Raw genomic sequence first — 113,739 nt, 5'->3', positions numbered from 1 at the left:
GCCATACAGCTTGTCGTTGCCGAGGCCGCCGGCGAGCGAGTCGTTGCCACCCAACCCACTCAAGACGTCGTTGCCGTTGGTGCCTTTGAGAATGTCGGCGCCGCTGGTGCCCTGCGACGGTGGCGTGCTGGACACGTCGCCATCGCGCACGCTGGCGTCGACGATGCGCGCCTTGATGGGTGAAGACAGAGGCGAGTAGACGCCGGACCAGGTGTTGTAGCGCGAGTCGCCCGCCCACAGGTTGACGACGCTGCGCAGGTTGCCGCTGTACCAGACGCCGCCGGGCATGTCGGAGGCGTCGAAGGTGGCCACCGCTCCGCCGTCCACCCGGAAGACCGCGCTCTTGCCGGTGAGTGTGATGTCGTACTTGTGCGCCTTGGCGGCGGCGTTGAAGCCGAGATCCACCATCGTGCGGTCCAGGTTGCGGATGTGCTTGCCGGCGCTGTTCTCCATGTGCACCGTGACTTGCACGTGCCGGGTGTCGGCGCCCACGAACTCCCAGTCGAACTCGAGCGTGCGCTGGTCGTTGCCTCCCGCCGCGATGGCGAACATGCCGAAGACGGTGCCCGACTTCATCTGCGGCGCCTGCGCGGCCCACTCGAAGGTGCCGACGTCGGCGGTCTCGCCCGAGCGCATCTCGCCGCCGGTGGCGTTGTAGGAGCCGGGCGCGGCCGAGCCCAGGCTCACCTCGGCGGCGCCGTCCGCGGCGATGCGCACCCGGTCGCGCGACCAGTTGGTGATGTAGCTGAGCGCTCCGGCGTCCCAGTCCGAGACCTGCCAGTCGCCGCTCGTGTAGCTCTGGCCCCCGAAGACCAGGTCGTTGTTGGTGTCGAACATGGGTTCCCCTTTGGCAGCGGTCGTCCACCGGGCCGGAGGGCCCGGGCGAGCCCAGCCGATGCGCTGGGCTCAAGGCGCAAAAAGTTGTCCCCGAGGAGCGTCAGCCTCGGATCGTCGTGTTTCTGTTGAAGCCGATGCAGCTGTCCCTCCGCACCGGTGTGATCGGGACTATTGGGTAGCAGCACCCAAGTCCATGTCACCGACCGGCCACAGCGGAGCCTTGCCCAATGCCAGCAAGTACTTGCGCGAGACTTCGCCAACTCAGGCCTAGACGCTGACTGAACTCATTGTCCGGAGAATGCTGATCTGCTCGGACTTTGTCGGCTTCGGCCCGGAACCGGCCGGAGCACACGAGAGTTCCTGAAAGAGGGTTTGTCGTGACCCGCGTCGAGCGACGAAACGCCGTCCAGGGACTGTCCCAACGTTTCCCTGCCGGCAGCGACCTCAACCCCCCTGTGCCGCTCCTCCCCTGAGCGAGCACAGGGGGTGGTGTCCCTTCAGAGCAGCGAGCCGCATACAGAACCGGCGAGGCATTCGCGTCTTTCGACACCTGCTGCCAAGGGGAGTTCGCATGCCATTCCCGCGCAAGGCTCCCCTTCACCATCCGCAAGGCCTGCAAGCGCCGCGCACTCGAGATGCTGCGCACTGTGGCGTGGTGCGGCGAGCCCGGTCCGCACCTCCGGCGCACCGACGCACTCCCTCAGCGAAAGCTGCCGAAAGAAGGCGCCGGGGGTACGGCGGCACGGGATGGGATGGCTGTGACCAGAGTGGAACTGCGGGTTCTTAAGAGGTGGCTATGCTCTCCCTGGTGAATCTGGCGCTGGCGCATGGGCTTTGTCGGCAGCCATTCACCTGACCAGAGCATAGCAGGGACACAGCGGGGTCTTCATTGTGCCGCAAATGCGGCACAATCAGCTATCAATAGCATCATTGTTTCCCCTAGAGCGACAGGAGGGAGCCGCAAGTCCCCGACACCGCGCGGCTCCTTCCAACCCCCGTTCGCACCACAGGCCCGATCTATGACCCCGGCTGCTCTGCTGACACCCTCGACTGGTTACTGCTGCGACCTCCGGTCGCCACATTGAACCAAGAGACGGGGCCCAAGCGGCACTCTGTCGGGCTTGCCGAGCCGCGGCCCCTGGTAAGCGGAGTCTCGCCGACGTGAGACGCAATTCAGGGGAATTGGGGCGCAGTTAAGGCGGGCTCCACGCCCGGGTCACATCTGCGCCTCTCTCCCGACATGCCAAGACGCCTCCCTTTGCCCACCGGCCGAACGGGACTCGGCCGCGAGAGGGGGACCCATGTTTAGCACCAACTATGACCTGGTCTACGCGGGCCAGCACTTCACGACGGGCGACTGGCAAGTCTCGGAGTGGAACGCTGGGTGGCTCACGCCCATCACCACCTGGACGCGTGACCGCGTACGCATTGCTGCGGACGGCGCGGCCGAGGTTAGTCTGGGCGCGGCCTCGGACGGCTCGACCAAGGCCACGGGGGGCGAGATCCGCTCGGGCGCGATCGCCGATGTGGGCACCTTCGAGTGGACCGCGCAGGCGCCCCGCATGGCGAGCGGCACGGTGTTCGGTATGTTCGCCATGGCGGCGGGTGGCAAGGATCAGAAGACGCTCGAGTTCGACTGGGAGTTCGTGGGCCGGGACACCACGAGGGTGCAAGTGACCGTGCACATGGCGAACGCCGCCGGCCAGCACATTACCAACCTTGAGAACACTGTAGTCGACCTCGGCTTCGATGCCGCGGCGGCCGTGCATGACTACGAGATCACGCTGACCGGCAAGGGCGCGGTGTTCCGGGTGGACGACACCCCAGTGGCCTACTTCAGCGGCGACGACATGCCGGGCGGCATCTGGTACACGGGCCAGTTGCGCAGCATCGTCAACCTCTGGGCCGGGGACTCGCGCATCAACGACTGGGCCGGCACCTACACGCCCCTGTCCTCGCCGATCGTCGGACGCATTCTGGACGCCAGCGTCCGCGACGGCGACGTCTCCGGGCCCACGCCGCTCCTGGGCGACGACGGCGCGAACGTGCTGACGGGCACCAGCGGACGCAACGTGATCGACGCCTTCGGCGGCGACGACACCCTCGTGGGCGGTCGGGGCATCGACCGCATGAAGGGCGGCGCCGGCAACGACACGCTGAGCCTGGATCTCGGCAACGACTACGTCAACGGCGGCGCGGGCAACGACTGGCTCGACGCGTCGGGGGCCGATGTTGCCGTCACCGTCAACCTTGGCATCCAAAGCGCTCAGGCCACAGGTTTCGGCACTGACGTGATCCGCGGCATCGAGAACGTGCAGGGCGGCTCAGGTGCGGACACCGTCTATGGCAATGCCGACGCCAACATCCTCAATGGCAGGGCCGGCAACGACACACTACGTGCGCAGGGCGGGGCCGACACGCTCCTCGGGGGGCTCGGGCGCGATGTGATGTCGGGCGGTACGGACACTGTTCGAGACCTTTTCGTCTTCAACTCGGTTGCGGAGAGCGCGGTGGGCGCCACCCAACGGGACGTCATCAACGGCTTCGTCCGGGGCATCGACGACATCGACCTGCGCTCTATCGACGCCAACGCCACACTGGCGGGTGACCAAGCATTCCTCTGGGGCGGCACCACGGCCAAGGCCTTTGGGCTCTGGCAGGCGGTGGGCTCCTCCATCGTCGTTTTGAAGGGCGACGTCACCGGCGACGGCGTTGCGGATTTCGAGATCCAGGTCAACGGCGCTGGGGGCCTTGGCGCGGGAGACGTCCTCACCGACGGCGATGCAAGCGGCACGCCGATCGTCCCGCCCGACAGCCCGCTGCCCGACACCCCTCCGCCCGAGGAACCCTTGCCGGACAGCCCCCCGATCGACGATGGGAGCCCGGACCCGATCATCGGGGGAGGCCAAGATAGCGAGATCCTGGGGGACGACGGCGCGAATTCTCTTCAGGGCACCGACGGCGACGATGTAATCAACGCGCTCGGCGGCGACGATATTCTTCTTGGCGCCCGGGGTCTCGACCATCTGAATGGCGGCGCAGGCAACGACCGCATCAGCCTGGATGCCGGCGATGACGTCATTGACGGCGGTACGGGTCGCGACTGTCTGGTTGCCACGGGCAGCGCCGGCGTGACCGTCAACCTGGGTATCTCCATCGCCCGACAAGTCACGGGTCTCGGCACCGATGTCATCCGCAACATCGAGGATGTCGAGGGCTCCTCCGGAGCGGACATCATCTACGGCAACGAGCTCGCGAACACCCTCAAGGGTGGCGCTGGCAATGATGCGCTGCGCGGGCAGGCCGGCGCCGACACGCTGATCGGCGGGCTCGGGCGCGACCTCCTGGCGGGCGGAGCCGACAACGTACGCGACCTCTTCATCTTCAACTCGGTCGCGGAGAGCGCCATGGGCGCCGCCCAGCGGGACATCGTCAACGGATTCGTGCACGGGGTGGACGATATCGACCTGCGCGGCATCGACGCCAACGCCAGCCTTGCGGGCGATCAGGCCTTCGCGTGGGGCGGCACGACGGCGAGGGCCTTCGGGCTCTGGGAGGTCATCAACACCTCCAACGTCATCCTCAAGGGCGACGTCACCGGCGATGGCAAGGCTGATTTCGAGATCCAGGTGAACAGCATTCACGCCTTGGACACGAGCGACCTGCTGCTGTGACTTGGCTGCCGGCCAGCAGGTCAGCGGGCTGGCCGCCATGACCCCGCTCCCGGCCAGAATGCCGGGAGCGAGGCGAGCGTTGACAGCCCTGACAATCAGAAGAAATGCCAACCGCAGAGGGCAAAGCGGCCCGAGGGTTTCCCGAGCCGGAGTAGGCACGAGATCCCCCCTTCTCCCGAAGTGCGACCCTCCGCACCAAGCCAGCTCCCTCCTCGCACCCCTCGCTGCTTCCACCGTTTCCTCTCGTGGCCTGTCGAAGCCCTAGGGGCACAAGCCGCCGAGTCATTAGACCTTCGCTCGACGGCAGTGACCCCGCCCCCGCGCTGGGTCCTTCCCACAGCTCAGGGGCGGGGTCGCCGCTGAGATGAACCCTGGCCCGGGATGCCCGTGGCGTAGTATTTTCCGGCTGGGAGTCCGTCGCGTCCCTCCCAAGCGGAAGATGCCAGAGCACAACCCTCCAGCAGGCGGCAATACCTCTGCACCGGCCGCCAAGCGGCGCTGGGGAATCGCCCTTGAGGTGGCCATCTCTCGGGGTACGAGGGCAGTCACTCGACTTCGTAAACACCCCGAGCGGGTAATGTTAGCCCCACTCCGAGGGTCGGCCGCGACTTTCCTGCGGCCGATCGGGCGGACCAGCCCCCGCACTACAGGACGCGAGCCGCGCGGGGGCGAGCCTTGCACCGTATGGTTGAAAATCATGCACGCAGCCGCGCTCGGGTGCCTTTCCCTAGGTCGGCATGTCCGGCGGGTGTAGGCTGTTCGCACGGGAGCACTCCGCGCTCAGCCGTCATCCGGCAGCCACTGGCAGGACGTTCGTCAGCCTGCCTCGCCTGAAGCGAACAGGCTGATGGTTGCTTAGGACGGCTAAGGCGAGGCGGCCTCCGGGTGAGTGACATTGTCGGGTGGGAGGGCCTGTCATGGTCCGGTTGGGGAAACGAGCGGCAACCGAGGGAAATCCGCAGGGGCACAGGGACGGGGTCGCGCCGCTCCTGCTCATCTTTGTCCTGATGGTCGGGCTGGCGTTCGCAGGGTCGGTGGGCGACCGCATGGCCGGCACCCCACAGCTGACAGCGCCGGCGGACGACTAGGCCCCCGCCGTTCCACTCCAGGCCTGCCTCTGCTGGCGTCCGGAAGGTCGCTACCTTTGAAGGGCAGCCCGCCATGACCCCTTGCGACAAGGCTTCCTGTGGAGCGGTTCCTCAGGGATCAGCGGCGAAGGTCCTACGAACGGCTGACAAGTGACAGCGCACATGCCGGCACGAGCCGTTCGCGTCCTGACCCTCACCCCGGGCCCGCGTCGAGCTGTGCGGCGATCTGCTCGTCGGTGTCGCGGAAGAAGTCCACGAGCGTCTCAGCCGCATTCACGAGAGCGTCGTCCGCGTCACGCTCCAGCATCCTGACCAGAAGCGCGTCGGCACCGAACGAGAGCTCGCCCACCGATTGGCCGAGCCGCGCTAGCCGGCTCCTATCCGGCGCCCGCGCCATGCCCGCCAGCTCCTGCTCCACGGCGTGCCGCGCCTCGCTGAGGGTGGCGGTCATGTCCCTGAAGACCTCATCCATCCTTGACGCTGACCTTTCTCAGCCGAACGTCCACCCCGTTTCGTAGGAAACGAGTGGTTGTGAGAACCCCGAGAGCCGGGAGGCGAACCGGCCCCGGGGCCACTCACGTTCACGCCCAAGTGCCGCCCCGCAGAACTGGGGCGCAGTGTCCTTGTCCTTCGCAAGTGCGGTGAGGTGATGGCCGGCAGGCGCCTGAGAGGTGGCGTGATGCGGGCCAAGGAGGGCTCTCCCGGACCGAGGAGCTCTCTTCGGCCTCATTCTCGGTCGGCCTCTGAATGCAGCGGGCGCCCCCTCGGCCTGCTCGTGCCCCGCCCCTCACCTCTCTGCTCGTCCTCGTCTCCTGGTCGCACCCCGCCACGACACGCTGTCGCGGCTGGCCGGGGCGCCGAGCGCAACGACGAACTAGTGCCCCTTGGGGCTCGCCTGGGAGGGAGACGGAGCGGGTTCGGCCCTGCGCCGCTCCAGAGCCTCCAGGATCTGCCGCGCCATGTGTTCCGCGGCATCGACCGGCATGACGAGGCGTCCGACCACGACGTTGCTGATCGGCCCCGGCGGAGCGGTGTGCTTCGCCCTTGACGAGTGGAAGGTTATGCGGACGCTCCCGTTCCGAAAGAAGAACCCCGAGACGCCATCCACGAACAGGTCGGGGGCCATCGGGTTGTCGACAAAGACAACGCCGAGCTCGTCGGACGCATCGGCCATGAGGGATCTCCAGGGTTGGGGGTCAGGATGGAATGGAGCAGCATCAGCGAAGGGACGCGCCGGTCATGTCGGCGAGCAGGCCCTTCGGCTCTCCAGGTCAGGCGGCCGGGAGGCGGCCGGGTCGTCCAGCGCGCGAGGCAGGCCGCGGTGCCTCGCCGTCCGGCTCAGCCGCCAACCCTTGTCCCATGCTCGGGCGAGATCGGGGCGATCCGTGCAGGGGTTCGCCTCGGCGGGCGAGCCGTCCCATCCAGCGGCGCAACCAAAGCACCACGCATCCAAGGTCGTCGCTCGGGACATGGCGAACTCCTGACGGTCACGACACCGGGCGGCCCTCAGCCCCCCGAGCGTCAACCGCGAACGGAGAAGACCCGTTCCGGCCGGCCAACAAGACAAGAGCCCTCGCCCTACAGCCGGCCCGCGATGACGGCTTCCATGGCGTTGGATTGTCCGCTCCCCGCTTTGCCGGCTCAGCGCGATCTTCTCGGAGTGGCAAGAGATGCCCGACGAGCGTCTCTCTCTCGGCGTCCGACGGTCACTTCTGTGCCCTGTTCGGGCATCAGACCTGCCAGCGTGTCGCCGCCGCGGCGGATCGCTGCCCTACGTCCCTTCTCTTGAGTCCGGAGTCCTCCTGATGTCGCTTGTCCACGCCCATGACCCTCACGACGAGCTGGACGCCCTTATGCGCGAGGCCATGGGCCTGGCCCCAGAGCAAGCGCTGAGCCAGGTCAGCCCTGAGCCGCTCCGGGCGACCTGCCCGGACCCCTTTGCAGACTATGGCGGTAAGGTCGTGAGCTTCACCAAGCGGCTGCCGGAGGCGGTCCTGCAAGGCTTCAGCCGCCAGCGGCACTAGGAACCCGATCCGACCAAGACCCTCCAGCCTTGCTCTGCGCTGTTGCCCGGAGATCCCACCTGCTGATGCCCGACCCTGATGCGTTCTCACTGGCAAAGGCCATCGCCCACGCGATCTATGCCGCCCACGAAGACGAAGCGACGCCGGTCGCCATTGTCATGGACCCAGCGACGCGTGACATCCTTGAGCGCGCCTCGCTGGGCTGCTGGCGGAGCGGCCGGACCTCGCTCTTCAGCCTGCCAGTGGAGGTCGACGCGGACACAGATGGGTGGAGCATAAGAGTGACGCCCGGAGCAGGACCACAGAACGATGTGAAGGCGTGAACAGGACGGGTCGGCGGGTCGGAGATCTTGGCTGGACTTGGATCGAGACGGATCTGGGCCGCCGGGAGATTTTTGGTGCCTCCCAGCCTGGTCCAGTCATGGCCTGGGTGCTCGGGCTCTCCGCCGCCACCGCCCGGACGGTCGAGGAGTTCCGCCTTATCGAGGCGTTGCGCAACGGCAGTTGCATCGAGCTGGCGCGAGCCAGCGTGCCGCTCTGCAAGGCTTGGGCGGCCAACGGACGCCAACTCGCGTGGCGCCTCTCGACGGAATCGCGGCCACGCCCAGAGAGTACGGGCTACTGACCTCGGGCCCTGCGACAGGAACTCCCGGTGATCCTGCGCGGCTGAACTGAGGTGGGGAGAGGTCGACGGCACAGGGGGGAGCGAGGCGCACCGTTAGCGCGCAAGCGCCGCGACCGTCAGCCACTGAACTCCTGAAACTCGCCGTCCTGCATCCCCGGAAAGCGGGCGCGCGCCAGAATGCCCGGGCCGCGATCGACCACGCTTGGACTGTGCCCCGGCAGCACTGCGATCATATCCCTGGCTGATCGCATGATCCCGATCCAGCGGATGGCTCGCTGCCCGCCACGGGCCTTTGCATCCTCGCACCGCGTCTCGATGATGAAGCCGTTCATGCGGTCAGCATGAGGCAACCGCTGTCGGCAGACAACGGCTGCCAGCCACGCTCCTGCAACAGCGCTCCCCGTCAGGGCGAAGAAGCCGAGCGCGGGATCCCGTCCCGGCGAGGCCAGGCGCTCTCTGCATGCCAGCGGACAGAGTTTCGGCTCAGGCCAGGTCGAAGACCGTCCCGTTGAACACCAGGGTCTCGACGTCAAGAATGGAGTAGACGGCGCCCGGCGAGCCATCGCCCAGGTCCGTGACCTCGTAGTCCCCCTTGCCCGTCTCGGTGACGTGGTAGTCGCCCCGGTCGCCCTCGAAGGCGAGGGTGTCGTGGCCCCTGCCCCCGTCCAGGATGAGGCAGTTGCCAGCCATGGCATTGCCCGACACGTGGAGACGGTCATCGCCCTTGCCGCCCAGAAGGGTGATCTGGTTGCCGGTCATGATCGTCATGCCCATCTCCTCCACAGAGGTGAACAGATCGACCGAGAGGTCATCATCGCCCTTGGCCCTGTTCAGCAGGAGGGTGTTGTCGGTTACGGTTGTGGTGGCGCCAAAGTGGCTGCTGGCGGAGAGGTGGGCGGCGAGGCTGTCTTTGCCCTTGTCGCCCGTCATGGTCAGGGTGTTGTCACGGGTCGTCGCGTTCGCTGGGGCACTCTCGGACACGCCTTGGGCAAAGGCCGAGAGGGTGGAGCTGAGGTCGTCATCGTCCCTGCCTCCTGACATGAACACAGTGTTCTCGCTCACCAGGGTGCTGCCGAAGTAGACCTGCTCGGAGAGGTCTGCCGTCAGTGTGTCGTTCCCCGCCTCGCCCAGGAGAACGTCGCTGTCGTGCGAGCGCGTGATGCTCTCCTCGAAGTTGTAGAGAATGCCCCTGGCGGCCAGCACGTCGTCGCCGGCCCCACCCCGTGCGTAGTCGCTGCCCAGCCCTCCATAGAAGCTGTCGTCCCCGCTCCCGCCCCGGAACAGGTCGTCGCCGTCGCCTGCGCTGACGCTGACCCTCTCGAAGCCTCGGAGGACAGTGCCGTCAGCCAGGACCTGGTCGTAGCCATGAGAGAAGTCGAAGGCGAGGTCGTCGGTGACACTGGAGTAGAGCAGCGAGGCCAGGTCATGGCCGGAGCCGCCGATCAGACGGACGCTGTTGTCCCCCAGATCGGTCAAGTAGTTCACCTGGGCAAAGTCGTCGCCCGAGCCGCCGTCGAGCGTGAAGCGGTTGCCCGCCAGGGTAGTGGTCCCGCGGCCCTCGTGGATCTCCTCGCTGAGCGCGAGTTCTAACGCGTCCGCCCCGGCGCCGTCCTCAAGCCCAAACCATGTTTGTCGGTCAGGGTGGCAATGCCGCCCAGGGTGGAGTTGACCGTCACCTCCAACCCAATCGCATCGGCGCCTTCACCGCCTCGGGCCACTAGGGTGTTGTTGCTCGTCGTGGCCGTACTTGCGATGGCATCACGGACGTAGAGAGCCATGGCGTCCAAGCGCAGCTCGAACTCGTCGTTGTCCTCCCCTCCTGCGGCGAGCAGGGTGTTGCCGCTGGCCAGGGCGTTGTTGCCGGAGAGGGCTGTGGCGAAGAGGTCGCTTGTGAGGAAGTCCTCCCCTTCGTCCAGCAGGAGACGGTGCGAGTTGCCAGTGACGGTGGCGTCTCCACTATAGGCGAAGGCGCCGAGCGCCGAGGTGACGCCGTCGTCCTCCTCGCCGCCAGAGGCGGAGTTGGTGTTGCCGCTGGCCAACGCACTAAAGCCGCCGAAGCCGTAGGCGAGGGTGATAAGCCGGAGGACGTCCTGCCCGGCGTCGCCCGTGACCGTGTGAGTGTTGCCGTGCGCGACCGCATCCTGGGTCGCGACCTCTGCGTCGGCCAGGATCCAGGAGCGGATCTCGTCGTCTCCCTCGCCCCCCGCCGCCGACCTGGCCTTGTTGCTCTCGTTCTCAGTGATCAGCTCGATGACATTGTCCTCGTCCATCGTCACACTCCGTGGTCACATCGCTGACAGGAGGTGGCCCACGACAGAAGCTCAGGGCCGCCGACGCTCGCCTCGAACGGACACAGGTCAGGGTGATCGGCCCTGTCCGGGTCGTGGGTTGAACGAAAGGTGCAGCTTGGCCCATGCCGCATGGTCCCAGTGCCGCCACTTGGTTGTGACCGGGCGGCCAGAAGGCTCTGCAGGAGGCAGGGACGGCCTGCAGACACAACAGGCCACCAGGCCTCGCGCCCGAAGAAGTTACTACGGAAAGTGTTCTGCCCTCAACGAGACATCTGTCCGAGTGGGGATGCTTAATCGCTCTCTGGGGGTCGTACTGTCTGGAAGGTTGGCTCAAGGATGGCTTTGATCATGGCCTCGGCCGCTGTATCGGAACCGAGGCCCTCCGCTTGGCTGAGCCTCCGCCAAGTGTGGAAGTCCAGCGCGAGGCCCAGCAGCGCGCTCCGATCCGGGCTGACACCATCGCCCAGCACCTCGCGGATGCGGACCAGGGCCGGGATGAAGCGCATCTCGGCCATCTCGCGTGTCAGCGCGTGGTGCTCGGCATCGCGGATGACGCAGCCGAGGAGGCCGGCATTGCGCTCGTACCAGGCGTAGAGGGCTCGGAGCCCCGTGCGGAGCCGGTCCCGAGGGTCGACGATGGCGGTCCAGGGCTCGGGGTCGGGCAGCGGCTGACGTTCCGCAAACAGGCCCGAGCAGGCCAGCGCCATGCTCCGCTCGTCCGGGAAATGCGCGTAGAGCGTGTGTCGCTGCACGCCCGCCCGCTCAGCGATCTGGCTCATAGACGTACTGGCCGGGCCGACGGTGCTGTGCAGCTCCATCGCTGCCTCGACGATGCGCTGCCGCGTCTCGGCCTGCTTCTCCGCCCGCTTCTTCAGGGTATAGGTCCGGGTCATGGATTCATTAACTGCACAGCCATGTGCAACGAATTGACAGCCGCGGGCGTTTCCGCTACACATATTTGTACTTTGAAAGCGTCAAAGTCCAGCGCCCGAGGGCGGGAGGGGCCGAGGCGGACCTCATTCGACAGGAGATTTCTCATGGACACCCGTATCAGCGAGATCGCAGATGGCATTTACCGACTCTCTACCTTTGTCGCCGGCATCGCCCCTCCCGTCGGGTTCACCTTCAACTCCTTCCTGGTCCTCGGAGACGAGCCCCTCCTCTTTCATACCGGCCTGCGGAAGATGTTCGGCTCCAATCGGGACACCCTGTCCCGCCTGGTTGCGCCTGAACGCCTTCGTTGGATCGGATTCGGCCACTACGAGGCCGACGAGTGCGGGGCGATGAACGAGTGGCTGGCCGTGGCACCGGACGCGCAGGTCGCCCATGGCCAGACCGGGGTCATGGTGTCGCTCAACGACATGGCCGACCGGGCCCCACGGGTGCTGAAAGACGGCGAGGTGATCGATCTCGGCGGCAAGCGCGTCCGCTACATCGACACCCCGCACACGCCGCACGGCTGGGACGCGGGCGTGATGATGGAGGAGACGACGGGCACGCTGCTCTGCGGGGACCTGTTCACGCTGCTCTGCGGGGACCTGTTCACGCAGCTCGGCGATGGCCCGGCGCTCATCACGGGCGACATCGTCTCGCCGGCCGCGGCGGCCGAGGACCTGTTCGGCTACTCGGCGCTGAACCCGACGATGGGAACGACGCTGCGACGGCTATCGGAGCTTTCGCCGGGGCGGCTCGCGCTGATGCACGGGCCCTCGTTCGAGGGCGATGGCGGGGCGGCGCTGCAAGCTCTGGCCGACGAGTACGACCGCCGAGCCGGCCTGCACCGCGCGGGGGTCATCGAGCGGCCGGAGTTCGCCTAGCTCACGATAGCGGCGGTCGGCGACGGCGCGACCCACTCGAACACCGGTGTCGCGCTCGGCCGCCGCCAGTCGTCTTTGTGCGCCCATATTCGCCATCCCGCGCAGCGCGCGGCCTCCTCCGGCAGGGCGACCAGCGCCAAGGTGTCGACGTTGAAGCCGAATGGCGCGGCGGGCTTTGCGTGGGAGTCGTCCAGCACAACCATGGTTCCTTCCTTCCCGATCAGAAGATCACCGGGCTGGGTCGTCTCCTGGTAGTGCCGGGTCGGCGGGGACAGCGAAGCAGGCAGGATCTCAAGCGCCCAGGAGGTGCCGAACGAGAGGCTGGATCCGCTCTGGACAAGGTAGGAGATGGGTCTGGTGAGCTCCGGATGACGCAGGACGCCGAAGGTGACGCCCTGAGACGATCGGTCGATGACAAGGGCCGGGCCAGGGCTGCGTCCGATGGTCCTCAGGACGAGCTCGCCGACCTCCAAGTCCGCGATCTCGCGATGCCTGAGCAGGTTCAGTAGCCTCATAGGCGCCTCACAGGGTGCGAGGCGCACGGGAGCCTCGGCTGTACACACGGTTGCGATCCACCTGCTTTAGATAGCACACAATCTCAGGTCGTGTGCGGTCGGAGCGGTGCAGGAAAGCCAGCGTGTCGCGCCCGGCCCTTCGTTCCATGAATGTCGTCGGGAGACGCTCGGTTGGCGACCGAGCTTTCCGGAGCCTGCCCTATCATCGCATCGTCGAGCAAGCAGCGCTTTCTCCCGTCCAAAGCGGACAGTCCTGTGCTACCTTGACCCAGCGTTACACGTGTCCAGGGAGGAACGAATGCGTGTGCTTGCTGTGTCGGCCCTGTCTCTCTTTGCAGTGTGCGGGCCGCTTTCTGCGGAAGAGCTCGGACCGGCCTTTGCCGGCTTCTCGGTCCAGATGAGTGCCGGCTTCGAAACCCCTGGCGGGCAACTCTTCGAGATCGGCACGATCACTGGAGCCTTGGACTTCGAGAACGATGCGGCCGTCCTCGAGCATGCCGCTGTCCACTGCGTGCAGGAGTTCCAGGAGAACGGCACGGGCCATTGCGCGTTCGTCACCCTGGCCGACAGCGGCTCGGAGAGCGCAGCCGCGGCGGCCGACGAGCAAGGCGCTGAGACGGCCAGCGACGAGCAGAGCGTTGTGGGCGAGGGGCTGAACCACCTCTGGACCTCCTACGCCTGCAAGGCGGCCGCGCCTGCGGATGTGCCGGATGGAGCGCCCGACACCACGGAGTGCACCTTCACGGTGATCGAGGGCAATGGCATCTTCGAGGGGGCCACCGGGACGGCCACTGCAATCGCCGTGCCCTTCTTTGTCGGCCATCCAGACGGATCGCAGTCGGGCTACGCCAACTTCACCAGCTTCGACCTGACCCTGAAGCCGTAGCCTGCAGAGCCCCCGAAGAGGGCCGGCCATCCCGGTCCTCTCCAGTCGGTTCGTGACGATGATGCAAGCATACGGGCAGGCTCGGGCGCCGACCGCTAACCTATTCCAGCGCCGCTCCGCCGGCTAGCGGGCGACAGCCGTGGTGCCCAGAGGCGGACCAATGTGGAGTGCTCTTTGATGGACGGACTGGACGATGCCAAAGCAAGGATCGACGCTTTGGCAAACGATCATCTCTACTGGCGCTGCGTCAGCGTCTACGCCGGATCGGCGGGGACGATTGGAGCGCTAGCCGGCTTCGGCACTCCAGTCACTGCGGCCGGCGGGTTCCTCATCGGGTTCGTGGCGGGCGGCATGGTCGGGTTCCAGCGCTGCGAGCGCATCGATCCCTGGCTTCGATCGAGCGCCCTGGACCCAAGCCGGCCAATGACGGAGCCAGACGTGCGACGGCTCGCCACGCAAACCGCACGAGCCTACCCCAAGCTGTCGGGGCAGCAGGTGATCGAACTGCTGATTGCCACGCGAGTTGAAGCAGCGAGAGATCCCGCCCTCTACCGCTGCTAGGGCACTATGAACCTGATCCGGCGGGAGCAGCGAAGGCGAATGACGTCCCGACAGATCCAGTGGGCCATCGCCGTGGCAATGGTGCTTGTGGTGCTCGTCATGAAGGGGCGTGACACGTCCTATCGGATCCACGCCGCGCCCTACCTTGCCGCATGGAGAACCTGCCAAACCGACCCTGTCGCCGCTGGCAAGAGCATCCAAGGTTTGGATCGGCTCGGAGACAGTTGGGTTCGGCACCGTCTCCCTGTCGCGGTCCAGGCCGATCTGGCGGCCTGCGAGGAAGCTGCAGGCCAGAAGGACCTCTCGGATTGAGTCCCGACGAGCGAGCGAAGGCCGTCGTCCGGGGGTGAGGCGCAGGACGGTGGAGAGCTACGCCATGGAGCGTGTTGGTGAGGTCTGTAGCTGACCCTGCAAGGCTGCTGTCGAACAGCAGCCGAAGTCAGCTTGGACCACACCCGGGGAGTACCTGGGCGAGCACCATACCAAGAAGGATCGGCGCGCAAACGATGCGCAGCAGCTTTGGGCAGCGTGGGCAAAGTCCAAGAACGAATGATGGAATCCGCATTCGAACTTGAAGCGGCTGAGTGGCGCGGGGGCTGAAAGGCGCCGAGCGGAAGGCCCCATACAGAAAGGACCCAAGGTCCCGCCCCAGCCGGTCAGCTCAGAGCCTCGAGTTGGAACTCGACTCGGCGATTGGCCGCTGCTTCAGGATCGGCAGGGTCGAGGAGTTGATGCTCGCCCAGGCCCATCGCCTCGAACAGCGCGGTGTCGAGGCCGCAGGTGTTCACAAAGTAGCGGACGACCTCCTGGGCGCGCAACAACGAGAGCCGGTCGTTGTAGGCATCCTCGCCCTTCGCGTCGGTATGCCCGATGATGCGGGAGCGGGAGCCATTGAACTCCTCCCTGCCCATCACCCGGCAGAGCTGTTGCAACTTGGGGATCTGGTCCTCAGTCAGGGCAGCCGAGTCGAACGGGAACTCGACATGGACATTGATCTGGAGCGCGCTCTCAGGCGGAATGACGTAGACCACGTCGCCAATCGCTGGTTGCGCAGCCTCGGCCTCCTCGGCCGGCCTCTCGGCATCTGGTCCCTGGGCAACAGCTTCACCCTCGTCGAGAGGCGCGGTCGGGCGACCGTCGAGGCTCTCTATCGCGACGACCTCGATCCCTCTATCCAAGCCGTTGTCAGGCCCGCCTCTGGGGCTGCCATACAGATACTCGTCCTGGGCCGCCCGGATCGCCTCATGCTGCGCTTGGAAGGTCTGGGCCAACTGGTCGTCCGATGTGGCCTGGGCATGGACGCCAGACGCACCAGACAGCATCAAGGCCATGGAGGCAGGAAGCCAATTGCTCATGGTGACCTCGTTCGGTTGCAACCGACCGGTGACGTCAACTCACCTAGAGAGTGGCCCAGCTTGACAAAACTCAATGCAGATGTCCCGATAGCCTCCCGCCAACCAGGCTCCCCTTATCAGCTTTGCAGCCTCGCAGCTGGCGCGAGCGCCCTCGTCAAACCCAAAGGATGAGCGAGTGTCATCGGAACACATCGACCCGGTCCGCCTCGCCCGACCGACTCTGCCGAAGCAGAGCCGAGCTAACCTCTGCGGCCCTTTCGACCGCGTCCGATCAGGTGCGCCGACGTTCGCTATCGTAGCTGAAGTGGGCGCTTTCGGCCTCGTCCCGCCACGCCCTGGCCCAGCGCTGGGGTTCCGTCACAGCCTCATCAAGCCCGTTCGTCGCAGATTAGCGATGACCGGCGTCCGCTCCGACGACGTCCGCCGTGCGCCATCGATGGACAGCCACTTGGTAGAGTGAAATCCAACGACCACGTCGGCTATGCCTGATCCATGGGTTGGCTCGTGCAGAGGGCACGGGCGTCAGAGCCAATATGTGAGGGACGACACCGTCCGAACCGTCTGCAGCGTCCGCGGCCGAGAGAAAGCTAAGCCCTTTCAATAGTTTGTCCTCTGATCACCGTTGGACCGTCGGAGCCTGTTCGGACGCAAACGCGGACGGTTGCTGCGTCCGGCTGGCCTGGACCGTCCGACGTAACCAGTTGGAATGCCAAGCTGCGGACGATGCGGACGCAGATTGCCCCGCCTTTCGAGCCCAGGCATGACCGAAGTTCGGGGCACCCAAGCTGGCCGTCGCTGAAGCGCTACAAACGGTTCCGAGAGGTCGGGGACAAGGATGAGGGGTGGACGTGGCCGCCCACGTGACTGCCGGAGGCGGCTCTTTGTTCCCTTCCGGTTCTCTCCCTACCCTGGGCTCATGCTCGAGGATGCCGACACCGATTTCCCCCACTTCTGGCATGTGACTACGCTTGGAACGGCGTCGAGGCGTGGGAGAACATGGACGTGATCCTGAAGGAGGAGATCGGCGGCCGGCCCGCCTACTCGACGGGCCAGGTGCCGTCGCTGCCGGGCCAGTCGGAAGATCGAGGAGCGACGCTTGGGTCATCCGGACGCTGCACCGCCCTGACCGCCGGCCTTTCGGGTCCTAGGACCCCGACGCCATGCTCCTGATTGCGGCGAGGCGCCTCCGCTGTTGCGCAAGCCGGCCAGGGGGCTTGCCGTCCACTCGGGCACTGGCCTCGATGCGTCGCCGTTCGTACTCGCGCAACAGGCGCCGCATCAGGGCCGCACACTCATCATCCGGGGAGTGGGGCGCGCCCGACAGGAAGTCCGCCAGCTGCTGGACAAGCGACCATTTGGTTGTTGTGACGCGGATCATTGCAGCTTCCCAGTGTTTCCTGATCGACAACATTCAGCGCTTGTTTGTGGCGAGATTATGGCCACCAAGCCCAGTTTGAGCGGGTCTCATGCGACCGGCAGAAGTCCGCAGGGATGGCCGTTGGCGGGCGATCGACGACCTTCGTCAGACTTTTGGTCCTGGCCCGCTTGAGCCCCAGTCGGGGCCCCCGACACGCTCGCCGCGAGCATGGGAGAACGCCAGACGTGGCCCAGACCAGGCCCACTCCGGCGTTCTCCGATCAACAGACTTCGGCCCAATGCACACGACCAATGTGCCCAGCAAACTAGCATCAGATGCCGGCAGACCTGCCCTCGATACGCGGACAGACCGTTTCCTGAACGGCCCCGCCGCTCCGACCGCGCGCTTGCTCGTCCAACGCCCCGGATCGAAGGGCTCTCCCTGGCGTCATTCCCAGCCGGCCTCTGGATGCAGTAGGCGCCCCCTCGGCCTGCTCGCACGGGCCCGTCACCTCTCCCCGTCTTCGTCTCCTGGTCGCACCCAGCCGGAGTGAGTTGTCGCGAGTAGCCGGGGCGCCGAGCCCGGCGGCGGACTGAATGTTTAGTCGCCTCCTGGCTGCCAAAGGCAGCCCGACGATGTAGCTGCAACCAGCGAACCTTTGCTCGCTCTAACGCTGCGGCGTGGCTATTCTGACCCAAGGACAAGCGGTGCTTAGGTTATGGAAAGGCCAAGTTTCGAAGATGGGCAGGTGATGCGCGTGCTTCCACTGTCGCGCAGCTGCCTCCCCCTGCCTTGGCTCCGCCTGCTCTTTCGGAGGTGGTGTCAGACCAATGCGAACTCGTCTCAGTTTGGGCAGGTGCGCTTGATCTCAGGCGGCGCAGAGCCCGCGCCACTCGGCCAGAGCGGCGGCTCGGCTCAGCTTGTAGACGGGGCGGCTTGAGAGTTTGCGGTCCGAGTTGAAGTGGTTGCACACGGAGGAGTGGACGGCGGCGAACTTCTGCAGTGATCGCATGCGCCGGAACCGCTGCATGGCCCGCTCCCGCCTTCGGAACGGCTGATGCGAGTTCTCGGCGCGGTTGTTCGCCCAACGGTCGGTGACCTGTCGGTCCTCGGCCCCGATCTCCTTGAGAGCTGCTCCGTAGGAGCGGAGCTTGTCGGTCACCAGCTCATCTGGGCGACCATGCCGCTTCATCAGTTTCTTCAGGAAACGTAGAGCTGCCTTCTTGTCCCGGTGCGTGGAAACATAGGCCTCCAGCACCTCGCCTTCGTGGTCCACCGCCCGCCAGAGGTAGTGCTGGACGCCGTTGATCTTCACGAACACCTCATCCAAGTGCCAGCGCCAGCGGGACGCTCGCATCCCGCTCACCCGCCTCTTGCGGATCTCGGCCGCGAACATCGGGCCGAAGCGCTGCCACCAGAACCGGACCGTCTCGTGGCTCACCTCGATCCCACGCTCGTGGAGCAGGTCCTCCACGTTTCGGAGCGAGAGGGGGAAGCGCACGTAGAGCATCACCGCCAGCCGGATGATCTCGGGCGAGGTCTTAAAGTAGCGAAAGGGGCTGCGTCTGATCATCCCGAGAGGCTAGGCAGGGCCCCTGCCCCGCTCAAGCCCAGTGTCTCAGGTTCCTCTGACACCGCCGCCGGACAACACGGGCAAAGCGGCCAAGGCCACCCAGCCCAAGGTGACTAAGCTTGGTCAGATCCATGCCCTGCTCGCCTCTCCCTCTGGGGCCAGCCTCGCCACGCTCTGCGACGCCACCGGCTGGCAGAGCCACTCCGTCCGAGCCGCGCTGACCGGGCTGCGCAAAGGAGGTAAGGTCATCGAGAAGAGCAAGGGCGAGGACGGCACCACGCTGTACCGACTGGTCGCCAAAACGGAGGCGGGCCAGTGAGCCGGGCGGCCGTCCGGCAAGGGGCCGAGGTCGCCGAGCATCCACACGCGAGACGTCTCGGTCCGGCGGGTGGGGCCAAGTTCAGGGTCGCAGACCTGGAGCACATGGATCGCCACGCCCTCGTGGCGCTCTGGGCCGCTGCTCTCGGGGGAGAGCCGCCGGCCCGGCTGTCTCAGCCCTTCCTGCGGCGGGTGCTTGCGTGGGAACTGCAGGCCCGCGCGCAGGGTGGGCTTCCTGCCTCCGTCACCAAGAGGCTCGATAGCCTCACGGCGGCCCAGACCCGTGGCACAGAGAAGGCTGTCGCACCTAAGCTCAAGGCAGGAGGCCGGCTCCTGCGCGAGTGGAACGGGATCACGCATGTGGTGGACGTGGTGGAGGGCGGCTTCATCTGGCGCGGCCAGCGCCACCGCTCCCTCTCGGCCATCGCGCAGGCCATCACCGGCGCGCACTGGTCAGGGCCACGCTTCTTCGGGCTGCAGGACGGCGCAGGAACGGCAGGCGCAAAGAAGGCGAGTGATCGGGACGCGAAGTCTCCCGACGGGCGCAGAGCCAAGGCCGCCAGCGCGCCGCCCAGGGCCATGGCTCAGGCGGCGGGGAGGCTGGCATGAGCGCCCGTGCATCCGGCGGCTCCCGCCCGCAGGTCCGCTGCGCCATCTACACCCGCAAGAGCTCCGAGGAGGGGCTCGGGCAGGAGTTCAACAGCCTCGACGCCCAGAGGGAGGCCTGCGCGGCTTATGTGGCCAGCCAGAAGCACGAGGGTTGGAAGCTCGCCCCCGAGCACTACGACGACGGCGGTCTCTCCGGGGGCACGCTGGAGCGCCCGGCCCTGCAGCGCCTCCTGGCCGACATCGACGCGGGTCGCGTGCAGATGGTGGTGGTCTACAAGATCGACCGGCTCACGCGCTCGCTCGCCGACTTCGCCAAGCTGGTGGAGCGGCTGGAGACGGCCGGCTGCTCGTTCGTGTCCGTCACCCAGGCCTTCAACACCTCCTCCTCCATGGGACGGCTCACGCTGAACGTGCTCCTCAGCTTCGCGCAGTTCGAGCGGGAGGTCACGGCCGAGCGCATCCGCGACAAAGTGGCGGCCTCCAAGCGGAAGGGCATGTGGATGGGAGGCATGCTGCCCCTGGGCTACGACCGCCATCCCGACCCACAGCTGCAGCAGCTGGTGGTGAACGAGCCCGAGGCCGAGCAGGTGCGCAGGCTCTTCCGCCTCTACGACGAGCTGGGCTGCCTGGGCCAGGTGGAGCGCGCGGCCGCCGCACGAGGGATCACCTCGAAGCCGCGGGTCACTCGGACGGGGCAGAAGGCCGGTGGCCTCCAACTCACCCGGGGGCAGATCCACCACCTGCTCACCAACATCACCTACCGGGGGCTCACGAAGCACAAGGACGAGGCCTACCCGGGGCTGCACCCGGCCATCGTGGAGCAGGACCTCTGGGACAAGGTGCAGGCCCGCATGCAGGAAGCAAGCGCGCGGCCGAGAGGACGGCGGGGACGGCTTGCAGCGGAGGTCGTCGCTGCAGAGCAAGGCAACAGAGCGGGTGCCGGACGAGAGGCTCGCAGGTCTGATGAATGCGCGGACCGTGCCGCCGATGGGTCCTGGCGAACCTCCCAGACGGCAACCCCGTCGTCCACCGCCCTCCCCTCTCCACTCACAGGCAAGCTTCGGGACGACACCGGCGACCGGCTCACGCCCACCCACAGCGTGAAGGCTGGCCGGCGTATCCGGTACTATGCCTCGCATCGGCTCATCACCGGGCCCGCTGACCCTAGCGGCTGGCGCCTGCCCGCCCCCACACTGGAAGAGGCTGTCGCCGCCATGCTGGCCGAGCACCTGGCGCGGGCGGCTGAAGGGCACGCCCTGCTGGCCGAGCCCGACGCGCAAGGGGCGGTGGCGCTCCGCATGGCAGCCGCGGAGCTCGCCGCAGGCCTGCGTGAGCCATCCCGACGAGATGACCTGCTGCGACGGCTCGTAGCCTCAGGCGAGATCGGACCCGGGAGGCTGGCCCTCTGCCTCGACAGCCAGGCGCTCGCGGACGCGCTGGCCACCTCGCCTGAGGCGCTCAGCCCAGCGGTCCTGGCATGTGAGGCACCGATCGAGATGCGCCGACGCGGGGTGGAGCTGAAGATCGTGGCCGGGGAGCGTGCGCCCGCTCCAGACCGAACGCTTCTGCGGACCCTCGCCAAGGCTCATGCCTGGGCTTTCGCGATCCGCAAAGGCGAGCCGGTCATCGCCATCGCGCGCCGAGAGAGCCGTTCTGAGTCCTTCATCCGCTCGCGTGCGGAGCTCGCCTTCCTCTCGCCGCGTATCCAGGAAGCGATCCTAGACGGACGCCAGCCCGTCGACCTCACGCTCGAGCGGATCATCCGCACGCCCCTGCCTCTCGACTGGAGCGAGCAGGAACGGGTGTTCGGCTTCGCGAGCTGAGACGGCAAGCGACCCAGACCGGAGCAGGCCGGCCTCATCTATGCTCTCGATCCGTTCGACAGGGACCGTCCATGTCCCTACTCGGCCGTTGGTACTTCCCTGTTCGGGTGCAAACGTTCCCTGGGCACCTGCTTAGGGAATACCGGGCTAAGTCGCTGAGGGGCTACAGCTTCTCGTTGTCCGGATCGGCATGGATCGTCAAACATCCTGAAAAGTCGCTGCTCATTCCCTGTTGGCAGGGAAGATGCCCCAAACCGCACCGCGTCCCAACGACGACTGAGACGCCGGGAAGAGATGGGGCGAAACGGAATGCGAGGGTGCGTCTCAGCGCGAACAGGGACCCGCTAAGCCCCGGAATGACGCAGGAAATCGGAGTTATTCCTGAGCAGTGTCAGGTACTTAGGTCTGGGTGGCGGAGCGGGAGGCCGCCAATATTGCGTATCAGTCCGTCGCATAAAGTCGCTCAGGTCCCATAACCTTAAGGACTTTGCGCGTTCCACCCGTCCGGACCCGTTGCAACCTGTCGCATGCAATGCCATGCTCTTAGGCGGGTAGCTAGGCGGGTCTTGAGAGGATGCCCAGGCAAGCACGCGAACTGACACCGCTTGAGGTCAAGCGGCTGACGCACCCCGGCCGGGGCGGCAATGTCACCTTCGCGGTGGGCGGCGTCTCGGGGCTGCTGCTGCAGGTCACGCCCACGGGCGGGCGGACGTGGCTTCTGCGGACCACCGTGGGTGAAAAGCGGCGGGAAATCGGCCTTGGCGGCTTTCCGGACGTGCCGCTTGCTCAGGCCCGAGAGCGAGCGCGTGAGGCTAAGGCCGCCATCCGGCGCGGCATCGACCCGGTGGAAGAACGCAAGGCCGCGCGCGCCTCCTTGGCAGCCGCCCAGCGCCGGGGTCTGACCTTTGGACTGGCGAGCGACCGCTTCCTCGTCGCGAAGCTCACCGAGTTCCGCAACCCCAAGCATCAGGCGCAGTGGCGCAGCACGCTCGACACCTACGCACGGCCCGAGCTGGGCAGCATGCTGGTCTCCGACATCACCGTGCAGGACGTCCTGCGTGTGCTCCAGCCGCTCTGGCACGACAAGACGGAGACGGCGACCCGGGTGCGCGGGCGCGTCGAGGCGGTGCTGACCTGGGCCACGGTGGCGGGGCACCGGACGGGGGACAACCCGGCGCGCTGGCGCGGCAACCTCGACGCGCTCCTGCCCAAGCCTGACCGGGTGGCCAAGGCCGACAACCACCCCGCCGTCGCGCTCAAGGATGCTGCGGCCTGGTTCGCGGACTTGCAGAAGCGCCCGGGTCTGGCCGCCCGTGCCCTGGAGTTTGCCACGCTGACGGCGGCGCGCTCGGGCGAGGTGCGCGGGGCAACCTGGACCGAGATTGATCTGGAGGTGAAGCTCTGGACCATCCCGGCGGTGCGCATGAAGGCTAAGCGCGAGCACCGCGTGCCGCTGACGCCCGAAGCGGTGGCGTTGCTGTCCGCCCTGCCCAGACTGGAAGGCGACGCGCACGTGTTCCCCGCCCCGCGTGGCGGGCCGTTCTCGGACATGGCGCTGTCGGCTGTCATGCGCCGGATGCACGCGGCCGAGGTCGAGGCTGGCCGTCCTGGATGGCTAGACCCGAGGTCCGGCCGCCCGGCGGTACCGCATGGGTTGCGCTCCACCTTCCGCGACTGGACGGCCGAGCACACAGAGTATCCGCGCGACATGGCCGAGATTGCGCTGGCCCACCGCGTCGGCAGCGAGGTCGAGCGGGCCTACCGGCGCGGCGACATGGTCGAGCGGCGCCGAGCCATGATGGCGGCGTGGGGGCGGTTCCTGCGGGGCGAGGCGGGGCAGAAGGTTGTGGCGTTGAGCGAGGCACGTGGTTGATCGAGCGCGCCGAAATAGAAGAGACTCTGGAGAAGACCGCCCGTGGCTTTGTCCTTTACGCCTCTAAGAAGAGGATGGCTCCGGGCTGGCCAGTTCTTTTTGCTTTGGGCGTCGACGTCGTGCACCTTGATGATCGGCGGCATGTTTACATGCTTGGCGAGGAGGCCAGCGCCGAGCTGGTGGCCTTAGCAGAAAGCAACCCTGCCGCCTATGATGGAGCTGGCTATGTTTCTGGGATGTTAATTGCTGCCGATCTGCCGCTTAATCCCGCGCTCCAGCGCTTCACAGCCGAAGTCCTGACCGGTGAGCGTGCTCGACCTAAACGCAAGGGCCGTCCTTCGGGACGAGAAACCTTGCTGAAAGTGCAGCAATATTCTTTGGCGCGCTTCCTAGCCGAAGCAGAGGATGTCGACATCCCGCTTGGTCGCAATGACGAGCAGGCCAACGGCGGTGATGCTCCCTGGTGCGTCTTCGAAGCGATAGCCGATGCCTTCACAAGTGCAGGCCGGCGCACGACTTATGCCGATATGAAGTCTCTGTTTTACGCGCCCAATTATGCCGACCTAAGACGTCTGGGAGACTTTCTCTTCCGCTCGGGATTGCAGACCTACAGCCGTGACAAGGTATTAGAGATACATCTTCCGCGCTGACACTGGCTGTCCACAAACCCCCGTCATTTGTTCAACACGACCCACTGCGCCGCGCTGGATACATGTCGAAGCATCCACAAGCATAAGGATGCCCCATGTATCTTTCCGACAAGCAGGTGGCGCAGCGCTTTGCTGTCACTCGCCCGACTATATGGCGGTGGGCTCGCGCCGCCGACTTCCCGAAGCCCGTCTCCCTCTCGCCGGGCTGCACGCGCTGGCGTCTCGCTGATGTCGAGGCGTGGGAGGCCGCCCGGGCCCAGGTGACGGCGTGAGGTGGCCGAGCATGAGGAGCGCTGAAAGCACGAACCCCGGCCGCGCGTTCCAGCGCGCGACCGGGGCAGGAAACCGGATGGCCTCTCAAGACATCCTCGCGCCGGAGAATGCCGCAGCCGGGCTTGCTCTGACAAGGGTCTTCTACTGGGACCAGAGGTCAAACAGCGTGCAGGCGCTGGGCGAACTCCGGGCGGTGCTGGCATGAGCGACACCGCCGACACCCGCTGCGCAGCCAAGATGTTCCCCGCGCAGGACGCCTGGCGCGAGCGCAACCCGCTCAAGGTCTGGGCGCACAAGGCACTAGAGTCCGGCCGCCGGCGCGGGCTCATCCAGCCGCAGCCTTGCTCGGTGTGCGGGGAGGCCAAAGCAGAGGCGCACCACGACGACTATTCGCGCCCTCTGGACGTGACCTGGCTCTGCCGCCGGCATCACAAGCAGCTCCATGCCCGGAGAGGCGGGGCATGACGGTGCGCGGCAAGGCCAACCGCACGGGCCGCACCGAGCGGGGCGAGCACTTCGCGCCCATGACGCGGAGCCTCATGGAGGAGCCCGCTTGGCGGGCCCTCTCATCCTCGGCGCAGGCGCTCTACCCGTGGCTGCGCCTGGAATGGCGGGGACCGCAGGCCAACAACAACGGCCAGATCCGCCTCAGCGTCCGGCAGGCGGCCGACAAGATGGGGGTCGGCATCAACACGGCGGCGCGCGCATTCCATGACCTGCAAGCCAAGGGCTTCCTCGTGGTGACCGAGCACGCTCGCCTGGGCCTCTCGGGCGAGGCCAAGGCGCCCGCGTACGAGTTGACCGAGTTGGGCCTGCCCCACGCCTCGGAGCGCGGGGGGCGCAGGCTCTACCGCGACTGGCGGTCCGGCCACGACTTCCCCGTCCACAAGGCCATGGCCAACAACCCGACCGGGCGCCGCACACGCGCAAAACCCTGTCATCGAGATGGTGACGGGACCGTCATCGAATTGGTGACGAAGTCGAGGAGCACGTCACCAAAATGAAGACAGGCCGTCACCAAAACAGTGACCTTCGGGGCCGTTCGGGCCCGCATCACGTCACCATTCCAGTGACATCCTTAATATACCATCTACCCCCGCCTGCTGTGTGCCCCTGCCAAGCAGGGGAAACCCAAGGCGCGCCCGTCCCGGCAGCCGCTCGGTCCACGACGAGCACAGCTCTGCGGAGAGCGCCATGACCCGTAACAGCGGATCGAATACGGACGCCCGCAATCCTTACGTCGACTTCGCCCCGGATGGCTCCGAATGGCCAGCGCCCTCCAGGAGGCGACCTGTCCAGGGTTGCCGCTGCCGCAGGTCGAGGCATGGCCAAGAGCACTCGCGAGGGTCCAACGCGATGCCCTGGGCCAGGGCTGTCTGTGGAGATCAGCATGAAAGGAGACTCCGAATGACGGAGCTTGAACGACGCCTGGTACGGCTGGAAGGCGTGAAGGGCGCACCCGCGAAGGAGGCATCCAACTTGGACGCGTCGCGCCTCTCGACGGGCCTCCTGGTGCGCCTCCTAGAGACCGGTGCCGACCTGTCGCGACTGTCTAACCAGGACCAAGCCGAACTGGAGGCGGTGTGGCTGGACCGGCACGGAGAGCAGGCATGACCCAGGTATCCGGACGCAAGCCCGACGGCACCTTCGCACCAGGCAACCCCGGCAAGCCGCCCGGCAGCCGCCACAAGGCCACCCAGGCCGTGCAGGCGCTTCTCGAGGGCGAGGCCGAGACCCTGACGCGCCGGGCGGTGGCCCGGGCGCTGGAGGGCGACACGATGGCGCTGCGGCTCTGCCTGGAGCGGATCGCACCCACCCGCAAGGACCCCCCTGCTCACCTTCGAGCTGCCGCCCATGAGCACGGCGGCCGATGCCGTTCAGGCGGCGGGCGCCATCCTCGCCGCTGTCGCAGGGGGCGAGCTCACCCCCGCCGAGGGAGCCCACGTCATGGCGCTGGTGGAGACATACCGGCGCACGCTCGAGACCACCGACCTCGAGCGCCGCCTTGCCGCCCTGGAGGGACATACCCGATGACCCGGAGACACCATCAGAACCGTCTGGGACCGCCTCGCCAGAACGACGCACCTGGCACACCCTGCACAGGTGTCAGGGGGCCTTGCTCCGATGATCCGCATGGCCTTGCGTCGCTCACGCCGCGCATCACCATCACCCGCCGTCCCGGCGAGAGCCCGGAGGACTTCTTTGCCCGCGTGGAGGCCGTCGCGGCCCGAGGAGGCCAGCAATGACCCTGGAACGACGTCTGGCCAAGCTGGAGACCGCCCGGGGGGCCATGGCCCCGGAGGGCCCCCGCGTGATCTTCCTGTCTGCCATGTCCCCTGACGACACAGGCGGGCTCAGCAACCGCGTCGAGGTCGCCCTGCTGGTCGGCGGCAGCAGCCTGGAGCGGGGTGAGGATGAGACCGAGGCCGACTTCGAGCGCCGCGCACTGGCAGCGGCCGAGGACTCGGCCGTGACACCGAGCCTGCCGGAGCCCCGCTGATGCGGACCACCGAGGAGGACCGGGCATGACCCTGCGGCGCCGGCTATGCCGGCTCGAGGCTGCGACTGGGGAGGCCGAGGCACGCCGGCACGCTGTGGTGCTGCTGCGTCCCATCCTAGCCCCGGGCGAGACGGGGCCGCACGTCGTGGCCGTGCTGCACCGGAATGCGGGCGGTCCCTGGGTGCGGCTGGAGCGGGAGGCGGGCGAGTCCTCGGCGGCGTTCCTGGGCCGAGCTGAGGCTGGCGCGGTCGTGGTGCTGCCCGACAACGGTCGCGATGCCCCTGAACTGGGCGGCATGGATCCCTGCACAAGAGGCACCAACCCGGCCTTGGGCGTCCCATGATGTGGGCGCAAATCCCCCAGCTTCTCAGCGGCGGGCGTAAAGCACGCTTTTGTTTACAGACCCGTGCTCATAAGGCAGCATTGTTCCTCACGCGATCCGATCTGCCTGCCACCGGCTGGCGTCTGGAGGGCCAGCCTCGCAGGGCATGGCCTCGCCGTCCGGCATCCCTGCCCCGCGCTTGTTCTGTCCTCGAGGTCAAAGGGAGGGATAAACGTGAGAACTTACATAGGAACATCGGCCGACGAGATTATCGGGCCAGACTTTGTGTCATCGACGGTCACGGCCGATCCTCCGGGCACAAGGCCGTCGGATGTCGCTGGTCTCCTGTTTGGTGACCTGCACACCGGCGAAGGCGACCTGACCGGCGGCAATGACACCCTGATGGGCGGTGCAGGTGCGGACGATTTGCAGGGCGACCGACACGAGGGCCATGGCCTACTGATGGGCGGGAATGACGCCGTCAACGGGGGGGAGGGCGACGACTTCCTATTTGGAGACGTCCACGCCGGTGAGGGCGACCTGATCGGCGGGGATGACACCCTGATGGGCGGCGCAGGTAACGACGAGTTGCAAGGTGACAGGCATGAGGGCGTCGGCCTTCTGACGGGCGGGAATGATGTCGTGAGGGGCGGAGATGGGAACGACTCCCTGTTCGGAGACCTGCATTTCGGCTCGGGCAACCTGATCGGTGGGGACGATACCCTGATCGGCGGACGAGGTGACGACGTACTGGTTGGCGACGATCACGAGGGCACTGTCACTCTGACCGGCGGCGATGACCGGCTGATCGGCGGGGCGGGCAAGGACAACCTGTGGGGTGCCGAGGGGCGCGACGGGCTCAAGGGTGGGGCTGACAAGGACTGGCTGGCTGGAGGTGAGGGTCGGGACCGGCTTACCGGAGGTACCGGCAACGACGAGTTCGTATTCCTCAGCCGATCCGACGCTGGCGACACCATCACCGACTTCGGGAGCAAGAGCGGCAACGACGACAAGTTTGTGATCGACGCAATGGGCTTCAAAGGTGGGTTGGAACCTGGCCGGCTCTCAAGCGGTCAGTTCCAGGCGAGCAACGGCCACGACGCCGAGGACAGCAACATTCGGTTCATCTTCGACACTGCGAACGAGACGCTGTGGTTCGACAGGAACGGCAGCAAGGACAGCGGGCTCACGCTAGTCGCTGACCTGCAGGCGAGTGCCACCGTGGAGGCCCACGACATCCTGCTGATCTGAGAGCACATCAGGGGAGTGTGGCGGACAGGGACTTCGCCATACTCGCCCGTAGTGCCTCGCCTAAGCATCTGATTCCGCTTTGCAGGGACGGGTGGTTGCCCTCAGGTGGACGGCTGGCCTGGTTGCATGATCGAAGGACCCAGCCTGTGGTATCTTCGAGAGCTATGGGAGGGCAGCTATGACCGCCGCAACTGTCGAGCAGCACTACACTCGCCATGATCTTCTGGGTGCGATCCGGGAGGGGCTGGAACGCGCGGGCAAGGACCTGACCCAACTCACGCGCGATACGTGCTCAGGAGCCGCGTGGAGCCGGTCCTGGCCGACGACGGGAGGGCGGCAAGACCCAGATGCAGATTGCCCGCCTGCGTCGCCGCTACGGGCTCTCTGTGAGCCTCGCCCGTGCACTGGCCCACCTCGCCTACGGGGAGCGGCCATGAGGCCGCAGGGCGCCCGTCTGGAGCGGCGGGAAGGCCACTGGCACGTCTGCGTCCTGAGAGGCGCGGAGGGAGCCGTGGATGCGGTCTGGTTGTCTCTGGGAGGCTGCCCCGCGCGCAGCTCGCCGCCCTGCGCCTCTGGCTGGCTCTCCTGGGCCAGGAGGAGGGTCGGTGAGCGGCAGCCACAAGGGCCACAAGCGCGGCCGGCGGCGTCCCCACGGGGGCGCCACGTCCAGCTCTACGAGTGATTTCAGGCGTGCCACGCCTGGGCCACCCTCAGCCCTGGTCCGCGTGCCCTCTACGTCGAGCTGAAACGCCGCTTCAACGGCTCGAACAACGGTCCCATCGTCCTAAGCCACCGGCAGGCAGCCGAGGCGCTCAACGTCCATCGCAACACGGTGGGACCATGGCTCCGCGAGTTGGAGGCACGGGGCTTCATCCGCATGATGCAGGGGCCGTGCCTCGGCCCCTCCGGCATCGGCCAGTCGGCGCTTTGGGCCTTGGATGATGAGCCCACCGACGATGGGCAGCCGGCGCGCAAGGCGTTCATGCGGTGGTCTGCGGAGCCCGCCCCAGCCCAGAAGCCCCGCACAAAATCCTTGCATCCCCGTCCTGTTGTTTGTGACGCCTGACCTCGCGGGGGGCCGTTCTGGCCCCTCGCCGTCACAATAGAACTGACGCAAAGAACCGAACCGCGCTCGCCCGCGTCACAAAAACGGGGACATATACAACTAGCCAGGGGCAGGTGTTTCGAGAGCAGCACGGCTTGTGACGCTCCCCTTATCTCCCGGACCCGATACTCTGCCCCCGCTGGCACCGGCTCGCGGTCCTGCTGGTCTCCCCTCATGACCCGCCGCAACACGCCCCAGCGCGATGTCGACGACTTAGCCTTCCCAATCCGGGTCAAGGTCGTGGTCCCACCAACTGGGCTTGGTCGCGGGCTGGACCGCATGGGCACATGGCTGAAGGCGAATGTGCCTCCCGGCGACTGTGCTCATCACCCGGCCTCCGGCTTGGGTTGTGATGCGTTGGGCTTCCAATTCCGGCGCATTGGAGGTGCCGCAGCGTTTCTGGCTGCTCGGACACCAGCTTGATGGACATGGCGCCTCCATGGGCTTGTCGGAGCGCTCCGAATGTGCAGGCTTTCACCCTAACTCGGCGATCTGCGCTGTCATGAAGATGCCCATGGCAAATACTCCGCAGGCTGAGATGATGAAGCGTAGGGCGGCCGTGGGTGGCCTGCCCCGATGAGCCGCGACCCGATGCCCCCCAAGTCCAATCCCACCTCCTTCGGCCTGAAGCTCGTTCAGCGGCTCAAGACCGCCATCGGCGACAGGAACCAGCTTTGCATCACCCACCGCCTTCTCGTGGACGCCCAGGATGGCCGCACGCCGCTGACGTTCACGGTCGACATCTTTCGCGAGCCCAAGGGCATGTTCGTGGCCACCTGCTGGCAGCTGCCCTTGGTCCTTGTCGCCGGTGAGACCGAGGACGAGGCTCTCGCCAAGGCCGAGACGGATATCAGGTTACTGCTCACCGCGCGGGACACCCCGCCCACGTCCGAGCGACGCAGCCCGCGCTCGCGAAGGTCAGGCAAAGGAGAGACGGGTGAGAGAACGATGAAGGACGAGATTGATCTCACATGGGAGCCAGGCGGCGGCGCTGGTCAGCCAGTCGTGGCCCGCGTTCCCGACGGCCCGGAATACTTCGTGCGGGCAGACGGCCGTGGCTGTTTCGTGCTCTTCGTGTTCGCCCGCCACTGCGCCGCCACCCCGATTGAGGTTCCCGGCACGGGCTGGGACCAGCCTTATGAGAGCCAAGAGGCAGCACAGTCTGCGGCCAACGCAATCGCAAGATCGAAGCGCCTCACCCCGCCAGAGCCACCGGGCCGTACGCCGCCATGACCCGCCGCACCGCAACCAGGCGCGACTATGTCCGCGCTCTCACCGTTGGCGCTGTCCTCGTTGGGCTGGGGCTCACGGGCTGGTGGGTCCGGGGGTGATGCTCGGCCGCAGCCATCTGCCCTCTTCAGCGTACTGAGGGCATCGGCTGCAGAAGGGCCGTCGCTGTTTGTCGACTTTGGTAGACTGTCGAAGCCCCGCCGGCGCGGAGCAGCCGGTTGCGGCGGGCAGAAGTTCGGCATTCTCTTGGTGCCGGTAGCGTCCAACAAAGCTAACGATACAAACGTCGATTGTGGTCTGCGGTTAGCCCTGCGCGTGCGCTGCCCTTGGCTTAGTCGTCTAACAATAGGCCAGTTCTGGCCGACCGAGCCGTCCTCGCGTATGTTGAACAGAGCGGTTGTGGCACTATTTCCCGGTGAGCGAGCTGATCACTGTTTTTCGCGCGGGAGCGTGCGGGAAAGGCGGATCGATGCTGCTGCCTTATCTGTTTTATGAGGTTCTAGGGGTCGGAGCCCTCATCGTCTGCCTGGCGATAGGCTTGGCCGTAGCGGGCGCTCTCATGGCCCTCGCCCTTGGCGCCAACGAGGGCCTGTTTAGCAACCTTCTCCTGGATAACCGCAAAGCGGAGCCACCCTGAGACGCCGCGCCGGGCGGGGTCCCGCCTCGCGCTTACATCGGCAACAGACCTGTCAGTGACGCCGAAAGGGCCGTCAACATGAGAGTGTTTTGCTTATGTGCCGTGAAGAACGAGTCTGACATCGTGGAGCAGGCTCTCAGGGCCGCCGCTAACTGGTCCGACGCCATATACGTGCTGGACAACGGCAGCAGCGACGGAACGTGGGAAATCGTCCAAGGCGTGGCCAGAGAGCTGCCAGCCGTCATCCCCTACAAGCAGGATCCTCGCCCTTTCGATGACGGGATCCGAGATAACCTCCTCCAAGCCTACAGGCCCCGCGCTCGGCCCGGCGATTGGTGGTGCATTCTGGACGCTGACGAGTTTTATATCGACAACCCGCGAGAGTTCCTCTCGAATGTTCCTGCTCGCTACAACTCGGTTTTCGCCCAGTTATATAACTTTGTATTCACCGAAAGGGATCTCATAGCCTATCGAAATGACCCGGCGCTCTACGGCAGCCATGTCCCCATAGAGCAGAGACTGCGGTATTTCACCATCAATGACTACAGCCCCATCCGTTTTGTGCGGCATTCGAGAACCCTCAGGAGCCTGCCGTATGAGGGCCTGCATCCAGTGTATCCCAGACTGATCAGGTTCAGACATTACATGTACCGGTCTCCGGAGCAGATTCGGAAGCGCTTCGAGACCCGGCGGGAGCCGATGCTGCGCGGAGAGTGGCTCCATGAACGGCGCTCTGCCTGGACTTTGGGTGCTGAGACCTCCCTTAGGCCAAGCCCGGCGCAGGCTGATGAACTTCCGGAGGACTGGACCGAGCGTCTGATACCAAGTTCGAAGTGCTGCTTCGACACAGGGACTGGCGAGTTTCCCGAAGGGCCTCATTGGGTTCCCCCAAGACCGCCGAACAATATCACGAGGATCAAGGATCGCGTCCGCTCTAGCTTGGGCCACCTAGCCCACTCCTTAGGACCGACGCTTGGCACTGGATCGACTTGAGCACCGCAAGCGCTGCGCTGACATTCAGTGCACAGGGCCTTGTAGGTTTGAAGTGCCACCAAAGCCAAACTCGGTTTGGAGCAACTTTACTAAACCGAAGGGCGTTGTTGCGTAACTCCCTAGGCGAGGGGCTCGCGTAGGTTCGGCGGGTGCCTATCTGGGCGGGCATGAGCAAGCCGCCACCCACCCGCTACCGCACGACGAACTGGTCCAGCTACAACGCCGCGCTGCGCCGGCGAGGCTCCCTGCTGATCTGGCTGGACCGGGAGATGGAGTGGCTCGCGAGCCCGAGCGGCCGTCCTGGTCGGCCCGAGACCTTCTCCGATGTCGCCATCCAGTTCTGCCTCAGTATCAAGGTGCTGTTTGGGCTGGCGCTGCGGCAGACGATCGGGATGGTGGCGAGCCTACTGAGGCTGGCGGGCCTGAACTGGCCGGTGCCAGACTACTCGACGCTCTGCCGCAGGCAGAAGACGGTCACCATTCAGATCCCCTCCCGGCGGTCGGGTGGTTCCTTGAACCTGCTGGTCGACAGCACGGGGGTGAAGATGCGTGGGGACGGCGAGTGGCAGGTGCGCAAGCACGGTCCTGGCCGGCGCAGGCAATGGCGCAAGGTCCACTTGGCCATGGACGTGGCCACCGGGGACATCCGGGCGGTGGAGTTCACTTCCAGCCGTGAGGGCGACAGCCCAGTGCTACCCGATCTGCTCGAGCAGATCCCGTCGGACCAAGCCATCGGCACTGTCACAGCCGATGGCGCTTACGACACCCGGACCTGCCACGCCGCCATCGCTGGGCGAGGCGGCACGGCTGTTATCCCGATCCGCAAGAACGGCCGCCCCTGGAAGGAGGACTGTCCCGCAGCCAGAGCCAGGAACGAGAACCTGCGATCCTCAAGGCACTTCGGTCGGGCGTTCTGGAAGCGACTGACGGGCTACCACGCCCGAAGTCGGATCGAGGCCCAGATGCTCCGCCTCAAAGCTTTCGGCGAACGCATCGCCTCACGCGATCCCGACCGCCAGACCGCCGAGATCCACACCCGCATCGCCCTGATGAACCGCTTCTCGGCCCTCGGACGGGCCGAGATCATGCGCGCCGACTAATCAGCAGGGGAAAGGGACAAGCTCGGCCTCAGGCTGAGTTACGCAACAACGCCAAACCGAAGGGTCAGACTGCGTCGGGAGTGCTCTAGCTCCGGTCCTTAGTCCGAGACTGTGCAGGGGCGGGACCCTCGTCTGCTGTCGCCGACATCTGATCTCAGGTTCCCCAGTACGTGGCGCTGAGCCACGGACCTTAATGTTTACACGGCCCAGCCCTCAGTTCTCTTCTTCACTGCCGTTATTCTGCCACGATATTTCCCCGTCGGGTCACCTCCTTGTCGCAGTCGTGCTGACTCCGCGTGCTTTGCTACGGATCACGTGCGCTTTCGCATGGCGACGGGATGAACGCGAGGGGACGCAATGTTGGCATCACTTGGACAACGACTCACCCGCTTTGCCCGCGACGAGGGCGGCATGGTCACGGTGTTCAACCTTTTCTTGACCGCAGCCGTGTGCTGCATCGGCGCAGCCGCATTGGACACCACTTACTTCTACCAAGAGCGGACCCACCTGCAGCTCACCGCAGACGCCACCGCTCATGCTGCTCTGTTCAGGCGCAACCAAGGCAGCAACACGGCCACAGCGGCCCGGACCGCCGCTATGCAAATTGCTGCGTTTGATATGCCATCGTCAGCCTTTGGCGAGGTGATCCAGCAGGCCGACATACAGTTTGGGACATGGGACACAACGACGGGCACGTTTCAGGACAACGCAGCCTCAAAATCAGCCGTTCTGGTCACCGCCAGCCGGGCAACCGATCATAACAACCCAGCCAGCACCTTCCTGTTCCGCATGGTGGGCATTGATTCGATGGATGTTCGCGCCTCAGCCATCTACGCCACTTATCAGCCCGCCTGCCTCCGCGACGGCATCACGGCGCAAGGACTGGTGGACATTCAGTCAGGCAGCCAATTCCTGAAGGGTTTCTGCATCCACTCGAATTCGAACGTGAAAGTTGGCAACAACAATACATTTCAGTCGGGCACAATCGTCTCCATGCCGGACGCAACTAACATCCAAATGGGTGGGTCCGGCCTCGCTCAAAACCCTGGCCTGCAGGACGCTCTACGCAGCGACGAGTTCGACATCCGCATCCTTGATCGAATCAGAACGACCGCAACCGATCCCCTGGATGTTGCGCTCAAGACGCCTAGCGACGACGACCGACCTGCTTATATCACAGCCGGCAGTGGTGTGCGCAGCCTCACTTCTGGGGCCAATGTCACCTACAATTCCACCAGCTCCTTCACCGAAGGACTGGTCCACACTCGTGATTGCACAAGCTCTGGTAATACGTTGACGCTGACGGGGCCTTCAGGCGGGATCACTTACAAGAACTTCGTCCTAATCACGAACTGCTTGGTCAGCATCGCGGGGAACGTGACGCTGGACAACGTAGTCATCTATACGACCAATACATCCGACACCTCAGTATCGGTCAGCACCGCCGGCGGCGGGGGCGGGTCGAGCCAAGGGCTGTGGGTGGGCCGCAATGACGCTTGTTCGCCGGGGAGTGGTGCTCAGATCATCACCAGGGGCGGGTTCAAGAACTCGGCCGCTCTCTACCTCTACGGTGCACAGATCGTCGCGCTCGGTCCTGTAGCTTTCTCCTCCAATGCCACTGGGGAGGGTGCCGCCATCACCTCGGGCTCAACCGTCAGCGGCACCTCAAACCTGAAGTTCTCCGGCTGCGATACTGGCATGGAGCAGAACTTCACAGCGGCATATTTCCAGCTTGTGCAATAGGACGAGCGGCGGACCTTGGTCCATAGTTGCCCGCCTCCCATCCCAATGCTGGCGCTCTCTGGGCGGATCCTGTTGACTGCCGCGTGGACAAGTTGTCGCTGTGTCTTTCGTCGAGATCATTCTTTCTGGCCGAATGTCTTCACACAACGGCAACTCTGCGCTGATGAGGCGCTACCTTGTGCTGTCCAAAATGATTGAACTCCAATCAAGGGCCTGGGTCAAACAACTCCCTGTTCGATTATAGCTCGGAACCTAGCTGACATTGCATTGGAGCCGGGAAAACGGGAGGCGCTGGGTCGGCCACTCCGCCCTTCGTCTCACCCTTTTCAGCAACTCCATTGCTCAAATAGAAAATCCCGCAGTTTGGTAACTGCGGGACGTCTGTGAATCTTTACCGGGCATGTCTTCGAGTCGGCTAATGAGGCGGTAACATGACTTCCTCGGCTCCGACCAGCAGTGGTATCATCGACGATTTCGGCGAGTGGCCTTACTGACGACGCTGTTCAATTAGGCTTATCATCATAGTCCAGTCGAAAACCCAAGTCCGAGGTGAGACTGACATACCAGGACTCACTCTGCTCTGCGTCCGATCCTTTATCCCAGTATACCCATGAGCCACCACTATATCCGCTGTCTGCCGTCGCAAATGTAGCAGAACCCGCCGATGTGGCCTCTAAAAGCACGACATACTGGCCTGGGCTGAGTAGCAGGCCACTCATGTCGGTGGTGTTGTTGGCATAATGGGACTCACCTGCCGTAATCCCCGAGCCGCTGAACAAGGCCGCACCTGTCACGTCGTTGCCGTCCCATGCGTAAACCGAAACGCTGTAGGTAATGGCCGTACCCTTGTCGTTGCTGCGGAACTCGAAGGACTTGAGCTCAACCGGCTCGTCAAAGGTTACCGTCTGTCCGTAAGTCGCTGTGGTGGCCTGCTCCCAAGGTGTGGCCTCGCCTGTCACACTGTTGAGCGTCGAGATGCCGGCCGCGTTCGCTGCTCCAGTGACCAGCAACGAAGCCGCAACGCCTAGCGATACCTTCCACATCGTGTCCATCTCCGATTGGCATGCGTGGGCGGCATATTCCATCCCAGCCACCCTTCCTCACTTCGTTAGATCACCGGAAGTAGACGGAAACGTGGCGGGGGTCGCCATGCCCTTGCCGCATTGCTCCCACCGGGCCAGATAATATTTCATATCGGCGGCCCTGAGGGGTGCTCTGGGCTTCTAGGGTGCGGGCTGTGCTGATCCGCTCTGTGAGTGAGCATGGAGGAAGGCGGCGATGCCCACGGGTCGACCTGTGCAGATTACGCACACCGAGTTTGCGGCGACCGGCGCGGAGCACGATTGAATAGTTCGCGGAGGGCGAAAAGGCAGAGGACCTGCGCGGCCATGTGCGAGCCTCGGCCGAGTTGCACGACGACCTTGGCCGCGCAGCGCTGGAAGTCTGGGGCTGGGACGACCTCACACCCGCTCTGATGAGCCGGCACGGCGCGACTTCGCCATCCGACCTGAAAACACCCGAGCAGGAGGAGGCCGAGGACACGCTCCTCGCCCACCTCGTGGCCCTCAACGCCGAGCGGCGGGCCGCGTCCGCTGGTTCCGCCCAGCCTATCACCGCCCCCGCCTCGGCGCCCGCATCCCTGGCGCGGGCAAGCAAGAGGAGTTCGACGTGGGCCTCCCCGCCGGCCTGCCCGAACCCCGCCCCTGGCCCCGAGGAGCCGCGCGCCCAGTTCGGAGCCGTCCGCGATCTCCTCGACTCAGCCGAGTCGCCCCTCTCGGCCGAGGACGTGGCCCGCGCGTTCAAGGGTCGCCTGAGCCCCACTAGGCGCCGCCGCGTTCAAGAGGTGCTGGCCATCATGGCCGACCTCGGCATCGCCCGTTACGGCCAGAATGCCAAGCTCTACGCCCCCCGCCGCTGAGAAAGTGGGGGACCATTGGGGGGACGACAGAGACTAAGGCAGGAATTTACAAGTCATCTCAGAATCTTGTTCGATTGATTTGGCGGAGCAGGATCCGCCATAGCCCTAGGCTAAGCTCCTGTCTGGCAATGGGTTCGTGGATGTGGTGACGAGCTGTCCCCCATTATACCCCCGTCGTGTCGGCAGTCGGGCCTTGAGCGCCAATGCAGTCGATCCCTTGCACAAGCGATGACACCGTGCTCGAGAAGTTTGCCAACGTGTGAGAGAGCTGGCGAACCAGCATGCCAAGGCGGGTGAGGGCGCTTCTTCTGGTTCTGTGTGCGGTCATGGCTGCATACGCAGGTGTGGTCGCCTGGAGCCGAGGCAGTTCGGATCCCCTCGACCGTTTGATCGAGTCCTTCCTCCAGGAGAGCGGCATCCCCGGAGCCGTGATCGCCTTTGGCCTGCCAGGCACCGAGCCGGAGCTGCGGGCGTATGGGATGGCGGACCCGATCAGCGGCGTTCCCATGCGCCCCGACGACCGCTTCAAGATCGCCAGCCTGTCCAAGCCGATCACCTCCGAAGCGATCCTGGAGCTGATCGCCCGTCGTGGTCTGAGCGTCGACACCCCGGTTGCTGACCTGCTCCCCTGGGCGCGGCAGGCCCGGGACAGCCGCGTGGCCGCGATCACTCTTCGCGACCTGCTCGAGCACAGCGGCGGATGGGATCCCGCCGAAACCTTTGCCCCCTTCTTCGTGCCGCGACGCGACCTGGTCGCCCGGCTGGGTGTGGATCCGGACCACCTCTCCGACTGCGCTCCCATCGCCCAAGCGATGCTTCAGCTCCCACTCCAGTACGACCCGGGGCAGCGGTATGCCTACTCAAACCTCGACTACTGCCTCTTGGGGCTGGTCGTCTCCCGCCTGTATGGCGGCTCCTACGAGGACGCCGTCCATGCACTCCTCCCAGAAACGGCGGGCATGAGCCTCGACCCGTCCACCCTCACCGTGAGGCATACCGTCCGGCCGGAGGAAGAGGGCTTTCTGGCCGAAAGACCCGAGATCGTCGCAGCGGCCGCAGGCTGGATCTCCGGGGCGCGTGATTACTTCCGGTTTGCCTCCCGCGCCGTGGCTCCGTTGAGCTATGAACGGCCCCCCTATGCATCCGGGCCTGAGTTCTATGGCTTGGGATGGATGGTCTGGGAACTTGGGGACGAAACGGTCCTGACCCACTTCGGCGCCATGCCAGGGGTGTTCAGCGTCGTGGTGAAGAGGCCAGGCGGTCCCATCTTCGTGGCCCTCTTCAACGGGCGGCCGCCGAATGCCGAAGGGGCCTATCGCACCTTGGTTGAAGGTGTGCTGACACTCGGGCCCGGCTGAACCGGTTGGGCAAAGCCGGCCTTCCGAACCACAACGTTGATTATGTCTGTGATATTAACGGTCTCGAAGGGTGATTCTGGGCTTCTCGGTCACGATAGGCGGTGATTCACTCCGTGCAGGAGCATGGAGGGAAGGTGTGATGCCGACCGGCCGACCTGTGGAGATCACGCGGACCGAGTTAACCGCCCCCCAATCCGCTCTGTCGCCACTCGAGCTTGGGCCAAGGTCCATGCCTAGGGCCGTTGGTATTAATCCTGAGGGAACAATTGGCTGATCGCGACCGAACTATATTGTTCCTGTTTACAGATTGCTCCCGGGTCAGCTACCATCTTCCTCAAGGAACCCAGCCGGACGTGTGCTGGTGACCGGGTTCAGTGGTTCGTGTTGTCCTGGTCATAGCGCCTGGTTCCCAAGAGGGAGGACGCATGACGCCGGCCCGGATCTTGGACGCCCGTCGAAGTCGTGGCGTCCCGCCCCGCCAACATCACTGATCTGTTCGGGCGCGAGAACGCTGTGAGGTCGGACACGCTGGTCTGACCGCACCTTTTCTGTGCCCGTATCATTCATCCCAACGTGCCCGCCGGGTGCGAACCATCTTCTGTGGAGGCTTACATGGTGACCTGGACGGGAACGGCGGGCAACGACACTTACACGGGCACCCTCGGGACTGACACGCTCAGCGGGGCGGGGGCAACGACGTCCTGTTCGGCAGAGCCGGGGATGACGTCCTCAACGGGGACGCGGGCGACGACACGCTGGAGGGCGGCGACGGCAAGGACAAGATCAACGGCGGGATCGGCACCGACCGGATCAACGGCGGTGCGGCTGCGGACGACCTCACAGGGGGCACGGGCGCCGACCGGTTCTACTACCGCTACGTGGCTGACACTGCCGCCCAGAGCGGGCGCTGGTCCAGCACCACGGGCGACACCATCCGGGACTTCTCGCAGTCGCAGGGCGACAAGATCGATTTCGGCGACCTCTGGAAGGGCAGCGGATACACCCCCGGTCCTTATGACAAGTTGCAGTGGCGAGGTCTCGCCCCAGCCACCCCGGGCGCCTACGCCGCCTGGTACACCCATGACGGCACCAACACCTTCGTGCTAGCCGACACCACCGGCGACGGCGTGGCCGATGTGGCCATCAGGGCGCTGGGCCTGATCACCTTCCAGGCCACCGACTTCCTGGGGGTGAACCGCAACCCCACCCTGGTGGGCGAAAGCATAGCCGTCCAGGATAGTAGCGCGATATTCCATGGATCCGTGCGGACCAACGACACCGATCCCGAAGGCGATAGCCTGACCTACGCTCTGGTCGGCAGCGCCCCGCGAGGGCTCGTTCTTCGGGCGGACGGCAGTTACAGCTTCGATTCCTGGCTCTTCGGGAACCTGGCGGCCGGCCAGACCCAGACCGTGACCGCCACCTACCGGGCGAGCGACGGCCATGGCGGGAGCGCCACGGCGACACTCAGTGTCAAGGTCACCGGTACCAGCTTCCAAGCCCGGGTCATCGAGGGCACCAACGACGTCAACGTCGCTGACAATCTGGTGGGCACGGCGGCCAATGAGACCATTTGGGGCTACGCGGGCCGCAACACCATAGATGCTGGCACGGGCGTGGACCGCGTTTTCGGCGGAATCCACGGAGACTCCGTCCACTTCGGCGACCTCAGCGTCGGGGACTTTGCCGATGGTGGCTCAAACTATGGAGACTCGTTCGACGCGGTCCTGGGGGCTAGCAGCGACACAATCACCATAACGGACGGTCAGCCAGCAAGAGGCTATGAGGTCCTCTTGAACGGTACGAGGGTCGCTACCCGGTTCGAATACTTCTCCTTCGGCCTGGGAGGTGGCAACGACGTCCTAGACGCGAGCCAGGTGGCGCTCAGGGAAGTCAGCTTCGCGGGTGGTGCCGGCGCTGACACCATCAAGGTCAATGCATACTGGGACTCGTATAAGGGCGATTACTACTACAGCACCGCCTACATTTTTGGGGGCGCCGGCAACGACACGCTGATCGGCAGCGGGGGTAGCGTTGTGATCAATGCCGGAACTGGGGCCGACCGCGTGGAGATGGACTCTAACTACGGCAGCGTCGTCTTCGACGACCTCAGCGCTGGCGACTTCGCCCAGACCAGTTCGGGGAGGCCAGTTTCATAGGCAAGGGTAGCGCCGGCAGCGACACAATCGCGATTCTGGACCGTCAGGTCTTTGTGGGTGGAGTCCAGATCGACGGGCGGGTACTGGGGCTCCATCCAGATTGATGCCGGCGCCGGCGACGACATCCTGCGCGCTACGTCTTGGAGCAGCATAAACGGCGGCGCCGGCAACGACCTCATGACCGGCAGCAATGCTTTTTTCTCCACCGGGACGGGCCAGGATCGGGTGGTAGTCAGCGGCGAACACAGCACGGTGTCCTTCGAGGACCTGGGTGTGGGCGACTCTGCGGAGGGAAACGGCACGCGAGACTACTTCAGCGGTTACGGTGGAGATGGCAATGACACCTTCGCGGCCGGCGATGGCGAAGTCTTCGTAGGCGGCGCCCGGATGGCCACGGGCTTCGAGAGCATCAACCTCTACGGCGGCGGCGGCAACGACGTCTTTACTAGCGTTGGTCTTTCCGGCCTGTTCGACGGCGGCGCCGGCGACGACGTCATCGGTGTTGGTGGAGCGGGCAGCAGCTTGGGTCTTGAAGCCTATGGGGGAGACGGCGACGACACGCTGACGGGCGGTTCGGCCATAGACCACCTGGCCGCCGGCAGGGGAGCCGATCATGTTTACGGCGGTGGCGGCAACGACACAGTTGATTTTGGGTACTACTACCTTGAAGGGGGTGCCCTCGACGCTGGCGACTATGCCGAGGGCGGCGAGGGCACCGACTCACTCATTGCTTTCACCGGCGCGGCCGCGGACTCGCTGATCTTCCGCAACCACGACGTACTCCTTGGTGGCGTCCGGGTGGCCACAGGGTTCGAGTCGACCCAAATCGGCGCGATGGAGGGAAATGACACCTTCACTTTCACGGGCGACAACATGCCGATCGAGGTGTCCGGCGGCGAGGGCGCCGACGCCTTCCGCTTCAGCAAGGGATTCGCTTCCGGAGCGGTCAGGATCTCCGACTTCGACTCGGGAATCGACAAGCTCTGGCTGCAGTACGCTGGGCCGGGTGACCCCAACGCGGTGACCATCGATTGGCAGCAGTACGATCCGAACTTCTATGGTCTTCGGCTGCGACTCTCGACCGGCGCGCTCGTGGAGCTGAGCGGTGTAACCGAGCTCGCGACAGGGGACGTCGTCTACGGCGACTGGGCCTAGCGCAATGATTTCGCTCTACTGATGTTCGGGGCAAGGCGATGTGCTTCGAGCCCGATTTCAAGCCGGGCTGTTGCTGTCGCAGACGACCTCGGGAATGCGGCGGTCCCGGGTGCCACCGCCCGCGCCCGCGCCGCCTCAGGCCAAGGGTTAAAGGTCCGGGATTACTGAGCCGGAGTCGGCGCAATGCTGGCTAAGCCGTTGATGACTTCGGCGACCGCCTGGTCGGCCGGATCGGGTTGGGGCAGCTGGTAACTCTGCTGGATAATAGGTGAGACCTCACTGCGACGGCCCCTTCGCTGGCATCAGCGTGAGTCGTCCGTCCTGCGTCCAACCCGAATTTTAGTTGATGCTCCTGTTGCATCCCGGCGCACCGAAGAACTTCCTTAATGGCGGGTGCGACGGCGGGTAAGCCCCCTGCACAGGAATATAATCCTATTAAAACATTCCCTTATGAGACTTTATGGCGGAGCGGGAGGGATTCGAACCCTCGAGACGGTTTCCCGCCTACACACTTTCCAGGCGTGCGCCTTCGACCACTCGGCCACCGCTCCGTTGGGTGCTCCATAGCCCTCGCGGTGTAGCAGACGCAAGGGGCGGTCAATGCGCCGCCAGCCAGAACGTCAGAGTCACATCCTCGGCGAAGTATTGATAACTGTCCGCAGCAGCGATGGCGCGCGGAGGAGCGCGAGTAGCCAGGTCGGCGCAGGTCGTGCGACCATAGCACTCGTCCTCGGTCCCGGCCGTGAATGGAAAGTGGCTCAGCTCGTGGATGAAGGTCCCCTCGCGCGTGCCATCCTCGATGTCGACCCGTCCCACGCGCGCGTCGGCCATCCCGGGCATCTCGAAGAACGACGGGCAGAGATGGACTACGCCAGGGCGCTCGAACATGACAAAGGCATAGGTGCCCTCCTTGCAGTCGACGTCCTGCGGCCCGAGGCACACTGCCTTCAAGTCGTCGGACCCCAGTTCATTGCGGATCGCCTTCAGGTTGGCGCGGACCTGCTCGCCGTTGCGAGAGGTGAAATGCCCGAACCAATGGCCGTACCCCGCCGTGTCTCCCACGGCTGCGGCGGCCCGCATCGCCAGGTCCGCTGCTCCCAGGATGGCCGCCCGCGCAACCTTTGCGTCGGGTCGACTGCAATGCTCGAAACTGGCAGCCAATGTCGGACCGCCCCAAGTCAGGCAGACGACGATCATACAGACCTTGAGCATCGGTCTCTCCCCTGCCTCATCAGTAGTGGAGGCTGATCTCTCGCATCAACAGGGCGGAGGTTCTCGTCTAGGGAATTCTTTCGTTTTCAGTTGTCCTATCCGCGCCCACCCGATCTCGACGGTGTGGTCAGCTCGAACCATGACGTAGACCTGCAGACTCTGCCTCCCTTGTGCCTGTCCGACCTCGAGGTGGCGAGCTGGGCCGATTGTATGTGCCGGTCTTACGACCGTCATGTTGGCTGCGCGCGCGTCAGTACCGAACCCGGCCCGGTCCACCCGTCCCTTCGTTGCGGCGAGGTCACGCGCGAATAAATTCTCTGGCGCAGTTTCGACCACCAAGGTCACCTGCTCGTCGCCCGGCGAACTGCTCGACGTCGTCTGGACGAGCGACGCATCGGGATCGGTCCGCAGGATTCGGCAAGGGACCTCGCACCGGTAGACGCAGATCAGGACAGAAGCTTGGTCCTCGGCTCAGGCGGCTGGCTTGGGCGGTGGCGCCGGCAACGCCGGTGGCGCGGCCGTATGGATGTGCTCGGCCAAGAAGCGCTTCGCGATCTCCTGGTTGATCTCGCTCCGCGTGGTCGTTCCGAAGTTCACGTCGCGGATGATGGCGCGAATCTCGAAGTTCAGGACGTCCGCCCCGAAGCCGGCAAGGACAACGGCGGGTGGCGGCGACAGCAGCACCATGGGATGCGCCTCGGCGATGTCGCGGAGGAGTCGCGTCACATGGTCCACATCGTTGCCGTAAGCCACCGACACGGGCATGATGATCCGCCCGACAAGGTTGCCACGCGTCCAGTTCACGACCTGCCCCGACACTAGGTCGGCATTGGGAACGATCACGTCCGTCCGGTCGAATGTCTCGATTCGCGTGGACCGGACCGAGATGTCGCGGACGTAGCCCATCCGGGGACCTACCTCGATCCAGTCCCCCTCGCTGATCGGCCGCTCGATGAGGAGGATGATGCCCGACACGAAGTTCTGGACGATGTTCTGCAGGCCGAAGCCGATCCCGACGGAGAGCGCCCCGGCGACGATGGCAAGGTTCGAGAGATCGAGCCCCGCGATGGTGAAGGCCAGGAGCGCCGCCAGAGTCAGGCCGAGATAGCCGAGACCCGCCACGATGGCATTCTGAGCTCCCGCGTCGAACTGCGTCTTGGGCAGCACTGTGGACCGAAGGGTTCCCTGGACCAGGCGGGTCAAGGCCCAGCCGAGGCCGAAAACGAGCCCGAACATCGCGAACTGCTTTGGCGAGAGTTGCGTTTCGCCGACGCTGATGCCGCCCAGGAAGCGCGTCCACGCCTCGGCCAGGTCCTCGGGCCGCGCCCCCCAGATGAGGGCGAGGATCGGCAGCGCCAGAAGGAAGAGAGCGAACCCGACCAGCACAGGAAGCAGGGCATCGCGGATGCCGTCCTCGCGCCGCAGGAGCAACGCATAGAGGTCGGTTGCAAACCATTGCAGCACGATAAGGACGCCCAGGAGCCCCAACGTGATGACGCTGGGCAGGAGAAGCGCACTCCCCGCGCGGTGGAAGCCCAGGATCATCAAGACCGGCGAGGCGGCCGCTACGCCGGAGATGGCGCGGCCGACATAGATCACCAAGCGACGGCGGAAGAGGATCGAATCGTCGTCGCTGTCCCTTGGCCGGCCCGCGGCTGCCAGACAACGTCCGAAGCGGAACACCACCACGGAGAGGAGGACATAGATCGGCAGCATCAGGGCAGCCCTGACCTCGGGCGCGATGTCGCCAACAGCCAGAAAGCCGCGTGCCAGCAGCGCCGCCGCAAGGATCCACCCGGACTGCCGCAGCCTGCCGGCGGCGGACTGCTTCACCTCGGGCGGGAAGTCGAAAGGGGGCGGATTGTTCCGTTCCGTCGAAAGGAACCGCCCAGCGAGCCAAGACGTGCCGAGCACGCAGGCCGCCGCAAGAGGAACGGACTGCAGAAGTGCGCTGGCGCGGGTCCCGAAGAGACCGGTCGTCTCGACGCCTGCCGTCAAGGCCGTGAAGCCTAGCAAGGGAATCAGCGCCTCGGCGACGGATAGGGCGAGGCGGATGACGTTGGCCGCGTGCGCTCCCCTGAAGCGACCCTTCGTCCGGTTCGCGGTCGCTCGGGTCCCCAGCCGTGTCAGCCAGGACCGCCCCCGCGTCAGAAGCATCGCGCCGATGCTCAGCAGAGCTAGCGCAATGGGCCAGTTCCTCCCGAAGACTTCGCGGCGCGGCTCGCTCCGGACCGAGGTCGTGACCTCCTTCCATAGGCCGAGGAGGCGCGTGCCAACTGCGTCCGTCAGTTCCGGCCAGAGGCGTGGGTCGAGCGGCGACGCGCTCCGGCTGAGGAGCGCTGCAGCCTGGCGGCTCCGCGTGAGCGAGTCGATCTCGCCGATCAGCCCATCGGCATGGACATAGGCCTCTTGGGCCAGCAATCCTGGCGCTCTCAGGCGAGCGAGCTGTTCCTCGAGCCCGGCGCGGCGGGACGCCACGCGAGGGTCCTCCGTGGGCGCGTCCTCGCCAGGAACCGCTCCGAGGGAATCGATCTGAGCCTGTACCGTGGCGATCCGGGCGGCGTTCGCGGCGCGGGCTGCCGCGAACACGTCGCGCCAGCCTACGATCTCCTCGCGCAGGCGCGTCAGGGCGAAGGCGGATCCACGCCCCGCCTCGGACAGCACCTCGGCACGGGAAGCCGTTTCCTCCCAAGCGGCATAGTCGGGCTGCCCGTCCGCGGTGACAAGCGCGACCTCGGTACCGTCCGCTGGCGCCTCGGAAGCCTCTTGCGCGAGGATAGGCGACGCGATTGCCACCACGAGTGCGGCGAAGAGCGCCCTGATGCCGCCCATCAGTCCTCGAACACGCCCGGGATCGAGGCCGGCGCGCGATCGAGCCAGTCCGGGACGGGCAGGCCCTTGTCCCGCAGGAACTCGGGGTTGAAGAGCTTGGACTGGTAGCGCGTGCCGTAGTCGCAGAGGACCGTCACGATGGTGTGCCCCGGTCCCATCTCACGCGCCATGCGGATCGCCCCCGCGACGTTGATCCCAGAGGAGCCACCAAGGCACAGCCCTTCCTCCGAGAGGAGATCGAAGACGATGGGCAGCGCCTCGCTGTCCGGAATGCGCCAGGCCATGTCGGGCCGGAAGCCTTCGAGATTGCCGGTGATCCGGCTCTGCCCGATCCCCTCGGTGATCGAGTTGCCAGGCATGTCGAAGGTGCCCTGGGTGTAGTAGCTGTAGAGTGCCGCCCCCTCCGGGTCGGCGAGGCCGATCTTCACCCCTTCGGCTGAAGGGCCATGCCCACGCCGGCCAGAGTGCCGCCGGTTCCCACCGCGCAGACGAAGCCGTCCACCTTGCCTCCAGTCTGCTCCCAGATCTCCGGCCCCGTGCCCTCGATGTGCGCCAGCCGGTTCGCCGTGTTGTCGAACTGGTTGGCCCATATGACTCCGTTGGGCTCGGTCCGCCGCAACTCGTCGGCCAGACGGCCCGAGTACTTAATGTAGTTGTTCGGGTTCCTGTAGGGCGCCGCCGGCACCTGAACCAGCTCCGCCCCGGCAAGGCGCAGCATGTCCTTCTTTTCCTGGCTCTGCGTCTCGGGGATGACGATCACCGTCTTGAACCCCATGGACGCGCCCACCAGCGCAAGGCCGATTCCGGTGTTCCCGGCCGTTCCCTCCACGATGGTGCCGCCGGGCTTGAGCTCGCCCTTGGAGATCGCGTCGCGGATGATCCAGAGGGCGGCGCGATCCTTGACCGACTGGCCGGGGTTCATGAACTCGGCCTTGCCGAGGATCTCGCAGCCAGTCTCCTCGGAGGCGCGGCGGAGGCGGATCAGGGGCGTGTTGCCCACGGTTGCGGCGAGATCGGGCTTGATGGGAGACATGCGACGGGCCTTTCGTTGCCCCGCCTGTCTAGGGGGCGGCCCCGGGCAACTCAAGGGACCCCCACCAAAACCCTGCAGGTCCCTGACTTGTCATCCACGTCCAGAGCGCCAGCGGTCGAGCCAGAGCAGCATCGAGATCAGCGGCATGGCGTTCGCCTCGCCACTCACGATCAGGTCAAGGGCTCGCTCGAAGGACAGCAGGTGGAGCTTCAGGTCCTCCTGCTCGGATTCGAGGCCACCGGAGGTTGCGTGATCGTCGGGGAGATCGCACAGGCCCAGGTAGGCGTAGAAGAAGTCTGTTGCGTTCCCCGGCGAGGCGTAGCCTGCGAACATCGGGACGAGTTCGCGAAACTTGAGAGCGGCCTCCTCCTGGCCCTCGCGTCGCGCGGCACCCTCCGGCGTCTCGCCGGCGTCGACGAGGCCCGCGACGGGTTCCAGGATCCAGGGCTGCGGATCGCCACGCCGGGCCGGGCCCAGCCGGAACTGCTCCACCAGAAGCAGCCGGTCGCGAGCCTCGTCGAACGGCAGGATCAGGGCCGCATCGGCACCCACCATGACCTCGCGCTTGAGACCCTCGGCCCGACCGCCGTCGAAGCGGCGGTGATCCACCTCGAGTTCCTCGAAGCGGAAGAAGCTCCCTGCGGGCGGGCGGATGCGGCGAAACGCGAAGTCGGCAGCGTCGGCCTTGGTCCGAAGGCTAGTCGGGGCGCCCCGCGCCCGCATCGACGCGGCGGCTCGATGGTCGATCATGGGGCTTTGCTGCTGCAGCGCCTCGCCGGCCAAGGGGGGCTCCTGCGCCGCGATCTCGGCGGCACGTCTCATGGGCAGCGGGAGGGAGTGCCTCAGCCAACCCTCGAAGGACCAGTCCTCCTCCGTCGCATCGAGCGACTCGGGCGGGTAATAGGCTTGGGCTTCGACCTCCTGGCCATCGACCAGGGCCTTGACCGACCGACGAGTGTACCCGAAGGGCAGCTCGTAGGCGTCGAGACGTTCCAGCGCGTCGTCGTGGAGGCCGGTCCAGAGCGTGCCGCGCACCACCGACTCCGCATCCTCCACGAGGATCGGCATGTCGCCTTCGCTCGACCGCAGGACGCGGTAGCCAGGCAGGACGGCATCACGACCTTCTCCGCCCGCCGTGCCGCCGGCCAGGAGATCGAGCATCGGCCGATGCCGCAACGTGCCATAGAAGAAGAATGTGGTCATTTGTACCTGCGCGCGACCCATTCGGTCGCAAGGCCACCGACGATGCCGCCGACCAGAAGGGTTCCCAAGACCTCGGGAGTGGCGATCATTGTGAACTTCTCGATCATCTGGGCGCACCACGTCCAGCAGTGCCTCGACCGGCCCTTCGTAGACACGGCGCATCGACTGGTTCAGCATCACGACCGTGCTGTTGAGGAACAGTGAGAGGAGCAGAATGCAGAACGCCGCCGTGATCCCGTAGGCCACCGCGTTGGGCCAGCTCGTGCGGGCCCGCCCGCCGGCGATCCACCAGCCCACCACCGCCCCGAGCCCCGCGTTGTACCACGCGAAGCGGCCGAAGTCCGTCCTGTCGGGGAACAACAGAGTGACGAGGTCCGAGACATACCAGGCCAGAAGTCCGAACAGGATCGCTGCGGCCAGCTTTGCGGCGGTCGGCATCGTGGGCTCGCGCGGTCCTTCAGGTTGGGCGGGTCATGGTGATCTGGGTTACGTCGCAGTTTCCGCCGTGGAAAGCAGCCGCGCAAGAGGCGAGATAGAAGTTCCACATTCTTCGAAAGCGATCGTCGAATCCAAGTCGCGCAACCTCGTCCCAGCGAGTGTTGAACGTCTCGTGCCAGCGCCGCAGAGTTTGGCTGTAGCTTTCCCCGAATTCCACGGAGTTCAGGAACCGCAGCCCCGCCTTCTCGACCTCGCCGCGCAGGATCGAGGGGCTGGGGAGCATCCCGCCCGGGAAGATGTACTTCTGGATGAAGTCCACGCTGGAGCGGTAGATGTCCCAGCGGTGATCGGCGATGGTGATGATCTGGAGCGTGGCCCTGCGCCCCGGCTTCAGGCACCGGCGCAGCGTGTCGAAGTAGGTGGGCCAGTAGCGCTCGCCCACCGCCTCGAACATCTCGATGGAGGCCACGCCATCATAGGTCCCGGTCTCGTCGCGATAGTCCTGGAGCTTCAGGGTCACGCGGTCCTGCAATCCGGCTCGGGCGATCCGCTCCTGCGCGTAAGCGAGTTGCTCCTTCGAGATGGTCAGCCCCGTGACCTTCAGCCCCCGTTCGCGCGCGGCGTATTCCGCAAAGCCCCCCCAGCCGCAGCCGATCTCGAGCACGTGGTCCCCGGGCTCGGCCCCCATCTGGTCGACGAGCGCCTCGTACTTGCGGCGTTGGGCCGCCTCCAGGCTCTGCTGCCCCCGGTCGAACAGGGCCGAGGAGTAGGTCATCGTTTCGTCGAGCCAGAGGCCGTAGAAGCTGTTTCCCAGGTCGTAATGGTAAGAAATGTTCCTGCGGGCCTGCCGCTTGCTGTTGCTCTGGAGCCAGAAGCGCAGCCTCTCGTAGGCCCGCACCAGCGCCGCCCCCGGGAAGCCGTCGTAGAGGTGGTTAGCGTCGTCGTGCATGAAATCGAGGAAGGCCATGAGGTCCGGCGTCGACCACCAGCCGTCCATGTAGGCTTCGCAGAAGCCCAGGTCGCCCTCCCGCACCGTCCGCGCGAAGACGTCCGGGTTGTGCACGTCGATCTCCGCGACATAGCCCGGCTCTGGCCCTTCGGCGCGGAACCGTCGCCCGTCCGGCAGGACGATATCGAGCCGGCCCTTCCTAAGCCTCGAGGCCATCCCGAAGACCTGCGCGAAGTAGCGCGGGAGGTCGCTCTGCCCCTCGGTCGAAGTGAAAATCATGCACAGGCTCCCGGTCTTCAACTTTCCGTCAGAAGTTAGGCAACTCGATGGCATTGTCACGCCCCTCCTTGCCCGGTCGCGTCTTGATCCCAGGGCCGCGCCCGGAAAGCCGCAAGGGCGGCCCTCCGCGCGACAGCCAGGTCCAGGACGGGCGCGGGATAGGTGTCCTTCTGCGACATGTGCCAGGATCGGGGGATGGCCTCGAAGTAGCTGAGCGCCGTCGAGGGTGGAGCAGCCTGCCACTCGGCGATCCAGGCCCTCGCGTAGTCGCCGTCAGGATCGTAGGCCTTGGCCTGGGCCTTGGGGCTGAAGATCCGGAAGAAGGGCGACGCGTCGGGCCCCGACCCCGCCACCCACTGCCAGTTGACCGCGTTCGACGCCGGGTCCCAGTCGGTCAGGCAGTCCTCGAACCATTTCAGGCCGATCCGCCAGTCGGTCAGCATGTGCTTGGTGAGCAGCGAGGCCACGATCATGCGCGACCGATTGTGCATCCGCCCCGTGACATACATCTCGCGCATCGCAGCATCCACGAGCCGTATGCCGGTCCTCCCCCTTCGCCACGCACTCACCAAGGGCGATTCCGTATCCCTGGTCCAGGGAAAGGATCGCCATTCGGGACGCCAGGCGTCAGTCGCGAGCTCGGGCGAGTGGAACAGGAGGTGGTGCGAGAAATCGCGCCAGGCGAGCTCCTTGAGGAACTGCTCCGCGCCAGCTTCTCCTCGGTGGAGCGCCGCGAGCGCGGCCAGCCAGCAGGTCCGGGCGCTGATCTCGCCATAGGCGAGGTTCTCGGACAGGCGCGAGGATCCATCCCGTCCCGGATAGTCTCGCGCTCCGGCGTAGGCACCGATCCTCTCGGCCACGAAGCGGTCGAGGCGCGCGCGAGCTTGCGTCTCGCCCGGCTGCTGCCAGGAAGCGACGATCGATCCGCCCCGGTTCATGGCGGCGTCGAGACGCCAGTCCTCCAGGCGCTCAGTGGCCGGCCAGGATGCCGGCGCCGTGAGACGGGAGGGCGGGGGGAGCGGCTCGCCCATGTCGCGGGTCCTCAGGGCCCTGAAGAAGGCGGCATAGCTGCGGAACGAGCCGCCTGCTCCCGTCCTGAGGGTCTCGGGCTCGTGCAGGAGATGGCCCGGAAAGGCCCTCGTCTCGACGCTCTCCAACTGCGGCCCGAGGCATTCGTCCTGACGCCTTGAAAGCGGATCGTGGAGCCGCGTCCACCATACGGCTCCCGCCCCGGTCTCGGCCAGCATCGCCCGGAGGACTCCATGTGTGGCGCCCCGGCGAAGGATCAGCCGGCTGCCCTTGTCCTTCAGGTCGCGCGCGAGTTGCTCCACGCCCAAGCCGATCCGCATCCGGGGAGCGGCCCCCAACGCCTCGACGCCCTCGTCGCAGAGGAAGACCGGGATGACGGGTCGGCCGCTCGCGGCGGCGGCATGCAGCGCCGGGTGGTCCGAGAGCCGGAGGTCGCGGCGGAACCAGAGCAGGATCGGCGAACGGTCGTGGGGCATGACGGAGGTCCGTATGGGGAGCGGAGGCGGTCCGGCCTAACCCGGCAGGACGTCGTCCAGCGCCCGGATGAGCCGTCCGACCTCCTCCTCCGAGGTGCAGTGCGTGAAGCTCATCCTCAGGACACCCTTCGCGGGATCGATCCCGAGCGCCCGGAGCGGGCACACCGCGTAGAAGTCGCCGCCCCCTGCCATGATCCCGTGCGGTGCAAGCGCCGCGGCGGTGGGCTCGGCCTCGCCCGGGAGCTCGACGGCCACGGTCGGCGCACGCCGCGAAGCGTCCGTCGGTCCGAGGAGCCGGACGTCGTTGCGGCCCCGGAGGTAGTCGAGGAGCGGCTGCAGGAGCCCGACCTCGCGCGCACGCATCAGGTCGTGGGCGGAGCGTGCGGCCGGTGCGCCCCCGAAGGGGCCGCCGTGATGGGCGGAGAGGTCCTCGAAGTAGTCTGCCATTCCGGCCGAGGCGGCGACCTGCGCGTGGTCCGGGCCGGCCGGGGTGAATCGCTTGAAAAGGGCGTCGCCGTTGAAGAAGTGACCTTGGTTGGGAAGCTCGTTCCCGAAACCCTCGCGGATCACCATGAGCCCCTGGTGGGGCCCGTAGACCTTGTAGGCGCTGAACAGGTAGACGTCGCAGCCCAGCGCGCCCACGTCGGGCAGGCCGTGCGGCGCGTAGCTCACGCCGTCGACGCAGACCTTCGCCCCGGCAGCATGGGCCATCGCCGTTATGGCAGCCACATCATTGATTTCCGCGACGACGTTCGAGCAATGCGGGAAGCAGACCAACCTGACCTTCCCATCGGCGACAAGGGGTGCCAGCCGCTCCGGATCGAGGTGTCCGCTCATGGGGTCGATCCGCCATTCGCGTACCTCCACGCCGTCGTCGGAGAGCCGGCGCCAGGGGCCCGAGTTGGCCTCGTGGTCCTGGTCGGTGACGACGATGGCCTCGCCGGGCTTGAGCCAGCGACGGACGGCCTGGGCGAGCACATAGGTGTTGGCGCTCGTCGAGGGGCCGAAGGACAGCTCATGGGCGTCGACGCCCAGCATCGCGGCAAGGCGGCTCCGCGCCTCGTCCATCTCCTCGCCGGCGAGCCGGGAGGCGGCGTAGGGAGCGTAGGGCTGGACCTTTCTCTCGGTGTAGAATCGGTGAAGGCGGCTCACCACCTGCCCGCAGGGAAAGGAGCCTCCGGCGTTCTCGAAGAAGGCCTGGCCCTGGAGGGCGGGGACGGAGAAGGCGGGGAACTGGGAGCGGACCCAGGCGGTATCGAGTTGCATCGTGGTCACTTGGCGGTCTTTCGGATCGAAGCTGTCATTGTCCGGGGGCCGGCGTGGACATGGCCAGCAAGGGCAAGCGGGTCAGGCGTTCACGTCCACCACGACGCGTCCGCGCACATGGCCCTTCCGGATGGCCTCGCCCAATGCGGGGAGGTCGGAAAGCGTGGCGGGATGGGCCATGGCCTCGAGCTTGTCGCGGGGCAGGTCGCGGGCGATGCGGGCCCAGGCGGCCTCGCGGCGGGGGAGCGGGGCCATGACCGACTCGATGCCGAGAAGGTTCACGCCCCTCAGGATGAAGGGGAAGATGGTCGCGGGGACCTGCCCTCCCCGACGAGCCCCACCGCCGCGACCGAGGCGCCGTAGCGCATCTGGCCGAGCAGGCGCGCCAGCATGGCGCCGCCCACGTTGTCGATGGCGCCGGCCCAGACCTCGCGCTCCAGCGGACGCTCGCTCGTCCGGTCGAGGTCGGACCGGGGGACGACGCGGGCCGCGCCGAGGTCGCGGAGGTAGCTCTCGGTCTCCGGGCGGCCGGTCACGGCGGCGACCTCGTAGCCGGCAGCCTTGAGGAGAGCGACGGCGATGCTGCCCACGCCGCCCGAGGCGCCGGTCACGAGGACCTCGTCCGCGCCGGGCGCGAGGCCGTGTTCCTCCAGCGCCATGATGGCGAGGGCGGCGGTGTAGCCTGCGGTGCCGACCACCATGGCGTCGCGGGTCGTCAGGCCCTCGGGCACGCGGATCAGCCAGTCGCCCTGGACCCGCGTCCGGGTGGCGTAGCCGCCCCAGCGGAACTCGCCCACCCGCCAGCCGTTCAGGATCACCGCGTCGCCGGGGCGGAAGCGGGGGTCGTCGGAGGATTCGACCCGTCCGGCGAAGTCCACGCCGGGGACGTGCGGGAAGGACTTCACGACGCTGGACGCGCCGGAGAGCGCGAGGCCGTCCTTGTAGTTGAGCGTCGAGTATTCCACCGCCACCGTCACGTTCCCCTCGGGCAGGCGGTCGTCCTCGAACTCCTGGATGCCGACGCGCAGGCCGGAGTCGTCCTTCTCCACGAGCAGGGCCTTGAACATGAACCTCTCCTTCAACGGACGGGCGGTCGGGCATGAGCGTGACAGGCGGGTCCGGGGGCCGCAAGTGCGCTTGCTGCCGACCTCATCCGAGAGCCGCGACGGGACGGCACGGGCATTCGGCGCTTGAACCCCTTGGCGGGCGTTCCTAACGTCATGGCATCGCACGACACGTCCAACGGGAGAACCAACCACATGAAGATCGCGACCCTTCTGGGCGCCGCCTCGCTGGCGTCCCTGGTCCTGGGCAGCGCTGCCCTGGCCCAGGATTCCGAGCTCGTGGTGCTCGACTACCCCGGCTTCGAGGGCTCCGAATTCCACCAGCCCTATGTCGACAAGAACGGCGCCGACCCGACCTTCTCGTTTTTCGGCGACGAGGAGGAGGCGTTCCAGAAGGTCCAGGCCGGCTTCCAGGCCGACGTGGCCCACATCTGCGCCGGAAGCGTGCCCAAGTGGCAGGAGTCGGGCTTGATCGAGCCCTGGGACTTGTCCAAGATCGAGGCGGCGTCGACGCTCGATGCGACCCTGACGGGGACGCAGATCGGCGGCGGGGACGAGACCTACTTCATCCCCACCGACTGGGGCACCACCGCCATCGCCTACAACCCCGACGAGGTCCCGGCCGAGGACGTGGCGAGCCTCGACGTCTTCAAGAACCCGAAATACGCCGGCCGCATCGCGATCCCCGACAACGTCGACGACGCCTGGGCGCTGGCCTACCTCGCCACCGGCGTGACCGACTGGACCAACGTCACCGACGAGCAGTTCGAGGCCGCCGCGCAGTGGCTCCGCGACGTGCACCCGAACCTGCGGACCTACTGGACCGATCCGGCCGAGCTCGCGCAGCTCATGTCCTCGGGGGAGGTGCTGGTCGCCTGGGCCTGGAACGAGACCTATCCGACGATGAAGGAGGAAGGACGTCCGATCGGCTTCCAGCGGGAGCCGAAGGAGGGGTCGTCCGTCTGGCTCTGCGGTCTCGTGAACATGAAGGACGGTCCGGGGTCCGAGGACAAGGTCTACGACTACGCCAACGCCTTCCTCGCCCCGCAGACCGCGCCCGTGCTGGTAGCGGCCGGATGGGGAAGCGCCAACACCGCCGGGATGCAGGGGATCACGCCGGAGGACCTCGAAGCCTCGGGCCTTGGGCAGATCAGCGCTCCGATCTTCGCGCAGCTTCCGATCCCGATCGAGTCGCGGGAGCGTCATTCGGAGACCTTCGAGCAGATCAAGTCGGGGTTCTGACGGGCGGGGCCGGGGCGCGACGCGCCTCGGCCCTTTGTTCGTCCGGCCAGGACGAAGCCGCGGCAGGGCACGCCTGCGGGCAGCGTTGGGGCAGGCATCATCGGCGATGTAAGGCATATGGCTCTCCTGGGTCATGAGGCCAGGATGAGCGCGAGAAGTTAACGAGGCGTTACAATAACGAACGCAACGTTCACCCGATCTTAACGGATCGTCAGGACGACCCTCGGGCCGGGTGATTCGGTTGGCGGTGGCGGGCCGAGGCCCGCGCGACGAGAGCCGGAGCGGTCAGCCCTTTCCGAGCCGGTGCCAACCATAGAGGCACATGATCTCGGTCGCGATATGGGCGCCGGCGATGGCGGTGGCGCCGGTCGTGTCGTAGGGGGGCGAGACCTCGACCACGTCGCCGCCGACGACCCGGATTCCCGCGAGGCCGCGGAGGATCGCGGCGGCCTGCCAGCTCTGCAGGCCTCCCCAGACCGGCGTGCCGGTGCCGGGGGCGAAGGCGGGGTCGAGAGCGTCGATGTCGAAGGTGACGTAGGCGGGCGCGTCGCCGACGATGCGGCGGACCTGGTCGGCCACGGCGTCGGGCCCCTCCTCGTGGACGGCGCGGGCGTCGATCATGGGAAGGCCGAGCCGGTCCTCGGTGACGGTGCGGATGCCGATCTGGACGGAACGCGTGGGGTCCACGAGGCCCTGCTTCACGGCCTTGTAGAGGAACGTGCCGTGGTCGATCCGCTCCATGTCGTCGTCCTGCCAGAGATCCGAATGGGCGTCGAACTGGATGACCGACAGGGGGCCGAACTTCTCGGCATAGGCGCGCAGGATCGGCAGGGTGATGAAGTGGTCGCCACCTAGGGTGACGGTGCCGACGCCCTGGGCGAGGATCTCGCGGATGCGCGCCGTCAGGGCGTTCGGGAATTCCGAGGTCCGAGCGTAGTCGAAGGCGAGGTCGCCGGTATCCACGACGTGGAGCTCGGACAGCGGGTCGAAGGGCCAGCCATAGGGCGGGTCGTAGGGCTGGAGCGTCGAGGCCTCGCGGATCGCGCGGGGCCCGAAGCGGCTGCCGGGGCGGTGCGTCACCGCCTGGTCGAAGGGGACGCCGAGGATGGCGAGGTCGGCGCCGGTCACGTCCTTGCCGTAGCGGCGGCGGAGGAAGGAGGTCGCGCCGGCGAAGGCGTTCTCGTAGGCGAGGCCCCTGCCCTCGCCCGTGAAGGCGCGGTCCACTTGCGTCTTGGCGTCCTCAAGCGCCATGGGCGGGCTCCAGCGGCAGGGCCCGCTCGATGACGCGGGCGAAGAAGCTCGCGCCGAGCGGGGCGGAGCGGTCGTCGAAGTCGAAGGCGGGGTGGTGGCACATGGGCGTGTCGCCGTTGCCGAGGAGGACATAGGCGCCGGGGCGCTGCTCCAGCATGTAGGAGAAGTCTTCCGCGCCCATCTCGGGCGTGCGGCTCGGGTCGACGCGGGTCGCGACCTCGCGCGCGACCTCGACGGCGAAGGCGGCGCGGTCCGGGTCGTTGATCGTGGCGGGGTAGCCGTTGCGGTAGTCGATCTCGGCGGAAAGGCCGAAGGTGCTGGCGGTGACCCCGGACGATCTCCTCGATGCGCTGGCGGGCCATGGACTGGACGCCCTTGTCATAGCTGCGGACGGTGCCGGTGACGAGGGCGTCGCCAGGGATGACGTTGATGGCACTGCCGGCGTGGACCTGGGTCACGGAGACGACGAGCTGCTTCATCGGGTCGAGATTGCGGCTCGGGATCGTCTGGAGCGCCTGGACGAGCGCGCAGGCGCCGGGGATCGGGTCCACGGCCTCGTGCGGGTAGGCGGCGTGGCCGCCCTGGCCGCGAAGGGTGACGTAGAAGTCGTCCACGGCGGCGTGGATCGGGCCGGGGGTGGTCGCCATCTCGCCCACCGGGATCCCGGGGGCGGTGTGCATGGCGTAGACCTGCGTGACGCCGAAGCGGTCGAGGACACCTTCCTTGACCATGACCTCGCCGCCGCCGCCGTCCTCCTCGGCGGGCTGGAACATGAGGACGGCGGTGCCGGCGAAGTTGCGCGTCTCGGCGAGGTATCTCGCGGCGCCCAGCAGCATCGTCGTGTGGCCGTCATGGCCGCAGGCGTGCATCCTGCCGGGGATTTCGGACGCATAGGGGGCGCCGGTCTGCTCGGGCATGGGGAGGGCGTCCATGTCGGCGCGCAGGCCGATGGCGGGGCCGGGCTGGCGGCCTTGAATCAGGGCGACGACTCCGGTGCGGGCGATGCCCTCGTGGATCTCGTCTACGCCGAAGTCGCGCAGCCTGGCGGCGACGAAGGCGGCGGTCTCGTGACAGTCGAAGGAGAGCTCGGGGTGGCGGTGGAGATGGTGGCGCCAGGCGGCCATGTCCTCCGCGAAAGCGGCGATGCGGTTGACGACGGGCATGAGGGCCTCCGTTGGGGGTCGCGGGAGGCTAGCCCCGGCCGGTGGGGAACCGCAATGGGGTGGGCCGTGGCGTCACTCGCAGATGCGGAAGCCCCCGTCCCTCCCCTTGACGTCGAGGTGCAGGTGGTCGGCGTGGTCCTCCTGCCCGGGGCCGAGGACGGTGGTGAAGTCGAGGCAGGCGCCCGCGCGGACGGCGGCCTGGAAGGATTCGTCCAGCGTGCCGTCGCCGTCGCGCGGCTGGATGAGGAACGGGTCGCCCGAGGCGAACCGGAAGCCCATCACGTCGAGCGCGTTGCCGAAGGCATGCTCGGAGACCTCGCCGTCGGCGCGGGGGCGGCAGAGATAGGCGGTGCCCTGGTCGATGGTGGTGAGGGCGCCCCGGTCGGGGAGCTTGCGGCTGAACGGGAGGACGACCTCGGCGACCCAGCGGGCCGCGGCGAGGGTGGCGTCGCAGCGGAGCGTCGGCGGGGGCTCGAGGGCGACGCCGGGGGTCGATCTCGGAGACGGTGAGGGGTTGGCGATGCCGCAGTCGGGATTGTCGGGATCGGTGATGTGGTCGGCTCGCTCGTAGGTCACCCCGAGATCGTCGAGGGCGGCGAGGCAGGCCGAGAGCTCGGCCGAGGATTCGGCGAGGAGTTCGCGCATGGGCGGACCGGGAGGAACGGGCGTTTCCGCTGGTCCCTGGTCCGGCGCGAGCGTCGCGTTGGCCCCTCCCTCAGGAGCGGCCTCGGGAAGGCCGAAGCTCAGGCCTTCGCCTTCGTCGGGGCCGTCGGGCCCGGTCAGGGTGAAACCAGCAGCGGGCGACCCGGTGTCCATGCCTCTTGGTGGGATGAGTTGGGGGGTATCATCTGCGGCCGCCGCAGGTCCTTCCGCCTCGGTCGCACCGGCATCTGGCGCTTCGGACGGGATGAGCTGCGGGACCCCGCCGTCCGGCCGCGCCTCCGGGATCGGCGCGCGCTCGGGCGCGAAGTCCGTGCCCTCCTGCGCGAGCGCGGCCTGTCCGGCCAGCGCGAACGCCAGGGCCGCGCGCCTCATTCCACGAACTCGACCACCGTGCCGACCTGGACGAGGCTCGCCAGCTCCTCGGCGTCCCAGTTGGTGAGGCGCACGCAGCCGTGACTCGACCGCCGGAAGAGCGAGGAGGGCTCGGGCGTGCCGTGCAGGCCGTAGCTGGGCTTGGAGAGGTCGATCCAGACCGAGCCGACGGGACCGTTCGGACCGGGCGGCAGGACCAGGGGCTCGGTGTTCTCGCCCTGGACGAAGTTCTCGGGGTTGTAATGGTAGGTGGGGAGGTGGGCGATGGCGCTGACCTCCATGGTCCCTTCGGGCGACGGCGTGGAGGTCGAGCCGATGGTCACGGGATAGTTGGCGATCATGAAGCCCGAGGGGTCGAAGGCGGCGAGGCGGTTGCTGCCCTTGCGGACCTCGATGCGGCTCACGGTGCCCTGCAGGAAGGGGCCGGGGTCGGCGACGGTGACCGTCTCGCCCGCCGTGAAGGTCGCGCTGGGGTTGAGCGCGACGAGGAAGTCCTCGTCCATGTGGAAGCGCTCGGCCAGCATCTCGCTCACCCGCTGGTAGCCGAGCCACTGCATCTCGGCGAGCTGGGCGTAGTCCTCCGGCAGGCCGGGGGTGATGTTGTTCATGTCGTTGGGGGCGATGGTGTAGGCCTGCAGCACGGGGCCGGAGAGCGGGCCGCCCAGCGCCGCCCAGACATCGAAGTCGAGCACGCCGTCCACCGGAAGGCCGCGCTGATCCTCGAAGGCGCGCAGCGCGCTCTCCGACATGCCGCCCTTGTGGCCGTCGATCACCCCCGGCGAGATGCCGGCGCGGTCGAGGAGGACCTGCACCTTGACGGTGAGGGGCGACTGGTCCTCCGGCAGGTCGCCGCCGTCGTAGGTCGCGGCCTCGATGCCCTCGGCGGTGAGGGCCGCGGCACTAGTCGAGACCAGCGCGGGGGCCTCCACGAAGTGCTGGGCCAAAGCCAGGGCGGGGAGGCCGGCGACGGACAAGGACGCGAGGACGAGGCGAAGGCGGTGCATCAACGAAGCTCCAGGGGATCGATCGGGCTGTCAACGCGCCAAGAGGGTGTTCCGTTCAGTCCGACCGAAGACCGCAGCCCTGATCGAGTCATGCACGTCATGCATGTCCGTTAGCGGTAACTGTGCGTTGTGACGGGCCTCGGTATGCACCAAATGAAGGTCACAAGAAAAGAGAACGAACGAGGACGCCATGACCCTGCTGAACAACCTGCGCGATGCCGCCCGGAAGAGCTTCGCCTATCGTCGGACCCTGAACGAGCTTCGGGGCGTTCCGGAGCATCTGGCCGAGGACCTGGGGATCTACCCCGGCGACGCCCGGCGCCTGGCCCGCGAAGCCGTCTACGGCTGAACCGCGGACCGATCTGGGCCCAGAGCCCCTGCCCAAGCCGCCCCTTCGGGCGGCTTTCCTATGTCCGGGGGAAGCGCTCCTGCAGCACGGCTCGGACGGCCGGCGGGACGAACTTGGAGACGTCGCCACCGAGGCGCGCGATCTCCTTGACCAGCTTGGAGGCGATGGCTTGGTGCCGAGCCTCGGCCATCAGGAACACGGTCTCGATGGAGGCGTCCATCGCCCGGTTCATGCCGACCATCTGGAACTCGTATTCGAAGTCGGCGACGGCGCGCAGGCCGCGCACGATCACCTGCGCGCCGACGTCGCGGGCGCAGTCGATGAGCAGGTTCTCGAAGGGGTGGACGACGATGTCGCTCCCGCAGCTCTCGGCGATGCCGTCGATCTCGCCTTCGAGCATGGCGACCCGCTCTTCCAGGGAAAAGAGCGGGCCCTTGTCGCGGTTGATGGCCACGCCGATCACGAGGCGGTCCACGAGGGTGCAGGCCCGGCGGATGATGTCCGTGTGGCCGAGAGTCACCGGGTCGAAAGTGCCCGGGTAAAGTCCGATTCGCATCAACGGCCCGCAATCATCCCTTCGAGGGCGTCCTTCTCCATGGAGAGCTCGGAGAGCCGGGCCTTGACCACGTCGCCAATGGAGATGAGGCCGATCATCACCTCGTTCTCGACCACGGGCAGGTGGCGGAAGCGGCCTTGGGTCATCTTGGTCAGCACGTCGTCCGCCTGATCGTCGGCGACGCAGGTCTCCACCTTCTCGGTCATCATCTCCTCGACACGTTCGTCGAGGGCGCTGACGCCGCGCTTGCCCATCTCCCGGACGATGTCCCGCTCGGAGATGATGCCATCGACCCGTTGGCCGTCGGTGGAGACCACGAGGGAGCCGATCCGGCATTCGGAGAGGATCCGGGCGGCCTCGGCCACCGTGGCATCGGGCCGGATCGTCAGGACGCGGTCGCTGCCCTTGGACTTGAGGATCTGTCTCACGTGCATGGCGCGCTCCGTTCGCTGCTCTACGATGGAAGGGTCGTGCCGCCCTGCCCCTCTGTCAAGCTCGCAAGCCCTTCGAGCCGCAGGACTTCGTCCCTGAGGCCGCGGATCACCGCCGCCGCGAGGCGCGAGATGCGCTCGGACCGGCGGTCGGCGTCGTGGCGGACGAGGTAGAAGGCGCGGGTGAAGCTCACCTCGTCGGTGAGGATTCGGCCCAGCTCGGGCGCGTAGGGGAGCGCGAAGTCGTGGACCACCCCGACCCCGCCCTGGCGCAGCAGCATGAGCTGGACCGAGACGGAGTTCGAGGCGAGCTGCACCGCGCCGAGGCCCAGGCCACCCAAGTAGTCGAGCGCCCGGTCGAAGATCATGTCGGGGATGTAGCCCACCACCGGCCTGCCCCTGACGTCGGCGAGCGACCGGGCCTCGGGTGCGTCGCGACGCTGGGCGAGGTGGAGCTTGTAGTCGGTGATCTTCTGGACCGTCAGGCGCCCGGCGTCGGGCGGGCTGACGGTGATGGCCATGTCGGCCTCGCGCCGGGAGAGGTTCACGACGCGAGGGAGCGCGAGGATCTGGAACTCCAGCCCCGGATTCTCGGTTTGGATGCGGGCGGCGACCTGCGGAAGGAGATAGTTGGCGCATCCGTCCGGGGCCCCGACGCGGACCTGGCCGGTGAGCCCCTGCGAGGCGCCCTGCCCTTCCTCGATCGCGAGGCGCATGGCCTCCTCGGCCTCTTCGGCCCGGGCCTGGAGGCGGGCGCCGAAGTCGGTCAGCGCATAGCCCTGGGGGCTCTTGAGGAAGAGGGTGGCGCCCAGCGACTCCTCGAGCCGCGCGATCCGGCGGCCGACCGTGGCGGGGTCCATGCGCAGGCCCGGCGCGGCGCCGGAAAGGCTGCGCGCCCTGGCGACGCCGAGGAAGACCCGCATGTCGTCCCAGTCGATCATCCTGCATTCCTGCATGGCGGTTTTGGGATGATGGCCCTTTGTTCCGGAAAGTTGCAAGGCTAGAAGCCACCGCAACGCGACCGGGAGACCCACCATGCAGGAACTGACCCATTACATCAACGGCGAGCACGTGAAGGGCACCTCGGGCCGCTTCGCGGACGTCTATAACCCCGCCACGGGCGAGGTGCAGGCGCGCGTCCCCTCGCCTCGGTCGAGGAGATGGACCGCGCGGTCAGGGCCGCCGCCGCCGCGCAGCCCAAGTGGGCCGCCGTGAACCCGCAGCGCCGGGCACGGGTGATGATGAAGATGGTCGCGCTGCTCAACCGCGACATCGACAAGCTGGCCGAGGCGCTGAGCCGCGAGCACGGCAAGACGCTCCCCGACGCGGCGGGCGACGTGCAGCGCGGTCTCGAGGTCGTCGAGTTCTGCGTCGGCGCCCCGCACCTGCTGAAGGGCGAGTTCACCGACGGCGCGGGCCCCGGCATCGACATGTACTCGCTGCGCCAGCCGCTGGGCGTCACGGCGGGCATCACACCGTTCAACTTCCCCGCCATGATCCCGATGTGGATGTTCGCGCCCGCCATCGCGGCCGGCAACGCCTTCATCCTCAAGCCCTCCGAGCGCGATCCCTCCGTGCCGCTGATGCTCGCCGAGCTGATGGGAGGAGGCCGGGCTGCCCAAGGGCATCCTCCAGGTCGTCAACGGCGACAAGGAGGCCGTGGACGCCATCCTCGACCATCCGACGATCCAGGCGGTGGGCTTCGTGGGCTCGACGCCGATCGCGCAGTACATCTACGGGCGCGGCGCGGCCAACGGGAAGCGGGTGCAGGCCTTCGGCGGCGCCAAGAACCACATGATCGTCATGCCGGACGCCGACATGGACCAGGCGGCCGACGCGCTGGTGGGCGCGGGCTACGGCGCGGCCGGCGAGCGCTGCATGGCGATCTCGGTCGCGGTGCCGGTGGGCGAAGAGACGGCCGACCGGCTGATCGAGAAGCTCGTGCCGCGCATCGAGAAGCTGAAGGTCGGGCCCTACACCGCCGGCAAGGACGTGGACTACGGCCCGGTCGTCACCGCCGCCGCCAAGAGGAACATCCTGGCGCTGGTCGAGTCCGGCATCCAGCAGGGCGCGGAGCTCGTGGTGGATGGGCGGAACTTCTCGCTCCAGGGCTACGAGGATGGCTTCTTCGTCGGCCCGCACCTCTTCGACCGCGTGACGCCCGACATGGACATCTACCGCAAGGAGATCTTCGGGCCGGTCCTGTCCACCGTGCGGGCCAAGTCCTACGACGAGGCGCTGGGCCTTGCCATGAGCCACGAATACGGCAACGGGACCGCGATCTTCACCCGCGACGGCGACACGGCCCGCGACTTCGCGGCCAAGGTCAACGTGGGGATGATCGGGATCAACGTGCCGATCCCCGTGCCGCTGGCCTACCACACCTTCGGCGGCTGGAAGAAGTCGGCGTTCGGCGACCTCAACCAGCACGGCCCGGACAGCTTCCGCTTCTACACGCGGACCAAGACCGTGACCTCGCGCTGGCCCTCGGGGATCAAGGAAGGCGCCGCACTGAACTTCAAGCAGATGGAGTGAAGGGTGCGCGGAGGATCGTCCGGGTGTGACGGTCCTCCGTGATGAGCAGGCGAGCGCCCGTGAGCCCTGAGGTCGGACGGGGTCCGAGTGGAACCCTGCCTCAGGATCGGTTCGTCGTCGCATGGACGTCGGGCGAACGCCTGAGATCCTGCGACCTAGGTCGGTGGACAGCGCGAGGCCGCATCCCAAAGATGCGGCCCTGCGTTCCTCCGGCCCAAGGATCCTCCATCATGCCCGAGCCCACGCGACGTTCCCTCCCCGCAGGTGTCCTGAGCCTTCCGTTCCTGTCCTCCGTCGGGCAGGCCCAGTCCGCATCCGGCATCGTGGGAATGGCCTTCTCGCCCGCCGAGTTGACCATCGCCGCCGGACAGACCGTGTCGATCATCAACCAGGACGACGTGCGGCACACCTTCACCGCCGACAGCGGAGCCTTCGACATCGACGACCTTACCCCAGGCCGTTCGGTCGAGGTGACCTTCCCCACGGCAGGCACCTACTCCTACCACTGCGCGATCCACCCTTCGATGAAGGGCCTCCTGACCGTCCTCTGACGGGTCGCGGCAGCGCTCGATCGGGAGTTGGTCCTGGCCCGCGCTGTCACCGTCGGTGCAATCCAGGGACCAAGCATCCCTCCAAGGTGCCATGCCGATGCCATGATCCTGGCCCGGCGATCAGACTGGAGTCCCGATCCAGCCTGATGCGAACGCCCGGGCCATACGGCCCGGGCGTTCCTCGTTCCTCGTTCCAAGTCGGGGCGGGCCGCAGAGCCGCTCGCCCCAAGAGGCTCAGGCGACCTGCACGCGCGCCGCGCCGCGCGCCCTCAGGACGTAGTAGACCGCCCCGCCGATCGCCACGCCGAAGAACCAGCCGTAGATGCCCCACCAGGACGGCAGGATCGAGGTGAAGGTCGGCAGGATCGAGGAGAAGATCATGCCCACGATGAGGGCGATGAAGGCGTTGCGGTGCCAGCCGCCGTCGAAGCGGAACTCCCCGTTCTCCTGGTAGAGCGCGTTCACGTCGATCCGGCCGCGCCGGATCAGGTAGTAGTCCACCATCATGATGCCGAAGATCGGGCCCATGGTGGAGCCGATGAAGTTGACGAAGGAGGCCGCCCCCGTCTCCCACGGCGCCCAGGGGTAGAGGACCAGCGCGATCAGCGCCGCGATGTAGCCGCCGCGCTTGAAGTCGATCTGGCGCGGGAAGACGTTGGCGAAGTCGAAGGCCGGCGAGACGAAGTTGGCCACGACGTTGATGCCGAGCGTCGCCACCGCGAAGGTGAGTGCCGCAAGCAGCGCCAGGAACCACGAGTCGAACTTGGCCGAGATCGCCTCGGGGTGGAGGAGCACCTCCCCGTAGACGTCGAAGGCGGCGGTCGTGGTGACGCCCGCGACGAGGCAGAAGGCCAGGAGGTTGATCGGCAGGCCCCAGAGGTTGCCGGTCCGGAGCGCCCTCTCGCTGGTGGCGTAGCGCGAGAAGTCGCAGAAGTTGAGGTAGAGGGCCGCAAAGTAGGTGATCCAGGTCGCGGCCACGGCGGCGAGCGCCGGGAAGGAGCCCGGAGTGCCGAAGCTGCCCGCGTCCTTTGTGGCGTCGAGGAGCACGTCCTGGGGGATCCGCTCGCCGAAGGAGAAGGTGCCGGCCTTCACGACGAGGTAGATCGCGAGGAACAGCATCATGATCCAGACGGCTGGACCGGCCCAGTCCTGGAACTTGCGGACGGTCTCCATGCCCCGCTGGATGATGAGGAGCTGGAGCGCCCAGACGATGACGTAGCAGATCACCTCGAGCGTGGAATGGCCAAGAAGGTGGCTGTTCTGGTGGAACTCCAGCATCCCTGGGCTGCGGACGAGGAGCGCGACGATGGCGCCCGAGGCGGCGGCCGTCTGCGCGCCATACCAGAAGCAGGCGACCACGGCCCGCACCAGCGCCGGGACGTTGGCGCCGAAGGTCCCGAAGGAGGCCCGCGCCAGCACCGGGAAGGGCACGCCGGTGCGGACGCCGGCGTTGCCGACCATCGACATCAGGGCGAAGATCACCAGCGAGCCGATCCCGATGGCGATGACGAAGTTCACGAAGCTGCCGCAGAGCAGGAAGAGGCTCGCGGCGAGGTAGTAGCCCCAGAGGCTGTGGACGTCCGAGGTCCAGACGTTGAAGATCGAGAAGGCGCCCCACCTGCGCTCCTGCGCGGGGGCGAGGTCCTCGTTGTAGAGGGCCGGTGACGGGTTGGTGACGCGCATGTGGTGGAATGTCCCTTCCTGTTGGCCGGCCCCCGTGAGGCGCTGCAGGAGGGGTGCCGGGGTGCTGGTCGCAGCCTTCGCGGGCTGCTTGTTCTTGCGACTGGAACCGGGCGACCTCTACTCTGCCGTCCTGCCTCGAGCCTGCACCTGACGGAACGTCAATACAATGTCGGGATTCGCATCACCACCTTTCGGATATTTTTGAAGAAGCTTCCTTGCAACAAGAACGGTCTCCCTCCCGAGCAGAGGGATCACCGGCCCGACGGCAGCCCAGGCCATCACTCCGCCGCGACCTTCCGCGCCTCCAGCAGAGGCTTGAGGTAGTGGCCGGTGTGGCTCTCGTCGATCCCGGCAATCTCCTCCGGCGTACCGGTAGCGACGATCCGACCGCCCCCGTCCCCACCCTCCGGGCCGATGTCGATGACCCAGTCGGCGGTCTTCACCACGTCGAGGTTGTGCTCGATGACGACGACCGTGTTCCCCTGGTCCACCAACTCGTGCAGCACCTCGAGGAGCTTGCGGACGTCCTCGAAGTGGAGGCCCGTCGTGGGTTCGTCGAGGATGTAGAGCGTCCGGCCGGTGGAGCGCCGCGACAGCTCCTTGGCGAGCTTGACGCGCTGCGCCTCGCCGCCCGAGAGGGTCGTGGCCTGCTGGCCGACCTTGACGTAGCCCAGGCCCACGCGGACCAGCGCGTCCATCTTCTCGCGGATCGAGGGGACCGCCTTGAAGAACTCCTGCGCGTCCTCGACCGTCATGTCGAGCACGTCGGCGATGCTCTTGCCCTTGAAGTGGACCTCCAGGGTCTCGCGGTTGTAGCGCTTGCCCTTGCAGGTCTCGCAGGTGACGTAGACGTCGGGGAGGAAGTGCATCTCGATCTTGATGACGCCGTCGCCCTGGCAGGCCTCGCACCGCCCGCCCTTGACGTTGAAGGAGAAGCGGCCGGACTTGTAGCCGCGCGCCTGCGCCTCCGGGAGCCCGGCGAACCAGTCGCGGATCGGGGTGAAGGCGCCGACATAGGTCGCAGGGTTCGACCGGGGCGTCCGCCCGATGGGCCGCTGGTCGATGTCGATGACCTTGTCGAGATGCTCGAAGCCCGTGATCGTGTCGCAGGGCGCGGGAGTCTCGCGCGCGCCGTTCAGCTTCATCGCGGCGTTCTTGTAGAGCGTCTCGATGGTCAGCGTGGACTTGCCGCCGCCAGACACGCCGGTCACGCAGACGAACTTGCCGAGCGGGAACTCGGCGGTGACGTTCTTGAGGTTGTTGCCCGTGGCGTTGACCACGGTCAGCGTCTTCTTGTTGCCCGGACGGCGCTGGCCGGAGCGGACGGGGATGACCCGTCGGCCGGACAGGTATTCGCCGGTGATCGAGTCGGGGTTTGCCGCGATCTCCTGGGGCGTGCCATGGGCCACGACCGCGCCGCCGTGGACGCCCGCGCCGGGGCCGATGTCGAAGACATAGTCGGCGGTGCGGATCGCGTCCTCGTCGTGCTCGACCACGATGACAGTATTGCCCTGGTCGCGCAGGGACCTGAGCGTCGCGAGCAGCCGGTCGTTGTCGCGCTGGTGCAGGCCGATGGAGGGCTCGTCCAGCACGTAGAGCACGCCGGTCAGGCCCGAGCCGATCTGGGAGGCAAGCCGGATGCGCTGCGACTCCCCGCCCGACAGCGTGCCGGCGTTGCGCGACAGCGTCAGGTAGTCCAGGCCCACGTTGTTGAGGAAGCCGAGCCTCTCGCGGATCTCCTTGAGGATGGCGCGGGCGATCTCATTCTTCTGGTTCGACAGGCTGCCGGGCACGGTCTGGACCCAGTCGAAGGCCTGCCGGATCGACATCCGAACGACCTCGCCCACATGGAGGCCGCCGATCTTGACCGCCAGCGCCTCGGGCTTGAGGCGGAAGCCGCCGCAGGCGTGGCAGGGCCGCTCGTTCTGGTACTGCTCGAACTCCTCGCGCACCCAGGCCGAGTCGGTCTCCTTGTAGCGCCGCTCCATGTTGGGGATCACGCCTTCGAAGGGGCGACGGACCTGGTAGACGCGCCCGCCCTCGTCGTAGCGGAATACGATCTCCTCCGTGCCGGAGCCGCGCAGGATCACCTCCTTGGCGCGCTCGGGCAGGTCCTTCCAGCGCGAGGCCTTGTCGAAGGCGAAGTGCTTGGACAACGCCTCGATGGTCTGGGTGGAATAAGGCGACTTGGACTTGGCCCAGGGCGCGATGGCGCCTTGGGAGAGCTTGCGGGTGATGTCGGGCACCACCAGCCGCTCGTCGAAGAACAGCTCCGCGCCCAGGCCGTCGCAGACCGGACAGGCACCGTAGGGTGCGTTGAAGGAAAAGAGACGCGGCTCGATCTCGGGGATGGTGAAGCCAGAGACCGGGCAGGCGAACTTCTCGGAGAAGACGATCCGCTCGGGCTCACCCTCCTGCGGCGCGGTCTCCAGCACGGCGATGCCGTCGGCGTGGTCGAGCGCGGTGCGGAAGCTGTCGGCGAGGCGCGTCTCCAGGCCCGCGCGAACGACGATCCGGTCCACGACGATGTCGATGTCGTGGCGCAGCTTCTTGTCGAGCGCCGGGACCTCGTCGATCTCGTAATAGGTCCCGTCCACCTTGACGCGCTGGAAGCCCTGCTTGCGGAGGTCCAGGAGTTCCTTGCGGTATTCCCTCCGTCCGGTCCCGGACCATCGGCGCGAGGAGATAGCCCCGCGTCCCCTCGGGCAGGGCCATCACCCTGTCCACCATGTCCTGCACCTGCTGCGCCTCGATGGGGAGGCCGGTCGCGGGGCTATAAGGGGTGCCAGCGCGGGCGAAGAGCAGGCGTAGGTAGTCGTAGATCTCCGTCACCGTTCCCACGGTCGAGCGGGGGTTCTTGGAGGTCGTCTTCTGCTCGATGGAGATGGCGGGCGAGAGGCCCGTGATGTGGTCCACATCCGGCTTCTCCATCATGTCGAGGAACTGCCGGGCGTAGGCGCTCAGAGACTCGACATAACGGCGCTGTCCCTCGGCGTAGATCGTGTCGAAGGCGAGGGACGACTTGCCCGACCCGGACAGACCCGTGATGACCACGAGCTCGTCGCGGGGGATCCTGACGTCGATGTTCTTGAGGTTGTGCTCGCGGGCGCCCCGCACCTCGATGAACTTCTGCTCGGCCATGCGTTCGCCTCCTCGGGGACGAGGTTACATAGCGGAAACGCGCAGGACCGCCAACCGGAAAACGTGAACATTAGATGAACAGGCTGGGGAGCGCCGACGCACCTTCCCGCGACTGGCCAGCGAGACGAGGGGCCGTCAGGGCACGTTGTTGATGAGGAACGTTCCCACGCCCACGATGGAGCTGATGAGGGCCACGAACGCGCCCAGCACGACGATGAGACCCGGATAGCCCGGAAGGCGCGTGATCTCGCCTTCCATGCGGGACAGCCGCTCGGCCATGGAATCGACCTTCTCGGTCACGCGCTCGACCGATTTCTCGAGGGCCGTGAGACGGGCTTCCACGTCCGATGATCCTCCGCCGCCGGACGTGGATCGACCCACGCCCTGCTTTGGAAAGTTGACCACCGGCTCCTTCATTTCAAGGCCGAACTCAAAATGCGCCTCCGATTCTCGCGTTCATTCTACCAGAACGGGAATCCGTTCCAAGCACAAATGAGAACAAAATGAGAACATCGAGGAACGGCCCGAAGGAGGATCGGACCCTCAGCGTGCCCCTAGATGTGAAGCGCGCGGCCGTAGGCGTCGAGAACGGACTCGTGCATCATCTCTGACAGCGTCGGATGCGGGAATACCGTCTCCATCAGCTCGGCCTCGGTGGTCTCCAGCGAGCGGCCGACGATGTAACCTTGAATGAGCTCGGTCACCTCCGCCCCGATCATGTGGGCGCCCAGGAGCTCGCCCGTCTTGGCGTCGAACACCGTCTTCACCATGCCCTCGGGCTCGCCGAGGGCGATGGCCTTGCCGTTGCCGATGAAGGGGAAGCGGCCGACCTTGACCTCGTGGCCGAGCTCCTTGGCCCGCGCCTCGGTCATGCCCACGCTCGCCACCTGCGGGTGGCAGTAGGTGCAGCCGGCGATGGCCCCCGGCTTTATCGGGTGGACGTGCTTCCCGGCGATCAACTCGGCGACCATGACCCCTTCATGCGAGGCCTTGTGCGCGAGCCAGGGCGCCCCCGCCACGTCGCCTATAGCGTACAGGCCCTCGACACCGGTGCGGCAGAACTCGTCGGTGACGACATGGGTGCGGTCCACCTGCACGCCCACCGCCTCCAGCCCGAGGTTCTCCACGTTGCCGACGATGCCCACGGCCGAGATGACGGTGTCGAACTCCTGCGTCTCGGTCTTGCCGTTCGCCTCGATATGGGCCGTGACCTTGCCCTGCCCGCGGTCGAGCTTCCTGACGGTCGCCTTCTCCAGGATCGTCATGCCCTGCTTGACGAACTGCTTCTTGGCGAAGGCGCTGATCTCCGCGTCCTCGACGGGAAGGATGCGGTCCATGACCTCGACCACGGTGGTCTTGGCGCCCAGCGTGTTGAAGAAGCTCGCGAACTCGATGCCGATGGCGCCCGAGCCGATGACGAGGAGGTTCTTCGGCATCCGGGGCGGCTGCAGGGCGTGCTTGTAGTTCCAGACGAGGTCGCCGTCGGGCTCCAGCCCCGGCAGCGAGCGCGACCGAGCGCCGGTGGCGAGGACGATTGCAGGGGCCTGGAGCTCCTCCTCGCCCTTGTCGGTCGTGACCTTCACCCGGCCCTTGCCGGCGAGCGTGGCGGCCCCCATCACCACCTCGATCTTGTTCTTCTTCATCAGGTGGCCGATGCCCGAGGAGAGCTGCTTGGCCACGCCCCGCGACCGCTTCACTACGGCGTCGAAGTCGAAGCTCGCGCCCTCGACCTTGAGGCCGAAGTCCTTGGCACGGTGCATGAGGTGGAACACCTCGGCCGACCGCAGCAGCGCCTTGGTCGGGATGCAGCCCCAGTTGAGGCAGATGCCCCCCAGGTGCTCGCGCTCGACGATCACGACCTTCTTGCCGAGCTGAGCCGCGCGGATCGCGGCCACGTAGCCGCCCGGGCCCGCCCCGATCACGATCACGTCGAAGGTCCGGGTGGCCATGTGCGTCGTCTCCCTTCCGAAGGTTCAGAGGCGACTAGTAGTGCAAGCGAAGGGGCGCCGCCAGAGAGGGACGGCTCAGGCCGCCTCGGCACCCATCTCCTTCACCAGCGCGGGATAGCCGCCCCTGGCCAGGAACTCGGCCTCCTCGGGCGTGCTGGGGCGACGCAGGATCTCGTTGCGGGTCGGAAAGCGTCCGAATCGACGGATCTGCTCGCGGTGAGCGCGCGCGTGCAGGAGATACTCGGCCCCGAGCTCGGGCATGCGCGCCTTCGTCAGTCGGACGCAGCGGTCCTGGTCCACGAGGTTCTCGGAATGCTCGAGCGGCAGGTAGAAGAACACCCTTTCCCGCTCGGTCACCCGGAGATCCCAGTCGCGGTTGATCGCCGTCTTGGCGGCCGCCCGGGCGAGCGGGTCCGAGGCGAAGCTCCTCGGATCGCCCCGGAACATGTTGCGCGGGAACTGGTCGAGGAGGATGACATAGGCCAGCGCCTCGCGCGGGGTGGTGAGCCAAAGGCCGAGGCGCCCCTCCATCGCGGCCTCCCAGACGGGGAGGAAGCGGTCGCGCACCTTCCGGTCCAGCTCGTCTCCACCGCCGAACCATCCGTCCTCTCCGACCTCGTGGAGCCAGAAGTCCAGCACGTCCTTGGCACCGGGCAACATCATGCGACCTTCCTTTCGGTTACATCGGCGGCAACGGGGGTGGCGGCGGCGGGAATGGGCGTGAAGGTCGTCCTCTCGCCGACGATGGGCTTGCCTGGCGCGACGCGCATCCGCCACCAGGCATAGGCTGCGAGGGCGAGCATCACCACGGCGATGATCGTCCAGAAGCCCTGCGCCCCCATCACGTCCATCATCCATCCCACCACCAGGGGTCCGGCTATGGCGCCGAGCCCGTTGATGAACAAGAGCCCGGCCGAGGCGCCGGCCATGTCCTCGCGGTCAAGATAGTCGTTCGCGTAGGCGATGAGGAGCGCATAGAGGGGATTCGAGGTTCCTCCCACGACCGCCGCCGTCATCAGGATAAACCACAGGTGCGGCGGCAGCAGGATGGCCGCCAACGCCGTCCCGCCACCCAGGGCGGACAATCCCAGGATCAGCAAGCGCCGGTCGATCCGGTCCGAGAGCCAGCCGATGGGATACTGCGCCGCCATCGCCGCGATGTAGGTGAGCGAGACCATCCAGGTGATCTCGGCCTCGGTCAGGCCCGCGCGCGTGCCGTAGACGGCCGACATCCCGAACTGGGCGGAGAATACGCTGCCCAGGAGGAACATCCCGGCGCAGGCGAGCGGCGAGGCGGCGAGCAGCGTCTTGAGCTTCAGGGGCTTCGTCGTCGTGAACTCGGGGGTGGTCTGGGTGGCCGAGAGGAGCGCGGGCGCGAAGCTGAGGCTCACGAGGATGGAAGGGATAATGAAGATCGCGAATCCCGACACGTCGTTGAGCGAGATGAGCCATTGCGCAGTGATGATCCCGCCCATCTGCACGACCATGTAGAGCGACAGCGCCTTGCCCCGGTTCTCGTTCGAGGCGGCGGCGTTCAGCCAGGACTCGGCGGTGATGTAGACCCCGCAGTAGCAGAAGCCGATGGCCGCGCGGGCCAGGGCCCAGACCCAGGGCTCGGGCAGGATCGGGTAGAGGATCAGGATGGCCGAGATGCCGGAGCCCAGCGCCGAGAAGACGCGCACGTGCCCGACCCGCCGGATCAGGGTTGGCGCGAGGCGCGAGGCGAAGAGGAAGCCCACGAAGTAGGCCGACATCACGACCGAGATCTCGAGCGTCGTGAAGCTCTCGATCTCTCCGCGCAGGCCAAGGAGCGTCCCCTGGAGACCGTTGCCGATCATCAGGAGGTACATCCCGAGAAGGAGCGCCCAAGCGCTGGCGAGGACTTGCAGCATGGCCGTTCCTTGTTCCTGTCCCTGCCCCTACCATATTGCCGCGGCCCCACTCGCCTGAAGGCGACTCGCGCGCTCCGGTTAGCGGCCCTTGGGCAGAAGAAGCGAGGCGTCGCCGTACGAGAAGAAGCGGTAGCCCACGGCGATGGCGTGGTCGTAGACTTCGCGAATTCGGTCGAGGCCCAGCACGGCCGAGACCAGCATCATCAGCGTGGACCTCGGCAGGTGGAAGTTGGTCATCAGCCCGTCCGTCACCTGGAACTCGAAGCCCGGGGTGATGAAGATGTCGGTCTCGCCTCGCCAGGGCGCGATGGCGCCGCCTCGCGCGGCGGATTCGATCAACCGCAGCGCCGTGGTGCCGACCGGGATCACGCGTCCGCCTTCGCGCTTCGTCGCGGCGATCTGCTCGGCGGCGGCCTCGGTCACCTCGCCCCATTCGGCATGCATCTTGTGCTCGGCGATGTCATCGACCTTCACCGGCAGGAAGGTGCCGGCGCCGACGTGCAGCGTAACGTGGGTGAAGGCAATGCCACGCTTCCGTAGGGCGTCCAGCAGCGGCTCGTCGAAGTGGAGCGACGCGGTCGGCGCGGCGACGGCACCTTCGCGGGTGGCCCAGACGGTCTGGTAGTCCTCCCGGTCCTGCTCGTCCGGGGGACGCAGGGCCTCGATGTAGGGAGGCAGGGGCATCCGTCCGGCCTGGGCCAGCGCCACGGCGAAGGCCTCGGGCGAGAGGGTGAAGCGGAGGAGCCCCTCTTCGCCCTCGCGCCCTTCGAAGGTAGCAGAGAGGCCCTGCCCGAAGTCGATGGCCTCGCCTTCCCGGACCTTGCGGAGGGGCTTCAGGAGCGCCGTCCAGAGCCCCTCGCCCCGATCCGAGAGCAGCGTGGCCTCGATCCGCGCCACGGCCTCGCCGCGCCGGCGGGTGCCGGTGAGCCGCGCCGGGATCACCTTGGTGTCGTTGAGCACCAGCCGGTCGCCGGGCCGCAGCACCTCGGGCAGGTCCGAGACGCGCAGGTCCTCGATCGTGGAGGGCCCGGCCACGAGGAGGCGAGCGGAGGAGCGCGGCCGGGCAGGCCGTGTCGCGATCCGGTCGGGGGGCAGGTCGAAGTCGAAGTCCGAGAGCTTCATGCACCCCCGCTAGCGTGCGGGCTCCTCGGGGGCAACGGCCGGTGGCAGCCGGGGCACGCCACGGTGACGTCGCAGCAGGTCCCGCAGCGCGCCGGGGGCGAGCACGGATAGCGGGTTCACCCCGACCGCGGGCGCATCGGGATCGCCATTCAGGGTGAAGTTGAACCCTAGTAGCCCTTCGCCCGGCCGCGTCAGGATCGAGCCGATGCCGTTCAGGAGGTAGAGAGGCGACAGCACGCCTTGGAAGCTCATCAGGTAGTTCTCGGTGTCGAAGACCCCGGCCATCGAGATCCCCAGCCCCGCGCCCATGGCGCTCGCCCGGTTCACGGTGACCGCCGTCGGGTCGATGCGGAAATCGGCCGAGACCTCGTCGAAGAGGATCCCCTGCCCGCCGAGCTGCTGCAGGAGCCCGATCACCGACGCCGCATTGAGGAGCGAGGCCAGCACCGGGGCGTCGCGGACCTTGAGGTCGGTGATCCAGAGCTCGCCCGAGTAGCTCGCCTCGTCCACCGGCAGGATCAGGAGGTCGAGGGCGCCGCCCTCGGCGCGGGTGAAGAGGTTCGCGGCCTTCATCACGGCGCCGGCATCCTCGCCCTGGATGCGGGCGGCGACGCGGTCTCCCTGGGGAGCCACCCTCCCGGTCACCGGTGGTCCACCATTCACGAAGCCCGAGAATCGTCCCTCCAGCCCCGCCGTGGTCGAGAAGTCGCCGGCGAAATCCGTCAACGCGACGTCCTCGGTGACCTGCAGCCGGTCGAGCGCGACCTTGACCGGGCCACCGTCCCCGCTCCCGCCGCTCCCGAAGGCGGCGGCGGCGAGGTCCAGCGTCCCGCCCGAGACCTCCACGGCGGGGGTGTCGCTCCCCGGCCGTGCCGTCAGCGTCACCGGCGCGTCGAGCCAGTCTCCGACTTTCAGCCGTGAGATGCGGAGGCGGTCGAAGGCCCCCGCCCCGGTCAGCCGCAGGTCGCCCTCGGCCGAGAGGCCAGGGGCGGTGACGTCGATGCGGTCCACCTTGACGGGGCTCCCGAGGCTGCCCTCGACCAGCAGCTCGCCGCTGCGGCCCGCGCCCTTGGACCAGCCGATCTCGGGCACCGAGAGCGCCAGCCCCCCGAGCCCCGACCTGAGCGAGAAGGCCGGCGCCTTGCCGCTGGCGAAGTCCACGGTCAGATCACCTTGGCCTTCGCCCGAGACGCTGCCCTCGGGCAGGAGGATGCCGAACTCGTCCAGGACGCGCGGATTGATCTCGACCTGGGCCCGGACCTGCGACCGGCCCTTGTCCTCGGGCGCGAAGCCTTGCCGCCAGGAGCCCTCGACCCGGGCGGACCCCACGGTCGCAGGGCCGGCGATCTCGAGCCCGGCGGGCGTGACGGTCGCCGTAACGGCGTCCGAGCCCAGGGTGAACCCCGGAATCAGCAGGTCGGTGCTCACGTCGCGGAGAGTCGCGGCAACGTCGTAACGCAGCTCGCCCGGCTGCATGGTCCCGAGGAAGAGGTCGATGGTACCCGTGGCCTCGGCCCGCCCGTCGGCCAGCCTGACGGGCAGCCCGGCCGAGCTCAGGAACCGCCAGGGCGGCTGGTCCAGCAGCGACAGCGCCGCCGTGACCGGACCCCGGGCCGAAAGATCCACGGTCGCCGGGGACCGCCCATCGGGACCAGGCGGATGGATCGCGATGGCCGTGCCACCGATTTCGATCGGCCCACCCTCCGGCGCCTCGACCTGTCCCCTGTCGAGCGCCGCCGTGAAGACGCCGTCCTCCCAGGTCATGCGTCCGGACCCGCCGGTGATCGGCGGATGGGTCCAGAGCGGCTTCACGTCGAGCCCCGCGAAGTCCGCTGTGACCGCGATCCCCGGCGCATCTCCCGGGACGATCCGCAGCGCGGCGGCGAGGTTCCGCAGGGTGCCCGTCGTCAGGTTCGTGTCCAGCCAGGCGCGCAGGCCCGGCCGGAACCGTTCGGGCCAGAGCGCCATGATGCGGTCCCGCGCGATCTCGCCCAGATGGGCGTCGAGCGCCACGCGCCAGCCCTCCTCCGAGCCCGCGACTTGGCCGGACAGGTCGAGCCGGCTACCCTCCTCGCCGGGCAGGGCGAGGCTCGCCTGCGCGACATCCACCGTGAAGGGGTCGAGGCGGAGGCGGAACTGGGCGGTGGCCTCGGGCAGGTGCGCGGGGGCGTCGTAGAGGCCGGGCGGGTTCAGCGTCACGTCCCGCAAGGTGAACTGGCCCAGCAGCGCACGGGGCAAGCCCGCCTGGATCTCGCGCAGGTCGGCGCGGCCCGAGCCCAGCACGCCGCCCCAGTCGCTCCGCACCTCGACCCGGTCGAAGCGCACCGCCTGGGCGAGGGGATCGTAGGACAGGTAGGCACGGGCCACGTCGAAGCGCACGGGCTCCAGGCTCGGATGTGGGCGCAATTCCCCCTGGGCGATCTTGAGCGCCACGCTGGTCGGCCCCAGCGCCCCCTGTTCGTCGAGACTGGCCCGCAGCGCCATCGAGATCGGCGCGTCCACGACCCTGAGCCAGGTGAGCGCGGGACTCTGGCTCGCCACGTCGGCCGCAGCCACGTCCGTCACGATCACGTTGATGTCCGCCGCCGGACTCCCCCGAGGGCTCTCGTAGTCGATCCGGGCGCGCGTCACGTAGGACCGCCCCGAGAGGACCGAGACCTCGCCCGAGAGCCGGGTCATGCCGCCCGAGAGGTCGAGCCCGAGCGACCCGCCGTCCACGGTCCAGGTCCGCCCGACGCGCTCGTCCTGGTAGTTGACCACGAGGCCCTCGACCCGCACCTGCCGCAAGGCCGACAGGGCCGGCCGCTCGAAGAGCCGCTCGAACTGGTCGGGGAGCGAGGCCAAGCCCTCGGCCCGACCGACAGGCGGCCTTGGCCCCGGCGTCCCGAAGGCGAGATCGACGCGGCCGTCCCGCGCGCGCGACAGCGACAGCTCGGCGCCGTCCAGGTCGATCTCCTGCACGAGGAGGCGGTGCTCGAAGAGGAGTCCCCGGGGGGAGACCTGCATCGCGACGGACGGGACATGGGCCACGAGACGCCCCGCGCGGTCGCGGAGGGTCGCCCCGAGGAGGCGCACCTCGGGGTGGAGATCCGCCGGCACGCGCACGGTGATCGCCTCGAAGCGGAGCGCGCCCCCCCCGAGCGCCGAGGCCGCCGCCGCCTCGACCCGGTCGCGCACCCAGCTCGGGGCCGTGATCTCCTGCCCGACGAGGAGAAGAGGCGCGGCGAGGAGGAAGACGAGCGGTGCGAGCACCGTGACAAGGAGGACCCGAACCGACAGTCGCGTGCGGATGCCCAGCCGCGGCCCTGGGCGCGCGTCGCCGCTGGGACCGGGGGATGGCGCGTCGGGCTGGCGCGACGGCGGCGCACCCGCGCCGGGGCTCAGCGGCTCGGTCACGTGAAGGGTCATGGGATGAGAAACGGACCGCCGCGCATCCTGTCATCATCGCGCCACGTCCATGGGAAAGGAAGCAGCCAGGAGGTCACAGTCCTTGGCCAAAGGTCACGCCTGCGCGAAGAAGCGCCCATGACCGTCGCTCCCGGACAGCCCGCCCCGACCTTCACGCTGCCGCGCGACGGCGGCGGCACCGTCTCGCTGGCGGACCTGCGGGGCCGCCATGTCGTGCTGTTTTTCTACCCGAAGGACGACACCGCCGCCTGCACTCTCGAAGCGCAGGAGTTCACCGGCCTCCAGCCCCGGTTCGAAGCGGCTGGCGCGGCGGTTCTGGGAGTCTCCACCGGGACCGTCGCGGCCAAGGGCCGGTTCGTGAGGAAGGCAGGCCTGGGCATCCCCCTTCTTGCCGACGAGAAGGGCGAGACGCTCAGGGATTATGGAGTCTGGCAGGAGAAGACCATGTTCGGCAGAGCCTACATGGGCATCGTCCGCACGACCGTCCTGATCGACCCGGTGGGCGATGTCGCCCAAGTCTGGACCGTGAGGAAGGCGGAAGGCCACGCGCAGGAGGTACTCGGACACTTCGAGAGAATCGCAGGTTCGGCTCACGCCGGATAGCGGCGAGGCTGCCCCGCACGATCTGTGACCCATTTGCTTCACTCCTGTGACAAATGCGCAGAATTTAGTTCCCTGTGACCTTTCTGCTCGGCAGAATCTCGCCGCTCCCGGGCTGGATGACGCCTGTTGCGGCATGGACAGGGTCAAAGCTGTTGCGACGCGGGAGGACCACCGCTAGCCCAATCGCCGGGACAGCGGGCCACCAAGGCCCGGCAGGGAGGCGGATCATTGACCTCGCAAGTGATGCAGCGCGTGCACGCGGCCCTCGAACGCCGTTTTCCGGAACGACGCCTCTTCCTGAAATCCGAGGACCACACCCGCTTCATCCGCCTCAAGCCCGCGACGCAGCTCGTCGCCTGGACGGGCAGCACGATCTTCGTAGGCTGGACGACGGTTGCCACCGCGATCCTCCTCATGGACTCGATCGGCGCGGGCAACTTCCGGGCTCAGGCCGAGCGCGACAAGATGATCTACGAGGACCGGCTGAACGCGCTCTCGGCTGAGCGTGACCTCCGCGCGGAGGAGGCCGTCGCCGCACAGGACCGCTTCGCCGCCGCGCTCCAGCAAGTCTCCTCGATGCAGAGCGAGCTCCTGGCCTCGGAGGAGAGGCGCCGCGAGCTCGAGACTGGCCTCGGGGTCGTGCACGACACCCTGCGGCAGGCCATGACGGATCGGCAGGAGGCGCGCGAGCAGCTCGCCGCGCTGACCGCGCAGACCGACGCGCCGGGAGTGGACCCGGACGAGCTGACCGGCACCATCGATTTCGTGACCCAGGCCCTGGCCGAGACCGCGGCCGAACGCGACTCGCTCGAGGCCAAGGCCGAGTCGGCCGCGGAGCGTGCGAGCGACCTCGACCTCGAGCTGCGGCTGATGGACGAACGCAACGACGAGATCTTCGCCCAGCTCGAGGACGCCCTGACGATCTCGGTCGAGCCGCTCGACAACATGTTCCGCAGCGCGGGCCTGGACCCTGACGACCTGATCGACGAAGTCCAGAAAGGCTACGGCGGTCAGGGCGGCCCGCTGACCCCGATCCAGATGTCCACCATGGGCGCGCCCTCGCAGGACGACGCCACGCTGCGGGCCAACCGTATCCTGGACGAGCTCGACCGCATCAACCTTTATCGGATCGCCGTGGACCGCGTGCCTCTTAGCCTGCCGCTCCACGATGCGTTCCGTTACACTTCCGGCTTCAAGGTGCGCTGGGGGCGGATGCACGAGGGCGTGGACCTCGCCGGCCCGATCGGCACACCCGTCTATGCGACCGCCGAAGGTGTCGTGACCTTCGCTGGCTGGTCCTCGGGTTACGGCCGGCTCATCAAGGTCCAGCACGCCAACGGCATCGAGACGCGCTTCGGACACCTCAACGCGATCCGCGTGGAAGTCGGGCAAAGGGTCTCGCGCGGGGATAGGATCGGTGATATGGGCAACTCCGGACGCTCCACCGGGCCCCATCTCCACTACGAGATCCGGGTCAATGGCGAGCCTCTCGACCCCATGATCTACATCGGAGCAGGTGAGGATGTTCTCTAAGTCCAAGATCAACGAGCCGGGACCCGGCGCAGGCGTGCAGCCGCAGGCGACCCCCGCCCCGGCGCCCGCCACGGGAACGGCCGTCGGTCAGGCCGCCGACTACCGTCCCCAGGCCCCGAAGGCCAAGCCACCCGCGTCGATCCTGTCGACCGACCTGCACATCAAGGGCAACATCAAGACCACCGGCGACATCCAGATCGAGGGTCAGGTCGAGGGCGACATCCGCGCCCACCTTCTGACCGTCGGCGAGGGCGCCACCGTCCGGGGCGAGCTCGTGGCCGACGACGTGGTCATCAACGGCCGGATCATCGGCCGGGTGCGTGGCCTCAAGGTGCGCCTCACCTCCACCGCACGGGTCGAAGGCGACATCATCCACAAGACCATCGCGATCGAGTCCGGCGCCCACTTCGAAGGCTCAGTCCAGCGCCAGGAAGACCCCCTGAACGCCGCGACCAAGGTGCTGCCCAAGCCCTCCATGTCGGGCGAAGGCCAAGGCTGATCCGACCCGGCCTGCATGGATCGGGGCGCTGCGATCCGCTCGCGGCGCCCTTTCTCGTTCAGGAGAGTGCCCGGCGGTAGAGATGCCAGGTGGCATGGCCGAGCACGGGCAGCACGACCACGAGCCCCAGGAACCAGGGCACCAGCGCCAGGAGGGTCGTGACGGCGATCAGCAGCGCCCAGGCGCCCATCGTCACGGGATTCTGCGCGACGACGTTGAAGCTCAGGATCATGGCGCTCACGAAGTCCAGCTCGCGGTCGAGGAGGAGAGGCAGGCTCACCACCGTCAGCGCGTAGAGCAGGAAGGCCAGGACGCCGCCCACAGCGAACTCCACCGCGACCACGGTGAGGCCCTGCCGCGTCAGGAACGCGTCCCAGCCCGAGGAGACGTTGGTCATGGGCGAGAGGCCCATGAACAGGGCAAAGATCATATGGGCGAGGAAGGTGTAGAACAGGAAATAGATGACGATGATCGCTCCCGCCCAGGGGAGCTGCCTCGTCCGCTCCCTCCAGACGACGCCCAGGACACCCTCCCATGTCAGCCGCTCGCCCTGTTCGAGCCGACGGCTCACTTCGTAGAGGCCGGCTGCGGCGAAGGGCGGCACCAGGGGGAAGCCGAGCGAGACGGCGAGCGTCCAGACCACCGTTCCGGCGCCCAGCCAGACCATCAGGAAGCCGCCGAGCACGTAGACGGCGCTGAAGAACACTCCGAAGCGGGGGGCCGTCCTGAAGTCGAAAGCGCCCGCGCGCAATGCGTGGCCCAGATCGGCAAAGGTGACCGTGCCGATGTCGGGCAGCGACGACGCGACAAGATGCGCGTTTTCGGAGGGTGACGTGGCTTCGATCTCGATCATGCGGGGCTCCTCCCTCCACGCGGATGTTCGCGCGGAGGGAGGGTTCTGAGAAGCCCCTTTCGGGATCCTGATCCCGAGGTCAGGCCGGGCAGCCGATCCGCTGCCGGTCCTCGATCGCCGCCTGGCGCGCGACTTCGGTCGAGGCGGAGTCTTCGATCACGAGGGCCAGACGCTCGCACTCGCCCACCTGGCTCGGCTCGGCGAGTTGTGCCCGCAGGATGCCTTGCGGCGTGGTCGCGGTCGTCTGGATGTTGTCGGCCCCGACCTGGGTGTTCGTGCCGGACCCGATCGTGCCGGCATCTCCGGCCGTCTGGCCACCACCCATCATCATGGATTCATCGCATCCGGCGACGAGAAGAAGGGCGGGAACGGCGAGATAGGAAAGACGAAGTTGCATGTGCATGGCCTCCTTGGCGTTTAAGCGAGGAGCTAGAGGCCTTTACGTTTACGTCAATCCTCCGCGAGGGCTTCGGCTCGGCTCTTTCCCGCGACATCCTGCGCAAGGGTCGCCGCCATGAAGGCGTCGAGGTCGCCGTCGAGCACGCCCTGCGTGTCCGAGGTCTCGTAGCCGGTGCGCAGGTCCTTCACCATCTGGTAGGGCTGGAGCACGTAGGACCGGATCTGGTTGCCCCATCCGGCCTCGCCCTTGGCCTCGTGCGCGGCGTTGATGGCCGCATTCCGCTTGTCGAGCTCCATCTGGTAGAGCCGCGATTTCAGCGCCTGCATGGCAATGTCGCGGTTCTGGTGCTGCGACTTGAGCGACGACGTCACCACGATCCCGGTCGGGAAGTGGGTGATCCGCACGGCCGAGTCGGTCTTGTTGACGTGCTGCCCGCCGGCGCCCGAGCTGCGGAAGGTGTCGATGCGGATGTCCTTGTCCTGCACGTCGATCTCGATGGAATCGTCCACCACCGGATAGACCCACACGCTCGCGAAGGAAGTCTGGCGCTTGTCGCCCGAGCCGAAGGGGCTGATCCGCACGAGCCGGTGCACGCCCGACTCGCTCTTGAGCCAGCCATAGGCGTTGTGGCCCATGATCTTGTAGGACGCGGACTTGATCCCCGTCTCCTCGCCCGCCGTCTCGGACTCGAGTTCCACCTTGTAGCCATGCGCCTCGGCCCAGCGGACATACATCCGGGCGAGCATCGCGGCCCAGTCGCAGCTCTCGGTGCCGCCCGCGCCGGCGTTGATCTCGAGGAAGGTGTCGTTCGCGTCCGCCTCGCCGTCGAGCAGGGCCTCGAGCTCCTTCCCGGCGGCCCGCTCCTTCAGCGCCCGCAGCGCGGCCTCGGCGTCGGCGACGATCCCCTCGTCGCCCTCCATCTCTCCCATCTCGATCAGCTCGACGTTGTCGTTGAGATCGCGCTCCATGGCCTCGACGCCGGTCAGCTTGTCGAGCAGCACCTGCCGGTCGCGCATGAGCTTCTGCGCCGCCTCGGGATCGTTCCAGAGCGTCGGGTCCTCGACGCGGGCGTTGAACTCCTCCAGGCGGTGCCGGGCCGTCTCGCGGTCCATCCGCCGGCTCACGAGCTCGATGGAGCCCCGGATGGAGTCGACGACGTTCTGCGTCTCGGTGCGCATGGAAAATCCTCTCGCGGAATCCGCTGGCTCATATCCCGCCCACATGGGGGCGGCAAGGCGGGCCTAGTAGAGCCCGCCCGAGGAGATTGTCCCGAAGCTCGCGTTCCCCTCGCCCACCGTCGCGGTCTGGCCGGTTGAGGTGGTGACATTGCGCGAGGCCGAGCGAACCTCCTCGACCAGCGGCAGGTCGCCCGAGACCTCGAAGCCGCCGTCGAAGGTCACGCCGAAGACCGGCTCCTCGCCGGCGCGGAAGCACTCGGACTGGACGTTGTCGCCCGTCGCGTCGTCGGACAGGCGCGCGCCCGAGAAGCGGTCGATGTTGATGAAGCTGCACCCCTCGGGGACCGGGAACTCGCTGCCGCCGAAGCGGTCCACCACGGGCTTCATGAACTCCTGGAACACCGGCGCGCAGACGCCCCCGCCCGAGGCCCCGCCCATGGAGCGCGGCGTGTCGTAGCCGATGTAGCAGCCCGCGACGATGTTCGAGGAGAAGCCGATGAACCAGACGTCCTTGGCCTCGTTGGTGGTCCCGGTCTTGCCGGCGATGGGCACGGGCAGGTCGATGGCCTTGGCGGCCGTGCCGCGCCGGACCACGCCCTCGAGCATCGAGGTCAGCTCGTAGGCGGTCACCGCGTTCATGATGCGCGTGCGGTGGCTCTCGATGTGGGGCCCCTCGCCGGGCGGGAGGCTCGGGTCCGCGCAGTCGGTGCAGACGCGCTGGTCGTGCCGGTAGATCGTGTTGCCGTAGCGGTCCTGGATGCGGTCCACGAGCGTGGGCTCCACCCGCTCGCCGCCGTTGGCGAACATGGCGTAAGCGGCGACCATGCGGAACAGGGTCGTCTCCTGAGAGCCCAGAGCGTTCGACAGGTAGGGGTTCATGTCGTCGTAGACGCCGAACCGTTCGGCGTACTCCGCGACGGTCTCCATGCCGATCTCCTGCGCGAGGCGGATCGTCATCAGGTTCCGCGACTGTTCGATCCCGGTCCGAAGCGGCGTCGGCCCGTAGTATTCGCCGCTCGCGTTCTGGGGCTGCCAGAGCCCGTCGGGCGTGTTGATCTCGATGGGCGCGTCCACCACGATGGTGGCGGGCGTGTAGCCCGAATCCAGCGCCGCCGCGTAGACGAAGGGCTTGAAGGCGGAGCCCGGCTGCCGTCGCGCCTGCGTCGCGCGGTTGAAGACCGAGGCCTGGTAGCTGAACCCCCCCTGCATGGCGAGGACGCGCCCGGTGTTCACGTCCATGGCCATGAAGGCGCCTTCGACCTCGGGCACCTGCCGCAGGGTCCAGTTCAGGAAGGCGCCGTCATCCCCCGTCTTCTCGCGGACCAGCACCACGTCGCCCACGTCGAAGTTGTCGTCGAAGTTGCCGGGGATCCAGTCGATGTCCGACCGGGGCACCACCGGGTCCTCCGCGTGCTCCCCCTCGATCCCGAGCCGCATCTGCTGGTCGCCGATCTCCAGCACCACGGCCGGGTACCACTGGCCGTCCAGCGTGATGTCGCGCGGAGCGTCGGTGTCGGCCAGAGCCTGCCGCCAGGTCGCCTCGTCTGCCAGCGACTCCGGCGGCAGCTTGGTCACGACCCCGTGCCATTTCCCCTGCCCCCGGTCGAAGTTCTCCAGCGCCCGTTGGAGCGCGTGGGCCCGCATCCAACTGGAGCTCCGGGTCCACGGTCGCGCGGATCGCGTAGCCGCCCGAGGCGAACTGCTCGTCCCCGAAGCTCTCGGAGAGCTGGCGACGGATCTCGTCGGTGAAGTAGTCGCGCGGCGGCAGCTCCGCACGGAAGCTCTCGTAGTCGCCGGACTGCACGCTCCTGAGCGGCAGGCCAGCCTCCACCTCGGCGGTCTGCTGGTCGATGTAGCCGTCCTCGGCCATGCGTCGCAGCACGTAGTTCCGCCGCGCCACCGCGTCGTCGTAGTCGCGCACCGGGTGGAGGTTCCCCGGCCGTTGCGCCAGCGCCGCGAGGTAGGCGGCCTCGCCGGGAGTCAGGTCGGTGAGCGGCTTGTTGAAATAGGTCTGGGCCGCGGCGGTGATGCCGTAGGAATTCTGGCCCAGGAAGATCTCGTTGAGGTAGAGCTCGAGGATGTCCTCCTTGCTCATCGCCCTCTCGATGCGCACGGCGAGGATCAGCTCCTTGATCTTGCGTTCCGCCGTGCGGTCGGCCGAGAGCAGGAAGTTCTTCATCACCTGCTGCGTGATGGTCGATGCCCCGCGCATGTCGTGGCCGCGCGACCGCACGGCCTCCACGGCGGCGGCGGCCATGCCGCGGATGTCGAAGCCGGGATGGGTGTAGAAGTTCTGGTCCTCGGCCGAGACGAAGGCGTGCTTGACGAGGTCCGGGATCTCCTCGGACGGGGTGAAGAGCCGTCGTTCGGTGGCGAACTCGTCGATGATCCGGCCTTCGCCGCTATAGACGCGGCTGATCGTTCGCGGCGTATACTGCTGCAGAACCTCGATGGAGGGGAGATCCCGGCCATACATGTAGAACACCGCCCCCAGCGTGACGGCGCCCATCGCGAGGCCCAGGGTCAGCATCGAGAAGACGCCCCCGAGGAAGGACATGACGAATCGCAGCAAGGGGCCCGTCCAAGCAGCCAGAGGAACGCACCGCTTATAGGGGTGCTGCCCCTCGCGGTCAAAAGCCGATGGCCCTATGTCGGCGCCATGACGCCCGCCGGCCCTTCACGAGGGCGTGGGGGCAGAACACCGCCGCGCCGCGCGCCAAGGAAAGACGAGTGATGAAGCCCGAGCCCAAGAAGCCCGAGGACGTGATCCCGACCTACGACCGCGAGGGGGCCCAGTGGGCCCAGTCGCGCGATCGCCGCCTGACCGAGAGGCCCTGGCTCGACCGCGCCCTCGCGGTGGCGCCGCATCCCAAGGGCCGTAAGCGCGTCCTCGACCTCGGCTGCGGCGCCGGGCGGCCCATCGCGGAATACCTCCTCGACCGGGGCTGCATGGTCACGGGGGTGGACGCCTCGCGCCCGATGATCGAGCTCTTCGCCAAGGTCGTGCCCCGCGCGATCGCGCTCCACGCGGACATGCGGGGGCTCAAGCTCAGCGAGACCTTCGACCTCATCCTTGCTTGGGACAGCTTCTTCCATCTGCCGCCCGACGACCAGCGGGCGATGTTCCGCACCTTCGCCGACCTCGCGGGTCCCGGCGCGGCGCTCCTCTTCACCTCGGGGCCCCACGCCGGAGAGGCCACGGGTCGCGTCGGGGACTCGGACGTCTACCACGCGAGCCTCGACCCGGGCGAATACAGCGCGCTGCTCGACGACGCGGGCTTCGACGTCCTGGGCTACTGGCCCGAGGAGCCCGCCTGCGAGGGGCATACGATCTGGCTCGCGCGGCGGCGCTAACGGGTGAGCGGCTCCGGCCGCCCGGCCTCCTCGGCCGCCCACCTTGTCAGCGCCGCGACGATTCCCCGCACGATCGGCGCCCGCCCGCCGGGCGTCGAGAGCCGCCCCCGGTCGCCCGCATCCGACAGGAAGCCGGTCTCGAGGAGCACGCTCGGAAAGTCCGCCGCGTTCAGCACCGCAAGCGGCGCCTGCCGCAGCGCATGGTCGTTCAGGGCCGCGCCCGCCTTGGGCAGCTCCCGCGCCAACGCCTGGGCCAGGCGGCGCGACGCCGGAACGGTACCGGCGCGCGCCAGGTCCATGAGGGCCGTCGCCACCGCGTCGTCCTCCCCCCGGAGGTCCAGCCCGGCGAGCAGGTCGCTGCCCTGGTGCCGCTCCACCATCTTGCCCGAGGCCTCGCCCACCGCCTCGTCCGTCAGCGTATAGACCGACGCCCCGGAGGCATCCTCCTCCTTGAGGGCGTCCGCGTGCAGCGACACCAGCACGTCCGCCCCCGCAGCCCGCGCCAGTGTCATCCGCTCCTGAAGCGGCACGAAGCTGTCCTCCTCTCGCGTCAGCACCGGGACCACGCCGGCGCCCTCCAGTGCCTCGGCCAGCTCCTCGGCCAACGCGAGCATCAGGTCCGCCTCCTTGAGACCCGCGCGCTCGGCACCGGGATCGACGCCGCCATGGCCCGGGTCGATGGCCACGACGAAGGTCCCGTCCGCCGGCGGCGCGGCCGGCGGGGAGGCCAGAGCCGGCTCCTGCGACGGCGGGGCCGCCGCCGAAGCCGCGAAGCTCTCGTCGTCCGTCACCTCCAGGACCAGATGGAGCCTCGCCGACGAGCCCCCTTCCGCGACCGTCATGCCAGCCTCGGTCACGGCGAGAGCGCGGCCGAGCTCCACCTCCAGGCGCGCCCAGCCGGACGTCCCTTCGCCCAGCGTCAGTCCCGTCGCGTTGTCGCCCAGGAGGAGACTGTCGGTTTCCACGCCCGCCCAGTCGACACCCCGCACCTCGACCACGAGCCGCCTGGGGCTGTCGAGCGTGAAGACCCGCCAGGGCACCGCGCGGCTCAGGACGAGGCTCAGCTCGATCCCTCGCCAGCGGTCGTCGATCCAGCTTTCCGCCGGGTCGAGCCTCGCCGGAGCCTCCTGAGCCAGGAGCGGTTGCCCAACCAGGACGAGGGTCAGGAGCACCCCCTTCGCGACGGCTCCGATTCCCATGCACCCTCCTTCGTCCGGCAGCAGCCCAGTCCCACGGGCGGGCCGGGACCATGCCTCAAGCCTGCGTGAGCCGCAGCCCGGCCCTTGGAAATTCGGGCCCGTTGTGCGCAGATCGCCACAGACCGGACCGGAGACCCGCCGATGCCCTTGCGCCACCTCGCCCTTGCCGCCCTGCTCGTCGGCACCGCCCTGCCCGCCCACGCGCTGGACCTGAACGCGATGACGGACGAGGAGCGGGAGGCCTTCCGGGCCGAGGTGCGCAGCTACCTCCTCGAGAACCCGGAGGTCCTGACCGAGGCGATCTCGGTCCTCCAGCAGCGCGAGCAGGAGCAGCAGATCGAGGCCGACGAGGCCCTCGTCCGGCAGAACATGGACGCCATCGCCAACGACGGCCACTCCTGGGTCGGCGGCAACCCCGATGGCGACGTGACGGTGGTCGAGTTCATGGACTACCGCTGCCACTATTGCCGACAAGCCTTCCAGGAGGTCGAGGACCTCGTGTCCGGCGACGGAAACGTCCGCTTCATCCTCAAGGAATTCCCGATCCTCGGCCCGCAGAGCGACCTATCCTCTCGCTTCGCGATCGCCGTGCAGCAGCTCCATGGAGCGGACGTCTACAAGGACGTCCACGACGCGCTGATGCTCCTGCAGGCCGATGCCGACGAGGGCTCCCTCACCAAGCTCGCCGAGAGCTTCGACCTCGACCCCGCTCCCATCTTCGACCGCATGGACTCGCCCGAGGTCCAAGCGGTGATCGACGAGAACCATGCCCTCGCCCAGACGCTCGGAATCTCGGGCACGCCGACCTTCGTCTTCGGCGACCAGATGGTGAGGGGCTATGTGCCCCTGAACTTGATGCAGGGCATCGTCGAGGAGGAGCGGGCGGGCTAGGCCCTACTCCGCCGCTTGAGCTTGGGCCGCCCGCGCGGCCTCCAGCTCCGCCGCCTTGGCCTCGACCTGCTCGACGATGTGGTCGACCATCCGGTCGTTGTCCATGCGGTGGCTCTGCTTGCCGGCGAGGTAGACCATCCCGTGCCCGGCCCCGCCGCCGGTAAAGCCGACGTCGGTCATCAGCGCTTCGCCCGGCCCGTTCACCACGCAGCCGATGATCGACAGCGACATCGGCGTCTTGATATGGGCGAGCCGCTTCTCCAGCACCTCGACCGTCTTGATGACATCGAAGCCCTGCCGCGCGCAGGACGGGCAGGAGATGATCTGCACCCCCCGGTGCCGCAGGCCCAGCGACTTCAGGATCTCGTAGCCGACGCGCACCTCCTCGACCGGGTCGGCGCTCAGCGATACCCGGATCGTGTCTCCGATTCCCATCCAGAGGAGGAAGCCGAGGCCCACCGCGCTCTTGACCGTGCCGGTCATCAGCCCGCCGGCCTCGGTGATCCCCAGATGCAGCGGGGCGTCCGTGACCTCGGCCAGTGCCTGATAGGCGGCGGCGGCCAGGAACACGTCCGAGGCCTTCACGCTGATCTTGAACTCGTGGAAGTCGAGGTCCTGCAGGAGCTTGATGTGATCCAGCCCCGACTGCACCATCGCCTCCGGGCAGGGCTCGCCATACTGCTCCAGCAGGTGCCGCTCCAGCGACCCGGCGTTGACCCCGATGCGCATGGAGCAGCCGTGATCGCGCGCGGCCTTCACCACCTCGCGCACGCGCTCGGGGCTGCCGATGTTGCCGGGGTTGATCCGCAGGCAGGCCGCGCCCGCCTCGGCGGCCTCGATGGCGCGGCGGTAGTGGAAATGGATGTCCGCCACGATCGGCACGGGCGAGCCGCGCACGATCTCACGCAGGGCGCGCGTCGACTCCTCGTCGGGCGTGGAGACGCGGACGATGTCCGCCCCCGCCTCCGCCGCCGCGAGGACCTGGCCCAGGGTGCCCGCCACGTCGGTCGTGAGGGTGTTGGTCATCGTCTGGACGGAAATCGGAGCCCCGCCCCCGACCGGCACGTTCCCGACCATGATCCGGCGCGAGGGGCGCCGGTCGATGTTGCGCCAGGGGCGGACAGGATTGAGGGACATGCGCAGCCTCCGACAGGGACGCGCGACACCTAATCGCGCGCGTCCTGCCCTGCAACCGGGCGCGTTGCCTCACTCGGTCAGGGCGGGGTCCTCGGGCTCAGCCGGCGCGACCTCGACTCCGGGCATGGTCCGGGCCTGCGCCTGCTCTGCCGAGGCGACAGCCACGTATTCTGCCAGCTTCTCGTCCTGCGCGGGGTCGGCGGCGGCATAGCTGGTCGTGATCGTCTCGGCCGAGAGAGCGACGCCGGACGTGACCGCACCGTCGTCGCCCACCGGGCCATAGGGCACGCCGTTCACCGCCATGTAGAGCGCACCCGAATCGCCGACACGAAGCTTGGCCGGCTCCACGGTCGCCGGCAGCTCGAAAGTGTCGCCCGGCTTCAGGATGCCCTCGAAGATCACCGAGCCATCCGGCGCATTCACGCGCACCCAGGCGTCGCGCGCGGCGACCAGCTCCAGCTTTGGGGCGGGCCCGGTCGTCACCTGCACGGCGTCCGGATCCGCCGGCATCGGCCCCAGGACGCTGGCCAGCGCCTCTTCGACACCGGTCGGGTCGGCCGCAGCCGAAGGCGGAGCCGGCGGCCCGTAGACCTGCGTTGCGGCGACGTTCACCGTGGCCTCCGGCGCGACCGAAGCACCTGCCGACGTGGGCGCGGGGATCGTCCCCACCGAAGCCGGATCGAGCGCCGCGATGGGTCCGTCGCGCGGGACAAGCACGGGCACGTCCAGCGCCTCGGGCTGGTAGAGCCGATCCAACGCCTCGGCCGAGGGCACCACGATCGACGCGAATTGCGGATCCTCGGCCTCGGGCTTGGCGCCGCCAGCGAGGGGATCGACCTCCGCCACGACGGTTGGCGCCTGCTCCACCGGAGCGAAGGTCACCTTCTGAATCTCGCGCAGCACGGTCCAGCCGCCATAGCCCAGTCCGGCCAGGAGCGCCACGAGCACGAGGACCGAGCCCACGGCACGCGGCTCGACATTGGCCAGGAAGCCCTCGCCGGCCGGCAGGAACGGACCACCCTGGATCGCGAAGATCTCCTTCCCGAGCCCGGTGTCGGCGACCTTCTCCTCTCGCGGGCCGCGACCCGCCGACGACATAGGCGCCCCGCTGGGGGTCGCGAAGCCGGACTCCCTGCAGAAGGTCTCGAAGGCCCAGTCCGGGTCCATGTTGAGGTAACGCGCATAGGACCGCACGTAACCCGCTATGAATCCAGGGGTATCGAACGCCGACGGATCGGCGTTCTCGATCGCGGCGATGTAGGCGGCCTTGATCTTGAGTTCGCGCTGGATGTCGAGGAGCGACTTGCCCATCGTCGCGCGCTCGCCCCGCATGAGATCGCCCAATCGCAACTCGAAGGCGTCGAACCCTCTCTGGTCCGCCTCTTCCACAGCCTTGGTGCGCAGATAGCCCCGCCCGATCATCAGGTCCGCCCCACAGTCCCGTCCCGCCCCAAAATGGCCCTTAACGATTCGCTTTCGTGGGCCCATTGTGGCGACCGTAACACGGTCGTGACCTCAACGCATCAGATCAATTCTGGTTCATCCAGCCAATTCGGCGCGATTCAGCGCACAATGGCTCCAGAGCCTGTCCAAAGCGCGCACGAGCGCGTCCATCTCCTTGGGCCCATGCACCGGCGAGGGGGTGAAGCGGAGACGCTCCGTCCCGCGCGGCACGGTGGGGAAGTTGATCGGCTGGACGTAGATGCCGAAGTCGCTCAACAGCATGTCCGAGATCATCTTGGTGTGCACCGGATCGCCCACGATCAGCGGCACGATGTGCGAGCCGTGGTCGATGATCGGAAGCCCGAGCCCCTTGAGCCGGGTCTTGAGGATCTTTGCCTGCGTCTGGTGCTTGTCCCGCAGCGCCTGGTCCCTCTTGAGGTGCGCGACCGAGGCGGCCGCGCCGGCCGCGATGACCGGGGGCAGCGAGGTCGTGAAGATGAAGCCGGGCGCATAGGAGCGGATCGCATCGCACATCCGGGCGGACGCCGCGATGTAGCCCCCCACCACGCCGACGGCCTTGCCGAGCGTCGCGTTGATGATGTCGATGCGGTGCATCAGGCCGAGCTGCTCGGCCACGCCGCCGCCGCGCGGGCCGTACATCCCGACCGCGTGCACCTCGTCGAGGTAGGTCAGGGCCCCGAACTCCTCCGCGAGCTCCACGATGGCCTTGATCGGGCCGAAGTCGCCGTCCATCGAATAGACCGACTCGAAGGCGATCAGCTTCGGCGCCTGCGCGTCGTCCTTCTCCAGCAGCTCGCGCAGATGCGCCACGTCGTTGTGGCGGAAGATGCGCTTGGCCCCGCCGCCACGACGGATGCCCTCGATCATCGAGGCGTGGTTCAGCTCGTCGGAGTAGATGATGAGGCCGGGGAACAGCGTCCTGAGCGTGCTCAGCGTCGCGTCGTTCGCGATGTAGGCGGAGGTGAAGAGAAGGGCCGCCTCCTTCCCATGGAGGTCCGCCAGCTCGGCCTCGAGCCGCTTGTGGTAGACCGTGGTGCCCGAGATATTCCGCGTCCCGCCCGACCCCGCGCCGACCGCGTCCAGCGCCTCGTGCATCGCGGCGATCACGACCGGATGCTGCCCCATGCCGAGGTAGTCGTTGCCGCACCAGACGGTGATCGGCTGCTCGGTCCCGTCGGGCCGGTGCCAGACGGCGTGCGGGAAATGGCCCTTGTCACGCGCGATGTCGATGAAGGTGCGGTAGCGCCCCTCCTGATGAAGGCGGGAGAGCGCTGCGTCCAGTTGGGCGTTGTAATCCACGGTCGAAGTCCTTGCCGTTGGCTGCCGAACGGGGACTACAGGCCCCTCAGTGCCGACGCCTTGTCCTAGATCAAACAGGCGGTGAGACCAATGGCACAAAACGTCGCCCCGCCAAAGGTCGGAAAACCCGACCCCGACGCGCGGGCGTTGCGCCGCCGGAATCGCCGTCCTAGCCTCCCGCCAACCAACCGGAGACTCCCATGCTCGACCCCGTCCTCGCCCGCATCGACGCCGACATGCCGCACGCGATCCAGCGGCTGCTCGCGCTCCTGCGCATCCCCTCGATCTCCACGGACCGGGTGCACGCCCCCGACTGCGAGGTAGCGGCCGAGTGGCTCGTGCAGGATCTCCGCGACATGGGCTTCTCCGCCGACAAGCACCCGACCACGGGCCGCTCGATGGTCGTGGGCCAAGGCGGCCAGGGCGACCGGCACCTCCTGTTCTACGGGCATTACGACGTGCAACCGGTCGATCCGCTGAACCTCTGGCACTGCCCGCCCTTCGTGCCGCAGATCGAGGAGACGCCGCACGGCCAGGTGATCCGCGGCCGGGGCGCCTCGGACGACAAGGGCCAGCTCATGACCTTCGTCGAGGCCTGCCGCGCCTGGATCGCCGTCCACGGCAAGCTCCCCGCCCGCGTCACCATGTTCTTCGAGGGCGAGGAGGAGTCGGGCAGTCCCTCCCTCATCCCCTTCATGGAGGCGAACAGGGACCTCCTGAAGGCCGACCTAGCCCTCATCTGCGACACCGACCTCTTCGACCGGGACACGCCCGCCATCACCACGATGCTGCGCGGCCTCCTGGGCGAGGAGATCGTCATCACCGGGCCCCGCATGGACCTGCACTCCGGCATGTACGGCGGCGCGGCCACGAACCCGATCCGCGTTCTCGTCCGCATCCTTTCCCGGCTCCACGACGACAGCGGGCGCGTCACCGTCCCCGGGTTCTACGACGGCGTGGAGGAGCTCACGCCCGAGCTTCGCGCCCAATGGGAGGCGCTGGGCTTCGACGAGGCGCAGTTCCTGGCCGACGTGGGACTCTCCCTCTCGGCCGGGGAGAAGGGCCGGGGCGTGCTCGAGTCCGTCTGGGCTCGCCCGACCTGCGAGTTCAACGGCATCACCGGCGGCTACGGCGGTGACGGCTTCAAGACGGTGCTGCCGTCCAAGGCCAGCGCCAAGGTCAGCTTCCGCCTCGTCGGCCGGCAGGACCCGCTCGCGATCCGCGAAGCCTTCCGCGAGATGGTGCGCGCGATGGTCCCCGCCGACTGCCAGGTGGAGTTCAAGTCCCACGGCGCGAGCTTCGCCAGCGTCATGGACACCTCCGACCCCGCCTTCGAGAAGGCCCGGACGGCGCTGTCCGACGAATGGCCCCGGCCGGCGGCCTTCACCGGCTCCGGCGGCTCGATTCCGGTGGCCGGCCATTTCAAGACGATCCTCGACATGGACGCCATGCTGATCGGCTTCGCCATGGACGACGACCTGATCCACTCGCCCAACGAGAAGTACGATGTGAGGAGCTACCACAAGGGCATCCGAAGCTGGGCCCGCATCCTCGCGGCGCTGGCCTAGGCGAACCCGGGAGAGCGCCCCTCGCCTGGGCGCGCGCCGGGAGGGGCGCCGCCCGGCGCAGTCGCCATGCAGCCTGGGGTTCCACCCTACGCGGCTCTCGAGGCAAGGTCGCGGGGGCGCTCCCGCACGTCACCCTCGGGCGGCTTCGGCCCTGGCCGCCACCTGTGAGGCCCGAATCGCGCCCGTATCATGACTCCGGGGTGTTGCGTCGCCCCCGCCCGAGCACCGTTCGTTGCTATCGAAATTCGTTAAGCTTCGTCTGCGATCCTGGTCCCATCAAAGCCGAATCGCCCGGAGGCCTAACCGGGACCAGGAGAGACCATGACCACGACACGCCGAGGCAGAGCGCCCCGACCCCATGCATCGCCGCCCGCCCTCCAAGGGAGGGATCATGCCGTGCGTGATCTATCGGAAGGAAGGGAGGCAGTGGCGCGGTTGACGGGGCTCGAACCCGCGACCCCCGGCGTGACAGGCCGGTACTCTAACCGACTGAGCTACAACCGCGCGTCTGCCGCCGACGCTGTCGTCTGCGTCGGACAAGGGGGCTTCTATGGGCTGCATCAGGCGGCGTCAAGCGGCTTCGGACAGGTCCGCCCGATGACCCTGCGGGACCCTGGTTCGGCTCCCTTCCATGGACATCGCCCCTGCCCTGCGGCAGAGGTCGGGCGAGGCGTCAGTTCCCAAGGGATCGGAAGAATGCGAATCGTCGTCCATGTGGGCATGCACAAGACCGGCAGCACCGCGATCCAGCAGCACTTCGGCAAGCTGCTCCACCGGGGCTTCGAATACGCCACTTACGAGGAACGCAACCACAGCATGATGGTCGCCCTCCTCTTCTCGTCGCCCGATCGGCTGGCCGACTTCTACGTGTTCCGCCAGAAGGGTCCGGCCTATGTCGCCGCCCTGCCCGACCTGCGCGGCAAGTGGCAATCCCGTTTGGACGCCCAGCTCGACCGCCTCAGGGGCACCGACGCGACGGTCCTCATCTCGGCCGAGGGACTCTCCACCGCTGGTCCGGCCGCGAACGAACGACGCGAGAACCTCGCCCGCTACCTCGACCGGCTGGGCGCCGACATCGAGGTCGTGGGCTATGTCCGCTCACCCCTGTCCTTCATCCGCAGCGACATCCAGCAGCGGCTCAAGGATCTGTCCCGCCCCATCCAGGGACTCGAGGTCGTCTGGCCCCACTACCGCAAGCGGTTCGAACCTCTCGACCAAAGCTTCGGACGAGATCGCGTGCGGCTGAAGGTCTTCCGGCCCGACCGCCTGCACGGCGGCGACGTCGTCTCGGACCTGGGGCGCCTCCTCGGCATCGACGTGCCCCCCGGCAGCGCCCGCCGCGTGAACGAGACGCTGAGCCTCGAGGCCACGGCATTCCTCTACGCGCAGCGCCGCTGGGGTGGCGGGGAGGCCTTCGGCTCGCCCGAGGCGCTGAAGGGGAGCCACCGCTTCGTCAAGGCCCTGAGTGGCCTCAAGGGCCGCCGCATGACGGTGGCCGAGCCGCTCTGGCGCGATGCCCTGGCCCGGAATGCCGAGGACCTGGCCTGGATGGAGGCACGCCTGGGCGAGCCCCTCAGGGAGCAGGAAGAGGGCGACGCCCGGATCGCGATCGGCTCCGAGGACGACCTCATGGCGGTTGCGATCGACAGCCTTCCCCAGCTCGAGGGCGTCCTTCGCGACACCATCTCGACGCGCAGGTTCGAAGAGCTGGCGCTTTCCGACCTGACCCCGCAGCACCGAATGCTCCGGGCGCTCCAAGCCCTTCGGCAAGCGACGGCCGCCTGATGGGGACCTGCGCCGCCGCCCACTGGGTCCGGCCGCACCAAGACCAGGAGCCGGGTGGAAGTTCGAGGCAGGAGATAATCCCTCGGTCCAACCCCACGGACCGCTCCGCCCCGATCCGCTCGGCTTGCTGCCACTCGATCAATAAGCCCAGGCTCCGCCCGCGCCCGAGGCGGAGTCTCCGCAGCAGACTGGCCCCATCGTCCAGAACCGTCAGCCGCGTTGGCCCCAGTCCGATCAGTCTGATCGCATCTCGCACCTTGCTGCGGCATCCATTCGGAAAGCAGTATTCTAGGGCGTTCGACAAAAAGCCTTGTCGCCACCCGTCTAGTCGGCACGACACGATCCGCTGGCAACCCGACAGGCTCGGTCGCGGCGGCGAGCGCCACCCGCATACCCGCGCTCTCGACCGTGTACGGAGCCAAGGTCCGCGGAAAGGCCCAGCCGTCCACCTCCCGGACCTGCGGGCCACGCAGGAGTTCCCTCAGCCGCGACAACCTGCAGCCACCCCGTTGCCTCCGGTGTCCAGACCGCCCACCTACTACTGCCGCCCCACCCCGGGCGGGGGCGTCACGACGGCGACGTCGACCCCGGCATCAGGATTGGCGGCCATCGTGCGGCAAGACGCTTCGCCGGCGCCACCACGAGAGCAGCTTTCGTGAGGCCCAACGAAGAATAGGGCCGCGCGACGCAAGCAGCGTTTCCGAGATGGCGTCGAGGATCGGTTCGGAGAGGGCGCACCCCAATCAGTAGCTGATGCTGGCCGTCAAATCCGTCACTCGCGCGTGGTGGGTGGTGAGGGGCTCGAACCCCCGACATCCTCGGTGTAAACGAGACGCTCTACCGACTGAGCTAACCACCCGTCCGGATCGGGTTAGCGGCAAGGGCCGGCTCTGGCAAGTGCGCCTCAAGCACCTCCATCCGGCCGCCGGCGATCCGATGCACCGACCCCTGCCGAGTCGGAAGGCGCCCCCCCTCCTCGACCGGAAGGCCTAGGGCGAGCGCGCAGAGCACCCGCAGGGTGATGCCATGCGTCACGATCACGGTGGGACGGTCCAGTCCCGCCAGCACCTCCTCCGCGCGCCCGGCAAGATCGGTGAACGTCTCGCCTCCCGGGCAACGACAATAGAAGTCGAAGAGAGGCTCATCCGGAGGTCCAGGCCAGCGCCCGTCGATGTCGGCACGGGTCAGGCCCGTCCAATCCCCCATCCCGATCTCGACCAAGCGCGGGTCGTCGCCGGCCCCGAGGCCCAACGGTCCCAGCGCCAGCCTTGCCGTGTCCCGCGCCCGTCCCTGAGGGCTGGTCAGCGCCATATAGCTTTCGGCCCCGACGCCCAGCTCGCGCAGAACGTTCCCCATGGCGGCGGCCTGCGCGCAACCGAGCTCGGTCAGCCGCGAATCCCGTGCACCCTGGAAGCGGCCCTCGCGGTTCCACTCGGTTTGGCCGTGGCGCAGCAACAGGAGCTCAGGTAGGGCTCGGGTCATGTCATCTGAAGTGGATGGTGGGCGATGAGGGATTCGAACCCCCGACTTCTTCCGTGTGAAGGAAGCACTCTACCACTGAGTTAATCGCCCGTGCCGCGCTCCTCTAGACGGTCTGGTCGGGGTCCGCAAGGCCCCCGGAGCCGACCTCTGCGCATGAAAATGGGGCGCGGCCTGCGCCACGCCCCCTCTCATTCTCGTCTCTCCGAGGCTCAGTGCGCGACCGCGCCCGGCACCTCGTCCACGACCTTGGCGCGGGCCGCCGCAGCGGCCTCCTCGGCTTCCTCGTCCCACTCCACGGGCTCGGGCTGCCGCACCAGCGCGTGCTTCAGGACCTCCGAGACATGCGACACGGGGATGATCGTCAGCCCCTGCTTCACGTTCTCCGGAATCTCCGGCAGGTCGCGCTCGTTCTCCTTGGGGATCAGCACCGTCTTGATGCCGCCCCTAAGGGCCGCGAGCAGCTTCTCCTTCAGGCCGCCGATGGCCAGCGCGTTGCCCCGCAGCGTGACCTCGCCGGTCATGGCGATGTCCTTGCGGACGGGGATCTGCGTCAGCACCGACACGATCGACGTCACCATCGCGAGGCCCGCCGAGGGGCCGTCCTTGGGCGTCGCGCCTTCGGGCACGTGGACGTGGATGTCGATCTTGTCGAACTTCGGAGGCTTCACCCCGATCTGCGGGCCGATGGACCGCACATAGGAGGCCGCCGCCTCGATCGACTCCTTCATCACGTCGCCGAGCTTGCCGGTCGTCTTCATCCGGCCCTTGCCTGGCAGCCGCAGCGCCTCAATGGACAGCAGGTCCCCGCCGACCGACGTCCAGGCCAGGCCCGTGACGACGCCGATCTGGTCCTCCTGCTCCGCGAGCCCGTAGCGGAACTTCTTCACGCCCAGGTAGTCGTCGAGGTTCTCCTCGGTCACGACGACCTTGGTCAGCTCGCGCTTGACGAGCTTGGTCGTCGCCTTCCGGGCGATCTTCGCGATCTCGCGCTCCAGGTTCCGCACGCCAGCCTCGCGGGTGTAGGTGCGGACCATCTCGTTCAGCGCCCCGTCGGTGATCTCGAACTCGCCGGCCTTGAGGCCGTGGTTCTTCATCACCTTGGGCAGCAGGTGCTGCTTGGCGATCTCGCGCTTCTCGTCCTCGGTGTAGCCAGCGAGGGAGATGATCTCCATCCGGTCGAGGAGCGGCCCCGGCATGTTGTACGAGTTGGCCGTCGTGATGAACATCACGTTGGACAGGTCGTACTCCACCTCGAGGTAGTGGTCGACGAAGGTCGAGTTCTGCTCGGGGTCGAGGACCTCCAGCATGGCCGAGGCCGGGTCGCCACGGAAGTCCTGCCCCATCTTGTCGATCTCGTCGAGAAGGATGAGGGGGTTCGTGGTCTTCGCCTTCTTCAGCGACTGGATGATCTTGCCCGGCATGGAGCCGATGTAGGTCCGGCGATGGCCGCGAATCTCCGACTCGTCCCGAACGCCGCCTAGCGAGATGCGGATGAACTCACGTCCGGTCGCCTTGGCGACCGACTTCCCGAGCGAGGTCTTGCCCACGCCGGGAGGACCGACGAGGCAGAGGATCGGGCCCTTGAGCTTCTGCGACCGCGCCTGCACGGCGAGGTACTCGACGATCCGCTCCTTGACCTTCTCCAGGCCGTAGTGGTCCGCGTTCAGCACGGCCTCGGCCTTGCCGATGTCCTTGGAGACCTTGGACTTGACGCCCCACGGCACGCCGAGGAGCCAGTCGAGGTAGTTGCGGACGACCGTCGCCTCGGCGGACATCGGCGACATGGACTTGAGCTTCTTCAGCTCACCCTCGGCCTTCTCGCGCGCCTCCTTCGAGAACTTGGTCTCCGCGACCCGCTTCTCGAGCTCCGCGATCTCGTTCTGGCCTTCGTCGCCGTCGCCCAGCTCGCGCTGGATCGCCTTCATCTGCTCGTTGAGGTAGTACTCGCGCTGGGTTCGCTCCATCTGGGACTTCACGCGGGTCTTGATCTTCTTCTCGACCTGCAGGACCGACATCTCGCCCTGCATCAGGCCATAGACCTTCTCCAGCCGCTCGGCGATGACGAGCGTCTCCAGCAGGTCCTGCTTCTGCTTGACCTCGATGCCCAGGTGCCCGGCGATGAGGTCGCCCAGCTTGGCGGGGTCGGTCGCCTCGGTGACGGCCGCGACCGCCTCCTCGGGGATGTTCTTCTTGATCTTGGCGTACTTCTCGAACTCCGCGCCCACGGAGCGGACGAGGGCCTGCACGACCTCCTCGTCGCCCATCGACTCGGAGAGCGGCTGGATGCTCGCCTCGAAGAAGCGGTCGTTCTTGACGAATTCGGTGATGCGGACGCGCGACTTGCCCTCGACGAGGACCTTCACGGTGCCGTCGGGCAGCTTCAGCAGTTGCAGCACGTTGGCGAGGACGCCCGCCTTGTAGATGCCGTCCGTGCCCGGGTCGTCCACGCCCGGATCGATCTGCGAGGACAGCAGGATCTGCTTGTCCTCGGCCATCACGGCCTCCAGCGCGCGCACGGACTTCTCGCGGCCGACGAACAGCGGCACGATCATGTGCGGGAAGACCACGATGTCGCGAAGCGGCAGGACGGGATAGCTGGACGCGAGTGGTTCGGTCATTGAGTTGTCCCTCTTAGCGGAAAGGCTCTGGCCCCGGTCATTCGGCGGCGCTCGGCCCTCCCCGATCGGTGGTGGATAGTTGGGGGCTCAAATGGGGGGTGTCAACCGGCGGGCAGCCCAAGGTCCCTGCCCGGGTGGGCAGGTTCACACAGCCGCGAGCGGCCCTCAGAGGGGCTCAACATCCCCCTCCGCCCGCGACGCGTGGAACCCCGACTCCCACGCCTCGAAGCGCCCGCCGGCGATGGCCTCGCGCATCCCGGCCATGATCTCCTGGAAGTAGTGCAGGTTGTGCCAGGTCAGCAGCATCCCCGCGATCATCTCGCCCGCCCGCACGACATGATGCAGGTAGGCGCGCGAGTAGCTTCGGCAGGCCGGGCAGGTGCAGGCCTCGTCCAGCGGCCTGGGGTCCTCGGCGTGCCGGGCGTTGCGCAGGTTCACCTGCCCTCGGCGGGTCCAGGCCTGTCCCGTACGGCCCGACCGGGTCGGCAGAACGCAGTCCATCATGTCGATGCCGCGCTTGACCGCTCCCACGATGTCGTCCGGCTTCCCCACGCCCATGAGGTAGCGTGGCTTGTCCTCGGGCAGCAGGCCGGGGGCGTAGTCCAGGACCCCGAACATCGCCTCCTGTCCCTCGCCCACCGCAAGGCCACCCACCGCGTAGCCTTCGAAGCCGATCCCCTTGAGCGCCTCGGCCGACTCCTCCCGCAGCTCCCGCGTGACGCCGCCCTGCATGATTCCGAAGAGCGCGTGGCCGGGCCGATCCCCGAAGGCCTCGCGCGAGCGTGCCGCCCAGCGCATCGAGAGACGCATGGACTTCGCGACGGTGTCCTCCGCGGCCGGCAGAGCCGGGCATTCGTCGAAGGCCATCACGATATCCGAGCCGAGGAGCCTCTGGATCTCCATGCTCCGCTCTGGCGTGAGGTGGTGCTTCGAGCCGTCCACGTGGGACGAGAAGGTCACCCCCTCCTCCGTCAGCTTCCGCAGGGTCGACAGGCTCATCACCTGGAACCCACCGGAATCCGTCAGGATCGGCCGCTCCCAGTTCATGAAACGGTGCAGGCCGCCAAGCCGCGCGAGCCGCTCCGCCCCCGGCCGCAGCATCAGATGGTAGGTGTTGCCCAGCAGGATGTCGGCTCCCGTCGCGCGCACGCTCTCGGGCAGCATCGCTTTGACCGTCCCGGCCGTGCCCACCGGCATGAAGGCCGGCGTCCGTATTTCGCCGCGGGGCGTCGAGATCACGCCGGTGCGAGCGCGCCCATCGGTCGCGTTCAGCGTGAAGGAAAAGCCTGAGCCCATGATGCGCGCCTCCTGACGGGCCTCCGTAGCCGAGCCGTACGCCGGACGGAACCCACCCCTCGCGGCCCCGTGTTGCCGCGATCGGCAGGACCACGTAGGATCGCCTATTCGTCCGAGCCGGAGCGCGCCCGTGATCCGACCTGTCCTTCTCCTCCTAGCCCTCACGACGGGCGCACATGCACACGGACGCTCGCCGGGGCGAACCCCGACGCATGACTCCGGCGGCTCGGTCATTCTGCGGGCGGCCGAAATCCGGGATCTGGAGGCTCGGCACGAGGAGAAGCGCCTCTCGGGCGAATGCATGTCCGCCTGCACGATGTATCTCGGGCTCTCCACTGCCTGCTTCGAGCCCGGCACGATCCTTGGCTTCCACGGCCCGCGTCTCGCCTATGGGCTGCCGATGCCGCCAGCGCTGTTCGAATCGGTCAGTCGTACCATGGCCGCCTATTATCCGCCGCGCGTAGCCCGGCGTTTCATGGAGAAGTGGCGCTATAGCGACCATCTCGTCCGCATCCGCGCCGACCGCCTGATCGCCCGTGGGGAAGCCCGCGCCTGCGACTGATTGCGGCAGGGACGGCCCTTTACCCGCGCCCCTCATTCCTTATATGAACGCTCAGGATTTCAATCTCGGGGACTCGCCCATGTCGTACAGCGAAGCCAGGATCGAGGGGACGCCCCTGATCGCCCCCTCCACCGTCGACCACCCGCTCTACGATGCGGTCGTGGAGGCCTGCCGCACGGTCTACGACCCCGAGATTCCCGTAAACATCTTCGACCTCGGCCTCGTCTACACCGTCCAAATCGCCGACGACGGGGCCGTGAGGATCGTGATGACCCTGACTGCCCCGGGGTGCCCGGTCGCGGGGGAGATGCCGGGTTGGGTCGCCGACGCCGTGGGCGCCATTCCAGGCGTCAAGCAGGTGGATGTCGAGATGACCTTCGAGCCCCAGTGGGGCATGGAGATGATGTCCGACGAAGCTCGGCTCGAACTCGGCTTCATGTAAGATCGGCGCGAAGGCGGGTCTTGGGAAAGAAGAAGGGCCCGGACGCCGGTCCAGGCCCAGTCTCTCGGGATGCAAGTGCCGCTCTACTTCACCGGGCCGATCATCATCACCATCTGGCGGCCTTCGAGGCGGGGCATCGACTCGATCTTGCCCTGGGCCTTCACGTCCTCGGCCACTCGATCGAGCAGCGCCTTGCCGAGTTCCTGGTGAGCCATCTCGCGGCCGCGGAAGCGGAGCGTGACCTTGACCTTGTCGCCTTCCTCCAGGAACTTGAACACCGAGCGCATCTTCACGTCGTAGTCGTGCGTGTCGGTGCCGGGGCGGAACTTGACCTCCTTGATCTCGATGACCTTCTGGTTCTTCCGAGCCTCGGCTTCCTTCTTCTGGGTCTCGTACTTGAACTTGCCGAAGTCCATGATCTTGCAGACCGGCGGGACGGCCGTCGGAGAGATCTCGACGAGGTCGAGACCCGCCTCCTCGGCCAGGGTCAGTGCCCGTTCGGGCGAGGTGACGCCGAGGTTCTCGCCGTTGGCCCCGATCAGGCGGATGTCGCCGCCGCGCAGGAGGCGCTCGTTGATCCGGGGTCCGGTTTCGCGCACCGGCGGTGCGTTGTGGGGTCTGCGTCCTATGGCCTTGGTCCTTCGGCAGTGACAGGGAATGCGGGCGGCAAGATAGACGCATGGGCAAGCACCTTCAAGCCCGCCGAGCCGCCGTCACCTCGCCGCGACCGGCCTTTCCAAGCACACGGGCGCGTGACATATCACCCCAGGAAGGTCAGGCGCCGCCCGCGCCTGCGCGAGCATTCAAAGGGATAGCGTGTCATGACACGGATCATTGCCATCGTCGTGGTGATCGCCGCCGCGGTGATCGCCTACATGTACACCAGCGCAGGCGACGTGGAGGTCGGCACCGACGCCGAGGCGACCTCGACCGAGCCCGCCGCCGGCAACGCCGACGCGGCCAGTACCGAGACCCCCGGAGAGGAGCAAGGCGCCGACGTGGACGCCACCGTGGCCCCGGCGAACCAGCCCGAGGCCGAAGGCGCGACCGCCGAGCTGCCCGTCGCGACCGAAGACACGACCGCCGCGACCGAGACCGACGAGACCGCCCAGCCCGAGTCGTCCGAGGCAGGCCTCTCCGACACCGAGCCGGACACCGGCGTCGGGGCCACCTCGACCGAAGAGGAGACCGACGGCGCGGGCACTGCTGGAACGACCAACGACGCGAGCGAGGGCGCAGCGGAGCCCGAGGGCAACGATGCCGGTACCACGGACACCCAGGGTGCCGCCGATCAGGCCGCTCCCGCCGAGGGCACCGAGGCAGCCACGGCCGAGGAGCCCGCCCCGGCCGAGACCGCAGCGACCGACACCGAGGCCGCCCCAGCCGAAGGTGCGGCGAGCGGAACCGAGGCTACGGCCGAAGAGCCCGCCGCGACGACCGAAGCGACCGCGACCGAGGAGCCGGCTGCCGCCGAGACGGCCTCGACGGGGACCGAAGGCGCGACCGCCGCCACTGAGGAACCCGCCGCGACCACCGAGACGGCCACCGCCGAGCCTGCCACGACCGAAGCGAACTCGACCGAGGACGCAACGTCCGACACCGCCGGAGCCGCTGCGCCTGAAGCCACGGCCGCCGAGACCGCTCCGACCGCGGAGGTCACTACCAACGAGACGGCCACTACCGAGCCCGCCGCCACGGAAACCGCGACCGAGCAGCCTGCCGCCACCACCGAAGAAGTAACCGCCGCGACCGACGCGGGCGCTGCGACGGCCACCACCGGAACGGCCGCGACCGGCACCGAAGCTGCCAGCACCGAAGAGGCGACCGCCATCACCGAGGGCGCCGCGACGACTGCCGAGACCGGCACCGAGGGCGCCGCGACCGAGGAGCCGGCCACGTCCACCGAAAGCGCCGCGACGACGGCCGCCGACGCCGGGCCCGCGCTTCGCACCACCGCCGGCACCGAGGCCGCCGTCCAGCCTGCCGATCTCGACACGCTGCTCGACCCCGACAACCTCGACGTCGCGGCGGTGACGCAGGCGATCGAGGCCTCCAGCCTCGAGCCTGCGCTCAAGACGCAGCTCACCACCGCGCTGAACGTCGCCCAGAACAGCCCCACGCTGCTCCCCGACGTGCTGACCCGCATCCGTCAGGCGCTCACCGAAGGCCAGTGAGCCGCTGGGCCGCTAGGCCTCTTCCCCAAACCAGACGCCGCAGGCCTGCGCCTGCGGCGTTTCTCATTGCCGGTGCCCGTCGATCTCTTGCGCGACGAGTCGCTGGAGCCGCCAGAGGTTCCGGTCCCGGATGCCGTGCTCCTCGAGCGACGCCACGGTGTTCCGCAGGTACTCCGCGTTCGACTCCTTCGGCCCGCAGGCTCTTGCGATCTGCCAAGCCGCCTCCTCCAGCGGCAGCCCACGCTGTACGCCGGACCCTGTCGGACCGGCCCAGAACACGAGACCCCGGATCGGCCCTTCCGCGGTGTCGAGCCTCAGCCAGCGCCGGTAGGCGAGCGTCTCCACGAAGGGGAACTCCCGCCGGATCGAGTCCTCCAGCACTCTCCGTTCCTCTCCTGCCCGCACCTCCAGCGCGAGGCCCGCGCAGCGTCCTCCGGGCATCAGCGTCATCATCAGGCCGGGCGCCTCAGGCGTGGCGCGATGCCCGCGCAGGACCAGGGCGAACTGCCGGTGCCAGCCGCGCGCCACCGCCCGGCGCCGCGCCACGGCCTCGAAGGTCGGCTTCCAGATCAGAGAGCCATAGGCGAAGACGTGGAGCGGTCCCTCCGGCCGCTCAGCCACCAGGCGGTCCACCAGCGCCGCATAATCCTCTTCCGAGGCACGGGCAAAGGACGAGGGATAGGAGAACTCCTCCACGGGCCGGGTCGCGCGGGCCACGTGGTCCTCGGTCAGGTGCAGGGTCCTGAACGACGAAGGGTGCATGACCGGATCATGCGCCCTTCCCATGGATCATGTCAAAGACGCCTCAGACTCCGTCGCCGACGAAGGCCTTCTCGACCACGAACTCGGCCGGGTCGCTGTTCGCCCCCTCGCGCAGGCCCGCCTTTTCCAGCAGCGCCTTAATGTCGAGGTTGAACGCGAGCGACCCGCAGACCATCGCCCGGTCCACCGCCGGGTCGAGAGGAGGAATGCCGATGTCGCGGAAGACCTCGCCGCTCTCGATCAGAGTCGTGATGCGGCCCATCTTGGGCGACTGCTCGCGCGTGGTCGTCGGGTAGTAGACCAGTTTGTCGCCCACCATCTCGCCGATCAGTTCGTCACCCTTGAGCGACTCCACGATCTCGCGCCCGTAGGTGAGCTCGGCCACCTCGCGGCAGGTGTGGGTCATGATGACCTGATCGTACTTATCCCAGGTATCCGGGTCGCGCAGCAGCGAGGCGAAGGGCGCGAAGCCCGTCCCGGTGGCGAAGAGCCAGAGCCGCTTGCCCGGCAGCAGCGCGTCGTGCACCAACGTCCCTACGGGCTTGGGCCGCAGGATGATCTGGTCGCCCGGCTGGATGTGCTGGAGCCTGGAGGTCAGCGGCCCATCCGGCACCTTGATCGAGTAGAACTCCAGCTCCTCGTCCCAGGAGGGCGAGGCGATGGAGTAGGCCCGCAGCAGCGGCTTCCCGTTGTCGCCCATCAGGCCGATCATCACGAACTCGCCCGAGCGGAACCGCAGGCTCTGCGGCCGCGTCACGCGGAAGGCGAAGAGGCGGTCGGTGTAGTGCTTCACGCTCGTGACGGTCTGCGCGTCGGGCAAGGTCACGGGGTGGCGGCCTTCTCGGCAATGGGGGTCTGGTCGGTCATCGGTCCTCGCACGCTCGCGGTCGAGCGCCTCATGTAACTATGTCTTGGCCCAAGGGAATGCGGCTCAGGCGCGCAGGCGGGCCTGATACCAGTTGTCCCGCCAGTTGGCGCGGGCGAGCCATTGGTCCTCCGGCTGCCGGGCGCCGAGGCTCTCGTCGATCTCGACCTCGTCGAAGCCCACGCGCCGCGCCATGGCGTACTGGTCCGCGAGGACGTGCCCCACGGCCCGCAGCCGCCCGGTGTAGCCGAAGCTCCTCAGGTCGCGCGCGTGGGAGAAGCCGCGCCCGTCGTTGAAGGCCGGGAAGCGGACCCGGATCAGGCCCACCTGCCCCAGCACGCCGACCAGCGCGCGGGGGTCGTCGGCGGGGCCGATCTCGACTCCCTCGCCGTCTTGCACCTGGTCGATCTCGGCCAGGGGCCGGACCGGGCTGGCGAAGTCGTCGGTGGTGAAGCCCTTGTCGGTGACGATGATGGCCATGGTTTCTCTCCTCAGGCCGCCGCGACGGGGCCGCGCACCAGCTTCCCGTCCACGAAATGGATGCCGCACTCTTCCTTCTCGAGGTTCCGCCAGCGCCCCGCGCGCGGGTCCTCGCCGTCGTTCACGCGGGTCGTGCAGGGAGCGCAGCCGATGCTCGGATACCCCTTGGCGACCAGCGGGTGACGCGGCAGCCGGTTCTCGGCGATGTAGTCCTGCAGGTCCTCGCTCGTCCAGTGGGCGAGCGGGTTGACCTTGATCCGGATGTCGCCCTCGTTCTCGAAGAACTCCAGCGCCGCGCGGCTCTTGCCTTGGTAGCGCTTCCGCCCGGTGATCCAGGCGTCATAGCCGAGAAGGGCGTTCTGTAGCGGCTCGGTCTTCCTCAGCGCGCAGCAGGCGTCCGGGTCCGACTGATGGAGGAGCCCCTCGTTGTCCCGCTCGAACACCGCCTCGCGGCTCGCGCGGATCACCTGCACGTTGGTGAGCCGCAGCCGCTCGGTCAGCTCCATCTGATAGGCCAGCGTTTCGGCGAACAGCATCTCGGTGTCGATGAACAGAACCGGCAGGTTGCGGTTCTTGATCGCCACCATGTGCAGGAGCACGACCGACTCGGCCCCGAAGGACGAGACCAGCGCCAGCCGCCCGACCTGCGGGTCGGTCATGGCGTGGTGCAGCACGTCCGTGGCGCTGTGGTGCCGGTAGCGGGCGTTGAGCTCCGCCACCCGACCGGCGACGGGGCTCAGGCCGTTGACCGGCTCGGCGCCCGTCTGCGCGATGAAGTCAGGCCGCATCCGCCGTTTCCTCCTGTTCGTAGAGGAAGGCCCTGAAGGGCTCGAGCCCGACGCGTCGGACGCATTCGAGGAAGGTCTCCTCGGCGTCGCGCCGGATCTCCAAGTAGCCCAGGACCAGCCGCTCGATGGCGCCCACGATCTCGCTGGCCGCGAAGCCCGGGCCCATCTTCTCGCCGATGGACGCCGTCTCGGTCCCGTCGCCGCCGAGCGTGATCTGGTAGTTCTCCACCCCCGCCTTATCGAGGCCCAGGATGCCGATATGCCCGACATGGTGGTGCCCGCAGGCGTTGATGCAGCCCGAGATCTTGATCTTCAGCGGCCCGACCTCGTGCTCGACCTTCAGCTCGTCGAAGCGGAGCGCGATCTGCTGGGCGATCGGGATCGCCCGCGCGGTGGCGAGCGAGCAGTAGTCCATCCCCGGGCAGGCGATGATGTCGGACACGAGCCCGATGTTGGCCGTCGCCAGCTCCGCCTCGCGCAGCGCCTGCCACACCGCCGGCAGGTCCGACTTGTGGACATGCGGCAGGATGATGTTCTGCTCGTGCGAGACGCGCAGGTCGCCGTGGCCGTACTTCTCGGCCAGGTCCGCCATGACGCGCATCTGGTCCGAGGTCGCGTCGCCCGGCGTCGCCCCGTGCTTCTTGAGCGAGATCGACACGATGGCGTAGCCGTCCACCTTGTGCTCGTGGAGGTTCGTGTCGGTCCAGGCCCGGAACACCGGGTTGGCGGCGCGGAAGGCCTCGTAGGAATCGACCGGCGCGTTGCGGAAGGCCGGCGGCGCGAAATGGGGCCTGATCTCCGCGAGGATGTCCTGGTCCACGCCCGACCACTGCGACCGCAGCCGCTCGAACCGCTCCTCCACATCCGCGCGGAAGGCGTCGAGGCCGTTCTCGAAGACGGTGATCTTGATGCGGGCCTTCCACTTGTTGTCGCGCCGGCCCTTGAGGTTGTAGGCCCCGAGGATCGCCTCGAGATAGGGCAGCAGGTCCGCCTGGGGCAGGAAGTCCCGGATCACCTGCGCCAGCATGGGCGTCCGGCCGAGGCCGCCGCCCACATAGACCTCGAAGCCCGGCTCGCCCGCCGCGTTGCGGACCATCCGCAGGCCGACGTCGTGCGAGCGGATCACCGCCCGGTCGTGGGGCGACCCGGTGATGCCGATCTTGAACTTGCGGGGCAGGAACTGGAACTCCGGGTGGTCGGTGGACCACTGGCGGATCAGCTCCGCGATGGGCCGGGGGTCCTCGATCTCGTCGGCGGCGGCGCCGGCGAAGTGGTCGGCGGTCACGTTCCGCACGCAGTTGCCCGAGGTCTGGATCGAATGCATCCCGACATCCGCGAGCGCCTCGAGCATGTCCGGCACGTCCTTCAGGCGCGGCCAGTTGAGCTGGAGGTTCGTCCGCGTCGTGAAGTGGCCATAGCCCTTGTCCCACCGCTCGGCGATGGTGGCGAGCTGCCGCATCTTTGCGGGGTTCAGCGTCCCGTAGGGCACCGCGATCCGCAGCATGTAGGCGTGGAGCTGGAGATACAGCCCGTTCATCAGGCGCAGCGGACGGAACTCGTCCTCGGTCAGCGACCCGTCGATGCGCCGCTGGACCTGCGCGCGGAACTGCGCCACGCGCGAGCGGACGGCGGCCTCGTCGAATTCGTTGTACTTATACATTCTGCGTCTCGTTTCCCGGGATCTTGCCGCGCGACCGCAGGCCTTGGGCCCGCTTGCCCAGCACGTAGTTGGTGGGGCCGTGAGTGCGGAACGCCTCGCGGAAGTGCGTGGGCACCGGGCCGTCCGTGCCCTTCGCGGCGTCCACGAGCTCGGCACCCACGACGGTGTTGGGCTGCCCCTTGGCGAAGAGCAGCCGCAGCTGCGCCACGGCCTCGTCCTCGATGAGCTCGGCCTCGGCCATGTCGCGGGTCCAGCGGTCGTCGGCGGTCAGCCAGACGGCGTCGCCCTCGACGAGGTGGTTGGCGGAAACGACCTTGGGAGTGAAACGGCGGCTCATGATACGGCCTCCTGAACGATGTTGCGTGCTATGACCTGGGCTTCTCGCGGGGCCAGCCCGATGAAGGTGAGGGCCGGCCCGTCGATACAGGCCTCCGTCATCTTCGGCTCCATATCTGACAGGAGCATGACAATCACCCGCTGGTCCGCGCGCGAGGCATTCTCCACCACCGTCACCGGCGTCGAGGGATCGGCGCCGTGCATCAGGAGTCGCCCCTGCACGAAGCGGGCCGATTTCTTCCCCATGTAGATCGCGGCGACCTCGCCCGGACGGGCCAGCGCCTTCCAGTCGTGATCGGCGAATCCCTGCACGTCATGCCCGGTCAGCAGCCGGACCGAGGAGTTGCGCCCCCGCTTCGTCAAGCTCTGCCCGATGGCCGCCACCGCCGCCGAGGCCGCGGTGATCCCCGGCACGATGGCGAAGGAGACGCCCGCGGCCTCCACCGCCTCGATCTCCTCGTCGAGCCGCCCGAACACCGTCGGGTCGCCCGCCTTGAGCCGCACGACGTGCCGCCCCTTCTTCGCATGGCGAACGATCAGCGCGTCGATCTCGGCCTGCGGGGTGGCCGGGCCGAAGCCCTCCTTCCCCGCGTCCACGATCAGCGCCTCGCGCCGCGCGAGGTCGAGGATCGCGGGCGTCACCAGCCGGTCGTGGATCACCACGTCGGCCGCGTCCAGCGCCCGCCGGGCCCGCACGGTCAGCAGTTCCGGGTCGCCCGGCCCGGCGCCCACGAAGTCCACATGGCCCCGCTTCGGCACCTCGGCCAAGTGGTCCGCCAGAAGCTGCGCCAGCGCCGGCGCGACCGCCTCCTCGCCGCCCTTCGCATGGGCCTGCGGCCCGACGCTTCCGTAGTAGTCCGCCCAGAAGTCCCGGCGCCGGCGCCCCATCGGCAGCCGCTCGGCCGCTTGCCGGAACGACTTGCCGACCCGGGTCAGCAATCCCAGCGACGACGGCAGCCGCGCCTCCAGTTCCGCCTTGATAGACCGCGCCAGCACCGGCGCCGCGCCCTCGGTCCCGATGGCGACCACAACGGGGTCGCGGTCCACGATGGCGGGCGTGATGAAGGCGCTGTCCTCGAGGCTGTCCACGATGTTGTGCGGCACCCGCGTCTCGGCCGCGAGAGCCGAGAGCCGCGCGTCCAGGAGGTCCTCCTCGTCCGCGCCATAGGCCAGCACCGCCCCCATCAGGTCCGAGGCCTCGATGTGCCGCCGGAGAAGGGCGAGCTTCCCCTCGGCCGCCCAAGCCTCGATCTCCGGCGCCGCCTCGGTCGCATAGACCTCGATCCTGGCCTCGGTCTTGAGCAGCAGGCGCAGCTTCGCCAGCGCGGCGTCGCCACCGCCCGAGACGACGATCCGCCGTCCCTTGACCGCCATGAAGACCGGAAAGTGCTGCATCGACTCGCTCCGCGTCCCAGGCCCATCGCCTGTCGGCGCAATATAGAACTTTGTCCCGGTTTTTCGCCATTGCCCGGCGCAGATAAGGACGTATGTTCGGCCATGGCTCCCCCGCAGGACCAACTTCCCGTTATCCGGAGGACTCAGGGATGGCGTTCCGTCTGGACGACACCGACCGGAAAATCCTCACGGAACTTCAGGCCGACGCGAGCCGCTCGCTCGACGAGATCGCCCGTGCCGTGGGCTCCTCCAAGACCCCGGTCTGGAACCGCATCAAGAAGATGCGGGACGCCGGGATCATCCGCCAGCAGACCGTCCTCCTCGATGCCGAGGCCCTCGGATTCGAGGCCACCTTCTTCGTCCTGATCCGCACCTCGGAGCACGAGGCCGAATGGCAGCGCAAGTTCCTCGCGACCCTCCGCGCCCGCCCCGAGGTGCAGGAGGCCCACCGCCTCGCCGGCGACATCGACTACATCCTCAAGGTCCGCGTGAAGAACGCCCGTGCCTACGACCAGTTCTACCAGGCGCTCATCTCCGAGGTCCGCATCTACAACGTGACAGCGCTGCTGAGCATGGAGGAGATCAAGAGCACACTGGCGCTTCCTTTATAATGCAAATACTTACGGCCCGAAGCTGCGGTGACGCCGTAGGGTTGGTGGATCCCGCCTCGCGGGCGCAACCCATGCGCCACCATGACCGACGAACGGTGCTACGCAGGGGTTTCACCAAACCTACGCCTGCACTACCAACCGCTCCAGCCCATGGAAGTGGTACACGTCCCCGTACCTCGGCGCCTCCACGATCCGCAGCTCCGGACACCGCTCGAACAGCTTCGAGAGCCCGACCAGCAGCTCCAGCCGCGCCAGCGGAGCGCCCACGCAGAAATGGATGCCGCCCCGAAGGACACGTTCGCCGGCCCCTCGCGCCAGGGATCGAACCGCCCCGGCTCCGCATAGGCCACCGGGTCACGGTTCGCCGCCCCGAGCAGAAGCGCGACCTGGTCCCCCCGCCGGAATCGCTCGCCATAAAGCTCCACGTCTTCATAGACCCAGCGCGTGAACATATGCAGCGGCGGGTCGAAGCGCAGCACCTCCTCCACCGCCGCCTCATCCACCGTCCGGACCCCATGCTCCAGCAGCGCCTTGGCCCCGTTCCCCATCGTGTGGACCGTGGCCTCGTGCCCGGCATTGAGCAGCAGGATGCAGGTCGTCACCAACTCGTCGGTGGAGAGCCGCTCGCCCGCCTCCTCCGCCGCGATCAGATGCGTCAGCAGGTCGCCCCCCGGCCGCTTCCGTCGCGCCTCAATGGTCTCCACAACGAAGCCCTGGAACGCGAGCGCCGCCTCGACGGCCCTGTCTTCGATCTCCCGCGTCCGCCGCGCCTGGTACATGGCGACCATGGCGTTCGACCAGCGCAGCAGGTCCGCCGACCGCTCCTCGGGCACGCCAAGGAGTCGCGAGATCACGATGACCGGGATCAGGCGGCCATAGGCATCCAGCAGGTCGAATGGCCCGCTCGGGAACCCCTCGATCAGCCTCTCGCACAGCGCCTCGATCTCCGGCTGCATCGCCGCGATCCGCCGCGAGGTGAAGGCGCGCAGCACCAGTCCCCGCAGCCGCGTGTGCCGGGGCGGCTCCAGCTCCAGCATCGAGTGCGCCTCGATGTCGTAGAAGGGCCGCGTGTGGGGCGGGAACCCCGGCGCGAACTCCGCCGGCGCCTCCCTCCCCAACCTACGGTCCCGCAGCAGCGCCGACACGGCCCGGTGCGAGGTCGCGCAGGCGAGACCGTAATCCTCCCAGAAGAAGAGGTCACCCCCCTCCCGCGCCCGGTCGTAGAAGGGGTACGGGTCCTGCACGAAGGCGGGATCGGTCGCCGGCTGCGAGAGCCGCAGCATCAGGGCAGCTCCATCTCCGCGACCTGCTCCAGCGCCGCGATGATGGGCGAGAAGTCGGCGGCCTTGAGGCTCGCTCCGCCCACCAGCGCCCCGTCCACGTCGGGGATCGCGAAGATCTCAGCCGCGTTCGACGGCTTCACGCTGCCGCCGTAGAGCAGCCGGAAGAAGGCCGCGTCCGCTCCGAACCGCGCCGACAGCCGCGACCGCAGCGCCTGATGCACCTCCGCGATCTGTTCCGAGGTCGGCGTGAGCCCCGTTCCGATGGCCCAGACCGGCTCGTAGGCGATCACCGTGTTCTCGCCCGTCGCCCCCTCGGGCACGGAATGCTCGAGCTGCCGCGACACCACGTCGAGCGTATGGCCTCCCTCGCGCTCGGCGAGGGTCTCGCCGATGCAGACCACGGCGACGAGACCTTCCTCATGCGCCGCCTCGGCCTTGGCGCGGACCTGCTCGTCCGTCTCCTTGTGATCCGTCCGCCGCTCGGAGTGGCCGACGATGACGAAGGTCGCCCCCGCGTCCCGCAACTGCGCCGCCGAGATGTCGCCCGTATGCGCGCCCGAGGCCTCGGCATGGCAGTCCTGCCCGCCCAGGGCCAGTGGATGCTGCCCCTTCTTCCAGTTCATCTGGGCGATCAGCGTCGCCGGCGGGCAGAGCAGGATCTCGACGCTCGGCGAGACATGCGCCTGCAGGAGCTTCTCGACCTCGGACAGGCTCGCCGCCGTCCCGTTCATCTTCCAGTTCCCGGCGGCCAGCCTGCGGCGCATCTCGATCCCTCCAGTATGACTCGGAGCGGATTAGCAGGCGCCCGGAGGGGCGGAAAGCCTCAGCGGGCGGGGACCTCGGAGAACTTGACCGACTCGCCGCAGCCGCAGGCGTCCACGACGTTGGGATTGATGAACTTGAACCCGGATTCGAGGAGCCCGGTCTCATAGTCGATTTCGGTGCCGATCAGGAACATCTGCGCCATGGGCGCGATCATCACCCGCGCCCCGTCCTGCTCCACGACCTCGTCGAGCGGGTTTACGCTGTCCGCCCACTCCATCGTGTATTCCATCCCCGCGCAGCCGCCCTTGCGGACGCCGATCCGAAGGCCCTGCCGCCCGTCGCGCTGCATCATCCGCGCGATCTGGCCCGCCGCGCGCGGCGTCATGGTCACGGCCTGCTTTCCGGGGATCGAGAACATCGGCGCCTCCTGGGATGGACACAGAAGATAAGTCCCGGAGGCGGACATGAAAAGGGGGCCGCGCGGGCGGCCCCCTGTCGCACTCGTCACGGAAACCGGTTCACTGGGCCGAGGCCACCTGCTCACCCAGGAGCGGCGTGATCCGCCGGATCGTGGCGCGCCGGTTCTCGGCCGAGGGCCCTTCCGTCGGCTCCTTCAGGAACTCCTCCCCGTAACCCTGGACGACGAGGTTCTCGGGCGGGATATCGAAGTTCTCGGCCAGCGCCAGAGCCACCGACTCCGCCCGCCGATCCGACAGCGCGAGGTTCGAGGCGTCCGAGCCGACGGCGTCGGTGTGCCCCTCGACCAGGAACACCTCCGACGGGTTGTCCACCAGCGCGTCCTCGATCTCGATGCCGATCTCGACGAGGTCCGAGAGCTGGTCGCCCGGGATCGCGGCCGAGCCCGTCGGGAAGTTCACGTCGAGGTCGATGGCCGGCATCAGGTTCCGCACCGCCGAGATGTCCCGGATCTGCCCCAGGGAGAAGCTCCGCCCCGGATCGTATTCCGGTCCCTCGTCCAGCAGCGCGCTCAGTTCCTCCACGTCCAGGTCCTGGGCATCCACCACCACCGGCGGCGGCGCCTGGTCGAGCAGCGACACCACGTTGACGGGCTGCGCCTCCTCGAGGTCGTCGAAGAGCTGGATCTGCGTGCCGTCCGGCAGCACCTTGGCCCGCCGCAGCACACGACCGGTCGCGTCGCGGATCGTGACCACCTGGGTCCCGTCCTCGCGCTCCAGGATCGTCCGGGTCGAGCCGTCCGGGTAGGTCTCGGTGCGCACCTGCGCGCCCGGCTGGTAGAGGATCGCGTCGTCGTCGCGGTAGACCTCGAGGTCGCCCTGCTCGCCGCGCGTCACCACCCGGTCGCCCGAGTTCGCGACGACCTCCTCGCCGTTGTTGAGGAAGCTCCCCACGGCCGCCGCGCCAAGCCCGAGAAGCAGGATCTTCTCGATGTCGCTCAGCCCGTCGTTGTCGTCGTCGTTCTCGGCCTCGGCGTTGTTCTCGTCCTCCGCGCGGGCTCGGGCCCGGGCCCGCTCGCGTCGGCGCTCGCCGGTGACGGTCGTGTCGAAGTCCTCGGTCGCCCGGCGGACCTCGTCCTCGGTGATCGTCTGCACGTTCACCGTCACGTTGTTCGTATTGGTGTTCGTGTTGACGTTGCTGTTGTCGTTGTCGGCGTTCGTCTCGGCCTCGGCCGCCGCGGCGGCCTCCAGACGGCGCTGCTCGCGGCGCGCCTGGCGGCGGGCCTCCCGCTCGGCCTCGTCCCGCGCCTCGGCGCGGGCGGCTTCGT

Annotated in this window: 94 protein-coding genes, 4 tRNA genes and 9 pseudogenes; 46 read left to right on the top strand and 61 right to left on the bottom strand. The window is 67.5% G+C overall.

The window, feature by feature from the left end; translation table 11 throughout:
* Positions 1-837, bottom strand: an 837-nt coding sequence (locus tag RUMESO_RS26725) for a family 16 glycosylhydrolase (protein ID WP_156362606.1), incomplete at its 3' end; no start/stop codon positions are given.
* 1,301 nt (positions 838-2,138) lie between these two features.
* Between RUMESO_RS26725 and RUMESO_RS01890 the strand changes: the two genes are divergently transcribed.
* Complete coding sequence (locus tag RUMESO_RS01890; protein ID WP_037277604.1) at positions 2,139-4,511, top strand: family 16 glycosylhydrolase; 2,373 nt, start codon at positions 2,139-2,141, stop codon at positions 4,509-4,511.
* Positions 4,512-5,792: 1,281 nt separating this feature from the next.
* Here RUMESO_RS01890 and RUMESO_RS01885 read toward each other — a convergent pair.
* On the bottom strand, positions 5,793-6,050 hold the full coding sequence (locus RUMESO_RS01885) for a hypothetical protein (RefSeq protein ID WP_156362605.1): 258 nt from the start codon (positions 6,048-6,050) through the stop codon (positions 5,793-5,795).
* A 423-nt stretch (positions 6,051-6,473) separates the two neighbouring features.
* Complete coding sequence (locus tag RUMESO_RS01880; RefSeq protein WP_037277601.1) at positions 6,474-6,773, bottom strand: hypothetical protein; 300 nt, start codon at positions 6,771-6,773, stop codon at positions 6,474-6,476.
* Positions 6,774-7,404: 631 nt separating this feature from the next.
* Between RUMESO_RS01880 and RUMESO_RS01875 the strand changes: the two genes are divergently transcribed.
* Both RUMESO_RS01875 and RUMESO_RS01870 read left to right on the top strand, forming a co-directional pair.
* On the top strand, positions 7,405-7,623 hold the full coding sequence (locus RUMESO_RS01875; RefSeq protein WP_037277595.1) for a hypothetical protein: 219 nt from the start codon (positions 7,405-7,407) through the stop codon (positions 7,621-7,623).
* 65 nt (positions 7,624-7,688) lie between these two features.
* Positions 7,689-7,946: a hypothetical protein gene (locus tag RUMESO_RS01870; protein WP_037277594.1), complete on the top strand. Its 258-nt coding sequence runs from the start codon at positions 7,689-7,691 to the stop codon at positions 7,944-7,946.
* A 418-nt stretch (positions 7,947-8,364) separates the two neighbouring features.
* Here the strand turns inward: RUMESO_RS01870 and RUMESO_RS01860 are convergent, their stop codons facing one another.
* From RUMESO_RS01860 to RUMESO_RS01845, 4 genes are all read right to left on the bottom strand, one after another.
* The gene (locus RUMESO_RS01860; protein WP_156362603.1) at positions 8,365-8,580 is read right to left on the bottom strand and encodes a hypothetical protein; all 216 of its coding nucleotides are present in this window, start codon (positions 8,578-8,580) and stop codon (positions 8,365-8,367) included.
* A 151-nt stretch (positions 8,581-8,731) separates the two neighbouring features.
* Positions 8,732-9,724, bottom strand: coding sequence for a hypothetical protein (locus RUMESO_RS01855; protein WP_156362601.1), 993 nt, complete (start codon positions 9,722-9,724; stop codon positions 8,732-8,734).
* 110 nt (positions 9,725-9,834) lie between these two features.
* Positions 9,835-10,518: a hypothetical protein gene (locus tag RUMESO_RS01850; protein ID WP_037277589.1), complete on the bottom strand. Its 684-nt coding sequence runs from the start codon at positions 10,516-10,518 to the stop codon at positions 9,835-9,837.
* 311 nt (positions 10,519-10,829) lie between these two features.
* Entirely contained in the window at positions 10,830-11,432 is a 603-nt protein-coding gene (locus RUMESO_RS01845) for a TetR/AcrR family transcriptional regulator (RefSeq protein ID WP_051520912.1), read from the bottom strand.
* 144 nt (positions 11,433-11,576) lie between these two features.
* On the opposite strand from RUMESO_RS01845, the gene RUMESO_RS01840 reads away from it, so the two are divergent.
* A complete protein-coding gene (locus RUMESO_RS01840; RefSeq protein ID WP_037277588.1) occupies positions 11,577-12,356 on the top strand; it encodes an MBL fold metallo-hydrolase in 780 nt (259 codons plus the stop codon).
* On the opposite strand, the gene RUMESO_RS01835 is transcribed toward RUMESO_RS01840, so the two are convergent.
* A complete protein-coding gene (locus tag RUMESO_RS01835; protein WP_051520911.1) occupies positions 12,353-12,871 on the bottom strand; it encodes a hypothetical protein in 519 nt (172 codons plus the stop codon). The genes RUMESO_RS01840 and RUMESO_RS01835 overlap by 4 nt on opposite strands.
* A 304-nt stretch (positions 12,872-13,175) precedes the next feature.
* Here RUMESO_RS01835 and RUMESO_RS01830 point away from each other — a divergent pair, with 304 nt between their 5' ends.
* From RUMESO_RS01830 to RUMESO_RS01820, 3 genes are all read left to right on the top strand, one after another.
* The gene (locus RUMESO_RS01830; protein WP_169791117.1) at positions 13,176-13,757 is read left to right on the top strand and encodes a hypothetical protein; all 582 of its coding nucleotides are present in this window, start codon (positions 13,176-13,178) and stop codon (positions 13,755-13,757) included.
* 177 nt (positions 13,758-13,934) lie between these two features.
* Positions 13,935-14,318 (top strand): hypothetical protein, encoded by a 384-nt coding sequence (locus RUMESO_RS01825; RefSeq protein WP_037277586.1) that lies wholly within the window; start codon positions 13,935-13,937, stop codon positions 14,316-14,318.
* Positions 14,319-14,324: 6 nt separating this feature from the next.
* Positions 14,325-14,630: a hypothetical protein gene (locus RUMESO_RS01820; protein ID WP_156362599.1), complete on the top strand. Its 306-nt coding sequence runs from the start codon at positions 14,325-14,327 to the stop codon at positions 14,628-14,630.
* A gap of 344 nt (positions 14,631-14,974) precedes the next feature.
* Here the strand turns inward: RUMESO_RS01820 and RUMESO_RS01815 are convergent, their stop codons facing one another.
* Both RUMESO_RS01815 and RUMESO_RS01805 read right to left on the bottom strand, forming a co-directional pair.
* Positions 14,975-15,673, bottom strand: a complete 699-nt coding sequence (locus RUMESO_RS01815) for an OmpA family protein (protein WP_051520910.1) — start codon at positions 15,671-15,673, stop codon at positions 14,975-14,977.
* A 2,225-nt stretch (positions 15,674-17,898) separates the two neighbouring features.
* Positions 17,899-18,603, bottom strand: coding sequence for an IS6 family transposase (locus tag RUMESO_RS01805; protein WP_037277582.1), 705 nt, complete (start codon positions 18,601-18,603; stop codon positions 17,899-17,901).
* A 109-nt stretch (positions 18,604-18,712) separates the two neighbouring features.
* Between RUMESO_RS01805 and RUMESO_RS01800 the strand changes: the two genes are divergently transcribed.
* The 19 genes and pseudogenes from RUMESO_RS01800 to RUMESO_RS01725 all read left to right on the top strand — a co-directional run bounded on the left by RUMESO_RS01800 (position 18,713) and on the right by RUMESO_RS01725 (position 35,030).
* Positions 18,713-18,922, top strand: a complete 210-nt coding sequence (locus RUMESO_RS01800; RefSeq protein ID WP_169791116.1) for a DUF3489 domain-containing protein — start codon at positions 18,713-18,715, stop codon at positions 18,920-18,922.
* Complete coding sequence (locus tag RUMESO_RS01795; RefSeq protein ID WP_281177518.1) at positions 18,919-19,530, top strand: DUF2924 domain-containing protein; 612 nt, start codon at positions 18,919-18,921, stop codon at positions 19,528-19,530. Before RUMESO_RS01800 ends, RUMESO_RS01795 begins: the two co-directional genes overlap by 4 nt.
* Entirely contained in the window at positions 19,527-21,353 is a 1,827-nt protein-coding gene (locus tag RUMESO_RS28050; protein ID WP_037277580.1) for a recombinase family protein, read from the top strand. The genes RUMESO_RS01795 and RUMESO_RS28050 overlap by 4 nt, the downstream gene beginning before the upstream one ends.
* A 574-nt stretch (positions 21,354-21,927) precedes the next feature.
* Positions 21,928-23,226 (top strand): tyrosine-type recombinase/integrase, encoded by a 1,299-nt coding sequence (locus RUMESO_RS01785; RefSeq protein WP_037277579.1) that lies wholly within the window; start codon positions 21,928-21,930, stop codon positions 23,224-23,226.
* Positions 23,223-23,876, top strand: coding sequence for a hypothetical protein (locus RUMESO_RS24805; protein WP_156362597.1), 654 nt, complete (start codon positions 23,223-23,225; stop codon positions 23,874-23,876). Before RUMESO_RS01785 ends, RUMESO_RS24805 begins: the two co-directional genes overlap by 4 nt.
* A 95-nt stretch (positions 23,877-23,971) precedes the next feature.
* Positions 23,972-24,148, top strand: coding sequence for a helix-turn-helix transcriptional regulator (locus RUMESO_RS01780; protein ID WP_037277577.1), 177 nt, complete (start codon positions 23,972-23,974; stop codon positions 24,146-24,148).
* A gap of 77 nt (positions 24,149-24,225) precedes the next feature.
* Positions 24,226-24,354 (top strand): hypothetical protein, encoded by a 129-nt coding sequence (locus RUMESO_RS27635; RefSeq protein ID WP_281177517.1) that lies wholly within the window; start codon positions 24,226-24,228, stop codon positions 24,352-24,354.
* Positions 24,351-24,614, top strand: a complete 264-nt coding sequence (locus RUMESO_RS01775; RefSeq protein ID WP_211262748.1) for a hypothetical protein — start codon at positions 24,351-24,353, stop codon at positions 24,612-24,614. The genes RUMESO_RS27635 and RUMESO_RS01775 overlap by 4 nt, the downstream gene beginning before the upstream one ends.
* Entirely contained in the window at positions 24,611-25,153 is a 543-nt protein-coding gene (locus RUMESO_RS01770; protein ID WP_037277576.1) for a GntR family transcriptional regulator, read from the top strand. The genes RUMESO_RS01775 and RUMESO_RS01770 overlap by 4 nt, the downstream gene beginning before the upstream one ends.
* A gap of 403 nt (positions 25,154-25,556) precedes the next feature.
* The gene (locus tag RUMESO_RS01765) at positions 25,557-25,763 is read left to right on the top strand and encodes a hypothetical protein (protein ID WP_037277575.1); all 207 of its coding nucleotides are present in this window, start codon (positions 25,557-25,559) and stop codon (positions 25,761-25,763) included.
* Positions 25,760-25,906: pseudogene (locus tag RUMESO_RS28260) on the top strand (hypothetical protein); the annotation flags it as partial. The gene RUMESO_RS01765 and the pseudogene RUMESO_RS28260, both read left to right, overlap by 4 nt.
* 97 nt (positions 25,907-26,003) lie before the next feature.
* A complete protein-coding gene (locus RUMESO_RS26010) occupies positions 26,004-26,183 on the top strand; it encodes a hypothetical protein (protein ID WP_211262747.1) in 180 nt (59 codons plus the stop codon).
* 208 nt (positions 26,184-26,391) lie between these two features.
* Complete coding sequence (locus tag RUMESO_RS01755) at positions 26,392-26,649, top strand: hypothetical protein (protein ID WP_037277574.1); 258 nt, start codon at positions 26,392-26,394, stop codon at positions 26,647-26,649.
* A gap of 25 nt (positions 26,650-26,674) precedes the next feature.
* Positions 26,675-26,992: a hypothetical protein gene (locus tag RUMESO_RS01750; protein ID WP_037277573.1), complete on the top strand. Its 318-nt coding sequence runs from the start codon at positions 26,675-26,677 to the stop codon at positions 26,990-26,992.
* A gap of 213 nt (positions 26,993-27,205) precedes the next feature.
* Positions 27,206-28,222 (top strand): calcium-binding protein, encoded by a 1,017-nt coding sequence (locus RUMESO_RS01745; RefSeq protein ID WP_169791115.1) that lies wholly within the window; start codon positions 27,206-27,208, stop codon positions 28,220-28,222.
* Positions 28,223-29,903: 1,681 nt separating this feature from the next.
* A complete protein-coding gene (locus RUMESO_RS01740) occupies positions 29,904-30,560 on the top strand; it encodes a type II toxin-antitoxin system HicB family antitoxin (protein ID WP_037277572.1) in 657 nt (218 codons plus the stop codon).
* Between the two features lie 712 nt (positions 30,561-31,272).
* The gene (locus RUMESO_RS23730; protein WP_082483295.1) at positions 31,273-32,187 is read left to right on the top strand and encodes a glycosyltransferase family 2 protein; all 915 of its coding nucleotides are present in this window, start codon (positions 31,273-31,275) and stop codon (positions 32,185-32,187) included.
* A gap of 167 nt (positions 32,188-32,354) precedes the next feature.
* Complete coding sequence (locus tag RUMESO_RS01730) at positions 32,355-33,287, top strand: IS5 family transposase (RefSeq protein WP_037277567.1); 933 nt, start codon at positions 32,355-32,357, stop codon at positions 33,285-33,287.
* A 411-nt stretch (positions 33,288-33,698) separates the two neighbouring features.
* Positions 33,699-35,030: a TadG family pilus assembly protein gene (locus RUMESO_RS01725; protein WP_051520907.1), complete on the top strand. Its 1,332-nt coding sequence runs from the start codon at positions 33,699-33,701 to the stop codon at positions 35,028-35,030.
* 503 nt (positions 35,031-35,533) lie between these two features.
* Here the strand turns inward: RUMESO_RS01725 and RUMESO_RS24800 are convergent.
* Positions 35,534-36,115 (bottom strand): hypothetical protein, encoded by a 582-nt coding sequence (locus tag RUMESO_RS24800; protein ID WP_156362593.1) that lies wholly within the window; start codon positions 36,113-36,115, stop codon positions 35,534-35,536.
* A gap of 323 nt (positions 36,116-36,438) precedes the next feature.
* Here RUMESO_RS24800 and RUMESO_RS01720 point away from each other — a divergent pair, with 323 nt between their 5' ends.
* The 5 genes and pseudogenes from RUMESO_RS01720 to RUMESO_RS01705 all read left to right on the top strand — a co-directional run bounded on the left by RUMESO_RS01720 (position 36,439) and on the right by RUMESO_RS01705 (position 41,620).
* Positions 36,439-36,948, top strand: a complete 510-nt coding sequence (locus RUMESO_RS01720; protein WP_156362591.1) for a hypothetical protein — start codon at positions 36,439-36,441, stop codon at positions 36,946-36,948.
* Positions 36,949-37,334: 386 nt separating this feature from the next.
* Positions 37,335-38,306, top strand: coding sequence for a serine hydrolase domain-containing protein (locus RUMESO_RS01715; protein WP_037277564.1), 972 nt, complete (start codon positions 37,335-37,337; stop codon positions 38,304-38,306).
* A 695-nt stretch (positions 38,307-39,001) separates the two neighbouring features.
* Positions 39,002-39,157, top strand: a pseudogene (locus RUMESO_RS28255) (calcium-binding protein); the annotation flags it as partial.
* A gap of 27 nt (positions 39,158-39,184) precedes the next feature.
* Positions 39,185-40,465, top strand: coding sequence for an Ig-like domain-containing protein (locus RUMESO_RS01710; RefSeq protein ID WP_037277562.1), 1,281 nt, complete (start codon positions 39,185-39,187; stop codon positions 40,463-40,465).
* Positions 40,466-40,522: 57 nt separating this feature from the next.
* Positions 40,523-41,620, top strand: coding sequence for a calcium-binding protein (locus tag RUMESO_RS01705; RefSeq protein WP_156362589.1), 1,098 nt, complete (start codon positions 40,523-40,525; stop codon positions 41,618-41,620).
* A 461-nt stretch (positions 41,621-42,081) separates the two neighbouring features.
* On the opposite strand, the gene RUMESO_RS01700 is transcribed toward RUMESO_RS01705, so the two are convergent.
* The 9 genes and pseudogenes from RUMESO_RS01700 to RUMESO_RS01660 form a co-directional block, all read right to left on the bottom strand.
* Positions 42,082-42,171 (bottom strand) — tRNA-Ser (locus RUMESO_RS01700).
* Between the two features lie 46 nt (positions 42,172-42,217).
* Entirely contained in the window at positions 42,218-42,832 is a 615-nt protein-coding gene (locus RUMESO_RS01695; RefSeq protein ID WP_037277557.1) for a M35 family metallo-endopeptidase, read from the bottom strand.
* 471 nt (positions 42,833-43,303) lie between these two features.
* Positions 43,304-45,664 (bottom strand): DUF3772 domain-containing protein, encoded by a 2,361-nt coding sequence (locus tag RUMESO_RS01690; RefSeq protein WP_051520905.1) that lies wholly within the window; start codon positions 45,662-45,664, stop codon positions 43,304-43,306.
* Positions 45,664-46,697: pseudogene (locus RUMESO_RS01685) on the bottom strand (cysteine synthase A). Before RUMESO_RS01685 ends, RUMESO_RS01690 begins: the two are co-directional and overlap by 1 nt.
* 90 nt (positions 46,698-46,787) lie before the next feature.
* Positions 46,788-48,338: a TrgA family protein gene (locus tag RUMESO_RS01680; RefSeq protein ID WP_051520904.1), complete on the bottom strand. Its 1,551-nt coding sequence runs from the start codon at positions 48,336-48,338 to the stop codon at positions 46,788-46,790.
* A 19-nt stretch (positions 48,339-48,357) separates the two neighbouring features.
* A complete protein-coding gene (locus RUMESO_RS01675; protein ID WP_037277556.1) occupies positions 48,358-49,566 on the bottom strand; it encodes an SAM-dependent methyltransferase in 1,209 nt (402 codons plus the stop codon).
* Positions 49,567-49,622: 56 nt separating this feature from the next.
* Positions 49,623-51,071: a cryptochrome/photolyase family protein gene (locus RUMESO_RS01670; protein ID WP_037277554.1), complete on the bottom strand. Its 1,449-nt coding sequence runs from the start codon at positions 51,069-51,071 to the stop codon at positions 49,623-49,625.
* Between the two features lie 36 nt (positions 51,072-51,107).
* Positions 51,108-52,337, bottom strand: a complete 1,230-nt coding sequence (locus tag RUMESO_RS01665; RefSeq protein WP_037277553.1) for an aminotransferase class V-fold PLP-dependent enzyme — start codon at positions 52,335-52,337, stop codon at positions 51,108-51,110.
* A gap of 81 nt (positions 52,338-52,418) precedes the next feature.
* Positions 52,419-53,404: pseudogene (locus RUMESO_RS01660) on the bottom strand (MDR family oxidoreductase).
* A gap of 192 nt (positions 53,405-53,596) precedes the next feature.
* On the opposite strand from RUMESO_RS01660, the gene RUMESO_RS01655 reads away from it, so the two are divergent.
* Complete coding sequence (locus RUMESO_RS01655; protein ID WP_037277551.1) at positions 53,597-54,643, top strand: extracellular solute-binding protein; 1,047 nt, start codon at positions 53,597-53,599, stop codon at positions 54,641-54,643.
* Between the two features lie 285 nt (positions 54,644-54,928).
* Here the strand turns inward: RUMESO_RS01655 and speB are convergent, their stop codons facing one another.
* The 4 genes and pseudogenes from speB to RUMESO_RS01635 all read right to left on the bottom strand — a co-directional run bounded on the left by speB (position 54,929) and on the right by RUMESO_RS01635 (position 59,096).
* Positions 54,929-55,894, bottom strand: a complete 966-nt coding sequence (gene speB / locus RUMESO_RS01650) for an agmatinase (protein WP_037277549.1) — start codon at positions 55,892-55,894, stop codon at positions 54,929-54,931.
* Positions 55,884-57,057: pseudogene (locus RUMESO_RS01645) on the bottom strand (M20 aminoacylase family protein). Before RUMESO_RS01645 ends, speB begins: the two are co-directional and overlap by 11 nt.
* A 72-nt stretch (positions 57,058-57,129) precedes the next feature.
* On the bottom strand, positions 57,130-58,092 hold the full coding sequence (locus tag RUMESO_RS01640) for an extensin-like domain-containing protein (RefSeq protein ID WP_051520903.1): 963 nt from the start codon (positions 58,090-58,092) through the stop codon (positions 57,130-57,132).
* Entirely contained in the window at positions 58,089-59,096 is a 1,008-nt protein-coding gene (locus RUMESO_RS01635; protein ID WP_037277548.1) for a L,D-transpeptidase family protein, read from the bottom strand. The genes RUMESO_RS01640 and RUMESO_RS01635 overlap by 4 nt, the downstream gene beginning before the upstream one ends.
* A 190-nt stretch (positions 59,097-59,286) precedes the next feature.
* On the opposite strand from RUMESO_RS01635, the gene RUMESO_RS25565 reads away from it, so the two are divergent.
* Complete coding sequence (locus RUMESO_RS25565) at positions 59,287-59,445, top strand: DUF1127 domain-containing protein (RefSeq protein WP_169791113.1); 159 nt, start codon at positions 59,287-59,289, stop codon at positions 59,443-59,445.
* Positions 59,446-59,503: 58 nt separating this feature from the next.
* Here the strand turns inward: RUMESO_RS25565 and coaD are convergent, their stop codons facing one another.
* From coaD to RUMESO_RS01620, 3 genes are read right to left on the bottom strand one after another with little or no spacing between them, the layout of a single operon-like run.
* The gene (gene coaD / locus RUMESO_RS01630) at positions 59,504-60,001 is read right to left on the bottom strand and encodes a pantetheine-phosphate adenylyltransferase (RefSeq protein ID WP_037277547.1); all 498 of its coding nucleotides are present in this window, start codon (positions 59,999-60,001) and stop codon (positions 59,504-59,506) included.
* On the bottom strand, positions 60,001-60,435 hold the full coding sequence (locus RUMESO_RS01625; protein ID WP_037277546.1) for a CBS domain-containing protein: 435 nt from the start codon (positions 60,433-60,435) through the stop codon (positions 60,001-60,003). The genes coaD and RUMESO_RS01625 overlap by 1 nt, the downstream gene beginning before the upstream one ends.
* Positions 60,436-60,455: 20 nt before the next feature.
* Positions 60,456-61,373 (bottom strand): LysR family transcriptional regulator, encoded by a 918-nt coding sequence (locus RUMESO_RS01620; protein WP_156362587.1) that lies wholly within the window; start codon positions 61,371-61,373, stop codon positions 60,456-60,458.
* 94 nt (positions 61,374-61,467) lie between these two features.
* Between RUMESO_RS01620 and RUMESO_RS01615 the strand changes: the two are divergent.
* Positions 61,468-62,967: pseudogene (locus RUMESO_RS01615) on the top strand (CoA-acylating methylmalonate-semialdehyde dehydrogenase).
* Positions 62,968-63,197: 230 nt separating this feature from the next.
* Positions 63,198-63,518 carry a cupredoxin domain-containing protein gene (locus RUMESO_RS25560; RefSeq protein WP_037277545.1) on the top strand — a complete coding sequence of 107 codons (321 nt, stop codon included), beginning with the start codon at positions 63,198-63,200 and terminating at the stop codon, positions 63,516-63,518.
* Positions 63,519-63,752: 234 nt separating this feature from the next.
* Here the strand turns inward: RUMESO_RS25560 and RUMESO_RS01605 are convergent, their stop codons facing one another.
* The 8 genes and pseudogenes from RUMESO_RS01605 to RUMESO_RS01570 form a co-directional block, all read right to left on the bottom strand.
* Positions 63,753-65,201, bottom strand: a complete 1,449-nt coding sequence (locus tag RUMESO_RS01605) for an NCS1 family nucleobase:cation symporter-1 (RefSeq protein WP_037277543.1) — start codon at positions 65,199-65,201, stop codon at positions 63,753-63,755.
* A gap of 278 nt (positions 65,202-65,479) precedes the next feature.
* Positions 65,480-68,342: pseudogene (uvrA, locus tag RUMESO_RS01600) on the bottom strand (excinuclease ABC subunit UvrA).
* 135 nt (positions 68,343-68,477) lie between these two features.
* Complete coding sequence (locus RUMESO_RS01595; protein ID WP_037277541.1) at positions 68,478-68,684, bottom strand: hypothetical protein; 207 nt, start codon at positions 68,682-68,684, stop codon at positions 68,478-68,480.
* 212 nt (positions 68,685-68,896) lie between these two features.
* On the bottom strand, positions 68,897-70,291 hold the full coding sequence (gene lpdA / locus RUMESO_RS01590) for a dihydrolipoyl dehydrogenase (RefSeq protein WP_037277540.1): 1,395 nt from the start codon (positions 70,289-70,291) through the stop codon (positions 68,897-68,899).
* Positions 70,292-70,366: 75 nt separating this feature from the next.
* Positions 70,367-70,954: a DUF924 family protein gene (locus RUMESO_RS01585; RefSeq protein WP_037277537.1), complete on the bottom strand. Its 588-nt coding sequence runs from the start codon at positions 70,952-70,954 to the stop codon at positions 70,367-70,369.
* A complete protein-coding gene (locus tag RUMESO_RS01580) occupies positions 70,951-72,183 on the bottom strand; it encodes an MFS transporter (protein WP_037277536.1) in 1,233 nt (410 codons plus the stop codon). Before RUMESO_RS01580 ends, RUMESO_RS01585 begins: the two co-directional genes overlap by 4 nt.
* 78 nt (positions 72,184-72,261) lie before the next feature.
* Complete coding sequence (queA, locus tag RUMESO_RS01575) at positions 72,262-73,305, bottom strand: tRNA preQ1(34) S-adenosylmethionine ribosyltransferase-isomerase QueA (RefSeq protein ID WP_037277535.1); 1,044 nt, start codon at positions 73,303-73,305, stop codon at positions 72,262-72,264.
* 9 nt (positions 73,306-73,314) lie between these two features.
* Positions 73,315-76,701 (bottom strand): DUF3971 domain-containing protein, encoded by a 3,387-nt coding sequence (locus RUMESO_RS01570; protein WP_156362585.1) that lies wholly within the window; start codon positions 76,699-76,701, stop codon positions 73,315-73,317.
* A gap of 129 nt (positions 76,702-76,830) precedes the next feature.
* Here RUMESO_RS01570 and RUMESO_RS01565 point away from each other — a divergent pair, with 129 nt between their 5' ends.
* The 3 genes from RUMESO_RS01565 to RUMESO_RS01555 all read left to right on the top strand — a co-directional run bounded on the left by RUMESO_RS01565 (position 76,831) and on the right by RUMESO_RS01555 (position 79,348).
* The gene (locus tag RUMESO_RS01565; protein WP_037277534.1) at positions 76,831-77,316 is read left to right on the top strand and encodes a peroxiredoxin; all 486 of its coding nucleotides are present in this window, start codon (positions 76,831-76,833) and stop codon (positions 77,314-77,316) included.
* A 228-nt stretch (positions 77,317-77,544) separates the two neighbouring features.
* The gene (locus RUMESO_RS01560) at positions 77,545-78,849 is read left to right on the top strand and encodes a M23 family metallopeptidase (RefSeq protein ID WP_245639104.1); all 1,305 of its coding nucleotides are present in this window, start codon (positions 77,545-77,547) and stop codon (positions 78,847-78,849) included.
* Positions 78,839-79,348: a bactofilin family protein gene (locus tag RUMESO_RS01555; protein WP_037277530.1), complete on the top strand. Its 510-nt coding sequence runs from the start codon at positions 78,839-78,841 to the stop codon at positions 79,346-79,348. The genes RUMESO_RS01560 and RUMESO_RS01555 overlap by 11 nt, the downstream gene beginning before the upstream one ends.
* Before the next feature lie 58 nt (positions 79,349-79,406).
* Here the strand turns inward: RUMESO_RS01555 and RUMESO_RS01550 are convergent, their stop codons facing one another.
* From RUMESO_RS01550 to RUMESO_RS01535, 4 genes and pseudogenes are all read right to left on the bottom strand, one after another.
* Entirely contained in the window at positions 79,407-80,201 is a 795-nt protein-coding gene (locus RUMESO_RS01550) for a DUF2189 domain-containing protein (RefSeq protein WP_051520901.1), read from the bottom strand.
* A gap of 79 nt (positions 80,202-80,280) precedes the next feature.
* On the bottom strand, positions 80,281-80,598 hold the full coding sequence (locus tag RUMESO_RS01545) for a hypothetical protein (protein WP_037277529.1): 318 nt from the start codon (positions 80,596-80,598) through the stop codon (positions 80,281-80,283).
* Between the two features lie 53 nt (positions 80,599-80,651).
* Positions 80,652-81,779: a peptide chain release factor 2 gene (prfB, locus tag RUMESO_RS01540; RefSeq protein ID WP_037277528.1), complete on the bottom strand. Its 1,128-nt coding sequence runs from the start codon at positions 81,777-81,779 to the stop codon at positions 80,652-80,654.
* A 63-nt stretch (positions 81,780-81,842) separates the two neighbouring features.
* Positions 81,843-84,351, bottom strand: a pseudogene (locus RUMESO_RS01535) (penicillin-binding protein 1A).
* Between the two features lie 161 nt (positions 84,352-84,512).
* On the opposite strand from RUMESO_RS01535, the gene RUMESO_RS01530 reads away from it, so the two are divergent.
* The gene (locus RUMESO_RS01530) at positions 84,513-85,133 is read left to right on the top strand and encodes a class I SAM-dependent DNA methyltransferase (RefSeq protein WP_037277527.1); all 621 of its coding nucleotides are present in this window, start codon (positions 84,513-84,515) and stop codon (positions 85,131-85,133) included.
* Here the strand turns inward: RUMESO_RS01530 and RUMESO_RS01525 are convergent.
* On the bottom strand, positions 85,130-86,332 hold the full coding sequence (locus tag RUMESO_RS01525) for an N-acetylmuramoyl-L-alanine amidase (protein ID WP_037277526.1): 1,203 nt from the start codon (positions 86,330-86,332) through the stop codon (positions 85,130-85,132). The genes RUMESO_RS01530 and RUMESO_RS01525 overlap by 4 nt on opposite strands.
* Before the next feature lie 141 nt (positions 86,333-86,473).
* Here RUMESO_RS01525 and RUMESO_RS01520 point away from each other — a divergent pair, with 141 nt between their 5' ends.
* Complete coding sequence (locus tag RUMESO_RS01520) at positions 86,474-87,223, top strand: DsbA family protein (protein WP_037277523.1); 750 nt, start codon at positions 86,474-86,476, stop codon at positions 87,221-87,223.
* Between the two features lie 3 nt (positions 87,224-87,226).
* Here RUMESO_RS01520 and ispG read toward each other — a convergent pair whose 3' ends face one another.
* The 3 genes from ispG to hemA all read right to left on the bottom strand — a co-directional run bounded on the left by ispG (position 87,227) and on the right by hemA (position 91,123).
* Positions 87,227-88,360 (bottom strand): flavodoxin-dependent (E)-4-hydroxy-3-methylbut-2-enyl-diphosphate synthase, encoded by a 1,134-nt coding sequence (gene ispG / locus RUMESO_RS01515; RefSeq protein ID WP_037277522.1) that lies wholly within the window; start codon positions 88,358-88,360, stop codon positions 87,227-87,229.
* 69 nt (positions 88,361-88,429) lie between these two features.
* Positions 88,430-89,782: a helix-turn-helix domain-containing protein gene (locus RUMESO_RS01510; RefSeq protein ID WP_037277520.1), complete on the bottom strand. Its 1,353-nt coding sequence runs from the start codon at positions 89,780-89,782 to the stop codon at positions 88,430-88,432.
* Positions 89,783-89,899: 117 nt separating this feature from the next.
* Positions 89,900-91,123 carry a 5-aminolevulinate synthase gene (gene hemA / locus RUMESO_RS01505; protein ID WP_037277518.1) on the bottom strand — a complete coding sequence of 408 codons (1,224 nt, stop codon included), beginning with the start codon at positions 91,121-91,123 and terminating at the stop codon, positions 89,900-89,902.
* 200 nt (positions 91,124-91,323) lie between these two features.
* Here hemA and RUMESO_RS01500 point away from each other — a divergent pair, with 200 nt between their 5' ends.
* Positions 91,324-92,691, top strand: coding sequence for a M20/M25/M40 family metallo-hydrolase (locus RUMESO_RS01500; protein WP_037277516.1), 1,368 nt, complete (start codon positions 91,324-91,326; stop codon positions 92,689-92,691).
* A gap of 427 nt (positions 92,692-93,118) precedes the next feature.
* Here the strand turns inward: RUMESO_RS01500 and RUMESO_RS01495 are convergent.
* Positions 93,119-93,195: transfer RNA gene (locus tag RUMESO_RS01495), tRNA-Asp, on the bottom strand.
* Positions 93,196-93,387: 192 nt separating this feature from the next.
* Between RUMESO_RS01495 and RUMESO_RS01490 the strand changes: the two genes are divergently transcribed.
* A complete protein-coding gene (locus tag RUMESO_RS01490; protein ID WP_051520900.1) occupies positions 93,388-94,476 on the top strand; it encodes a hypothetical protein in 1,089 nt (362 codons plus the stop codon).
* Between the two features lie 783 nt (positions 94,477-95,259).
* Here the strand turns inward: RUMESO_RS01490 and RUMESO_RS01485 are convergent.
* From RUMESO_RS01485 to tgt, 5 genes are all read right to left on the bottom strand, one after another.
* A tRNA-Val gene (locus RUMESO_RS01485) sits at positions 95,260-95,335 on the bottom strand.
* Positions 95,326-95,958, bottom strand: coding sequence for a histidine phosphatase family protein (locus tag RUMESO_RS01480; RefSeq protein ID WP_051520913.1), 633 nt, complete (start codon positions 95,956-95,958; stop codon positions 95,326-95,328). Before RUMESO_RS01480 ends, RUMESO_RS01485 begins: the two co-directional genes overlap by 10 nt.
* A 15-nt stretch (positions 95,959-95,973) precedes the next feature.
* A tRNA-Val gene (locus tag RUMESO_RS01475) sits at positions 95,974-96,048 on the bottom strand.
* Positions 96,049-96,167: 119 nt separating this feature from the next.
* Positions 96,168-98,576 carry an endopeptidase La gene (lon, locus tag RUMESO_RS01470; RefSeq protein WP_037277512.1) on the bottom strand — a complete coding sequence of 803 codons (2,409 nt, stop codon included), beginning with the start codon at positions 98,574-98,576 and terminating at the stop codon, positions 96,168-96,170.
* Positions 98,577-98,741: 165 nt separating this feature from the next.
* On the bottom strand, positions 98,742-99,872 hold the full coding sequence (gene tgt / locus RUMESO_RS01465; protein WP_037277510.1) for a tRNA guanosine(34) transglycosylase Tgt: 1,131 nt from the start codon (positions 99,870-99,872) through the stop codon (positions 98,742-98,744).
* A gap of 130 nt (positions 99,873-100,002) precedes the next feature.
* Here tgt and RUMESO_RS24790 point away from each other — a divergent pair, with 130 nt between their 5' ends.
* Both RUMESO_RS24790 and RUMESO_RS01455 read left to right on the top strand, forming a co-directional pair.
* Entirely contained in the window at positions 100,003-100,434 is a 432-nt protein-coding gene (locus RUMESO_RS24790; RefSeq protein WP_156362583.1) for a hypothetical protein, read from the top strand.
* A 79-nt stretch (positions 100,435-100,513) separates the two neighbouring features.
* Positions 100,514-100,876 carry an SUF system Fe-S cluster assembly protein gene (locus RUMESO_RS01455; RefSeq protein WP_037277609.1) on the top strand — a complete coding sequence of 121 codons (363 nt, stop codon included), beginning with the start codon at positions 100,514-100,516 and terminating at the stop codon, positions 100,874-100,876.
* An 83-nt stretch (positions 100,877-100,959) separates the two neighbouring features.
* Here the strand turns inward: RUMESO_RS01455 and infC are convergent, their stop codons facing one another.
* Positions 100,960-101,475 (bottom strand): translation initiation factor IF-3, encoded by a 516-nt coding sequence (gene infC, locus RUMESO_RS01450; protein WP_245639103.1) that lies wholly within the window; start codon positions 101,473-101,475, stop codon positions 100,960-100,962.
* A 222-nt stretch (positions 101,476-101,697) separates the two neighbouring features.
* Here infC and RUMESO_RS01445 point away from each other — a divergent pair, with 222 nt between their 5' ends.
* Positions 101,698-103,050, top strand: a complete 1,353-nt coding sequence (locus RUMESO_RS01445; RefSeq protein WP_037277505.1) for a hypothetical protein — start codon at positions 101,698-101,700, stop codon at positions 103,048-103,050.
* A gap of 63 nt (positions 103,051-103,113) precedes the next feature.
* On the opposite strand, the gene RUMESO_RS01440 is transcribed toward RUMESO_RS01445, so the two are convergent.
* The 7 genes from RUMESO_RS01440 to cysG all read right to left on the bottom strand — a co-directional run bounded on the left by RUMESO_RS01440 (position 103,114) and on the right by cysG (position 109,336).
* Positions 103,114-103,812 carry a gamma-glutamylcyclotransferase gene (locus RUMESO_RS01440; RefSeq protein WP_037277504.1) on the bottom strand — a complete coding sequence of 233 codons (699 nt, stop codon included), beginning with the start codon at positions 103,810-103,812 and terminating at the stop codon, positions 103,114-103,116.
* A gap of 43 nt (positions 103,813-103,855) precedes the next feature.
* Positions 103,856-104,638: a ferredoxin--NADP reductase gene (locus RUMESO_RS01435; protein WP_037277503.1), complete on the bottom strand. Its 783-nt coding sequence runs from the start codon at positions 104,636-104,638 to the stop codon at positions 103,856-103,858.
* 105 nt (positions 104,639-104,743) lie between these two features.
* On the bottom strand, positions 104,744-105,157 hold the full coding sequence (locus RUMESO_RS01430) for a DUF934 domain-containing protein (protein ID WP_037277502.1): 414 nt from the start codon (positions 105,155-105,157) through the stop codon (positions 104,744-104,746).
* An 11-nt stretch (positions 105,158-105,168) separates the two neighbouring features.
* Complete coding sequence (locus RUMESO_RS01425; RefSeq protein ID WP_051520898.1) at positions 105,169-105,945, bottom strand: phosphoadenylyl-sulfate reductase; 777 nt, start codon at positions 105,943-105,945, stop codon at positions 105,169-105,171.
* Entirely contained in the window at positions 105,935-107,605 is a 1,671-nt protein-coding gene (locus tag RUMESO_RS01420; RefSeq protein WP_037277501.1) for a nitrite/sulfite reductase, read from the bottom strand. Before RUMESO_RS01420 ends, RUMESO_RS01425 begins: the two co-directional genes overlap by 11 nt.
* A complete protein-coding gene (locus tag RUMESO_RS01415; RefSeq protein ID WP_051520897.1) occupies positions 107,598-107,942 on the bottom strand; it encodes a DUF2849 domain-containing protein in 345 nt (114 codons plus the stop codon). The genes RUMESO_RS01420 and RUMESO_RS01415 overlap by 8 nt, the downstream gene beginning before the upstream one ends.
* Positions 107,939-109,336 (bottom strand): siroheme synthase CysG, encoded by a 1,398-nt coding sequence (gene cysG, locus RUMESO_RS01410; protein ID WP_037277499.1) that lies wholly within the window; start codon positions 109,334-109,336, stop codon positions 107,939-107,941. Before cysG ends, RUMESO_RS01415 begins: the two co-directional genes overlap by 4 nt.
* Positions 109,337-109,485: 149 nt before the next feature.
* Here cysG and RUMESO_RS01405 point away from each other — a divergent pair, with 149 nt between their 5' ends.
* On the top strand, positions 109,486-109,947 hold the full coding sequence (locus tag RUMESO_RS01405; protein ID WP_037277498.1) for an Lrp/AsnC family transcriptional regulator: 462 nt from the start codon (positions 109,486-109,488) through the stop codon (positions 109,945-109,947).
* A 120-nt stretch (positions 109,948-110,067) separates the two neighbouring features.
* Here RUMESO_RS01405 and RUMESO_RS01400 read toward each other — a convergent pair.
* The 4 genes and pseudogenes from RUMESO_RS01400 to RUMESO_RS01385 form a co-directional block, all read right to left on the bottom strand.
* Positions 110,068-111,230: pseudogene (locus RUMESO_RS01400) on the bottom strand (cytochrome P450).
* Positions 111,230-111,994 (bottom strand): triose-phosphate isomerase, encoded by a 765-nt coding sequence (gene tpiA / locus RUMESO_RS01395; protein ID WP_037277495.1) that lies wholly within the window; start codon positions 111,992-111,994, stop codon positions 111,230-111,232. The pseudogene RUMESO_RS01400 and the gene tpiA overlap by 1 nt, the downstream one beginning before the upstream one ends.
* A gap of 59 nt (positions 111,995-112,053) precedes the next feature.
* The gene (locus RUMESO_RS01390) at positions 112,054-112,413 is read right to left on the bottom strand and encodes a HesB/IscA family protein (protein ID WP_037277493.1); all 360 of its coding nucleotides are present in this window, start codon (positions 112,411-112,413) and stop codon (positions 112,054-112,056) included.
* A 100-nt stretch (positions 112,414-112,513) separates the two neighbouring features.
* Positions 112,514-113,739: OmpA family protein (locus tag RUMESO_RS01385; protein ID WP_037277490.1), on the bottom strand; the 1,226-nt coding region annotated here is incomplete at its 5' end.

The sequence above is a fragment of the Rubellimicrobium mesophilum DSM 19309 genome, assembly GCF_000600335.2.
Classification (GTDB): domain Bacteria; phylum Pseudomonadota; class Alphaproteobacteria; order Rhodobacterales; family Rhodobacteraceae; genus Rubellimicrobium; species Rubellimicrobium mesophilum.
Note: the sequence above shows the minus strand (reverse complement) of the source record. Positions and strands in the feature narration are given on the sequence as shown.

Excerpts from the sequence above, each read along its gene's own strand:
- RUMESO_RS01890 (WP_037277604.1), top strand. The coding sequence starts at position 2,139 with ATGTTTAGCACCAACTATGACCTGGTCTACGCGGGCCAGCACTTCACG.
- RUMESO_RS01390 (WP_037277493.1), bottom strand. The coding sequence starts at position 112,413 with ATGTTCTCGATCCCCGGAAAGCAGGCCGTGACCATGACGCCGCGCGCG.
- RUMESO_RS01870 (WP_037277594.1), top strand. The coding sequence starts at position 7,689 with ATGCCCGACCCTGATGCGTTCTCACTGGCAAAGGCCATCGCCCACGCG.
- RUMESO_RS25560 (WP_037277545.1), top strand. The coding sequence starts at position 63,198 with ATGCCCGAGCCCACGCGACGTTCCCTCCCCGCAGGTGTCCTGAGCCTT.
- RUMESO_RS01780 (WP_037277577.1), top strand. The coding sequence starts at position 23,972 with ATGTATCTTTCCGACAAGCAGGTGGCGCAGCGCTTTGCTGTCACTCGC.
- RUMESO_RS01445 (WP_037277505.1), top strand. The coding sequence starts at position 101,698 with ATGACACGGATCATTGCCATCGTCGTGGTGATCGCCGCCGCGGTGATC.
- RUMESO_RS01585 (WP_037277537.1), bottom strand. The coding sequence starts at position 70,954 with ATGATGTTGCCCGGTGCCAAGGACGTGCTGGACTTCTGGCTCCACGAG.
- RUMESO_RS28050 (WP_037277580.1), top strand. The coding sequence starts at position 19,527 with ATGAGCGCCCGTGCATCCGGCGGCTCCCGCCCGCAGGTCCGCTGCGCC.
- RUMESO_RS26010 (WP_211262747.1), top strand. The coding sequence starts at position 26,004 with ATGAGCACGGCGGCCGATGCCGTTCAGGCGGCGGGCGCCATCCTCGCC.
- RUMESO_RS01730 (WP_037277567.1), top strand. The coding sequence starts at position 32,355 with ATGAGCAAGCCGCCACCCACCCGCTACCGCACGACGAACTGGTCCAGC.
- lpdA (WP_037277540.1), bottom strand. The coding sequence starts at position 70,291 with ATGGCCACCCGGACCTTCGACGTGATCGTGATCGGGGCGGGCCCGGGC.
- tgt (WP_037277510.1), bottom strand. The coding sequence starts at position 99,872 with ATGGGCTCAGGCTTTTCCTTCACGCTGAACGCGACCGATGGGCGCGCT.
- RUMESO_RS01420 (WP_037277501.1), bottom strand. The coding sequence starts at position 107,605 with ATGTATAAGTACAACGAATTCGACGAGGCCGCCGTCCGCTCGCGCGTG.
- RUMESO_RS01750 (WP_037277573.1), top strand. The coding sequence starts at position 26,675 with ATGACCCTGCGGCGCCGGCTATGCCGGCTCGAGGCTGCGACTGGGGAG.
- RUMESO_RS01755 (WP_037277574.1), top strand. The coding sequence starts at position 26,392 with ATGACCCTGGAACGACGTCTGGCCAAGCTGGAGACCGCCCGGGGGGCC.
- RUMESO_RS01620 (WP_156362587.1), bottom strand. The coding sequence starts at position 61,373 with ATGATCGACTGGGACGACATGCGGGTCTTCCTCGGCGTCGCCAGGGCG.
- RUMESO_RS01885 (WP_156362605.1), bottom strand. The coding sequence starts at position 6,050 with ATGACCGCCACCCTCAGCGAGGCGCGGCACGCCGTGGAGCAGGAGCTG.
- RUMESO_RS01525 (WP_037277526.1), bottom strand. The coding sequence starts at position 86,332 with ATGGGAATCGGAGCCGTCGCGAAGGGGGTGCTCCTGACCCTCGTCCTG.
- RUMESO_RS01425 (WP_051520898.1), bottom strand. The coding sequence starts at position 105,945 with ATGCGGCCTGACTTCATCGCGCAGACGGGCGCCGAGCCGGTCAACGGC.
- RUMESO_RS01875 (WP_037277595.1), top strand. The coding sequence starts at position 7,405 with ATGTCGCTTGTCCACGCCCATGACCCTCACGACGAGCTGGACGCCCTT.
- ispG (WP_037277522.1), bottom strand. The coding sequence starts at position 88,360 with ATGTCCCTCAATCCTGTCCGCCCCTGGCGCAACATCGACCGGCGCCCC.
- RUMESO_RS01655 (WP_037277551.1), top strand. The coding sequence starts at position 53,597 with ATGAAGATCGCGACCCTTCTGGGCGCCGCCTCGCTGGCGTCCCTGGTC.
- RUMESO_RS01625 (WP_037277546.1), bottom strand. The coding sequence starts at position 60,435 with ATGCACGTGAGACAGATCCTCAAGTCCAAGGGCAGCGACCGCGTCCTG.
- coaD (WP_037277547.1), bottom strand. The coding sequence starts at position 60,001 with ATGCGAATCGGACTTTACCCGGGCACTTTCGACCCGGTGACTCTCGGC.
- RUMESO_RS01675 (WP_037277556.1), bottom strand. The coding sequence starts at position 49,566 with ATGATTTTCACTTCGACCGAGGGGCAGAGCGACCTCCCGCGCTACTTC.
- cysG (WP_037277499.1), bottom strand. The coding sequence starts at position 109,336 with ATGCAGCACTTTCCGGTCTTCATGGCGGTCAAGGGACGGCGGATCGTC.
- RUMESO_RS01670 (WP_037277554.1), bottom strand. The coding sequence starts at position 51,071 with ATGCCCCACGACCGTTCGCCGATCCTGCTCTGGTTCCGCCGCGACCTC.
- RUMESO_RS01510 (WP_037277520.1), bottom strand. The coding sequence starts at position 89,782 with ATGATCGGGCGGGGCTATCTGCGCACCAAGGCTGTGGAAGAGGCGGAC.
- RUMESO_RS01880 (WP_037277601.1), bottom strand. The coding sequence starts at position 6,773 with ATGGCCGATGCGTCCGACGAGCTCGGCGTTGTCTTTGTCGACAACCCG.
- RUMESO_RS01680 (WP_051520904.1), bottom strand. The coding sequence starts at position 48,338 with ATGCCGACCGCCGCAAAGCTGGCCGCAGCGATCCTGTTCGGACTTCTG.
- RUMESO_RS01820 (WP_156362599.1), top strand. The coding sequence starts at position 14,325 with ATGAACCTGATCCGGCGGGAGCAGCGAAGGCGAATGACGTCCCGACAG.
- RUMESO_RS01500 (WP_037277516.1), top strand. The coding sequence starts at position 91,324 with ATGCTCGACCCCGTCCTCGCCCGCATCGACGCCGACATGCCGCACGCG.
- lon (WP_037277512.1), bottom strand. The coding sequence starts at position 98,576 with ATGACCGAACCACTCGCGTCCAGCTATCCCGTCCTGCCGCTTCGCGAC.
- RUMESO_RS01770 (WP_037277576.1), top strand. The coding sequence starts at position 24,611 with ATGACGGTGCGCGGCAAGGCCAACCGCACGGGCCGCACCGAGCGGGGC.
- RUMESO_RS01530 (WP_037277527.1), top strand. The coding sequence starts at position 84,513 with ATGAAGCCCGAGCCCAAGAAGCCCGAGGACGTGATCCCGACCTACGAC.
- RUMESO_RS01840 (WP_037277588.1), top strand. The coding sequence starts at position 11,577 with ATGGACACCCGTATCAGCGAGATCGCAGATGGCATTTACCGACTCTCT.
- RUMESO_RS01640 (WP_051520903.1), bottom strand. The coding sequence starts at position 58,092 with ATGAGGCGCGCGGCCCTGGCGTTCGCGCTGGCCGGACAGGCCGCGCTC.
- RUMESO_RS01815 (WP_051520910.1), bottom strand. The coding sequence starts at position 15,673 with ATGAGCAATTGGCTTCCTGCCTCCATGGCCTTGATGCTGTCTGGTGCG.
- RUMESO_RS24800 (WP_156362593.1), bottom strand. The coding sequence starts at position 36,115 with ATGGAATATGCCGCCCACGCATGCCAATCGGAGATGGACACGATGTGG.
- RUMESO_RS01415 (WP_051520897.1), bottom strand. The coding sequence starts at position 107,942 with ATGAGCCGCCGTTTCACTCCCAAGGTCGTTTCCGCCAACCACCTCGTC.
- RUMESO_RS01665 (WP_037277553.1), bottom strand. The coding sequence starts at position 52,337 with ATGCAACTCGATACCGCCTGGGTCCGCTCCCAGTTCCCCGCCTTCTCC.
- RUMESO_RS23730 (WP_082483295.1), top strand. The coding sequence starts at position 31,273 with ATGAGAGTGTTTTGCTTATGTGCCGTGAAGAACGAGTCTGACATCGTG.
- RUMESO_RS01635 (WP_037277548.1), bottom strand. The coding sequence starts at position 59,096 with ATGCACCGCCTTCGCCTCGTCCTCGCGTCCTTGTCCGTCGCCGGCCTC.
- RUMESO_RS01850 (WP_037277589.1), bottom strand. The coding sequence starts at position 10,518 with ATGGACGAGGACAATGTCATCGAGCTGATCACTGAGAACGAGAGCAAC.
- RUMESO_RS01555 (WP_037277530.1), top strand. The coding sequence starts at position 78,839 with ATGTTCTCTAAGTCCAAGATCAACGAGCCGGGACCCGGCGCAGGCGTG.
- RUMESO_RS01860 (WP_156362603.1), bottom strand. The coding sequence starts at position 8,580 with ATGAACGGCTTCATCATCGAGACGCGGTGCGAGGATGCAAAGGCCCGT.
- RUMESO_RS01455 (WP_037277609.1), top strand. The coding sequence starts at position 100,514 with ATGTCGTACAGCGAAGCCAGGATCGAGGGGACGCCCCTGATCGCCCCC.
- RUMESO_RS25565 (WP_169791113.1), top strand. The coding sequence starts at position 59,287 with ATGACCCTGCTGAACAACCTGCGCGATGCCGCCCGGAAGAGCTTCGCC.
- RUMESO_RS01805 (WP_037277582.1), bottom strand. The coding sequence starts at position 18,603 with ATGATCAGACGCAGCCCCTTTCGCTACTTTAAGACCTCGCCCGAGATC.
- RUMESO_RS01605 (WP_037277543.1), bottom strand. The coding sequence starts at position 65,201 with ATGCGCGTCACCAACCCGTCACCGGCCCTCTACAACGAGGACCTCGCC.
- RUMESO_RS01785 (WP_037277579.1), top strand. The coding sequence starts at position 21,928 with ATGCCCAGGCAAGCACGCGAACTGACACCGCTTGAGGTCAAGCGGCTG.
- RUMESO_RS01490 (WP_051520900.1), top strand. The coding sequence starts at position 93,388 with ATGCGAATCGTCGTCCATGTGGGCATGCACAAGACCGGCAGCACCGCG.
- RUMESO_RS01430 (WP_037277502.1), bottom strand. The coding sequence starts at position 105,157 with ATGGCCATCATCGTCACCGACAAGGGCTTCACCACCGACGACTTCGCC.
- RUMESO_RS01550 (WP_051520901.1), bottom strand. The coding sequence starts at position 80,201 with ATGATCGAGATCGAAGCCACGTCACCCTCCGAAAACGCGCATCTTGTC.
- RUMESO_RS01580 (WP_037277536.1), bottom strand. The coding sequence starts at position 72,183 with ATGCTGCAAGTCCTCGCCAGCGCTTGGGCGCTCCTTCTCGGGATGTAC.
- RUMESO_RS01480 (WP_051520913.1), bottom strand. The coding sequence starts at position 95,958 with ATGACCCGAGCCCTACCTGAGCTCCTGTTGCTGCGCCACGGCCAAACC.
- speB (WP_037277549.1), bottom strand. The coding sequence starts at position 55,894 with ATGGCGCTTGAGGACGCCAAGACGCAAGTGGACCGCGCCTTCACGGGC.
- RUMESO_RS01845 (WP_051520912.1), bottom strand. The coding sequence starts at position 11,432 with ATGACCCGGACCTATACCCTGAAGAAGCGGGCGGAGAAGCAGGCCGAG.
- RUMESO_RS01740 (WP_037277572.1), top strand. The coding sequence starts at position 29,904 with ATGAGCCGCGACCCGATGCCCCCCAAGTCCAATCCCACCTCCTTCGGC.
- RUMESO_RS01440 (WP_037277504.1), bottom strand. The coding sequence starts at position 103,812 with ATGCACCCTTCGTCGTTCAGGACCCTGCACCTGACCGAGGACCACGTG.
- RUMESO_RS01765 (WP_037277575.1), top strand. The coding sequence starts at position 25,557 with ATGACGGAGCTTGAACGACGCCTGGTACGGCTGGAAGGCGTGAAGGGC.
- queA (WP_037277535.1), bottom strand. The coding sequence starts at position 73,305 with ATGAAGCTCTCGGACTTCGACTTCGACCTGCCCCCCGACCGGATCGCG.
- tpiA (WP_037277495.1), bottom strand. The coding sequence starts at position 111,994 with ATGCGCCGCAGGCTGGCCGCCGGGAACTGGAAGATGAACGGGACGGCG.
- prfB (WP_037277528.1), bottom strand. The coding sequence starts at position 81,779 with ATGCGCACCGAGACGCAGAACGTCGTCGACTCCATCCGGGGCTCCATC.
- RUMESO_RS01405 (WP_037277498.1), top strand. The coding sequence starts at position 109,486 with ATGGCGTTCCGTCTGGACGACACCGACCGGAAAATCCTCACGGAACTT.
- RUMESO_RS01835 (WP_051520911.1), bottom strand. The coding sequence starts at position 12,871 with ATGAGGCTACTGAACCTGCTCAGGCATCGCGAGATCGCGGACTTGGAG.
- RUMESO_RS01825 (WP_037277586.1), top strand. The coding sequence starts at position 13,935 with ATGGACGGACTGGACGATGCCAAAGCAAGGATCGACGCTTTGGCAAAC.
- RUMESO_RS01565 (WP_037277534.1), top strand. The coding sequence starts at position 76,831 with ATGACCGTCGCTCCCGGACAGCCCGCCCCGACCTTCACGCTGCCGCGC.
- RUMESO_RS27635 (WP_281177517.1), top strand. The coding sequence starts at position 24,226 with ATGGCCTCTCAAGACATCCTCGCGCCGGAGAATGCCGCAGCCGGGCTT.
- RUMESO_RS01775 (WP_211262748.1), top strand. The coding sequence starts at position 24,351 with ATGAGCGACACCGCCGACACCCGCTGCGCAGCCAAGATGTTCCCCGCG.
- RUMESO_RS01695 (WP_037277557.1), bottom strand. The coding sequence starts at position 42,832 with ATGCTCAAGGTCTGTATGATCGTCGTCTGCCTGACTTGGGGCGGTCCG.
- RUMESO_RS01545 (WP_037277529.1), bottom strand. The coding sequence starts at position 80,598 with ATGCAACTTCGTCTTTCCTATCTCGCCGTTCCCGCCCTTCTTCTCGTC.
- RUMESO_RS01690 (WP_051520905.1), bottom strand. The coding sequence starts at position 45,664 with ATGGGCGGCATCAGGGCGCTCTTCGCCGCACTCGTGGTGGCAATCGCG.
- RUMESO_RS01725 (WP_051520907.1), top strand. The coding sequence starts at position 33,699 with ATGGTCACGGTGTTCAACCTTTTCTTGACCGCAGCCGTGTGCTGCATC.
- RUMESO_RS01520 (WP_037277523.1), top strand. The coding sequence starts at position 86,474 with ATGCCCTTGCGCCACCTCGCCCTTGCCGCCCTGCTCGTCGGCACCGCC.